At 63.4% G+C, this 113,652-nt stretch carries 94 protein-coding genes, 3 tRNA genes and 4 pseudogenes (1 of these 101 cut by a window edge); 56 read left to right on the top strand and 45 right to left on the bottom strand.

From position 1 onward, the window contains the following. Window positions 1-91 carry the end of a GNAT family N-acetyltransferase gene (locus CXQ81_RS22085; protein ID WP_101338556.1) on the top strand. Its footprint begins 596 nt before the window's first position, so the window shows 91 of its 687 coding nt (coding positions 597-687); its start codon lies off the left edge, out of view; it ends in the stop codon at window positions 89-91. A gap of 12 nt (window positions 92-103) precedes the next feature. On the opposite strand, the gene CXQ81_RS22080 is transcribed toward CXQ81_RS22085, so the two are convergent. Then, window positions 104-2,323, bottom strand: coding sequence for a DNA/RNA non-specific endonuclease (locus CXQ81_RS22080; RefSeq protein ID WP_101338555.1), 2,220 nt, complete (start codon window positions 2,321-2,323; stop codon window positions 104-106). 111 nt (window positions 2,324-2,434) lie between these two features. After that, window positions 2,435-3,295 carry a type 1 glutamine amidotransferase domain-containing protein gene (locus tag CXQ81_RS22075; RefSeq protein ID WP_101338554.1) on the bottom strand — a complete coding sequence of 287 codons (861 nt, stop codon included), beginning with the start codon at window positions 3,293-3,295 and terminating at the stop codon, window positions 2,435-2,437. A gap of 121 nt (window positions 3,296-3,416) precedes the next feature. On the opposite strand from CXQ81_RS22075, the gene CXQ81_RS22070 reads away from it, so the two are divergent. From CXQ81_RS22070 to CXQ81_RS22050, 5 genes are all read left to right on the top strand, one after another. After that, window positions 3,417-4,322 (top strand): LysR family transcriptional regulator, encoded by a 906-nt coding sequence (locus tag CXQ81_RS22070; protein ID WP_101338553.1) that lies wholly within the window; start codon window positions 3,417-3,419, stop codon window positions 4,320-4,322. A 150-nt stretch (window positions 4,323-4,472) separates the two neighbouring features. After that, window positions 4,473-6,599, top strand: coding sequence for a TonB-dependent siderophore receptor (locus CXQ81_RS22065; protein WP_101338552.1), 2,127 nt, complete (start codon window positions 4,473-4,475; stop codon window positions 6,597-6,599). A gap of 303 nt (window positions 6,600-6,902) precedes the next feature. After that, a complete protein-coding gene (locus tag CXQ81_RS31635) occupies window positions 6,903-8,399 on the top strand; it encodes a methyl-accepting chemotaxis protein (RefSeq protein ID WP_101338551.1) in 1,497 nt (498 codons plus the stop codon). A 230-nt stretch (window positions 8,400-8,629) separates the two neighbouring features. Beyond that, a complete protein-coding gene (locus CXQ81_RS22055; protein WP_101338550.1) occupies window positions 8,630-8,884 on the top strand; it encodes a bacteriocin immunity protein in 255 nt (84 codons plus the stop codon). 7 nt (window positions 8,885-8,891) lie between these two features. Next, window positions 8,892-9,152 carry a bacteriocin immunity protein gene (locus CXQ81_RS22050; RefSeq protein WP_101338549.1) on the top strand — a complete coding sequence of 87 codons (261 nt, stop codon included), beginning with the start codon at window positions 8,892-8,894 and terminating at the stop codon, window positions 9,150-9,152. 75 nt (window positions 9,153-9,227) lie between these two features. Here the strand turns inward: CXQ81_RS22050 and CXQ81_RS22045 are convergent, their stop codons facing one another. The 3 genes from CXQ81_RS22045 to CXQ81_RS22035 are packed head-to-tail and all read right to left on the bottom strand — an operon-like array spanning window position 9,228 to window position 13,284. Further along, the gene (locus CXQ81_RS22045) at window positions 9,228-10,523 is read right to left on the bottom strand and encodes a cytochrome c (protein WP_101338548.1); all 1,296 of its coding nucleotides are present in this window, start codon (window positions 10,521-10,523) and stop codon (window positions 9,228-9,230) included. Next, window positions 10,520-12,814, bottom strand: coding sequence for a molybdopterin cofactor-binding domain-containing protein (locus tag CXQ81_RS22040; protein WP_101338547.1), 2,295 nt, complete (start codon window positions 12,812-12,814; stop codon window positions 10,520-10,522). Before CXQ81_RS22040 ends, CXQ81_RS22045 begins: the two co-directional genes overlap by 4 nt. After that, window positions 12,811-13,284, bottom strand: a complete 474-nt coding sequence (locus CXQ81_RS22035) for a (2Fe-2S)-binding protein (protein WP_007922813.1) — start codon at window positions 13,282-13,284, stop codon at window positions 12,811-12,813. Before CXQ81_RS22035 ends, CXQ81_RS22040 begins: the two co-directional genes overlap by 4 nt. Before the next feature lie 354 nt (window positions 13,285-13,638). On the opposite strand from CXQ81_RS22035, the gene CXQ81_RS22030 reads away from it, so the two are divergent. The 8 genes and pseudogenes from CXQ81_RS22030 to CXQ81_RS21995 all read left to right on the top strand — a co-directional run bounded on the left by CXQ81_RS22030 (window position 13,639) and on the right by CXQ81_RS21995 (window position 32,129). After that, window positions 13,639-15,051 carry a TolC family outer membrane protein gene (locus CXQ81_RS22030; protein WP_101339462.1) on the top strand — a complete coding sequence of 471 codons (1,413 nt, stop codon included), beginning with the start codon at window positions 13,639-13,641 and terminating at the stop codon, window positions 15,049-15,051. Window positions 15,052-15,183: 132 nt separating this feature from the next. Then, complete coding sequence (locus CXQ81_RS22025) at window positions 15,184-17,322, top strand: type I secretion system permease/ATPase (RefSeq protein WP_101338546.1); 2,139 nt, start codon at window positions 15,184-15,186, stop codon at window positions 17,320-17,322. Between the two features lie 92 nt (window positions 17,323-17,414). Further along, entirely contained in the window at window positions 17,415-18,842 is a 1,428-nt protein-coding gene (locus tag CXQ81_RS22020; protein WP_101338545.1) for an HlyD family type I secretion periplasmic adaptor subunit, read from the top strand. A gap of 72 nt (window positions 18,843-18,914) precedes the next feature. After that, window positions 18,915-19,529, top strand: a complete 615-nt coding sequence (locus CXQ81_RS22015) for a hypothetical protein (RefSeq protein WP_101338544.1) — start codon at window positions 18,915-18,917, stop codon at window positions 19,527-19,529. An 869-nt stretch (window positions 19,530-20,398) separates the two neighbouring features. Further along, window positions 20,399-26,218, top strand: coding sequence for a S8 family serine peptidase (locus CXQ81_RS22010; RefSeq protein WP_101339461.1), 5,820 nt, complete (start codon window positions 20,399-20,401; stop codon window positions 26,216-26,218). 389 nt (window positions 26,219-26,607) lie between these two features. Continuing rightward, window positions 26,608-26,979 carry a DUF6124 family protein gene (locus CXQ81_RS22005; protein WP_101338543.1) on the top strand — a complete coding sequence of 124 codons (372 nt, stop codon included), beginning with the start codon at window positions 26,608-26,610 and terminating at the stop codon, window positions 26,977-26,979. A 665-nt stretch (window positions 26,980-27,644) separates the two neighbouring features. Continuing rightward, the gene (locus CXQ81_RS22000) at window positions 27,645-30,530 is read left to right on the top strand and encodes an RNA 2'-phosphotransferase (RefSeq protein ID WP_101338542.1); all 2,886 of its coding nucleotides are present in this window, start codon (window positions 27,645-27,647) and stop codon (window positions 30,528-30,530) included. Window positions 30,531-30,760: 230 nt separating this feature from the next. After that, window positions 30,761-32,129, top strand: a pseudogene (locus CXQ81_RS21995) (transposase). Between the two features lie 285 nt (window positions 32,130-32,414). Here the strand turns inward: CXQ81_RS21995 and CXQ81_RS21990 are convergent. Further along, the gene (locus CXQ81_RS21990) at window positions 32,415-33,413 is read right to left on the bottom strand and encodes an HNH endonuclease (RefSeq protein WP_101338541.1); all 999 of its coding nucleotides are present in this window, start codon (window positions 33,411-33,413) and stop codon (window positions 32,415-32,417) included. A 388-nt stretch (window positions 33,414-33,801) separates the two neighbouring features. Here CXQ81_RS21990 and CXQ81_RS21985 point away from each other — a divergent pair, with 388 nt between their 5' ends. The 3 genes from CXQ81_RS21985 to CXQ81_RS21975 all read left to right on the top strand — a co-directional run bounded on the left by CXQ81_RS21985 (window position 33,802) and on the right by CXQ81_RS21975 (window position 37,882). Next, a complete protein-coding gene (locus tag CXQ81_RS21985) occupies window positions 33,802-34,299 on the top strand; it encodes a sigma-70 family RNA polymerase sigma factor (protein WP_101338540.1) in 498 nt (165 codons plus the stop codon). A gap of 43 nt (window positions 34,300-34,342) precedes the next feature. After that, on the top strand, window positions 34,343-35,338 hold the full coding sequence (locus tag CXQ81_RS21980; protein WP_101338539.1) for a FecR family protein: 996 nt from the start codon (window positions 34,343-34,345) through the stop codon (window positions 35,336-35,338). Window positions 35,339-35,434: 96 nt separating this feature from the next. Continuing rightward, the gene (locus tag CXQ81_RS21975; protein WP_178081080.1) at window positions 35,435-37,882 is read left to right on the top strand and encodes a TonB-dependent receptor; all 2,448 of its coding nucleotides are present in this window, start codon (window positions 35,435-35,437) and stop codon (window positions 37,880-37,882) included. A 607-nt stretch (window positions 37,883-38,489) separates the two neighbouring features. Here CXQ81_RS21975 and CXQ81_RS21970 read toward each other — a convergent pair. Both CXQ81_RS21970 and CXQ81_RS21965 read right to left on the bottom strand, forming a co-directional pair. Then, a complete protein-coding gene (locus CXQ81_RS21970) occupies window positions 38,490-39,650 on the bottom strand; it encodes an MFS transporter (RefSeq protein WP_053261926.1) in 1,161 nt (386 codons plus the stop codon). Further along, window positions 39,647-40,009 carry a hypothetical protein gene (locus CXQ81_RS21965; protein ID WP_007932739.1) on the bottom strand — a complete coding sequence of 121 codons (363 nt, stop codon included), beginning with the start codon at window positions 40,007-40,009 and terminating at the stop codon, window positions 39,647-39,649. The genes CXQ81_RS21970 and CXQ81_RS21965 overlap by 4 nt, the downstream gene beginning before the upstream one ends. A 154-nt stretch (window positions 40,010-40,163) precedes the next feature. Between CXQ81_RS21965 and CXQ81_RS21960 the strand changes: the two genes are divergently transcribed. Beyond that, window positions 40,164-40,634, top strand: coding sequence for an Lrp/AsnC family transcriptional regulator (locus tag CXQ81_RS21960; RefSeq protein ID WP_101338538.1), 471 nt, complete (start codon window positions 40,164-40,166; stop codon window positions 40,632-40,634). A gap of 192 nt (window positions 40,635-40,826) precedes the next feature. Here the strand turns inward: CXQ81_RS21960 and CXQ81_RS21955 are convergent, their stop codons facing one another. Beyond that, a complete protein-coding gene (locus CXQ81_RS21955) occupies window positions 40,827-41,249 on the bottom strand; it encodes a DoxX family protein (protein ID WP_007932743.1) in 423 nt (140 codons plus the stop codon). A gap of 147 nt (window positions 41,250-41,396) precedes the next feature. On the opposite strand from CXQ81_RS21955, the gene CXQ81_RS21950 reads away from it, so the two are divergent. Then, complete coding sequence (locus tag CXQ81_RS21950) at window positions 41,397-42,302, top strand: LysR family transcriptional regulator (RefSeq protein ID WP_101338537.1); 906 nt, start codon at window positions 41,397-41,399, stop codon at window positions 42,300-42,302. On the opposite strand, the gene CXQ81_RS21945 is transcribed toward CXQ81_RS21950, so the two are convergent. Then, window positions 42,290-43,213 carry a LysR family transcriptional regulator gene (locus CXQ81_RS21945; RefSeq protein ID WP_101338536.1) on the bottom strand — a complete coding sequence of 308 codons (924 nt, stop codon included), beginning with the start codon at window positions 43,211-43,213 and terminating at the stop codon, window positions 42,290-42,292. The genes CXQ81_RS21950 and CXQ81_RS21945 overlap by 13 nt on opposite strands. Window positions 43,214-43,311: 98 nt before the next feature. Between CXQ81_RS21945 and CXQ81_RS21940 the strand changes: the two genes are divergently transcribed. Further along, window positions 43,312-44,304, top strand: a complete 993-nt coding sequence (locus tag CXQ81_RS21940) for a cyclase family protein (protein ID WP_101338535.1) — start codon at window positions 43,312-43,314, stop codon at window positions 44,302-44,304. A 322-nt stretch (window positions 44,305-44,626) separates the two neighbouring features. Here CXQ81_RS21940 and CXQ81_RS21935 read toward each other — a convergent pair whose 3' ends face one another. Beyond that, window positions 44,627-44,878, bottom strand: a complete 252-nt coding sequence (locus tag CXQ81_RS21935; RefSeq protein WP_101338534.1) for a hypothetical protein — start codon at window positions 44,876-44,878, stop codon at window positions 44,627-44,629. 92 nt (window positions 44,879-44,970) lie between these two features. Here CXQ81_RS21935 and CXQ81_RS21930 point away from each other — a divergent pair, with 92 nt between their 5' ends. Further along, window positions 44,971-45,756: a helix-turn-helix domain-containing protein gene (locus CXQ81_RS21930; protein WP_101338533.1), complete on the top strand. Its 786-nt coding sequence runs from the start codon at window positions 44,971-44,973 to the stop codon at window positions 45,754-45,756. A 34-nt stretch (window positions 45,757-45,790) separates the two neighbouring features. Here the strand turns inward: CXQ81_RS21930 and CXQ81_RS21925 are convergent, their stop codons facing one another. After that, complete coding sequence (locus CXQ81_RS21925; protein ID WP_007930610.1) at window positions 45,791-46,507, bottom strand: FadR/GntR family transcriptional regulator; 717 nt, start codon at window positions 46,505-46,507, stop codon at window positions 45,791-45,793. A gap of 354 nt (window positions 46,508-46,861) precedes the next feature. On the opposite strand from CXQ81_RS21925, the gene CXQ81_RS21920 reads away from it, so the two are divergent. From CXQ81_RS21920 to CXQ81_RS21910, 3 genes are all read left to right on the top strand, one after another. Further along, complete coding sequence (locus CXQ81_RS21920; RefSeq protein ID WP_062825267.1) at window positions 46,862-48,214, top strand: MFS transporter; 1,353 nt, start codon at window positions 46,862-46,864, stop codon at window positions 48,212-48,214. 23 nt (window positions 48,215-48,237) lie between these two features. Next, the gene (gene gudD, locus CXQ81_RS21915; RefSeq protein WP_101338532.1) at window positions 48,238-49,593 is read left to right on the top strand and encodes a glucarate dehydratase; all 1,356 of its coding nucleotides are present in this window, start codon (window positions 48,238-48,240) and stop codon (window positions 49,591-49,593) included. Window positions 49,594-49,669: 76 nt separating this feature from the next. Further along, window positions 49,670-50,662, top strand: coding sequence for a hypothetical protein (locus tag CXQ81_RS21910; protein ID WP_101338531.1), 993 nt, complete (start codon window positions 49,670-49,672; stop codon window positions 50,660-50,662). Between the two features lie 123 nt (window positions 50,663-50,785). Here the strand turns inward: CXQ81_RS21910 and codA are convergent, their stop codons facing one another. The 7 genes from codA to CXQ81_RS21875 all read right to left on the bottom strand — a co-directional run bounded on the left by codA (window position 50,786) and on the right by CXQ81_RS21875 (window position 57,473). Next, window positions 50,786-52,039 carry a cytosine deaminase gene (gene codA, locus CXQ81_RS21905; protein WP_007930597.1) on the bottom strand — a complete coding sequence of 418 codons (1,254 nt, stop codon included), beginning with the start codon at window positions 52,037-52,039 and terminating at the stop codon, window positions 50,786-50,788. A gap of 78 nt (window positions 52,040-52,117) precedes the next feature. Beyond that, window positions 52,118-53,389, bottom strand: a complete 1,272-nt coding sequence (gene codB / locus CXQ81_RS21900; protein ID WP_101338530.1) for a cytosine permease — start codon at window positions 53,387-53,389, stop codon at window positions 52,118-52,120. A 228-nt stretch (window positions 53,390-53,617) separates the two neighbouring features. Further along, on the bottom strand, window positions 53,618-54,241 hold the full coding sequence (locus tag CXQ81_RS21895; RefSeq protein WP_053261915.1) for an NUDIX hydrolase: 624 nt from the start codon (window positions 54,239-54,241) through the stop codon (window positions 53,618-53,620). Window positions 54,242-54,360: 119 nt separating this feature from the next. Further along, window positions 54,361-54,873 carry a nucleoside 2-deoxyribosyltransferase gene (locus tag CXQ81_RS21890; protein WP_101338529.1) on the bottom strand — a complete coding sequence of 171 codons (513 nt, stop codon included), beginning with the start codon at window positions 54,871-54,873 and terminating at the stop codon, window positions 54,361-54,363. Then, on the bottom strand, window positions 54,870-55,706 hold the full coding sequence (locus tag CXQ81_RS21885; protein WP_101338528.1) for an alpha/beta fold hydrolase: 837 nt from the start codon (window positions 55,704-55,706) through the stop codon (window positions 54,870-54,872). The genes CXQ81_RS21890 and CXQ81_RS21885 overlap by 4 nt, the downstream gene beginning before the upstream one ends. A gap of 233 nt (window positions 55,707-55,939) precedes the next feature. Then, window positions 55,940-56,296: a 6-carboxytetrahydropterin synthase QueD gene (queD, locus tag CXQ81_RS21880; protein WP_007930577.1), complete on the bottom strand. Its 357-nt coding sequence runs from the start codon at window positions 56,294-56,296 to the stop codon at window positions 55,940-55,942. A 97-nt stretch (window positions 56,297-56,393) separates the two neighbouring features. Continuing rightward, complete coding sequence (locus CXQ81_RS21875; protein ID WP_101339458.1) at window positions 56,394-57,473, bottom strand: hypothetical protein; 1,080 nt, start codon at window positions 57,471-57,473, stop codon at window positions 56,394-56,396. 160 nt (window positions 57,474-57,633) lie between these two features. Here CXQ81_RS21875 and CXQ81_RS21870 point away from each other — a divergent pair, with 160 nt between their 5' ends. Genes CXQ81_RS21870 through CXQ81_RS21855 form a run of 4 tightly spaced genes read left to right on the top strand, consistent with a single transcriptional unit; the run spans window position 57,634 to window position 60,234 of the window. After that, window positions 57,634-57,942, top strand: a complete 309-nt coding sequence (locus CXQ81_RS21870; protein ID WP_007930566.1) for a PepSY domain-containing protein — start codon at window positions 57,634-57,636, stop codon at window positions 57,940-57,942. Beyond that, window positions 57,942-58,256 (top strand): PepSY domain-containing protein, encoded by a 315-nt coding sequence (locus tag CXQ81_RS21865; protein WP_007930564.1) that lies wholly within the window; start codon window positions 57,942-57,944, stop codon window positions 58,254-58,256. Before CXQ81_RS21870 ends, CXQ81_RS21865 begins: the two co-directional genes overlap by 1 nt. Further along, complete coding sequence (locus CXQ81_RS21860; protein WP_101338527.1) at window positions 58,256-58,924, top strand: response regulator transcription factor; 669 nt, start codon at window positions 58,256-58,258, stop codon at window positions 58,922-58,924. Before CXQ81_RS21865 ends, CXQ81_RS21860 begins: the two co-directional genes overlap by 1 nt. After that, window positions 58,921-60,234, top strand: a complete 1,314-nt coding sequence (locus tag CXQ81_RS21855) for a sensor histidine kinase (RefSeq protein ID WP_101338526.1) — start codon at window positions 58,921-58,923, stop codon at window positions 60,232-60,234. The genes CXQ81_RS21860 and CXQ81_RS21855 overlap by 4 nt, the downstream gene beginning before the upstream one ends. Window positions 60,235-60,444: 210 nt before the next feature. Here CXQ81_RS21855 and CXQ81_RS31805 read toward each other — a convergent pair. Further along, window positions 60,445-60,960: pseudogene (locus tag CXQ81_RS31805) on the bottom strand (methyl-accepting chemotaxis protein); the annotation flags it as partial. A 342-nt stretch (window positions 60,961-61,302) separates the two neighbouring features. Further along, a pseudogene (locus CXQ81_RS31800) lies at window positions 61,303-62,373 on the bottom strand (HAMP domain-containing protein); the annotation flags it as partial. Window positions 62,374-63,019: 646 nt separating this feature from the next. Between CXQ81_RS31800 and CXQ81_RS21845 the strand changes: the two are divergent. From CXQ81_RS21845 to CXQ81_RS31790, 3 genes and pseudogenes are all read left to right on the top strand, one after another. Continuing rightward, window positions 63,020-64,336 carry a Na+/H+ antiporter family protein gene (locus CXQ81_RS21845; RefSeq protein ID WP_162096424.1) on the top strand — a complete coding sequence of 439 codons (1,317 nt, stop codon included), beginning with the start codon at window positions 63,020-63,022 and terminating at the stop codon, window positions 64,334-64,336. A 199-nt stretch (window positions 64,337-64,535) separates the two neighbouring features. Beyond that, window positions 64,536-65,309, top strand: a pseudogene (locus tag CXQ81_RS31795) (cache domain-containing protein); the annotation flags it as partial. 84 nt (window positions 65,310-65,393) lie between these two features. Beyond that, window positions 65,394-66,215, top strand: coding sequence for a methyl-accepting chemotaxis protein (locus tag CXQ81_RS31790; protein ID WP_370686832.1), 822 nt, complete (start codon window positions 65,394-65,396; stop codon window positions 66,213-66,215). A 171-nt stretch (window positions 66,216-66,386) separates the two neighbouring features. Here the strand turns inward: CXQ81_RS31790 and CXQ81_RS21835 are convergent, their stop codons facing one another. The 7 genes from CXQ81_RS21835 to yegQ all read right to left on the bottom strand — a co-directional run bounded on the left by CXQ81_RS21835 (window position 66,387) and on the right by yegQ (window position 73,218). Continuing rightward, window positions 66,387-67,295 carry a MurR/RpiR family transcriptional regulator gene (locus CXQ81_RS21835; RefSeq protein WP_101338524.1) on the bottom strand — a complete coding sequence of 303 codons (909 nt, stop codon included), beginning with the start codon at window positions 67,293-67,295 and terminating at the stop codon, window positions 66,387-66,389. A 109-nt stretch (window positions 67,296-67,404) separates the two neighbouring features. Further along, window positions 67,405-68,169: an ABC transporter ATP-binding protein gene (locus CXQ81_RS21830; RefSeq protein ID WP_007927261.1), complete on the bottom strand. Its 765-nt coding sequence runs from the start codon at window positions 68,167-68,169 to the stop codon at window positions 67,405-67,407. 18 nt (window positions 68,170-68,187) lie between these two features. Next, the gene (locus CXQ81_RS21825; protein ID WP_087091671.1) at window positions 68,188-69,300 is read right to left on the bottom strand and encodes a succinylglutamate desuccinylase/aspartoacylase family protein; all 1,113 of its coding nucleotides are present in this window, start codon (window positions 69,298-69,300) and stop codon (window positions 68,188-68,190) included. 9 nt (window positions 69,301-69,309) lie between these two features. Then, window positions 69,310-70,008 (bottom strand): ABC transporter permease, encoded by a 699-nt coding sequence (locus CXQ81_RS21820; protein ID WP_007927258.1) that lies wholly within the window; start codon window positions 70,006-70,008, stop codon window positions 69,310-69,312. Between the two features lie 12 nt (window positions 70,009-70,020). Beyond that, entirely contained in the window at window positions 70,021-70,710 is a 690-nt protein-coding gene (locus tag CXQ81_RS21815) for an ABC transporter permease (RefSeq protein ID WP_101338523.1), read from the bottom strand. 84 nt (window positions 70,711-70,794) lie between these two features. Next, a complete protein-coding gene (locus CXQ81_RS21810; protein WP_007927242.1) occupies window positions 70,795-71,571 on the bottom strand; it encodes an ABC transporter substrate-binding protein in 777 nt (258 codons plus the stop codon). A gap of 309 nt (window positions 71,572-71,880) precedes the next feature. After that, window positions 71,881-73,218 carry a tRNA 5-hydroxyuridine modification protein YegQ gene (gene yegQ, locus CXQ81_RS21805; protein ID WP_101338522.1) on the bottom strand — a complete coding sequence of 446 codons (1,338 nt, stop codon included), beginning with the start codon at window positions 73,216-73,218 and terminating at the stop codon, window positions 71,881-71,883. Between the two features lie 167 nt (window positions 73,219-73,385). On the opposite strand from yegQ, the gene CXQ81_RS21800 reads away from it, so the two are divergent. Continuing rightward, window positions 73,386-74,453, top strand: a complete 1,068-nt coding sequence (locus CXQ81_RS21800; protein ID WP_101338521.1) for an AI-2E family transporter — start codon at window positions 73,386-73,388, stop codon at window positions 74,451-74,453. On the opposite strand, the gene CXQ81_RS21795 is transcribed toward CXQ81_RS21800, so the two are convergent. The 3 genes from CXQ81_RS21795 to CXQ81_RS21785 form a co-directional block, all read right to left on the bottom strand. After that, the gene (locus CXQ81_RS21795) at window positions 74,450-74,632 is read right to left on the bottom strand and encodes a hypothetical protein (RefSeq protein WP_007927236.1); all 183 of its coding nucleotides are present in this window, start codon (window positions 74,630-74,632) and stop codon (window positions 74,450-74,452) included. The two genes, CXQ81_RS21800 and CXQ81_RS21795, sit on opposite strands and share 4 nt — an antisense overlap. Before the next feature lie 108 nt (window positions 74,633-74,740). Then, window positions 74,741-74,935: a hypothetical protein gene (locus CXQ81_RS21790; RefSeq protein ID WP_007927235.1), complete on the bottom strand. Its 195-nt coding sequence runs from the start codon at window positions 74,933-74,935 to the stop codon at window positions 74,741-74,743. Between the two features lie 242 nt (window positions 74,936-75,177). Beyond that, window positions 75,178-75,534 carry a hypothetical protein gene (locus CXQ81_RS21785; protein ID WP_007927233.1) on the bottom strand — a complete coding sequence of 119 codons (357 nt, stop codon included), beginning with the start codon at window positions 75,532-75,534 and terminating at the stop codon, window positions 75,178-75,180. 252 nt (window positions 75,535-75,786) lie between these two features. On the opposite strand from CXQ81_RS21785, the gene CXQ81_RS21780 reads away from it, so the two are divergent. Together CXQ81_RS21780 and CXQ81_RS21775 are read left to right on the top strand one after the other, a co-directional pair. Next, a complete protein-coding gene (locus CXQ81_RS21780; protein WP_101338520.1) occupies window positions 75,787-76,605 on the top strand; it encodes a shikimate 5-dehydrogenase in 819 nt (272 codons plus the stop codon). 107 nt (window positions 76,606-76,712) lie between these two features. Next, a complete protein-coding gene (locus tag CXQ81_RS21775) occupies window positions 76,713-77,231 on the top strand; it encodes a cupin domain-containing protein (RefSeq protein WP_101338519.1) in 519 nt (172 codons plus the stop codon). 87 nt (window positions 77,232-77,318) lie between these two features. Here the strand turns inward: CXQ81_RS21775 and CXQ81_RS21770 are convergent, their stop codons facing one another. Further along, window positions 77,319-77,969 carry a YceH family protein gene (locus CXQ81_RS21770; RefSeq protein ID WP_101338518.1) on the bottom strand — a complete coding sequence of 217 codons (651 nt, stop codon included), beginning with the start codon at window positions 77,967-77,969 and terminating at the stop codon, window positions 77,319-77,321. 137 nt (window positions 77,970-78,106) lie between these two features. On the opposite strand from CXQ81_RS21770, the gene CXQ81_RS21765 reads away from it, so the two are divergent. After that, entirely contained in the window at window positions 78,107-78,616 is a 510-nt protein-coding gene (locus CXQ81_RS21765; protein ID WP_007927228.1) for a DUF1993 family protein, read from the top strand. Window positions 78,617-78,699: 83 nt separating this feature from the next. Here the strand turns inward: CXQ81_RS21765 and sstT are convergent, their stop codons facing one another. Further along, window positions 78,700-79,932, bottom strand: a complete 1,233-nt coding sequence (gene sstT / locus CXQ81_RS21760) for a serine/threonine transporter SstT (RefSeq protein WP_007927227.1) — start codon at window positions 79,930-79,932, stop codon at window positions 78,700-78,702. 284 nt (window positions 79,933-80,216) lie between these two features. Here sstT and CXQ81_RS21755 point away from each other — a divergent pair, with 284 nt between their 5' ends. Then, on the top strand, window positions 80,217-81,371 hold the full coding sequence (locus CXQ81_RS21755) for an MFS transporter (RefSeq protein WP_007927226.1): 1,155 nt from the start codon (window positions 80,217-80,219) through the stop codon (window positions 81,369-81,371). Between the two features lie 6 nt (window positions 81,372-81,377). On the opposite strand, the gene nhaR is transcribed toward CXQ81_RS21755, so the two are convergent. Continuing rightward, on the bottom strand, window positions 81,378-82,283 hold the full coding sequence (gene nhaR, locus CXQ81_RS21750; RefSeq protein WP_101338517.1) for a transcriptional activator NhaR: 906 nt from the start codon (window positions 82,281-82,283) through the stop codon (window positions 81,378-81,380). A 135-nt stretch (window positions 82,284-82,418) separates the two neighbouring features. Between nhaR and CXQ81_RS21745 the strand changes: the two genes are divergently transcribed. Next, window positions 82,419-82,667 carry a hypothetical protein gene (locus tag CXQ81_RS21745; RefSeq protein WP_009044657.1) on the top strand — a complete coding sequence of 83 codons (249 nt, stop codon included), beginning with the start codon at window positions 82,419-82,421 and terminating at the stop codon, window positions 82,665-82,667. Window positions 82,668-82,697: 30 nt separating this feature from the next. Continuing rightward, entirely contained in the window at window positions 82,698-83,459 is a 762-nt protein-coding gene (locus tag CXQ81_RS21740) for a TerC family protein (RefSeq protein ID WP_007927218.1), read from the top strand. 78 nt (window positions 83,460-83,537) lie between these two features. Here the strand turns inward: CXQ81_RS21740 and CXQ81_RS31280 are convergent, their stop codons facing one another. After that, entirely contained in the window at window positions 83,538-83,705 is a 168-nt protein-coding gene (locus tag CXQ81_RS31280) for a hypothetical protein (RefSeq protein WP_007927216.1), read from the bottom strand. A gap of 222 nt (window positions 83,706-83,927) precedes the next feature. On the opposite strand from CXQ81_RS31280, the gene CXQ81_RS21735 reads away from it, so the two are divergent. Beyond that, the gene (locus tag CXQ81_RS21735; RefSeq protein ID WP_101338516.1) at window positions 83,928-84,602 is read left to right on the top strand and encodes a PA2778 family cysteine peptidase; all 675 of its coding nucleotides are present in this window, start codon (window positions 83,928-83,930) and stop codon (window positions 84,600-84,602) included. Window positions 84,603-84,693: 91 nt separating this feature from the next. On the opposite strand, the gene pbpG is transcribed toward CXQ81_RS21735, so the two are convergent. Further along, a complete protein-coding gene (gene pbpG / locus CXQ81_RS21730; protein WP_101338515.1) occupies window positions 84,694-85,632 on the bottom strand; it encodes a D-alanyl-D-alanine endopeptidase in 939 nt (312 codons plus the stop codon). A 283-nt stretch (window positions 85,633-85,915) separates the two neighbouring features. Beyond that, entirely contained in the window at window positions 85,916-86,770 is an 855-nt protein-coding gene (gene folD, locus CXQ81_RS21725) for a bifunctional methylenetetrahydrofolate dehydrogenase/methenyltetrahydrofolate cyclohydrolase FolD (protein ID WP_007927213.1), read from the bottom strand. A gap of 280 nt (window positions 86,771-87,050) precedes the next feature. Here folD and CXQ81_RS21720 point away from each other — a divergent pair. The 9 genes from CXQ81_RS21720 to CXQ81_RS21675 all read left to right on the top strand — a co-directional run bounded on the left by CXQ81_RS21720 (window position 87,051) and on the right by CXQ81_RS21675 (window position 96,331). Further along, a tRNA-Arg gene (locus CXQ81_RS21720) sits at window positions 87,051-87,127 on the top strand. A gap of 40 nt (window positions 87,128-87,167) precedes the next feature. Next, window positions 87,168-87,243, top strand: a tRNA-His gene (locus CXQ81_RS21715). Window positions 87,244-87,299: 56 nt separating this feature from the next. Continuing rightward, a tRNA-Leu gene (locus CXQ81_RS21710) sits at window positions 87,300-87,384 on the top strand. 423 nt (window positions 87,385-87,807) lie between these two features. After that, window positions 87,808-89,118, top strand: a complete 1,311-nt coding sequence (tig, locus tag CXQ81_RS21705) for a trigger factor (RefSeq protein WP_009044653.1) — start codon at window positions 87,808-87,810, stop codon at window positions 89,116-89,118. A gap of 93 nt (window positions 89,119-89,211) precedes the next feature. Further along, window positions 89,212-89,853, top strand: coding sequence for an ATP-dependent Clp endopeptidase proteolytic subunit ClpP (gene clpP / locus CXQ81_RS21700; RefSeq protein WP_007927205.1), 642 nt, complete (start codon window positions 89,212-89,214; stop codon window positions 89,851-89,853). Window positions 89,854-89,959: 106 nt separating this feature from the next. Beyond that, window positions 89,960-91,243: an ATP-dependent Clp protease ATP-binding subunit ClpX gene (gene clpX / locus CXQ81_RS21695; protein ID WP_007927204.1), complete on the top strand. Its 1,284-nt coding sequence runs from the start codon at window positions 89,960-89,962 to the stop codon at window positions 91,241-91,243. 163 nt (window positions 91,244-91,406) lie between these two features. Beyond that, window positions 91,407-93,803, top strand: a complete 2,397-nt coding sequence (gene lon / locus CXQ81_RS21690; protein WP_009044652.1) for an endopeptidase La — start codon at window positions 91,407-91,409, stop codon at window positions 93,801-93,803. 93 nt (window positions 93,804-93,896) lie between these two features. Beyond that, entirely contained in the window at window positions 93,897-94,226 is a 330-nt protein-coding gene (locus tag CXQ81_RS21685) for an HU family DNA-binding protein (protein WP_020296819.1), read from the top strand. Between the two features lie 233 nt (window positions 94,227-94,459). Beyond that, on the top strand, window positions 94,460-96,331 hold the full coding sequence (locus tag CXQ81_RS21675; RefSeq protein WP_101338514.1) for a SurA N-terminal domain-containing protein: 1,872 nt from the start codon (window positions 94,460-94,462) through the stop codon (window positions 96,329-96,331). Window positions 96,332-96,386: 55 nt separating this feature from the next. On the opposite strand, the gene CXQ81_RS21670 is transcribed toward CXQ81_RS21675, so the two are convergent. Further along, window positions 96,387-97,592 carry an MFS transporter gene (locus CXQ81_RS21670; protein WP_101338513.1) on the bottom strand — a complete coding sequence of 402 codons (1,206 nt, stop codon included), beginning with the start codon at window positions 97,590-97,592 and terminating at the stop codon, window positions 96,387-96,389. Window positions 97,593-97,717: 125 nt separating this feature from the next. On the opposite strand from CXQ81_RS21670, the gene CXQ81_RS21665 reads away from it, so the two are divergent. The 3 genes from CXQ81_RS21665 (at window position 97,718) to CXQ81_RS31105 (ending at window position 99,893) form a co-directional block, all read left to right on the top strand. After that, on the top strand, window positions 97,718-98,617 hold the full coding sequence (locus tag CXQ81_RS21665; RefSeq protein WP_053261889.1) for a LysR family transcriptional regulator: 900 nt from the start codon (window positions 97,718-97,720) through the stop codon (window positions 98,615-98,617). A gap of 92 nt (window positions 98,618-98,709) precedes the next feature. Continuing rightward, window positions 98,710-99,567: a DUF2242 domain-containing protein gene (locus CXQ81_RS21660; protein ID WP_101338512.1), complete on the top strand. Its 858-nt coding sequence runs from the start codon at window positions 98,710-98,712 to the stop codon at window positions 99,565-99,567. 128 nt (window positions 99,568-99,695) lie between these two features. Next, on the top strand, window positions 99,696-99,893 hold the full coding sequence (locus CXQ81_RS31105) for a hypothetical protein (protein WP_146021805.1): 198 nt from the start codon (window positions 99,696-99,698) through the stop codon (window positions 99,891-99,893). Window positions 99,894-99,910: 17 nt separating this feature from the next. Here the strand turns inward: CXQ81_RS31105 and CXQ81_RS21655 are convergent, their stop codons facing one another. After that, window positions 99,911-100,948 (bottom strand): AraC family transcriptional regulator, encoded by a 1,038-nt coding sequence (locus CXQ81_RS21655; protein ID WP_007927193.1) that lies wholly within the window; start codon window positions 100,946-100,948, stop codon window positions 99,911-99,913. Between the two features lie 4 nt (window positions 100,949-100,952). Continuing rightward, complete coding sequence (locus CXQ81_RS21650; protein ID WP_007927192.1) at window positions 100,953-102,083, bottom strand: carbon-nitrogen hydrolase family protein; 1,131 nt, start codon at window positions 102,081-102,083, stop codon at window positions 100,953-100,955. Between the two features lie 211 nt (window positions 102,084-102,294). Between CXQ81_RS21650 and CXQ81_RS21645 the strand changes: the two genes are divergently transcribed. Then, on the top strand, window positions 102,295-104,334 hold the full coding sequence (locus CXQ81_RS21645) for an NADPH-dependent 2,4-dienoyl-CoA reductase (protein WP_087091661.1): 2,040 nt from the start codon (window positions 102,295-102,297) through the stop codon (window positions 104,332-104,334). A gap of 207 nt (window positions 104,335-104,541) precedes the next feature. After that, complete coding sequence (locus CXQ81_RS21640) at window positions 104,542-105,477, top strand: 1-aminocyclopropane-1-carboxylate deaminase/D-cysteine desulfhydrase (RefSeq protein WP_101338511.1); 936 nt, start codon at window positions 104,542-104,544, stop codon at window positions 105,475-105,477. Here CXQ81_RS21640 and CXQ81_RS21635 read toward each other — a convergent pair. From CXQ81_RS21635 to CXQ81_RS21625, 3 genes are all read right to left on the bottom strand, one after another. Next, window positions 105,474-106,022, bottom strand: a complete 549-nt coding sequence (locus CXQ81_RS21635) for a cytochrome b (RefSeq protein WP_007927183.1) — start codon at window positions 106,020-106,022, stop codon at window positions 105,474-105,476. The genes CXQ81_RS21640 and CXQ81_RS21635 overlap by 4 nt on opposite strands. A 169-nt stretch (window positions 106,023-106,191) precedes the next feature. After that, window positions 106,192-107,019 carry a phosphonoacetaldehyde hydrolase gene (gene phnX, locus CXQ81_RS21630; RefSeq protein WP_101338510.1) on the bottom strand — a complete coding sequence of 276 codons (828 nt, stop codon included), beginning with the start codon at window positions 107,017-107,019 and terminating at the stop codon, window positions 106,192-106,194. A 120-nt stretch (window positions 107,020-107,139) separates the two neighbouring features. Next, complete coding sequence (locus CXQ81_RS21625; protein ID WP_101338509.1) at window positions 107,140-108,249, bottom strand: 2-aminoethylphosphonate--pyruvate transaminase; 1,110 nt, start codon at window positions 108,247-108,249, stop codon at window positions 107,140-107,142. A 128-nt stretch (window positions 108,250-108,377) separates the two neighbouring features. Between CXQ81_RS21625 and CXQ81_RS21620 the strand changes: the two genes are divergently transcribed. Together CXQ81_RS21620 and CXQ81_RS21615 are read left to right on the top strand one after the other, a co-directional pair. Further along, on the top strand, window positions 108,378-109,241 hold the full coding sequence (locus tag CXQ81_RS21620; protein ID WP_101338508.1) for a LysR substrate-binding domain-containing protein: 864 nt from the start codon (window positions 108,378-108,380) through the stop codon (window positions 109,239-109,241). Window positions 109,242-109,447: 206 nt separating this feature from the next. Continuing rightward, the gene (locus CXQ81_RS21615; protein ID WP_007927175.1) at window positions 109,448-110,152 is read left to right on the top strand and encodes a YebC/PmpR family DNA-binding transcriptional regulator; all 705 of its coding nucleotides are present in this window, start codon (window positions 109,448-109,450) and stop codon (window positions 110,150-110,152) included. 85 nt (window positions 110,153-110,237) lie between these two features. Here CXQ81_RS21615 and CXQ81_RS21610 read toward each other — a convergent pair whose 3' ends face one another. Next, window positions 110,238-111,551 carry a leucine-rich repeat-containing protein kinase family protein gene (locus tag CXQ81_RS21610; protein ID WP_101338507.1) on the bottom strand — a complete coding sequence of 438 codons (1,314 nt, stop codon included), beginning with the start codon at window positions 111,549-111,551 and terminating at the stop codon, window positions 110,238-110,240. A 93-nt stretch (window positions 111,552-111,644) separates the two neighbouring features. Continuing rightward, the gene (gene zapE / locus CXQ81_RS21605; protein ID WP_101338506.1) at window positions 111,645-112,790 is read right to left on the bottom strand and encodes a cell division protein ZapE; all 1,146 of its coding nucleotides are present in this window, start codon (window positions 112,788-112,790) and stop codon (window positions 111,645-111,647) included. A gap of 285 nt (window positions 112,791-113,075) precedes the next feature. On the opposite strand from zapE, the gene CXQ81_RS21600 reads away from it, so the two are divergent. Then, window positions 113,076-113,600, top strand: coding sequence for a spore coat U domain-containing protein (locus CXQ81_RS21600; RefSeq protein WP_007923574.1), 525 nt, complete (start codon window positions 113,076-113,078; stop codon window positions 113,598-113,600). The last annotated feature ends 52 nt before the right edge of the window (window positions 113,601-113,652 follow it).

Below are 113,652 nucleotides of genomic sequence, written 5' to 3'. Positions count from 1 at the left end.
GCTCGATGCCGAAAAACAGCGTGACCGCCACCTCGACCAGATGACCCGCAACGCCCAGGCCCTGGTCCGCGAGCGCCTGGGGCAGGGCTGAAGCCGCCCGGTTTCACCTGCCAGGTTTCAGCCGCAAGACTCCTGGTACCGGGCGGTCAGGCTGCTTGTACTGGTCGGCGGCCATGATCGACGGCGTCAGGGAAATCCCCGTGAGCAGGCAGATGGCCGTGAGCGGCACCTTCTGCTTCTGGAAGGTGTTGGCCAGGTCCTGGACGGCTTCCTTGACGTTGAGGCCGAACTCCTTGATGACCTCGCTCTGATCGAACAGGAATCCGTAGGCCAGCAGTTCCGGGGTGCGCGATTCGTCCTTGGGCACTATGACGATTTTCCAGAAGCGGGTCGGGTAGCGCACCGGGCCCTTGCCGAAGTCCTGTTCCACGCAGGAGGTCTGGTCCAGTACCGGGCCGGCGAAGATGATCGCCTGGCCGCCGCCCGTTTCGATCTGCTCGGCCAGCTCGTTTTCGAAGTAACCCCAGACCCCTTTGCGATTGCGGTATTCGGCACCGTCGGGCGATTCCTGGTTGAACAGCTCGTGCTGCGGCGTGCAGTTGGTCCAGTGGTAGGTGTCGGCGTTGGCGTACTCGGTATCGAGCCCCGGCTGCCCCCAGCAGCTGTCTTCGCGGCGCACGATATGGCCACGATCGAAGTTGCCGGCCGGCCCGTAGATATCGCCGTTGGTGAGCTGGTAGCGGCTCGGCACCCGGCGGTCGAGGCGCCAGCTTTCGCCACCGTACTTCTTGCGCGCGCGGGTATCGCCACGGACCTCGGGCCGGTAGTCGACATTGCAGGCGGTCCACATCGGCATGCGGTAATCCTTGTTCATCACCAGCGAATAGTGGTGGTAGGGCAGGGCCAGCGGCGCCTCGTCATCCAGGCCGGCAAGCGGCACTGGCGGTACGTTGCGGGCCGAGGCGAAGTGTTCGCGGTAGTCGCCGACCCGGTAGAGCTGGGCCAGCCGCATGCCCTCGATAGCGGGCGGCGGGACGGGCACCCCAAGAAAATCCGGGTCGTAGCCTTTGCGGGCGGCGTAGTCGAGGTCGAAGGTCAGGGTCTTTTCCAGCGCCGCGGCTGCCGGAGCCGGCGCGGCAGGCACCGGCTCGGCAGGCGCCAGGTTGAGGATGGGCATGACGCTGGCCGGGCTGTCCGCGGCGTGGCTGACGATGTTGATGGTGGTGGGGCCGGAGATATGAAAGATGTTCTGCGACATATCGGGCGCTCCTGGGCGGTGTGGCGCCGCGGGCAGGGTTTCGTTGGTGCTGAGCACGGCTAGCGGGTCGGGGGTCAGCTCCATGAGCTGGGCCAGCAGCTCGGCCGGCCTGCCACTCAGTTGCAGGGCCTTGAGCGCGCCAATGATGCTGCTGACCCGGGTGCCCTCGTTGGCCACCCAGTCCACCGTGCTTTCCTCGTCCCCTTCGGGGTTCCAGATGCTGTGGTCGGTCTTGAGGATGTTGCCGGCTTCGTCGGTCCTGGGGATGCCGCAGTGGTGCAAGGCGATCAGCTCCCAGTTGTCGCTGAACACCGGGGAGCCGGAAGCGCCTTCGGCGGTGTCGGTTTCGTAATGCAGGAAGCCCTGGTCGAGGATGTCCAGCAGCCGGTTGTGGGTGGTGGCGTACTGGCGCGGGCCGCCATCGGGGTGCTGGATGATGTTCATCGGCCGGCCACGCAGGGTCTTGCCGGTGGCTTCGATCAGGCGGATGCAGCCGTAGTCCGACAGCGCCTCGCCGCGTGAGCCCTGCGTGGAGATGGCCACCAGGCAGAAGTCCAGCGCCTCGTCGGCGAAGTAGAACTGGTCCGGCTGCAGGTTGAAGTAGGTGCCTTCGTTGATGCCGCGCTCCTGCCTTTCGTAGAGAAAGTTGGCGGCGCAATCCACGGCATCCACATACCGGGGGAATACATGCTGGTTGGTCAGCAACAGGCTGGGCGAGACCAGGAAACCGGTAGCGAAACCCTCGACCACCGTGCCCGGGCGTGGCGCATTGACCAACCGCGCCACCGGCCTTGCCGCCTGGCGGGCGGCCTCGCTGGGGGCGTAGAAGGTCGGGTCCCAGGTGCCGATCCGGCGTTCCAGCCCGGCCCGGGTCAACAGGGCACGGGCGTTCTCGCGGGCGATCCACTTGGCCAATTGCTGCGGTGAGTCGCCGGCGCCCGGGCCCAGTTCGCGGATGCGCGACTGCGATTCGCTGCGTGCTCCGGCCTGCTGGTTCCAGCGTTGCAGGGCTTTGGCCATGTTGCTTCGGCGGGCAGTGGCAACGGCATCTGGCGTCTTGCTCATGGGCAGCTCCTGGCGAGTACGGGATTCCTTTCAGGCTAGCCATTTGAGCGTAGACAACCAGCGCGCTGGCAGACGGCTGGCGGCATGCCGGCTCGTCGGATCCACCGGCCTTTACGCGCCTTTGCCGGCACGCTCCTGCAAGCGTTCCAACAACACCTTGGCCACGCCCTGGGCCGAGCCTGGGTTCTGCCCGGTCACCAGCTCGCGGTCGATCACCACGTTCTCGCTCCATGGCGAGCGGTTGCTGCGGTACAGGCCGCCGGCCTGTTCCAGGGCGGTTTGCGGGTAGAAGCGCATGGCGCCGCCGCCCAGCAGGCCCTTGGCCAATTCCTCTTCCTGGTTGCTGATCACCGTGAACCGGTAGCCGGCGTAGATCCAGCCCGGGGCGCTGGCCTTGCCGCCGCTGGCCAGTTGCCGGGTGAAGTCCTGCGCCTGGGGCAGGGTTGACAGCAGGGCGATCGGGCCGTGGCAGACCAGGGCGGTGGTTTTGTTGTTCTGATGGAAATTGCTCAGCAGCCGGCCCAGCTCGGGGCTGTGCAGCAGGTCCTGCATCGGCGCGTGGCCGCCGGGCACGTACAGCGCATCGAAATGCTCGTAGCCGATCTGCTCGACCCGGGCCAGGCTGATCACCGGCGATTCGCCGGGGGAGGTGATTTTCAACTGGTCGAGCAGCGCCTGGTGCGCCTGCAGCGCGGCGACATCGTTGTTGAAATACATCTTGTCGGTGGACGAGCGGTCCAGGGTCGGGGCCTTGCCCTGCGGGGTGGCGAAGGTCACCGAGTGGCCGGCGTCGAGCAGCTGTTTGACCGGCTGCATCAGTTCGTTGAGGTAGAAGCCGGTGGCAAACACCTTGCCGTCCTTGAGGTCGAGGTGGTCGGCGTCCGAGAGCACCACCAGGACGTTTGCGGCCCGGGCATTGAAGGTGGCGGCGGTGATGCTCATGGCAAGAGCGAGGGTACTGAGTGGGCGCATGTGGGTTTCCAGGGTGTGAGGTCAGGGAGCCGGCGGTGGCCGACGGGTGATTCACTGTATTCATGCCTTTGTGGGCGATAAACTCGCGCCACTGGAAATCACTTGTTCCCTGGAGATAAAGGTGAGCCGTCGATTCGATTATCTGGCTGACGTCGAGGTGTTCGTCAGCGTGGTGGAAAAGGGCTCGTTGAGCGCTGGCGCGGTAGCCTTGGGCACCACGCCTTCAGTGGTCAGCCGGGCGATTTCCCGGCTGGAGGCGCGCCTGGGCGTGCAGTTGCTACGGCGTACCACCAGACGCCTGAGCCTGACCGAAGCCGGCCTGTTGTACCTGGAACAGTCGCGGGCGGCGTTCGAGCTGATCGACGGCGCGGAGCGCAGCATCCAGGGCCAGGACGGCGAGCTGAACGGGCGGGTGCGCCTGAGCGTGCCGACCACCTATGGCCATTACCGGCTGCCGGCGCTGCTCGGCGGCTTTGCCCGGCACTACCCGCAGGTGCGCATCGAGCTGAGCATCAGCAACCGCAATGTCGACCTGGTGGCCGAGGGTTACGACCTGGCGATCCGCCTCGGGCCACTGCCCGACAGCGGCCTGGTCGGGCGCAAGCTGGAGGACGCGCCGCTGTGCCTGGTGGCGTCCCCCGACTACCTGCGCCGCGCCGGCACGCCACGGCGCCTGGAGGACCTGGCGGCCCATGCCTGCCTGCCGTTCATCATGCCCAGCAGCGGGCGGGTCGCTGCCTGGCTGCTGCGCGAGCAGGGGCGGGACCTGGAGTGGACGCCCCAGGCGAATATCCAGGTGGCCGACGATGTGCTGGGCATCGTGTCCCTGGCCGAACACGGCATGGGCATTTGCCAGACCTACGAGTTCATCGTCCGCGAGCGGATCGCCAGCGGCCGCCTGGTGGAACTGCTGCCGCAGGCGGGCGGACGTTCGCGGCCTTTCTCGGTGATCTACCCGCCGCACCGCCAGCTGTCGGCGGCGGCGCGGGCCCTGATCGATCACCTGACCCAGGCCGTGGCGCAGTGACAGGCCGACTGGCCATCAGTCCCGCCGTTGCTCGGGAGAAGGATTAAAAAAGCGCCAACTCCCGTGGGGTAGGGGATTTACTGAGAATCAGGCGCTGATTACAATGATAATCATTGCTATTCATGTCCTTCCCTCCCTTGAGTGCACACCTTGAAGTCATCCTGTCCGCGTGCCCGCCGTAAAACCCTGATCAAACGCCTGTTACCGACACTGTCCTGCTGTCTGGTCGCCAGCCCGCTGTGGGCCCAGGAGGCGGTCGAACTGCCGACCACCGATATCCAGGCCGATCGCCTCAGCCAGGACACCGGCTACACCACCTCGCAAGCCAGCACGGCGAGCAAAAGCAATGTGCCGATCAAGGAGGAGGCGCAGTCGATCAACGTGGTGACCCAGCAGACCCTGGCCGACTATCAGGTGCGCTCGCTGAGCGACGCCATGAAGTTCGTCAGCGGCGTCAGCCAGGGCAACACCCTGGGCGGCTCCCGGGACTCGCTGGTCAAGCGCGGTTTCGGCACCAACGACGACGGCTCGATCCTGCGCGATGGCGTGCGTTCCAACCTGGGGCAGAACTTCAGCGCCACCACCGAGCGGGTCGAAGTGCTCAAGGGCCCGGCGTCGATGCTCTACGGCGCCCTGGAACCCGGCGGTCTGGTGAACATCATCAGCAAGCAGCCGCAGTATTCCCAGAGCACCACCCTCAGCGGCTCGGCCTACAGCGAGGGTGGCGGCAGCATGGCCCTGGACACCACCGGGCCGCTGGGCGATACCGGTCTGGCCTACCGCCTGATCGCCGAGCGCGGCCATGAGGACTACTGGCGCAACTACGGAGTCAACGAGCACACCCTGGTGGCGCCGTCGCTGACTTGGACTGGCGAGCGGGCCAGCCTGACCCTGAACTACGAATACAACGACTACTCCAGCCCCTTCGACCGCGGCACCGTGTTCACCAACGGGCACCCGGCGGACATCGACTACGACAAGCGCCTGGACGAACGCTGGGCGAAAAGCGTGGGCATTCGCGAAGTGGCCAGCGCGCGCTTCGAGTACCAGTTGAGCGACGCCTGGAAAACCCGCGTCACCTACGGCTGGAACAACGACCGCTACAGCCTGTCGATCGCCCAGCCCAACAGCCTGACCGGCAACACCCTGCGCCGGGCCGCCAACGGCGCCCACTACGACGACGAAACCCGCTACGCCAGCTGGGACTTCATCGGCCAGCAGGAGCTGTTCGGCCAGCGCCACGACCTGCTGGTGGGCGTCGACAGCGAGCACTCCGACCAGTACCGCGGCAAGACCTACCGCAACACCGCCCAGGGCGGTTTCAACATCACCGCGCCGGTCTACGGCAATCTGGCCGAGCCGAGCCTGGTCAGCACCGCCCAGAGCAACCTGCGCAACCAGCTGACTTCGAGCTCGCTGTACTTCAAGGACAACTGGCATTTAAGTGAACAGTGGATCCTGGTCTTCGGTGGCCGCCAGCAGCATTACGACCAGTACAGCGACCAGGGCCTGGGCAAGAGCTACAAGGTCAACCGCGACAGCAACGGCGACACCTTCGTGCCGTTCCTCGGCCTGGTGTTCAAGGCCACCGACAGCCTGTCGCTGTACGGCAACTACAGCCGTTCGTTCAAACCCAACACCGATGTCGACGACACCGGTAAGACCTTCGATCCGGAAGAGGGCCGCAGCTACGAGGTGGGGGCCAAGTACGATCCGCTGCCGGGCCTGAACATCAACCTGGCGCTGTACGACATCGAGAAGAAGAACGTGGTGACCACTACCACGGTCAATGGCGTGAGCCTTTCGGAAGCCGCCGGCAAGGTCGGCTCCCAGGGCGTGGAACTGGACGTCACCGGGCGCATCGCCGAGCGTTGGGACCTGATCGGCACCTACGCCTACAACCACACGGAAATCCTCGACGACCCGAGCAACGAAGGCCATCGCCTGGCCAACGCTCCGAAGCACACCGCCAGCCTGTACCTCAGTCATCACCTGAACGTACCTGCGGAATTCGGTGCCTGGCATGCGGGCGGCGGCGCCCGTTATGTCGGCGAGCGCGCGGCCAACAACGCCAACGATTTCTGGCTCAGCAGCTACACCGTGGCCGATGCCTTCGTGCGCTGGGAGTCGCCGCTGTTCGGCTACCAGACCAGTTTGCAGTTCAACGTCGACAACCTGTTCGACAAGCAGTACTACCCGTCGTCCACCGGCAGCCAGCTGCAGGTCAACGTCGGCGAGCCACGCACCGCACGCCTGAGCGCCAGCGTGACCTTCTGACCACCACCGGACCGCTGCGCGTCGCCCTGCGGGGTGGCGCGTCGGCGGGATCCGTCTCACCGCTGTCGCTCTTCCCCCGTCCATTGCGCCCTTCATGGCATTCCCGCCAATCTCCCGACTTTGCCCACTCGCGGCCCGACTCCCCGCGGCCCGGCGTCAAGAAAGCCCTGGCCCGGTCGATAGTTGAAAGGCGAATTGGGCTATTTGCCACTATCGTTGCTGACTGAACCGTTCGCCGAAGGCGGTCATTCCGTTTTGCCCTCTGCCGTTTTTCTTCCCGCCCCGTACATGGAGTAAGAGTGCATGGCTTTCCCCCCACGTTTTCTCGAGTATTACCGCAAAGCCGACCGCATCATGATGGGCCTGATCTGGCTGATGTTCGCCTATGCGCTGGGCCTGGCGTTCTGGCACGACACCTTCACCCAGGCGCTGCTGGTGGGCGGTGGCACCACCCTGGTCCTGAGCCTGCTGTACCGCGCCATCAGCGGCACGCGTCTGATGCGCTGCTGCATCGCCATCGGCTTCATGCTCATGGCGGCGCTGCACATCAACCAGGCCAAGGGATTGATCGAAGCGCACTTCGGTATTTTTGTGCTGCTGGCGGTGCTGACCTTCTATCGCGACTGGCTGCCGATCCTGCTGGCAGCGGTGACCATCGCCCTGCATCACGTGCTGTTCCATGTGCTGCAGCACCAAGGGTTTCCTGTCTACGTCATGGCCCATCACGGCGGTTTCGGCATGGTGGCGGTGCACGCCTTCTATGTGGTGGTGGAGACGGTGATCCTGCTGTACCTGGCCCTGCACAGCCATGCCGACGCAGTGGAGAGCCAGGACATGCTGGACAAGATGCTCGCCGCCACCTCCCAGCTGACCGTCGAGGTTCATCAGGGCGAAAGCGCCAAGGCGCATGTGTCGCTGGCCCAGCGTTTCGACCACTTCATGCAGCAGATCACCGCCCTGGTGGATGGCGTGGTGCGCGACACCCACGGCTTGCGCGAACTGGGCCAGGACCTGGCGAAAACCAGCCAGACCCTGGAGCAGGGCGCCCAGCACCAGTTGACGGAAATCACCCAGATGACCGGCTCCATGCAGCGCATGGGCGATGCCATGGGCGACATCGCGGTGCACGTCGAGCAGGCGGTCGAGCGCGCCGGCCAGGCCAGCGCGCAAATCAGCCGCGGCCAGCAGAGCGTCGATCGTGCCCAGGCGGAAATCACCCAGTTGGCGTCACGCATCAACGGCACCAATGACACCGTGCAACGGCTGGCGGAGCAGGCGCAGCAGATCGGCAACGTGCTGGAAGTGATCGGCAGCATCGCCGCCCAGACCAACCTGCTGGCCCTCAACGCCGCCATCGAGGCCGCCCGCGCAGGCGAAGCCGGCCGCGGTTTCGCCGTGGTCGCCGATGAGGTGCGCAACCTGGCCCAGCGCACCGCGCTGTCCACCCAGGAAATCAAGACCATCATCGAAGCCCTGCAACAGGGCAGCCGACAGGCCGCCGAAGCCATGCACGACAGCCACGAAGGCGCCCAGCGCTGCGTCGAAGACAGCCGCCAGGCCTCCGCGATGTTCCAGGCCGTCGGCGCCGACATCTCCCATATCGACCAACTCAACGGCCGCATCGTCAGCACCACCCGCGAACAGTCCAGCGCCAGCCTCGACATCGTCGGCCGCCTGCACTCGGTCCAGGCCATCGCCCAGAACACCGCCGACGACATGGGCAGCCTGGCCCTGAGCAGCCAGCGCCTGCCACCGATCGCGATTCGGTTGGAAGCGTTGGGGCAGACGTTTCACAAGTAACGGGGGAGGGACGCCTGCTTGCCGATAGGCAGCGGGCGCCATCACTGCTGCTGGTTCGCAGGCCCTGACCGGAATCCGGACTACAGGTCATTCAGACCGGTCAACGTCAATCTCAGAGTTCTCCAAGTTTCCAAGGGCGAGCCGTTTCGCCAACTTGAGATATCGACAACCTGAGTGTCGTTACACCGAAACATCACATCGACATTCACGGAGATGGATGACGTTTATCAATGAAGAACAACATCACTGACTTTACCGAAGACGAATTTGTCAGCTATCTGAAAGAACTGCTCACCGCTAACAAGACCGCAACCGACGATGTACTTGACGACCTTCTAGAGAAGTTCTGCGAGATTACCGGTCATCCAGACGGCACCGATTTGATTTACTACCCGGAGGACGGTTCAAGGGGAACCGCTGAAGACATCACGCGCGTTGTGAAAGCATGGCGTGCCGCGCATGGTTTGCCGGGCTTCAAGGGTTAAGGTGCTTATGAAAAACAACTTCTCTGATTACACAGAGTCCGAGTTCATCAAGCTTTTGGAGGAGCTTCGTAGAGCAGACGAGGAAGATGAAACAGACGCTCGTGCGGACGTGCTTTTGTTGCACTTCAAGAAAGTCAGCCAGCACCCGGCAGGCTCCGACCTCATCTACTACCCCGAAGAGGGTGCAGATAACTCGCCCGAAGGTGTCACGCAAATTGTAAAAGCATGGCGTGCCGCGCATGGTTTGCCGGGCTTCAAGGCGGGATGACTTAGCTGGTTGAGCACCAAGTAGAAACGAAAAAAAGCCCCGCTCATGCGGGGCTTTTTCATGGCCGGGAACGGCTCAGCCGGGTGGCAGGCTGGCGCGGATGTGGCCGACGCGTTGTTTCACGCCTTGCCACGGCGCCTGGCCTGCCAGGTCCTGGCGCAGGAAGCCCAGCAGGTCGGCGATCTGCTGGTCGTCGAGGCTGTGGCGGAACGCGGGCATGTAGCCCAGTTCCGGGTTGGCCGGCTGGGCGATGCCTTCGAGGATCACGCGGATCGCGTTGTCGGGGCTGTCGGCGTAGAGGTTGCTGTTGAGGGCCAGGGAAGGGCGCACGCCGGTCAGGGTCGGGCCTTTTTCCTGGGCGTGGCAGGCCATGCAGGCCCCCGAGAACAGGCGGGCGCCGGGGGAGCCTAGGGGTTCGGTGCGTTGCTCGGCCTGGTGGTTCAGGGTGGCGGCGCTGGCTTGCGTGGCGCTGGCCGGCTGCAGGCTGGACAGGTAATGGGCGATGGCCTGCAGGTCGGCGTCCGGCAGTTGCGCCAGGCCTTCGTGGATCACCGGCGCCATCGGGCCGGCGGCGACGCCGTGGCGCGGGCTGTAGCCGTGGCGCAGGAAGTCCAGCAGGTCCTGCTCGGTCCAGGCCAGCGGCGCATTGCCGCCGGCCAGGGCATGGGCGCTCCAGTCTTCGGCGATGCCGCCGCTGAGGTGGAGGGCACCGCCGCGTTCGCCGAACAGCGGGTCGCGGGGCGAGTGGCAGGCGCTGCAATGTCCCAGGCCCTCGCTCAGGTAGGCGCCACGGTTCCACTGGGCGCTGCGCCCGGGATCGTCGGCCATGGCGCCGGGCCTGAGGTAGAGCCAGTTCCAGGCGAGGATGCCCGGGCGGATATTGAAGGGGAAATGCAGGTCGGTCGGCGGTGGCTGGTGGCGGACCGGCGGCTGGCTCATCAGGTAGGCGTAGAGCGCCTTGAGGTCTTCGTCGCGGGTCTTGGTGAAGGCGGTGTAGGGGAACGCCGGGTACAGGTAACGCCCGTTGCGGTCGATGCCGTGGCGCATGGCGCGCTCGAAGGCCGGATAGGACCAGCTGCCGATCCCCGTCTCGGGATCGGGGGTGATGTTGGTGCTGTACAGGGTGCCGAACGGGATGCGCATGGCCAGGCCACCCGCGTTGCGTGCCCCGCCCGGCGCGGTATGGCAGACCGCGCAATCGCCCACGGCTGCCAGTTGCTCGCCCCGGGCGACTTGCTCATGGCTGAAGTACTGGGTGTCGTGATTGTCCAGCGGCGCGATAGCCGGCTGCCAGCTGAGAAAGGCGCCTGCGGTGGCGACCAGGCTCAAGGCGGTCAGGCTCCAGCCGGCGATGCTCTTGAGTTTGCTCATGGGCGGGCCTCCTGGCCAGGGCGGTCAGTCTCGGGAGCTCGCTGCAAGGCTTGCAACACCCGCTCCGGGGTAAAGGGCACTTGCCGCAGGCGCACGCCGACTGCGTCGAAGATCGCGTTGGCGATGGCCGCCGCGCTGGGTACCGAGGCCGACTCGCCGGCGCCCATGGACGGTTCTTCCGGGCGGTCCAGCAGCTGCACATCCACCTCGGGCAATTCGTCGAAGCGCAGGATCGGATAGCCGCCCCATTCCAGGGAGGTGCTGCCGGAGCGGTCGAAGCTGACGTATTCCTTGAGCACCCGGCTGCACGACTGGACGATATTGCCGTGCACCTGGTGACGCACGCCGGCCGGGTTGACCATGCGCCCGCAGTCGTGGCTGACGAAGATCTTGTCCAGGCGAATCTGCCCGGTGCGCCGGTTGACGCTCAGGTCGCAGACCCACGCGGCCCAGGCGGCGCCGAAGCCGGGGAACTTGCTGTGGAAATACCGGGCATAGGCAAAACCCCGGCCCTTGGCCCATTCCTGCGAGGCCGGCGCCGGGTAGCGGTGGGCGCTGCCGTCCTGCCAGCCGGCCTGTTTTTTCAGCGCCTCGATCAGCGCCAGGGCCCGCGGGTCGTCCAGGTAGCGCAGGCGGAAGGCGATCGGGTCCTGCTGGGCGATGTAGGCCAGCTCGTCGATCCAGGATTCGTGGGCGAAGACATTGGGCAGCGCGGAGACCCCGCGCATCCACGAGGCGCGAACGATCGGCGTGGCGTCCTGGCAGACGATGCGCATCTGCGGGAAGCGGTATTGCGGGATCGCCGTGCGGTCGCCCATCTGCTGGATGTCGGGGCGGTTGGCGACGGTGCCGGTGAGCAACAGCGCCAGGGTCCGGGCGTTGTTCGAGGGGTAGCAGGTCTTCAATTCGTAGGCGGCCACTTCGCGTTTGCCGTCGAGGCCACCGCGGACCTGCATCAGCTGCGCGGTGCCCTTGGGTTCCCAGCCGGCCTCCTGCTCGCGCATCAGTTGCACCCGTACCGGCCGCCCGACCGCCTGGGAGAGCAGGGCGGCGTCGGCGGCCACGTCGTCGGCGCAGTTGCGTCCGTAACAGCCCGAGGCCTCCATGCGGTTGATCTGCACCTGTTGCGGCGCGCGCCCCAGCAGCAGGGCGATGTCCTTGCGCAGGTCATGGGGGTTCTGGCTGCCGGTCCAGACCTCGGCGCGCTCGGCGTCGATCATCGCCACCGCGCAGGACGGGCCGATGGAGGCATGCAGGTGGTAGGGCCAGACATAGTCGACATCGAGCGGGCTGTTGAGCGTGCCCAGGCTGCTGTCGATACCGGGATCGTCACGCAGCACGCGGTCCTGCTTGGGGTGGGCCTGGAGCGTTTCACGCAGGATGTCCGGCCGCAGGTCGGGCAGCGCGTCCCAGGGTTTCCACTGGACCTTGAGCTGGCGCATGGCGTCGATGGCCTGCTCCTCGCGCTCGGTGACGATGCCGACAAAGTCACCGATCACCACCAGTCTGACGATGCCCGGCAAGTGCGCGATGGACGCTGCGTCCACCGCGATCAGTGCGTGGCCCAAGGGCGCGCTGGCGTCGGCGCCGGGGTAGGGCGGGCGTACCACGCGGCCGTGGAGCATGCCGTCCAGGCGCAGGTCGTGGACATAGGTCAGTTGGCCGGTGACCTTGGCCGGGATGTCCACGCGCGGGGTGGACTGGCCGACATAGCGACCGGCGCCGACCGCCTTGAGTTTGACGCGCGGGTCCAGGGGCAGGTGCAGGTCCTGCCCGCGGGCCAGTTCGGCGTAGCTCAGGCGCCGTTTGGGGCGCGCACTGGCGTAGATCTGCCCGCGCTCGACCCGCAACCCGGCAATCGGCTGGTCGAGGATTTCCGCTGCGCCTTCCAGCAGCCACTGGCGCAACTGGGCGGCGGCCTGGCGCAGGGGCAGGGCGCTGACCTGCAGGGTCGCGCTGGCGATGGTCGGGCCCTGGTCCGGGGTGCTGGCGGTGTCGCCGAGAATCATCCGCACCTGTTCGAAATCGACATCCAGTTCGTCGGCGACGATCTGTGCCAGCGCGGTGCGTACCCCGGTGCCGAGATCGACATGACCGCAGAACGCGGTGACGTGGCCGTCGGCGTCCAGGGCGATGAAGCTGTCGATGTGGTCCGGCGTCGGGTCCGCTGGCAATGCGCCCGAGTTAAGAATCTCGGCCGTGGCCAGCAGGGGTTTGGGCAGCAGGGTGCTGATCATGATCAGGCCGCCGGCCTGGAGCAGGCGGCGACGGGTCAACGGCAGGTCGTTCATGGCCGCCCCCGCTCTGCCAGCAGCTGGCGGGCTCGTGCCGCCGCTTGCAGGATCTCGAAGTGCGCGCCGCAGCGGCAGAGGTTGTAGGCCAGTTCGTTCTTGATCCGCTGCTCGTCGGCCTCGGGTTCGCGCTCGAACAGCGCCACCAGGGTCATGATCATGCCGTTGCTGCAATAGCCGCATTGCGCGGCCTGCTCATCGATGAACGCCTGTTGCACCGGGTGCAGGCGCTCTTCCTGCACCAGGCCTTCCAGGGTGGTGACGTGTTTGCCTTGCACGCTGGACAGCGGCAGGGTGCAGGAGCGGGCGGCGATGCCGTCCACCAGCACCGTGCAGGCGCCGCATTGGCCCAGGCCGCAGCCGTACTTGGGGCCATTGAGGCCGAAGTCGTTGCGCAGGGCATACAGCAAGGGAGTGTTCGGCGGCAGCTGATCCAGTAAAAGGCGGCGGCCGTTGAGGGTAAAAGTCATGGCAGCTGGGGTCCTGTGGGTGAGTGGCGTGGCGCGTTGAGAACGCGGCAGCGGTCAGGGCAGGTGTGAGCCGGCAACGTGTCCCGGTCAGAGACTGGGCAACCAGGTTGCGCTCAGGTGCTGGGCAGATTTGCGGGGGCGAAGCATGCGGGGTTTGAGCTGGTCGATAAATAAGACGATTCTGGTTTTTTGTAGGCCAAAGCCAGGGGGGATTCGGTTTTATCTGATCCGAGGCCTGAGAAAATGATGGCTAGTAGCCATAATTGTCGCTTGTGACAGCCTTGGTCACGGCGTAGGATGCGCGCCCTGATCAGCCTGGCTGAACCGTTTTACCCGAATGCGACATGGATTGTTATGACTCACTCCCCCCGTTTTTTCTCGCCGTTGCTCATCCTGGCAATGGCGACGATGCCGGCTTTCGCCGATCCCGGTGCCCAGCGTGCCGAGCTGCTGCAGGTTTACCGCCAGGCCGTCGAGCATGACGCCCAGCTGTCCGCGGCGCGCCACGAGTACCAGGCCCAGCGCGAAAGCGTCCCCCAGGCCCGGGCCGGTTTGCTCCCTACACTCAATGCCGGCAGCACCGTGGAGTCGGTGCGCCTGGAGCGGGATGAGCCCGGCCTGACCCGCACGCGCAGCACCAGGGTATTCCAGGCCAATCTCAACCAGCCGCTGTTTCGTGCCGATCGCTGGTTTCAACTGGAAGCCGCCCATGCCAGCACCGCCCAGGCCGAGCTTGAATTGGGCGCGAAGGAGCAGGGGCTGGTGCTGACCACGGCCCAGGCCTATTTCGAAACCTTGCGCGCCCTGGACCTGCTCGCCGCCTCCAAGGCCGAGGAAGCGGCGCTCAAGCGCCAGCAGCAACAGGCCCAGGCCCGCCTGGAAAACGGGGCCTCGAGCATCACCGATGTGCTCGACGCCCAGGCCGCCCATGACAACGCCGGGGCCAATCGCAAACTCGCCGAGCGCAAGGTCGACGATGCCTTCGAGGCCTTGTCCCGCCTGACCCGCCAGGACTATTCGACGATCGAAGGCATTCAGCATCAACTGCCGGTGGAGCTGCCGGTGCCCAACGATGCCAACGAATGGGTCAGCCGCGCGGTGCGCCAGAACCTGGCGTTGCAGGCCAGCAGCTACGCGGTGCTGGCCGCCGAACAGACCCACCGCCAGCGCAAGGCCGGTTATGCGCCGACCGTCGATGCGGTGGTGTCCTGGCGCAAAGGTGAAAACGACAGCTTCGGCTACAGCAACCCCACCGATTTCGGACGGGATGGCTATCGGGGCAATGTCACGCAAAGCAGCATCGGCCTGGAGCTGAATATTCCGCTGTACTCCGGCGGCATGACCCGCTCGCAGGTGCGCGAGGCGACCGAGCGGCTGGCCCAGAGTGAAGACGAGCGCGAGGACCGTCGCCGTGAAGTGGTGCAGAACACGCGCAATTTCTACCGCGCGGTGAATTCCGATATCGAGCAGGTCATTGCCCGGCGGCAGACGATTCGTTCCGGCCAGGCCTCGGTCAAGGCCAATCAGGTAGGGCGGGACCTGGGCTCGCGTAACACCGCGGATGTGCTCAATGCCCAGCGTCAGCTGTACAGCGCGGTGCGTGAGTACAACAACGCGCGCTACGACTACATCATCGACACCCTCAAGCTCAAGCAGGCGGCGGGAACCCTGAGCCCGAAGGACCTGAGCGATCTGGCGATGTACCTGACGAAAGACTACGACGCCGATCGGGATTTCCTGCCACCGCAGGAGCGCAAGGCGCTCTGACGGGCAGCTCATACAGCTGAGTGAAATAAATCTCAATCAATGATGTCGTATTGATACTAATTGTTTCTTGTTTGATATAACATCTTGAAATATTAGGACTTTACGGCCGAAACGCGGCATGCATGGAAGCTTATGAGCGAACAAGGAAGGGGCGCCGAGTCGCCCACGCCGGACACTGGCCTGGTCTGTCTGGTGATGCTGGCCCGGTTTCATTCGGTGGCGGCGTCCGCCGAGCAACTGGCCCATGAATTCGCTCCAGAGAACCAGCCGTTCACCCAGCGCGAACTGCTGCTCGCCGCCCGCAAGCTGGGGCTCAGGGCCAAGTCGGTCAGCACTTCCATCGCGCGCCTGGAGCGCACGCCATTGCCGGCGATCGCGGCCGATGGCGACGGCACATTCTTCATCATCGCCAAGCTGGATCAGGGCCAGGCGCTGATCCAGGACCCGCGTGCGGACCGGCCTGAGGTGATCTCCTTCGAGGCCCTGGCCGCGCGCTGGACCGGCAAGCTGGTGCTGCTGCGTTCCGAAGCCGGGTTGCCGGGGGAAACCTCGCGGTTCGACTTCACCTGGTTCATTCCCGCCATCGTCAAATACCGCAAGTTGCTGGGCGAAGTGCTGCTGGTGTCCTTTGCCCTGCAGCTGTTTGCCCTGGTGACGCCATTGTTTTTCCAGGTGGTGATGGACAAGGTGCTGGTGCACCACGGGCTGACCACCCTGGATGTCATCGCCGCCGGGTTGCTGGGCATCATGCTGTTCGAGTCGGCCTTGAGCGGCTTGCGCAGCTACGTGTTCGCCCATACCGCCAGCCGTATCGATGTGGAGCTGGGCTCGCGCTTGTTCCGCCATCTGATCAACCTGCCGCTGGCGTATTTCCAGGCGCGCCGGGTCGGCGATTCGGTGGCCAGGGTGCGTGAGCTGGAGAACATCCGCAGCTTCCTGACCGGCAACGCCATTACCTTGTTGCTGGATGTGCTGTTCTCGCTGGTGTTCATCCTGGTGATGTTTTACTACAGCGGCTGGCTGACCCTGGTGGTGCTGTTGTCGCTGCCGCTGTACGTGCTGGTCTCGCTGTTTGTCACCCCGCTGTTGCGCGCCCGCTTGCAGGACAGCTTCACCCGCGGCGCGGAGAACCAGGCGTTCCTGGTGGAGACGGTGAACGGCATCGACACGGTGAAATCCATGGCCGTCGAGCCCCAGGCGATTCGCAAGTGGGACAACCAGATGGCCGCCTATGTCGCGGCCGGGTTCAAGACCCAGACCTTGTCCACCATCGCCAACGAGAGCGTGTCGCTGATCGGCAAGCTGGTCACGGTGGCGACCCTCTGGCTGGGCGCGCGGTTGGTGATCGACGGACAGCTTTCGGTGGGCGAACTGATCGCCTTCAACATGCTGGCCGGCCGGGTCAGCGGCCCGATCATGCGCCTGGCGCAGTTGTGGACCAGCTTCCAGCAAACCGGTGTTTCGGTGCAGCGCCTGGGCGATATCCTCAACACCCGTACCGAGCTTTCCCAGGCCACCCGCAGCGCCTTGCCGCCGCTCAGGGGGCAGATCGAATTCGACCAGGTGCATTTCCGTTATCGCGCCGACGGCTCGGAGATCCTGCGTGGGATCAACCTGCAGATCGCCGCCGGCGAGGTGATTGGCGTGGTGGGGCGTTCCGGCTCGGGCAAAAGCACGCTGACACGCCTGCTCCAGCGCCTGTACGTGCCCGAGCGTGGGCGGGTGCTGGTGGACGGCATGGACCTGGCGCTGGCGGACGTGTCCTCGCTGCGCCGGCAGATCGGCGTGGTGTTGCAGGACAACATGCTGTTCAACCGCAGCATCCGCGAAAACATCGCCCTGAGCGATCCGGGCGCGCCGCTGGAAACGGTGATGCATGCCGCCAGCATGGCCGGGGCCCACGAATTCATCCTGGAGTTGCCCGAAGGCTACGACACCATGGTCGGGGAGCATGGCACCTCGCTGTCCGGCGGCCAGCGGCAACGCATCGCCATCGCCCGGGCCTTGATCGGCAACCCACGGATCCTGATTTTCGACGAGGCCACCAGTGCGCTGGACTACGAGTCCGAACGGATCATCCAGCAGAACATGCAAAGCATCTGCGCCGGGCGCACGGTGATCATCATCGCTCACCGGTTGTCGGCGGTCCGCGATGCCAATCGCATCCTGGTGGTCGACCGCGGGCAGATCGTCGAGCAGGGCAACCATGCCGAACTGCTGGCGCACCAGGCCGGCCACTATTCGCGTCTGCACCGCATGCAGCAGGGCTGAACAGCGCCCGATTCACAGGTTATTTGTTCGGCCAACGCCCTCGCCGCAGGGGGCGGGGCTGGATGCCATCCGGATTCAAGGACCGATTGCCCATGAGCGCCACTCCTTCGTTATTGCAGCGCTACCGCGACGCCTGGCAGCACGCCTGGCGCCAGCGCAAAAGCATGGACAGCGTGCAGCGCCTGCCCCATGAGGCGCAGTTTTTGCCCGCCGCCCTGGAGTTGCAGGACACCCCCGTGCACCCGGCGCCGCGGATCTTTATCTGGAGCATCCTCGGCTTTGCCGTGCTGGCCCTGTTGTGGGCCTTTATCGGCAAGATCGAAGTGGTGGCGGTCGCGCCGGGCAAGATCGTGCCCAATGGCAAGACCAAGCTGATTCAGTCCAGCGAAACGGCGGTGGTCAGGGCGATCCACGTCAGTGACGGCCAGGCGGTGAAAGTCGGCGAACTGCTGGTGGAACTCGACCCGACGGCGGCGGATGCCGACGTCAGGCGGATCCAGAGCGAGCTGCTGGCGGCCCGCGTCGACAGCGCCCGTGGCGCGGCCATGCTCGATGCGATCAACCAGCAACAGCCGCCGGCATCGCTGCTCGGCCCGCTTGCCAACGCCGGCGCCAACGCCAACCCGGAGCAGGTGCAGAGCGCCCAGCGCTGGTTGCAGGGGCAGTACCAGGAGTACCGCAGCAACCTGGAGCTGGTGGACGCGGAAATCCTCCAGCGCAGCGCCGAAATCCAGTCGGCCCAGGCCCAGGTGGCCAGCCTGCGGCAAACGGTGCCGATCGCCACGCAATTGGCCGAGGACTACCGGCGGCTGCTGGAGCAACAGTACGTGGCGCGCCATGAGTACCTGGAAAAGGAGCAGGCGCGCCTCGACCTGCTGCGCCAGCTGAGCGTGCAGCAGGCCAGTGTCTTGCAGTCCACCGCCGCCCAGGCTGAAGCGCGGCGCCGGCGCGAAGGCGTGGTGGCGCAGAACCGCCGGGCCATGCTCGACCTGCAACAGGAAGCCAATCAGAAAGCCGCGAGCCTGGTCCAGGAACTGGCCAAGGCCCGTTACCAGGAAACCCTGACCAGCCTCAAGGCCCCGGTGGACGGCACCGTGCAACAACTGGCGATCCACACCGTCGGCGGCGTGGTCACCCCGGCCCAGCCGCTGATGGTCATCGTGCCCGCCGACCAACCGGTCGAAGTCGAAGCGATGCTGGAAAACAAGGACGTGGGCTTCGTCCGCGCTGGCCAGCCGGTCACGGTGAAAGTGGAAACCTTCACCTTCACCAAATACGGCACCGTCGACGGCGAGGTGCTGAATGTCTCGAACGACGCCATCGAAGATGAGAAGCGCGGACCGATCTACAGCAGCCGCATTCGCCTGAAGTCCGATCACCTGATGGTCAATGGCCAACGCGTGGCGCTGTCGCCGGGCATGTCGATCACCGCGGAAGTGAAGACCGACCAGCGCCGGGTGATCGACTACTTCCTGAGCCCCTTGCAACAGCATGTGGATGAGAGTCTGCGCGAGCGCTAGGACGGTTGAAGTGAAGTTCCCGGCGTATCGCCAGGCATCAATGATTTTTTCAGTGTGTGGGGAGTAACCGGTATGGCCAGATCCGTAAGTCGAAGTCTGTATTGGCTTGGTGCGGCAGCGGCAGTCGTGCTGCTTCTGTACTCCTTGCTGCCAACCACGCAAGACAGCCCCTATATGAAACTTCATTCAACGGGGGATGGCAGTGTTTTTACCGGGTGTGAGTTTTCATCCATCAAGCACGACGTGCCTGCCTTTCGATTCGCCATGAGTCCGCAGGCCTGTCGCCTGGTGCGTTATGACGGCAGCAGCGGCATCGAATTCACCCTCGAGTATCCAACGGCAGAGGTGGTCAGCGACGACGCCAAGGGCAGCCGTTACCCGATAGCCTTGTTTATCGAGCGTATCTCCATGGAAGGCTTCGACGCCGACAGGCACCTGCGCGGGAAGCATCCCGTGGCGCTGGCGGATGGGGTCGAGGGTTATGAGGTCGGTGGTTTCCAGGAGCGCAAGTTCACAGGGAAAGACGGTGTCTCGGTGTATGTCTCGGACTATGTGGCGACGGTCCGGGCGAACCGCCTGTATGGCAGCGGATTATGGGTTTTCTACCAATACCCAAAGGAACTTACGGATGTAAGGGCAGTGGACGATTTTGTTCTCGGTGCCCTCGGTAAGGTAATAGTGAAATAAGGAAATAGAGCGTGGCACTGGTAACCTTTAATGAAGCACAGTTACAAGAATTGCAGCGTCTCTCGGATAAGAAAGATTATCCGGGAGCCTATGGCTATATACGCGATGTGGTCGCGGGTGAAATTGCCAAAGGTAACAGGCCCGAGGACATGGCCGACCTGCAGGCGGTAGCGACTTGGTTGACGACGGCCAAAGCCATCAACTCGAATGATCGCAGCAACTTTCTGACCGATCTGGTTCGCGGGTCGATCCAGTACTCGGTAGCGAAAACCGGGCGCCCACTCAGTGATGACGCCTTCCAGGTTGTCTCCGACAAACTTGCCATCGATACCATCAGCAATGTGCTGAAAGGCGGCGGTGTGACCTCGGCCAACATCGTCACGGTTCTTGAAACCAAAGGCATGGTCAAGGAGCTGAAGCTGGAAGCCTGGCAATGGCCCGGTGCGATTGCCGATATGCTGCCGCCGCCTTTTGGCATGGGCCGTGACTTCATCGAGGTTTCGGGGGCGACCAAGACCGAGACTGCGCTCAATATCATGAGCTCCATGGTGTCCAACATGGCCGGCCTCGAGCGGGTGATCAACAGGGATTCGGTGCTCGATGCCAGCCCAACCTGGAAGCTCTGGCGCGAACTCAACAGCTTCATGGCGGATAACCGCTACCGGCTGTTCGAAGGTGGCACAGGGGCAACGCCGGAAAAGGACCTGATCAATATCACGATCAACCCATCCCCCCAACCCCAACAACACATCCAGGGAGAAAGCAAAGCCCAGCAGGACGTCGCCAACGGTTATATCCAGAACGCCGCGACGCACAATATCTTTGCCGTCGGCGGCATTCTCAACAAAACCGACTTCACCTCGACCCAGATGGCCAGCCTGGCCTCGGGCGGTATTCGTCCCGGTGAGATGCAGCTCGACCCCAATGCCCGGCCCAACACCTACCTGTCGAATTTCTACCAGGCCCCGGACAGCACCAAGCCGGACTTCAGCCTGCGCAATGCCGTGACCCTGAACGGTCTGTCGGCCATGACCACCTTCAACACCTACGTCGATCCGCTGCTGCTGGACCTGACCGGCAACGGCGTGCACATGACCGACATCCGTGACGGCGTGCTGTTCGACACCGACCACAGCGGCACGCTCAAGCGCAGCGGCTGGGCCGATCGCAGCACCGGCATGCTGGTGATCGACGATGGCAGCGGCCAGATCAAGGACGTCAGCCAGATGTTCTCCGAGTACTACGGCGGCAAGGCCGGCGTGAATGGCGCGGCGGGCGAGGCGAAGTTCAAGGACGGTTTTGCCGCCCTGGCCAGCGAGGATGGCAACAAGGACGGCGTGATCGATCAGCGTGATCCGATCTGGAGCAAGCTGCGGGTCTGGGTCGACGGCACCCATGACGCGAAAGTCGATGCCGGCGAACTCAAGACCCTGGCCGAGCTGGGCATCACCCAGATCAACGTGCGGGCCGCGGCGTCCACTCAAACCGAAGTGCGGGACGGCAACCGGGTGCTCGCCACCGGTTCCTTCACCATCAACGGCAAGAGCCAGGAAGCGCTGGCGGTGGATTTCCTCGGTGACCCGGTCAGCAACACCTTGAGCGCCCAGGGCGCGGGCACCAAGGTGACCTCGACCAGCAACGGCATCACCACCACCGCCTATGCCAGCCAGAGCACCACGGGCGAAACCCTGGACGCCGCGCAGCTGGGCGTGGGCAACCTGTACGGCGGCAGCGGCAACGACACGCTGATCGCCGCGCCGGCCGGTGGCTGGCTGGTGGGTGGCGGCGGCAGCAACACCTATGTCGGCGGCAAGGGCGACGATGTGTTTGTGGTCAGCGCCTCGGATGACATGAAGAACCTCCACGGCAACGGCGGCCACGATACGGCGATCGTCGTCGGCGACAAAGGCGTGGTGTTGAACATGGCCCAGGCCGGCCTGACCATCGCCCAGGGTGGCAGCGGCGACGACACCCTGATCAGCGGCGGCAGCGGCAGCGCCTTCATCAAGGGCGGCTCCGGCAATTCGACCCTGGTGGGCGGTGGCGGCAGCGACGTGCTGGTCGGTGGCAGCGGCCACAACACCATCATCGGCGGCAGCGGCAAGGCGGTAATCTACGCCGGGCCCCAGGGCGACGTGATCTACGCCGCCGAAGGCGGCAGCATCATTCACGCCGGTGGCGGCGCCGACCGGATTTTCGGTGGCGCGGGCAATGACGTGATCGAAGTCGGCCATGGCAACGCGACCATCGACGGCGACGGCGGGATCAACCTGGTGACGCTGCATGGCAACCATGGCGACTACCGCATCACCCGCACCGCCAGCGGCTATGAAGTGGCCGACAAGGTCGCCGGGCGCGACGGTACGGTGACCCTGAAAAACATCCAGAAGCTGAATTTCTCGGATATCTCGGCGGTCGATCTGCAGACCCCCAACGCCATGCCGGTGGCCGACGTGCTGAGCCTCGATAAGGACGGCAAGGCCTTCAACCGGACCCAGCCTCACCTGATTGCCGCACAGAGCCTGCTGGCCAACGATCAACACCTCAACAGCCAGGGCGCGCTGCGCATCGCCAACGTCGGCGACGCGGTTGGCGGCTCTGTCAGCCTCACGGCCCAGGGCGACGTGCTCTTCACTCCGGATGCCCGCTACACCGGCCTGCTCAGCTTCAAGTACGGCGTGGTCGATGCCGCCGGCAACCTGTCGGCTTCGGTGGTGGACCTGAGCAGCGGGCAGACCGCGCCGATGCGCGCCGGGGTGACCTTGCTGACCCCGGAAGTGCCGCTGGACCCCTTGGCGGCCCAGGAGTGGTACCTGAGCGATACCAACGTGCTGCCGGTCTGGCAGGACTACACCGGCAAGGGCGTGCGCATCGGCCAGTTCGAGCCGGGCGGCCAGTTCGCCACCGCGCCCGAGATCTTCGACATCGCCCACCCGGACCTGGCCGCCAACGTTGACCAGGCCTGGCTGCAGACCCAGCAGAGCAACGGCAGCTTGCCGGGCCTGGTGTCCAACCACGCCACCATGGTGGCGGGGGTGATGGTCGCGGCCAAGAATGGTACGGGCGGAGTAGGGGTGGCCTACGGCGCGACGCTGGGCGGCTACTACCTGGCCAACAGCGGCGCCGACCTCGCCGGGCTGGGGCACATGGTCAGCTTCGACATTGCCAACAACAGCTGGGGCTTCACCAACGATTTCGCCCTCAGCAGCTTCCAGGACGGCTTCGTCAACACCGCCACGGCGCTGAGCATGAATGCCCAGTACGCCGCGAGTAACGGTCGCGGTGGCCTGGGCACGATCATTGTCGCGGCTGGCGGCAACAGCCGCGCGACCGGTGGCAATGCCCAGGGCTCCTTGACCAACAACAACCGTTTCTCGGTGGAAGTCGGCGCGATCAATGCCCAGGGCGACTTGTCGACCCTGCAGATCGGCTCCTCGCCGTTCTCCAACCCGGGCGCCAGCCTGCTGGTGTCGGCGCCGGGCAGCAACGTGGTGTCCACCAGCCATATGCTGGAAACCGACCGTGGCTCGACCTTCGGCAACGACTACACCAGCATGCAGGGCACCAGCTTTGCCGCGCCGATCGTCTCCGGCATCGTCGCGCTGATGCTCGAGGCCAACCCGAACCTGGGCTACCGCGACGTGCAGCAGATCCTCGCGTTGTCGGCGCGCAAGATCAACGATCCGTCCAGCCAGTGGAGCGACAACGCCGCCCACAATTGGAACGGCGGCGGCATGCATACCAGTAACGACTACGGCTTCGGCGAAGTCGATGCGCGGGCCGCGGTGCGCTTGGCCGAAGCCTGGATGACCCAGAGCACCGGCGCCAACGAGTATGTCTACAGCGCCTCCAGCGGCGCCCTGGGCAAGAACCTGGCGGCGGGGGGCACGCTGAGCACGTCCATCGCCATGAATGCCGGCCTCAATGTCGAGCACGTCGAGATCGATTTCGACGCCCAGGTGGGCCGCCTTGGCGACCTGACGCTCAAGCTGATCTCGCCCGACGGCACCCAGAGCGTCCTGCTCAACCGCCAGGGCAAGGTGCCGGACGGCATGCCGGGGGCGAGCGCCACGGACCTTGGCAGCACGCAGTCGGGATCGTTCAAATACACCTTCATGACGACCCATGACTTCGGCGAGCGCTCGGCGGGCAACTGGACCTTGCAGGTGAGCGATTCGGCTTCCGGCCTGCCGGTCACGCTCAATGCCTGGTCGCTGCGTTTGTACGGCAGCAAGAGCACCCCGGACGACACCTACTTCTACACCGACGAATACCTCAAGTCGGTGGTCGGGCATGCCAACCGTGGCGTCCTGGACGACGCGGTCAACGGTGTCGCGGGCGGGCGCAATACCCTCAACGCGGCGGCCGTTTCCGGAGATAGCTCGGTCAACCTGTTGACCGGTGTCGCCAGCCTCGGCGGCGCGGCGTTGACGGTGAAAAATCCGGCGAGCATTCAGAACATCGTCACCGGCGACGGCAACGATGTGCTGGTGGCTGGCAATGCCGATGCCTTGCTCGACGGTGGGCGTGGCAACAACAGCCTGACGGGGGGCGCGGGCAAGGACTTCTTTGTGGTCCATCGCCGCGATGGCGGCAGCGATGTCATCAGCCACTTCGAGGCTGCCCGTGGCGAGATCATCGACCTGGTGGGGTTTGCCGGGAAGAAGTTCACCGACCTGGTGCTCAGCCAGCAAGGTGCGGACGTCAAGATCGACCTGGCCAAGGGCCAGAGCATTGTCCTGAAGAACCAGTCGCTGGCCGGGATCGGCGCGGCGAACTTCAAGTTCCAGGACACCTTTGTCGCCCCGACGGCCTACGTCAACAGCGACGCCTCGGCGGTCAAGCCGCAGGAAGGCCTGGGCACCGTGCTGCTCAACGGCGGCGGCAAGGGCGTGATGTACAGCAGCGACGCCCAGGGCAAGATGGTCGCTTCGCTGAGCGGCACCATCTACAGCCATGACAGCGCGACTTCGGATGTGTTCGTGGTGGCGGCCCAGTCGGGCGTCAAGGACTACAACAACGCCCTGCGCGGCTTCCGTCATGGCATCGACAAGATCGACCTGCGCCAGACCGGAGTGACCGATTTCAGCCAGCTGACCATCGAGCACAAGAATCGCGCGACCCTCAACGGCCTGACGCAGATTCACGGGGTGTATGTGACGCGTACCGGCGCCCAGGGCGCCGACTCGAACGTCAACCTGCTGTACCTGGATGCGCTGGATGTGGCGCAGGTCAGCGCCTCGGACTTCATCTTCGCCGAGCATGCACCGCAGGTGGTGGCGCCAGTCGGCCCGGTGGTGGCTCCGGTGGAACAGCCGACGGTGACTGTACCGGGTACGCTGACGCCAATTGTCGAGCGTCCTGGTGTCGACAAGCCTGTCGTGGTGCCGCCGCTGCCGCCTGTCGATCTGCATCCGACCGTCAGCGTTCCAGTGGTCGATCCGGTGCTGAAACCTTCGGTGACGATCCCGGACATCACCCTGCCGGAACACAAGACGATCGAGCAGATCCTCGCCGAACGGGGTATCGACCTGAACCCGAAAGTGCCGGAACACAAGACCATCGACCAGATCCTGGCCGAGCGTGGCGGCAATCAGGGGCCGACGGTTCCCGAGCGCAAGACTATCGAGCAGATTCTCGCCGAGCGCGGCATCGGTTCGCTGCAGCCTTCGAAGCTGCCGGATATCGGCCCGGTCGGACGCGATCAAGGGGGACGCACGCCGGTGGATGTGCCGAGCCCGCGGCCGATTGTGATTCCCGATATCCCGGTGGTCGATACCAGCCATCGCGACCTGGATATTGTGAGTCGCCCGCGGGTTACTGTGCCCGATTTCCCGACGGCGTCGGACCCGCGGTTCAAGTTCGATGATCCGGTGCCATCGGTGACTGACACCGAGGATTTCTCGTTCGCGTCGATCCGCGACAGAATCCGTTCGCGTCCGACACCCACCACCGTGGACCCGGTGACCAGCTCGTCGCGCGACCCGCTCACGTTGAGCCCGTTGCCGAGCGTCGATCCCGCGCCCGTGGCCAGCGATCCCAACACCATGACGGTCAAGGGCTTCTTCGCCAACGTCAGCCTGGGCGACGAAAGCAAGACCATCAACGTCGAGGCCTCGAGCGCCAAGCTGGTGGCCGGCAACGGTGACAACAAGGTCAACGTGACGGGCAGCCGCGCCGAGATCACCCTGGGCAACGGCAACAACGTGATCGCCGGCGACATCAACAAGCTCACGGTCGGCCATGGCAACAACAGCATCACCGACAGCGGCTCCTTCGCCACGGTGAAGCTGGGCGATGGCAACAACAAGGTGCTGGTCAGCGGCAGCATGCCCACCGTGGAAGTCGGGCACGGGGTCAACGACCTCGAGTTCAGCGGCAGCATGGGCCAGCTGGTGTTCGGCCAGGACATCAGCCCCGAACGCCTGTGGTTCCAGCACGAAGGACAGGACCTGCAGATCTCGGTGATCGGCAGCCAACAGGAGGTCACGCTGCACAACTGGTACGCCGCGACCCCCGAGCGTCCACGGGACATCATGACCGGCGACCGTCACCGCTTGCTGGGCAACGATGTGGAAAACCTGGTCCAGGCCATGGCGGCGTTCGCGCCGGCAGCCCCGGCGACCATGACCTTCGGCGCGGCCGAGCAACAGGCCTTGCAACCTGTGCTGGCGGCCAACTGGACGTGACCGAGTAACTTGACTCACTAACAGGGCCCGCGATGGAGATCGCGGGCCTTTCTCGTTATTGGTTGGGAGTGGGCGGGTAGATAAGCCGTCGTTAATCCCTGGATACAAACAGGCGCTGCTTTCAGGTTGCACGGCAAAGGGCGCGACGTTAACCCTCGCCCGTCGCTGCAAAATCAGCGACCGGGTTTGGCAGCCCGATGTTGCGCAAGGCGCCACCTTCAGCGAGGCGCTTTTTTTTCGGCCTACGCTTTCTATGGTGGCCGTGCGTAGGGCGCATTCGTGCGCGCCGGGTTCCTGGTGCTCCGGTCTACCAACCTGCGTACGGCCGCCACCCTTTCGTTTGGTAGCGATGGTGACGGCTCCTGAAGGATGCACTGGGAGTCAATTTCATGAAGAAAATCGTTCCTGATCCACCCGTCATGGCAGACAGCTTCTCTAGCGCCAAAATGGACCCTGCCAAATTCGAAAGCGCAGCCCACAAGGCCATCAACCACTACCTGTTCCCTACCGCAAACGATATCCCCGTTCCTCACACCCGCCCGGGAAAGCTGTTCCGTGTGGACCCCAACCTGAGTACCGAAGAAGCACTGAGCAACGCTTGCGAAATCCTCGAGTCCGCAGCAAGCGCCACCCATCAATCCACCGAAGACATGCCTGCGACCAGCCGCAAGGTGGTATTGGCAGGCGTGCGGTTGATCGAGATGGCTCAGGTGTTGGTGGAGGCGGTGTTGGAGAGGGAGGAGGGGAGAAGTTGTAGGTAGCCGTGAAAGAGCCCCGCGGATGCGGGGCTTTTTATAGGGAGAGCTAAGTGTCTAGGCGGTAGTTTTTTAGCTGATAGTCATATGTCTAGAAACTTGAGTTTGTCTGCTCTCGGCCGTAAGTGGACGTTCGCAAGCAGCCGCATCCGGCCAGAAGCGGACAACGGCAAGCGACCGCTAGCGGCCAAAGGAGTCGTTCGAATGTGCTCGGATCAAAGGCGTTTCTGAGCGCAATAGCAGTTGCCCAAATATCATTTAGCTGTCCAAGCATCCAGCGTGGATGGAATGCCAGTAACAGAGGTGGATTGAGCCATAGTAGCGTTGCGCCTCTACGATCCCAATCGGGTGAATGTGCAATGGAGCAGTGAAATGAATTTTGTAGAACGCTTGAACGCAATGTCAGCGAAGGTCAATCAACTTCAGCCAAAAGCGTAGGATTGGCACTCTGATACAAGTAGTTCGTATTACGTAAATTATGGCTCCACTATAGAAATTTAGGCAGAGCCGCTTTTTCCGGACGCCTGGATCCCGTTAGCCGCATTCAATGTTCAGATAGTCTTTTACCCTGAGCATTGAAGCTAAGCATTATGTAGCTCAGGACTAACAGCAGATTTTGCCTTTTTTTGTGATCGAAAGAACCTCAACAGCTCGTGGAAAATGGATTGATCATGACGCCAAATGACGAATATTTAAATGCATTGAACGCTTGGGCGCCAAATTTGGGAGAAGTCCTTAGTACTCTTGGCTACCTTGGCTCACCCTCCTCAACAGCTTGGCTCACCTCAAGCCCAAGGCATTCGGACTTACGCTTACTTTTCAACGCAGACGGACATGCTGCAGCATCAGAGATGTGGCGAAAAATTCTGAAAGAGAGAGAGATAGCCCCATCGCCAGTGTTTATGTTGATACTTGAACATATGCGACGAAACCCGGTTGATATGAATAATTCATTAAAGGATATTAGGATAGACTTTTTTTCGAAGTCGTTGGCCAATATTGCACATCGAACCGCTGACGCATTATATGAAGATGCTAAGGGGAGTTTCGCAGGTCATGAGATTGACGTAGCCATTGCACGGTACCGGGTTGCCCTTTCCGAATTTAGGTTCTCCATCGAAAGTCAAGAATTACGGGAACCTGCTAGGCGAATAGCTACCGGTAAGTATGCAACTGCCGTCGCAATGATCGGGCGATGGGTTCAAGTTTCGCCTGCCACTGTGTCAAGAGCATTATCTTATTCTAAAGAGTCTATGACTCTTGGGAATCTGAAACCTGAAACACTTACTTACCGACTTGAGCTCTTGGTTCAACAATTTGACCAAACTGGTGACGAAAACCTTCTGCAAGATGCGCTAAAGCTCCTTTCGGAGAATCCAAATATCGTTGAGGGATCAGAACTTGCAGAGGTTGAGGCCCGCCTCCGCCTAGCGTTGCTCTCAGGCTCCGGCATTGGAAGCGTTAGACTCCAACAGCTAAAAATAGCGAAACGTAAGCTGGCCTACTCTCGTCCTAGGGGATCAGTTGATGAAGCGCGTTGCCGCGTTCTTTCCACCATAGTTGAAGCGGCCAAACAGACGCAGTTGAATCTGCCAGCAAGGTCGATGGCAATACCAAGGGGACTGCTCGCACTAATGGCTACACAACCTTCTCCTAAATTGTGGGGAATTATCAGATGCGTAATCAATAATTTAGAATACCTGCTAACAGATAGAGGGTCTGTACCAGCTGCCGTGTTAAGCGCACAGTTTCTACGTCAAATGGTAGATGGTCCATCAGATCTTCTTAAGCCGAATGACCTATCTAGGTACGTAAATGTAACAAGGTCACTGTCTGAAATGGTTCGGTCTAACCGGCACGTTCAATGGGAGGCTGGAGCCGCGGCACTTTCAGTAGCTAAGCGAACTGGCGATTTAGACTTGGCTCATCGTGCTCAAGATATATTCTCTGAACTTTGTAATCAACATCCCACTTGGCCGCTTCCGAGAATCGGTATAGCGCGAGTGAAGGACTACCTAGATGGCCTTTCAGGAGGTGAAACGTCATATACCTCAGGCAGTTGGCGTGAGGCAGCTATCCTAGCCTTAAATTCCCCAATCTACGCACGATCAAATTTGGGTGGGCGTAACGAGGTATTCGCTGTTGCTGACGCTCGCGGATTTCTTTCTGAAACGTTCGTCTTCAAGCGTACCACTAAAGAAAAGGCAGACCACGAGGCGGCGATGTTGACCTCGTTACGGAAAGTGATCGCTTCTCGGGGAGATACGAGTCTGTTTGAAGTGCCTCGTTCGCTCGCTATTGTTGAAGTTCCGTCTGAAGACGAGCGGCGATGGGTACACGTATCTCAGCGAGCAGCGGGACGATTGGTGAGCGAGCTTTCCGCGGAAGAGGCTTTAGCCGTACTAGAGCCGATCACAGACCTGCTCGCTATCTATCATAGCGTTGCAGGAACACCTCCGGAGGGTAAATCAGCATGGCGACCATTAAAAGACTACCTCAAAATGTGGTCGAGGAGCCTCTTCGAGCAAGAACATGCTGACCGTTTTGTAGACTCCCTGCGTACACTTTTTCCTGGAGAGCTACCGCTGGTTAGAAAACGAGACGGTCATGCATCAAACTGGATAGTTGACCCGGCTGGGCGTATCGTAGCCATTGATCTTGAGTCTAGTGAGTTCATACCGATTGGATACGATGTTGTCCAACTCATAGAAGATAATGCGCTTATACAAGCGAACCTGGACGGCTGGCGCATGCGAATTGCGCTTATGAAAAGATATCTCAGCCGAATGGGCCATGCACTTAGTGAATCAGACTTAATTGTCGCATACGGGTGGTTCGCTATTACTCGTGCCCTACGACTAGGAACGGAAAAAGAGGCAGGAAAGCACCTGAGACGTCATGCGCGGGAACTCTGTGGTCTGATCTCAGAATGCTGCACTGACTTAATCCAAAATTTGGCGCGGGAACTGCTTCAGGCTCTCTCCCGCATAGAACAGAATGAAGCAACTGAATCCGCGCCAAGCCATGACCATAGGCGATTGAGTAAGGCAATGGCCTATCAACTCCGCCATTACGGCCCGAGCAACGGAATACCCGTGGATAACACAGGGTTTGCGAGCATGGAGGATTTAGCTCGCTCACTCGAAGTGGATTCGAGTCATTTACTCGCTATTGCAGAACATCCCGGCGAGCCAAGATTCGAGGTAAGAGACGGCCGAATTAGAGCTCTTTACGGGCATACACTGGAAGTCGTTATTGATGCCGGTATCAAGTTGGGAACACCAACTGCTTTGTATCACGGCTCTAGCTGGTCCGTACTCGATAGGATCGTGAGGGACGGAGTAATACCGATGGAGCGGCGTATGGTGCATTTGACAAATGTCGCTGAGGAGGCCATCGCGGTAGGCGAGCGCAAGGGCGCTCCGGTTGTCCTTGCGATAGAACAAAGCAATGATGAAACGCCCGTCGCTGAAGGCATTTGGGTGTCAGCGCACGTTCTGCCAAATCGCCTTTCCATAATTAATCCTTTTATTGAGGAGGCTGGTGCGTCTCGCTAAATATCAGCAGCCTTTCCCATAGATGAAACTAACAACCTTCGCCTGCTTCTAGCAGTTTATCTTCTCCTTGCTGAGGAGAGGGAAAAACAGGAGCCCAGAATCTGATCTGCTCTGGGCTCCTTCTAGCTTGGATCTTGACTGTCCGCTATTGGCCGATTCTGTTGAAAAAGTAGCTGCCCACCCACATCGCCGGCAGAATTGCTCTGTCAGCGAGCGCGGGGGCGAACAGCATGATGGGACAGCTACCGAGTGGACAGCAGCGCCTGTTCTACTCGTTCAATCTGGAAGACCACGTTCCGCCCCAACACCTTTTGCGCAGCATCGACCAGTGCCTGGATCTCAGCGATCTGCGTGCACACCTGGCCGACTTCTACAGCCCCATCGGACGCCCCTCGATTGATCCGGAGTTGATGGCGCATGCTGGTCGTCGGCTACTGCTACGGCATCCGTTCCGAGCGACAGCTGTGCGAAGAGGTGCATTTAAACCTGGCCTATCGCTGGTTCTGCCGGCTGGGTCTGGAAGACGAAGTACCCAATCACTCGACCTTCTCGAAGAATCGCCACGGCCGCTTCCGTGACAGCGGCCTGTTCCGCTGGTTGTTCAATGAGGTGCTGCGGCGCTGCATGGCGGCTGGCTTGGTCAAAGGCGAAGGCTTCGCCGTCGACGCCAGCATCATCAAAGCAGATGCCTGCCGGCAGCGTGGGGTGGCAGGCGATGAGGTCGATTGGAGCGACCCAAAGCTCAGCAGCCGAGCCGTGCGCGAGTACCTCGAAGCCCTTGATGACGAGGCGCTGGATGAAGCTCTTCCCAAGAAAATTTCGCTCACCGATCCTCAGTCCCGTTGGACTGCTGCACCAGGCGGCCCGGCCTTCTTTGCCTACTCCACGAATTACCTGATCGATACTGAGCACGGCGTGATCATGGATGTGGAGGCGACTCCGGCGTACCGTACCGCCGAAGTCGATTTGACCAGGACGATGGTGGCGCGTGTCGAAGCGCAGTTCGATCTCACGCCGGAACGCCTCATCGGGGGCACCGCCTACGGCACTGCCCCGATGCTGGCCTGGATGGTTGAAGAAAAGAACATCGAGCCGCATGTGCCGGTGTGGGACAAGACCGAGCGCAAGGACGATAGCCTCTCCAGTAACGACTTCCTCTGGAGTCCGGAGGCCAATGAATACCGCTGCCCAGCCGACAAACCGCTACGCAGTGAGTGGCGCGCCTTCATTCAGCAAAGATCACGGGTGACCAAGGCCAACACCATCATCTACCGCTCCAGCCAAACTGACTGCGCCACCTGTCCGTTGAAAGAAAAGTGCTGCCCCAACACACCGAATCGGAAGATCGTTCGCAGCATCCATGAGGCTGCCCGCGACGTAGCTCGACGCATCGCCAAGTCACCGGCGTACCTCGTCTCTCGCTGTGAGCGAAAGAAGGTAGAGATGCTTTTCGCCCACCTCAAACGGATCATGAGACTCGACCGTTTACGATTGCGTGGCCTGACGGGTGCGACTGACGAATTCACTTTGGCCGCGACCGTGCAAAACCTGCGACGCATGGCCAAGCTTTTGCCTCACGGGCCGCCACTCACGGGATAGGTACGCCTGCTGTGAGCAGAAACCCTTGAATTAACCTTCAAACCTGAGCCAGAACGCTCAGCGAAACACCGAAAGGCAACTTGAAGTGGCTTGCAGCCACTTCAACAGCAAGCACACCTGAGCAGCTGGTGCAGCTGATACGACTTTTTCAACAGAATCGACCCTTAGCAGCCAGTCGCGAGTGATTACATCCCGCCGGAGCAGCGTTGGGTAGCACCCGCTCAATCAGGATGTAGTTTAGGATTCGGGTTGTGTCTCCATCTGAGTCAGCCGTGCCGAAGAGCCTCAGTTGTCAGCGAGAAAAGCGCTCTGAGCTTTGGCGAAGGCTGCCTCCGCCTTCTCCACCCAACCATCGGGCAGTTCAATAGCCAAGGTTAACGCGTAAGTACCCGAAGCCGGTTCAGCAGCGACCATTTCGGACAGGAACTTCGGTATCTCCATCACCCGATCGATAAGGTGTCCAGCGGTACCTAGGAACAAATCACGAATCTCCAAGAAATCCTCATCAACACTGGTAAAGCGAATCTGCTCTTCCCAAAGCAAAGCGCCGTGGCAGACCTCACCATAAAGCCTGCATACCGAAACAATCTCAAAGTCGTTGCCGGGAGTGCCAAGTGCTCCCCAGGCCAAACCTAACTCGCCGTTGGTGAGGTTCATGAAGGCCTGCACATAAAGCAGGATTTCCTGCAACCGGTCACTTAGCCAATCAAAACTCTCTGCACGCTCTAGCCGTGTGATTGGTTTCGCATAGAGGCCGCGACTTAGCGCTTTCCAACGCCGCGCAGTTGGCATGACTTCGGTTCTTAGAGTCTCGGCTGTGAGCAGGTACTCCCAGAAGTTGTCTTTGTCGATAATCAAGCGCTCAGCCACATAACTCAGTTTACCAAAGGCCTCCAGATGACGACGCTCGTACCGATGCTTAATCGCAGCACCAGTTCTGCCTAATTTCTCACTGATAGCTTGTTCGTGTTCTTGCCTCCACTCGAATAGCAATCCTGGGGGGTACTGATTGGGGTCGTCATCTATCTTTTTGTGGCAATTGCCGCACAACCAGATGGCATTGGTAATAGCCCTCCGCTCGGCAGGTAACATGGCCTCGTCGTATCGAGCAGAACCTAGGTTGGCGCCATAGATGTGAGCAGCTTCGCCTAAATTTATCGACCCGTCCGGGCGATCCGTCGGCCCGCTCGTAATTGCTCCGCAGCTAGGATTGGCACAGGTATTCGCAGATCGCCTAGCGAGCGTCGTGATGACACTTTGAGGAAAGCGGTTTTCGGAGGCCATGGTTCTCTCGGTGTGAGGATGATTCGATATAATAGCGACCGATAGCGCCAACTGAATGGTTTGATGCCACGCATCGATACGTGGGGGTCGACTCAATCCAGTGTGTTCTTGAAGAGCAAGATGAGCAGCCCCCAATTTGACCGGTTAAGCGTTTGCGTCGACCGGTTGAATCCACAGCCGATAACTGCCCTTCATAAGATGTCGGGTTTGCGAACACCAAGGCAGCGTGTACCCAGTAGTTTGATGTCGATAGGCACTGCGTATCACGACGAATGCTCCCATTGTCGACGCATGTACTGATAACCATCTAGCCCCTCTCCCCCGAATCCATTGCCGCCTTTAATAAGAAGCATTACTATTCACGCCTCCCCACCCTCAGCACAGCGCAATGACCCCCAAGCCTCCCCGCCGACCAGGCTTTTTCGAGCACTACGAAGAGTTGATCGGCACCTGGACGCGTCGGCTGAAGAACCGTTCGCAGGCGGAAGACCTGGCTCATGACACCTTTGTCCGGGTGCTGGAGTCGGATGCGGCGGCGGTGCAGCAGCCGCGGGCGTATCTGCACCAGACGGCGCGCAATATCGCGGTGGATGCCTATCGTCGTGAGGATCGGCGCGGCGCCATGGAGGCGGAGGCGGTGTATCCAGTTGCGTCGCCCAGCGGCGACCCGGAGCATTTCATGCATGCGATCCAGCTGGCTGATTCCATCGAACGGGCCCTTGGCGAGTTGCCGTTGAACTGCCGTAAGGTGTTTGTCTGGCAGAAGCTCGAAGGCCTGACCCAGGCCGAGATTGCCGAGCGCCTGGGGCTGTCAAAAAACATGGTGGAAAAGTATATGATCCGCACCCTGCGGCATCTGCGCGAGCGCGTGGACGGGCCGCGCTGATGAATGCCGTGCCTTTTTCACCCCCAGCCCAACAGGATGTTCCATGACGCAGACTCGTGAGTGCGCGTGCGGGCAGGCGGCGGTTCGCGATGAGGCGGCGCTGTGGTTTGTGCGCCTGCAAGAACCGGCGATCGATGCCGAGGAGCGGCAGCGTTTCGACGCCTGGCTGGCGCAGCACGAGGCGCATCGGGATGAATTCCAGCTGCTGCACACCCTGTGGGCGGCCACGGATCGGGTGCCCAAGGCGCGTTTGCAGGCGCTATGCGCAACCCCGAGCCCGAGCATCCGGCGTCGCCCGCTGTTGCGTTATGCGGTGGCGGCCAGTGTGCTGGCGGTGGCCGTGGGCCTGGGGTTGTTCAGCGGCCTGAACCAGCCTGCCGGGTACAGCGCCGAGTTCGCCACGGCCCCGGGCGAGCGCCGCCATGTGGCCTTGCCCGATGGTTCCCAGGTGGACCTGAACAGCCGCAGCCGCTTGTTGGTGCGTTATGAAAAAGGCCTGCGCAGCGTCGAGTTGAGCGAAGGCGAGGCAATGTTCAGTGTCGAGCACGACAGCAGCCGGCCCTTCGTGGTGGCGGCCGGGCCCGGCAAGGTCACGGTCACCGGCACGCGCTTCGATGTGCGCCGCGATGCTGCCCAGACCCGGGTCGCGGTGGAGCAGGGCACGGTGCGAGTGCAGGGGCGGGTGCAGGGGCGCGACGCCGCCGACAGCGACTTCGTCAACCTGACCGCGGGCCTGGGCACCGCGGTCGATGCCCGAGGCCAAGTGGCCGCGGCCTACGCGGTGGATCCCCAGGCGCTGACCGCCTGGCGCAGTGGCAAGCTGGTGTTCAACAACGCCAGCCTCAACGAGGTGGCCGCCGAGGTGTCGCGTTATCGCGACCAGCCGCTGCGGGTCGGCAGCGAGGCGGTGGGCAGGTTGCGCCTGACCAGCGTGTTCAAGTCCGACGACACCGACGCGCTGCTCAAGGCCTTGCCGAGCATCCTGCCGGTGGCGGTGAAGACCCACGCCGACGGTAGCCAGGAAATAATTGCGCGATAGATTCAGGTTTTTTTCGAGTTCTTCGTCTTCTTGTCCAACTGCAACTGGTTTGTATTAACAGACGCATCTTCTTGCGATCAACAGGACTGCTCGAACTTGAAACGCCTCGACCTGAATAACAACAATCCTTGCTCGCCCTCCACCCGCTGGCTGCCGCTGGCCCTGGCCCTGGCGGTCAGTGCCGCGCTGCCCCAGGCCCAGGCCGAGCAGGCGCCGAGCGCCATCCATATCCAGGCCCAGCCGTTGGGCCAGGCCCTGAGCCAGCTGGGGCTGCAAACCTCGCTGCAGGTGTTTTTCAGCCCTGAGCTGGTGGCCGGCAAGCAGGCCCCGGCCGTGGACGGCAAGCTGTCGCCGGAGCAAGCGTTGCGCCAGTTGCTGCAAGGCAGCGGCCTGCAATACCAGATCGACGGTGGCTCGGTGACCCTCAGCCCGGCGCCGTCGGCGGCGGGTGACGGCCCTCTGGAGCTGGGCGCCACCAGCATCAGCGTGGTGGGTGACTGGCTGGGCGACGCCAACGCGGCGGTGGTGCAGAACCACCCCGGCGCGCGTACGGTGATCCGCCGTGAGGCCATGGTCGAGCAGGGCGCGATGAACGTCGGCGATGTGCTGCGTCGGGTCCCGGGCGTGCAGGTGCAGGACGCCAACGGCACCGGCGGCAGCGATATTTCCCTCAACGTTGGCGTGCGCGGCCTGACGTCGCGCCTGTCGCCGCGCTCCACGGTGCTGATCGACGGCGTGCCGGCGGCCTTCGCCCCTTATGGCCAGCCCCAGTTGTCGATGGCGCCGATCTCCTCGGGCAACCTCGACAGCATCGACGTGGTGCGTGGCGCCGGTTCCGTGCGTTATGGGCCGCAGAACGTCGGCGGGGTGATCAACTTCGTGACCCGGGCCATCCCGGAAAAAGCCACCGGGGAAATCGGCAGCACCTTGGAAACCTCCCAGCGCGGCGGCTGGAAGCACATCGACACGGCGTTCCTCGGTGGCACCGCGGACAACGGCATCGGCGCCGCGCTGTTGTACTCCGGGGTCAACGGCAACGGTTATCGCGCCAGCAACAACGGCAACGACATCGACGACGTGATCCTCAAGACCCATTGGGCGCCCACCGACCAGGACGATTTCAGCCTCAACTTCCACTACTACGACGCCAAGGCCGACATGCCCGGCGGCCTGACGCAAAAGCAGTACGACGCCGACCCCTACCAGTCGGACCGCGACTGGGACAACTTCAGCGGCCGCCGCAAGGATGTGTCGTTCAAGTACCTGCGCCAGATCGACGACCGCACCCAGTTCGAAGTGCTGACCTACTACTCCGACAGCTTTCGTGGCAGCACCATCGCCGCCCGCGACCAGAAGACCCTGGTGTCCTATCCGCGCACCTACTACACCTTCGGCATCGAGCCGCGGGTGTCCCATGTGTTCGACCTCGGCCCGACCACCCAGGAAGCCAGCGTCGGCATGCGCTACCTGAAAGAAGGCATGCACGAAGAGGCCAGCCGCCTGGCCCTGGTCAACAACCAGCCGGTGGTGCGCCCGGGCTCCGACGGCCATGTGTACCAGGACCGCACCGGCGGCACCGAGGCCACGGCCTTCTACATCGACGACAAGATTGACGTCGGCAACTGGACCATCACCCCGGGGATCCGCTTCGAGAACATCCGCACCGAATGGCACGACCGCCCGGTGGCCGGCACCAATGGCGTGCCGGTGCAGGAGAAGCGCCGCGAGATCAACAGCAACGAGCCGCTGCCGGCGCTGAGCGTGATGTATCACCTCTCCGATGCGTGGAAGCTGTTCGCCAACTACGAGACGTCGTTCGGCAGCCTGCAGTACTTCCAACTGGGCCAGGGCGGGGTGGGCGACCAGACCGCCAACGGCCTGAACCCGGAGAAGGCCAAGACCTACGAGATCGGTACGCGCTACAACGATGAGGTGTGGGGCGGTGAGCTGACGGCGTTCTACATCGACTTCTCGGACGAGCTGCAATACATCAGCAACGATGTCGGCTGGACCAACCTCGGCGCGACCAAGCACCAAGGGATCGAGGCATCGGTGCACTACGACCTGGCCGCGCTGGACCCGCGCCTCGACGGCCTGACCGCCAACGCCGGTTTCACCTACACCCGCGCGACCTATGAAGGGGGCAGCTCGGCGTTCAAGGATCGCGACCTGCCGTTCTATTCGCGGCAGGTCGCGACGCTCGGCCTGCGTTACGACATCAACCGCTGGACCTACAACATCGATGCCTTCGCCCAGTCCAAGCAGCGCTCGCCGGGCAGCATGGTCAACGCCGACGGCAGCTTCAACGACAACTACATCACCGAAGGCAGCGCCGACGGCCAGTACGGTGATATGCCGGGCTACGTCACCTGGAACGTGCGTGGCGGTTATGACTTCGGTTCCCAGCTGTCGAACCTCAAGCTCGGCGCCGGGGTGAAGAACCTCTTCGACAAGCAGTACTTCACCCGCTCCAGCGACAACAACTCCGGCATCTACGTCGGCGCGCCACGGACCTTCTTCGTCCAGGCCAGCGTCGGCTTCTGACCGACCGCGTCGCGCCCATCGCGGGCAAGCAGAAGCGAGGCTTACCCGCGATTTTTATGCCCGGCGCAAACCCCTGTAGCCGCTGCCGCAGGCTGCGATCGAGCGGCACGCTCGTGGAGATCTTGCGGGCGCTGGAGACCCTGCGGGTCTATCGCAGCCTCGCAGGCTCGGCAGCGGCTACAGGGATGGGGGACATCCTCGATATTCTGGTCAGGCCCGATGTTTGTGTAGCCGCTGCCGCAGGCTGCGATCGAGCGGCACGCTCGCGGGGATCTTGCGGGCGCTGGAGACCCTGCGGGTCTATCGCAGCCTCGCGGGCTCGGCAGCGGCTACAGGGATGGGGGACATCCTCGATATTCTGGTCAGGCCCGATGTTTGTGTAGCCGCTGCCGCAGGCTGCGATCGAGCGGCACGCTCGCGGGGATCTTGCGGGCGCTGGAGACCCTGCGGGTCTGTCGCAGCCTCGCAGGCTCGGCAGCGGCTACAGGGATGGGGGACATCCTCGATATTCTGGTCAGGCCCGATGTTTGTGTAGCCGCTGCCGCAGGCTGCGAAAAGGCCCGCAGGGCCTTCCTGCGATCTCGAAAACGATGGCCCGCGAAAGGGCTCACACCTTCAACACTTTGCCGCTGGCCGCCACGCCAATCAGCATCACCGCGATCAGGCCGAAGGCGATGCTCAGGCTGCTGCCATGGGCGATAAAGCCGATCAGCGCCGGGCCGGCGAGGATGCCGGCGTACCCCAGGGTGGTGATGGCCGGTACGGCGATGGCTTCGGGCATGACGGTCTGTTTGCCCACCGCGGTGTACAGCACCGGCACGATGTTCGAGCAGCCGACGCCCACCAGCGCGTAACCCACCAGCGCGGCTTCCCAGGCCGGTGCCAGGGTCGCCAGCAGCAGGCCCGCGGCGGCCACCGAGCCGCCCATGACGATCACTCGCGTGGCCCCCAGCTTGTGCACGATGGCATCGCCGGTCAGGCGGCCGACGGTCATGGTCAGGGCGAAGGCCGCGTAACCCAGGCCGGCATAGGCGGCATCCACCTGGCGCTCGGCGCTGAGGAACACCGCGCTCCAGTCCAGCACCGCGCCTTCGGCGAGGAACACCACGAAGCACAGGCAGCCAATGAACAGCACCACGCCGTGGGGCACGGCAAAGGCCGGGCCCGAACTCTGGCTGCCGTACGGCAACATGTGCGGCGCCGCCTTGAGCAGGGCGACGACCAGCAAGGCCACCACCACCAGGGTCGCGCCCAGCGGCGACAGGCCCAGGCCGAGCATGGCGCTGACCCCGGCCGCGCCGACGATGCCACCGAGGCTGAACAGGCCATGGAAGCCCGACATCATCGGCCGGCCGCTGGCCCGTTCGACGATCACCGCCTGCAGGTTCACCGTGGAATCCACCGTGCCCAGCCCGGCGCCGAACATGAACAGCCCGGCGATCAGCAGCGGCACCGTGCTCACCGTGGCCAGCAGCGGCAGGGCCAGGCAGATCAGCAGGCTGCCGGCGGCCATCACCCGCCGGCAACCGAAGCGCCCGGCAAGCACCCCGGCGATCGGCATCGCCAGGATCGAACCCACGCCCAGGCACAGCAGTAACAGGCCCAGGGTGCCTTCATCGAGCCCGGCCCGGGCCTTGGCGTAGGGCACCAGCGGCGCCCAGGCGGCGATGCCGAAACCGGCGATGAAAAAGGCGATGCGCGTGGCCATCTGTTCCAGGCGGCCGGGGCTGATCTGTTGCTCTGAGGTGTGGGTGTTGAGGGCTGTCATAAAAATCCTTGGCGGTCAGCTCCAGGCGCCTGTCGGGCAATCGGCGGTTGCCGCTGGAGGACCGGGCCGGCCGTTTCACCGACCCGTTGTTGATACACCGCCGGCGACATGGCGCCTTCGGTGTGGATAAGCAGGACGCGCGAGTGGGCGTCGAGGTGCGCGACTTTGCGCCGCGCGCCATCCTTGCACATCAGGCTCAGTCCCGCGAGGCCCGCGGCGGCGGATTCGCCGGCCAGCAGGGGAATATCCCGAGCGCTGCCGGTGGCCAGCTGGCACATGGCGCCGGCGGTGAGCGCGTCGGGGAGTGTGACCAGGCAATCGTTCGAAGGTTGCAGGAAGCGCCAGGCCGGGCCAGCCATCGACGAGTCCAGCGCGCCACTGGCCAGGCCCCGGCTCGCAGCCCTGGAAATAATATTGCGTGGCTGGCGAATTTGTTTCGCATAATCGCCAGCCTTTGCACAATTTCATTCCATTGATTGCCCACCACTGATTGCCCGCCCATGGATTGCCCGCATGACCACCAGCCTGGATACCTACGACCTGAAACTGCTCGCCGAACTGCAACGCGATGCGCGCACCCCGCAAAGCGAGCTGGGGTTGCGGGTGAACCTGTCCACCGCGGCGGTCAACCGGCGCCTCAAGCGCCTGAGCGATGAAGGGGTGATCGAACGCTACAGCGCGGTCATCGCTCCCGAGGCCCTGGGCTATGAGCTGAGCATCATTGTCGAGGTGGAGGTGGAGAGTGAACGCATCGATCAGCTCGATGCGCTCAAGCGCAGCTTCCAGGCCTGCCCGCAGGTGCAGCAGTGCTACTACGTGGCGGGCGAGTGCGATTTCGTGCTGATCTTCGCCGTGCGCAACATGGCCCAGTACAACGAACTGACTCGTGAGCTGTTCTTCGAGAACAACAACGTCAAGCGCTTCAAGACCCTGGTGGCCATGAGTCGGGTCAAGGTCGGGCTGGATGTGCCGACCACCCCTTGAAACACCTTAATTCCCTGTAGGAGCGAGCTTGCTCGCGATCAGCCGCCAGGCTGAAAGACATGGCGGTGCATGCGGGATTTTTATCGCGAGCAAGCTGGCTTGTATGTCTTAAGGTGGGCAAGGGGGCTCTTGTCACGAAACAAAACGACAACGCGGCGCCCTTGGGCGCCGCGTTGTCGTGGGGGAGGCCGATCAGCCCTGGCGGCGGGCATCCAGGCTGAAGCGGCCGGCGCCGAAGGCCACCACTTGCAGCAGGCCGCCGGCCATGGCGATGTTCTTGAAGAAGTGGATGAACTGGTTCTGGTCGCCCAGGTTGTTGTGGAAGGCCAGGGCGGTGGCCACGCTGAACACGGCCAGGCCCAGGGCTACCAGGCGGGTGCGGTAGCCGGCGATCAGCAGCAGGCCGCCACCCAGTTCCACGGCGATGGCGATGCCCAGGGCCAGTTGCGGGAAGGGCAGGCCGACCGATTGGATATAACCGACCATGGCGGCCGGCGCGGCGATTTTCGAGAAACCGGAAAGGATGAAAATGGCGCTGAGCAGGACGCGCCCGATCAGGCTGATGCTGGCGTTGCTGTTCGAGGTAGTGGACAGGCTGTTGGTCAGTGTGGACATGCTGGATTCTCTCAGTGGGTTCGGCCTCACCACCTTGGTGCGCCGCGATGGAGAGAAGTTTGCCACTGGCGTTATGAACGTAATAGCCGAATAATTTCGAGTCTCAGGTTCTATTTTTTAGAACATAGCCTTTGCGAGAACAGCCCCATGCCCAGCAACCCCGGTACGCCCACCCTCGATCAATTGCGCATCTTCCTCACCATCGTCGAGGTCGGCAGCTTTGCCGGCGCGGCGCGCAAGCTGCATCGCGCCACCTCGGTGATCAGCTATTCCATGGCCAACCTGGAGCTGCAACTGGGGGTCAGCCTGTTCGACCGCAAGACCACCCGCAAACCCCAGCTCACCGAGGCCGGGCGCACGGTGCTGGCCGAGGCGCGGAGCATCTATAACGGCATCGACGGCCTGCGGGCCAAGGTCAAGGGGCTGCTGCAAGGCCTGGAAGCAGAGGTTCACCTGGTGATCGACGTGATGTTCCCGGCGGCGCGCATCGTCGATGCGCTGAAAAACTTCCGCCGCGAGTTCCCCACGGTGCAGTTGCACCTGCACATGGAGGCCCTGGGCGCGGTGGCCGAGATGGTGCTGGCGGGACGCGCCGCGGTGGGTGTCAGCGGCATGGTGCACCGCGATCTGGCCGGCATCGAGCGGGTGCAGGTGGGGTTTGTTCAATTGATCCCGGTGGCGGCTCCGGAGCATCCGCTGGCGCAAGCATCGGTCAACCTGCCGGGGGCGGGTCGCGAGCATGTGCAGCTGGTGCTGTCAGACCGTTCCGAGCTGACGCGCAATCAGGATTTCGGCGTGGTTGGCACCCACAGCTGGCGCCTGGCGGACCTGGGCTCTAAGCATATGCTGCTCAGGGAAGGCATCGGCTGGGGCAACATGCCGGCGCCGATGGTCGAGGAGGACCTGGCCGGTGGGCGCCTGGTGCAACTCGATCTGCCGGGCGGCCAGGGCCTGCCTTATGGCTTCGACGCCATCTACCGCCTCGACACGCCACCGGGGCCGGCGGCGTCCTGGCTGATCGATTGGCTGGTGGCCCAGGCTCAGTCCGCCTGAGGCATTGCCTGATCGGCTTCCTGGAGCGGGCCGAGGGCCTGGGCCAGGAAGTCGACGAAGAAGCGGATCTTCTGCGACACATGGCGATTGCTGGCATACACCGCGTAGATGGTCCGGCGTGGCATGGAATAGCAGGGTAGGACCCGCTGCAACTGGCCGCTGTCGAGCAGCGGCTGGGCGATGAACGAGGGCAGGGCGCCAATGCCCAGCCCGGCCTGGAGCATGTCGCTGAGCATCAGGCTGTTGTCCACGGCAAAACGCACCGGCAGTTCCAGGCGGCTGCTGCCTTGCGGGCCTTCCAGCTGCCAGTGGCCGGGGTGTTCGGCCAGGCGATAGGCCAGGCAGCTGTGCTCGCGCAGATCATCGACCGTCTGTGGGCTGCCCTTGGCCTGCAGGTAGGCCGGGGCGGCGCAGATCACCTGTTCGATTTCCCCCAGGCGCCGGGCGATCAGCGACGAGTCGCTCAACTGTCGGCGTATCCGCAGCGACACGTCGAAGCCTTCGCTCACCACATCCAGCAGGCGGTCGTCGAGGGTCAGGTCGATGTGAAATTGCGGGTAGCGCCGCATGAAGTCGGCCAGGATCGGCGACAGCACCTTGAGGCCGAACGACAGCGGCGCGTTGACCCGCAAGCGGCCGCCGGGCTCGCGGGTGCCGGCGCGGGTCGCGCATTCCAGGGCCGTCAGTTCGTCGAGCAGGTGGCAGCACTCGCTGAAGTAGGCCTGGCCGGCGTCCGACAGGCTCATGCGGCGCGTGGTACGCAGCAGCAACAGGCTGCCCAGGTGTTCCTCCAGCTGGCGCACCTGCTTGCTGACCGCGGCGGTGGATTGCCCCAGGTCGTTGGCCGCGAGGCTGAAGCTGGCGCGCTCCACCACGCGGCGAAAGGTGCGCATGGCTGCCAGCACATCCATATTGTTTCTCCTGGGTTGAATATGTCTTAACGAAACGGCTGATTATCGCCGAATTGTTAATCCATACCATGGGCACTTCATTTCACAGGAGTGTCGTCATGGCTGTTTCCCGTTTGTTGTCTGTCATCCCCGGCCTGGCCGCCTTGTCGCTGTTCAGTGCGCTGTGCGGCGCCGCGCCCCAGGCCGAAGTCGGCGTCAGCCCCTGGGGGCCGAAGGATGAGATCGGCCGCCTGAACCTGATCACCGAGCAGTCGCGGGCGGCGATCATGGCTCGGGTCAGCGGCAGCCAGGCCTACGACCTGGCGGTCGAGTATTTCGTCGGCATGCCCAGCTGGCAGGCGGCGGGCGATCCGCCGTACCAAATGTGGATGACCCACACCCCGCACGGCAATGTGATCGCCGACCCGATGCAGGTCGGCGAGCCGATGAACCGGCATGTCAGCTATACCGGCTCGGCGGTGTCGATGTATGCCCACATGGGCACCCATATCGATGCGCTCAACCACTTCGGCCTCGACGGCAAGATCTGGAACGGCTTTCGCGCCGACCAGCACCTGGGCGACCGTGGCTGGAATGTCACCGGCGCGGAAAAACTGCCGCCGATCGTTGCCCGCGGGGTGCTGATCGACGTTGCCGCGGCCAAGGGCGTGGACATGCTGGCGGACAATTACCGGGTGACCCGCGCCGACCTGCAACAGGCGCTGAAGGCGCAGAAGGTCAGCCTGGAAAAGGGCGACGTGGTGCTGATCCGCACCGGGCGCATGCGCGACTATGAAAAGGCCCAGGCCTATATGGCCAACCCGCCGGGCATGAGCCTGGACGCGGCGAAGTTCCTGGTGGAGGAGGGCGGCGCGATGGTGGTGGGCGCCGACAACCTGAGTTTCGAGACCTTCCCGTCGGAGGTGGAAGGCAATTACTTGCCGTTGCATACCTACCTGCTGGCGATGCAGGGTGCGCCGATCCTGGAGCTGGTCAACCTCGAAGGCCTGTCGCGGGACCGGGTGTACCAGTTCGCCTTTATCGGCGCGTCGTTGAAGTTGCGCGGTGCCGATGCCGCGCCGATTCGGCCGATTGCCTTGCCGATTCGCTAGCCGCCAGTCGTGCGACCTGTAACCGCTGCCGCTCGCTCAGCCCCGATGTTTATGTAGCCGCTGCCGCAGGCTGCGATCGAGCGGCACGCTCGCGGGGATCTTGCGGACGCTGGAGACCCTGCGGGTCTATCGCAGCCTCGCGGGCTCGGCAGCGGCTACAGGAGGGGGCACCCTCGATATTCCGCTCAGGCCCGATGTTTATGTAGCCGCTGCCGCAGGCTGCGATCGAGCGGCACGCTCGCGGGGATTTTGTGGGTGCTGGAGACCCTGCGGGTCTATCGCAGCCTCGCGGGCTCGGCAGCGGCTACAGGGGCTGTCGGCGTTAGTCTTGCTCGCATAACGCCCGCAGGGCCGGGTCGCGCACTTGCATCAGCTCGAACAGCCCCAGGACCCTGAGTGCCGGCAGGGCTGCCCGCAGATCCTCCTCGGCTATGCGCCGCTGCTGCGCCGAGGTGCCCGGGTCGCTCCACAGCCGGGCATTGATCAGAAAGGCCCCCACCGTACCCTTGCGTACCCGGGTGCCGTTGAAGTCGCCATGGTTGAGTTGATCGGGTAACAGGTCTTCGGCGCGCATGGATCGATCCTCGTGTGAATGAGCGCTCAGTCTGCGGCCTGGGGATTGGCTAAACTGCCTGGTTCTTGCCATTGAATAACGTAAAACAGCCAATGTCCCAACCTTTGGTTTCCCCCTTACTCGCTCAAGCCGAGGACGGCCCTCTGCTGGTTGCGACGTGGCAACACAGCCCGATCGAACGGCAGACCGCCGCCCACAGTCATGCCCGCGGCCAATTGCTCGGCGCCCGGCGCGGCCTGCTGTCGGTGACGGCGGCCGACAGCCAGTGGGTGGTGCCGGCGACCCATGCGGTGTGGGTGCCGCCCCGCTGCGAACACGCCCTGCGTTCCCATGGCCCGTTCGACGGCTGGAGCATCTATGTCGAGCCCGAGACCTGCCACGAACTGCCGGCGCAACCACGGATCATTGCCACCTCCGGGCTGTTGCGGGAGGCGGTGATGCGTGCGGCGAGCTGGCCACAAGGCGCGCTGGATGAGCCGCAATTGCGCATCGCCCGGGTGATCCTCGATGAACTGGGCAGCCTGCCGGTGGAACCCTTTGGCCTGCCATTGCCTGTGGACCCGCGGTTGCGGCGGATCTGCCAGGTGCTGGCCGACGACCTGGCGGACAGCCGCGGCCTGGAGGCCTGGGCGCAATGGGCGGGGATCTCGCCACGAACCCTGGCCCGGCGTTTTGTCGCCGAGACCGGTTTTGCCTTCAGCCAGTGGCGGCAGCGCGCGCGATTGCTGCGGGCCCTGGAGCGCCTGGCGGCGGGCGATGCAGTGACCCGGGTGGCGCTGGACCTGGGCTACGACAATGTCAGCGCCTTTATCGCCATGTTCCGCCGTCAGTTCGGGGTGACGCCGGGGCGCTATTTCGCCCGGCACGGAACAGGCTGAGCGTCGCTACCCCGGTACAAGCGGGCGCATGCCCTCACCCCGCGGAAAACCGCTCCCGGCTGTTGCTCAGGTGGGTCCACATCGCCGCCCGCGCCGCATCCGGGTCCTGGCGGCGGATGGCGGCGTAGAGGGTTTCGTGTTCCTGGTTGGCCAGGGTCGCCAGTTGCGCCAGGTCGACATCGCCGCGCTCGGCGTCGCGCACCCGGGTCCGGGGGATCAGGGCGTTGCCCAGCGATTGCAGGATCTGCACGAAATAGGGGTTGCCGGTGGCTTCGGCGATCAGCAGGTGGAAACGCTGGTCGGCCTCCACGCAACTGTCGTTGTTGGCCAGCAGTTGCTGGTAGTCGTCCAGCGCCTGGCGCATCTGCGCCAGTTGCTCGGCGCTGCGCCGGCGGGCGGCGAGAGCCACCGCCTGGGTTTCCAGGCCCAGGCGCAATTCGAGGATGTCGCGCACGCTCAGGGCGGTATCGACGTTCAAGCGCAGGCCGTGGGTGTCCTGGCGCTCCAGGACAAAACTGCCGACGCCATGGTGGGTTTCCACCCAGCCGGCGGCCTGCAGTTTGGAGATGGCTTCGCGCACCACGGTGCGGCTGACGCCATGGGCGCGGACGATGGTGCTTTCCGACGGCAGCTTGTCACCGGGCTTGAGCAGGCCGCGCATGATCTGTTGGGTCAGGTCGCTGACCAGGTCATGGGCCAGGTTGGTGGAAGGGCGACGGCGGCCCGGGGCGATATCGGATTCGGTGCTCATGGCAAGGTCGCGCGGGGAGGAAGCAAAAAGCTTATCACCGAAGTGGCCGAGCAGGGCTCAACTTGTCTGACATGTATGACAAGTTGTCGGATAAGTCACTTCAGGGTTCAGTGCAGGTTCTTAGCGCGAGCGCAGCCTAAAAAATATTTCAGTGCCTGTGTTTTTTATTTATATGAATTAAATCAATCAGTTAAGTTTATTTTTCAACATTCTCTTCGATCAGTAGAGCCTCGCGTACTGACTTCTGCGACGAGTCTGCGCTTGTGACGCTATTTTTCTACTTGTATGATGACTGTTAACTGAGGCGCTCGCCCAGTCACCCGCACACAACAACAAACAAGTGGGAGAGGCATCGTGAATACCACCCTCAATCCGGCCGGCGACGATTCCCTGCTGGCCATCGCCGTGGCGAAGGTCAAGCGCCATGTGCTGCCGCTGTTCGTCATCATGTTCATCGTCAACTACATCGACCGGGTCAACATCGGCTTCGTCCGCACCCACCTGGAACATGACCTGGGCATCGGTGCCGCGGCCTACGGTTTTGGCGCCGGGCTGTTCTTCATCGGTTACGCGTTGTTCGAAGTGCCGTCCAACATGCTGTTGCAGCGGGTCGGCGCGCGGATCTGGCTGACCCGCATCATGTTCACTTGGGGGTTGGTGGCCACGGCCATGGCCTTCGTGCAGAACGAAACCCAGTTCTATGTGCTGCGCTTCCTGCTGGGGGTGGCCGAGGCCGGGTTCTTCCCCGGGGTGATCTACTACTTCACCCGCTGGCTGCCCGGCGTGGAGCGGGGCAAGGCGATCGCCATTTTCCTAAGCGGTTCGGCCGTGGCTTCACTGGTCTCCGGCCCATTGTCCGGAGCGCTGTTGCAGATCGAGGGCCTGGGCTGGCACGGCTGGCAGTGGATGTTCATCGTCGAGGGCATGGCCTCGGTGCTGCTCTGCGGTTTTGTCTGGTTCTGGCTCGACTCCACGCCCCGCGACGCCAAGTGGCTGAGCCCCGCCGAGCAGGAGGCGCTGGTGCGGGCGATCGACAGCGAACAGCGCGAGCGCGAAGCGGCGATGCCGGTCAAGCCGTCGCTCTGGACCCTGCTCAAGGACCGGCAGATCCTGCTGTTCTGCCTGATCTACTTCTGCATCCAGCTGACCATCTACGCCGCGACCTTCTGGCTGCCGAGCATCATCAAGAAGATGGGCGACCTCAGCGACCTGCAGGTGGGCTTCTTCAATTCCATTCCCTGGCTGATCTCGATCATCGCCATGTATGCCTTCGCCGCGGCGTCCGGCAAATGGAAGTTCCAGCAGGCCTGGGTCGCCAGCGCCTTGCTGGTGGCGGCTGCGGGGATGTTCCTGTCCACCACCGGCGGGCCGGTGTTCGCCTTCGTCGCCGTGTGCTTCGCCGCTATCGGCTTCAAGTCGGCATCCGCGCTGTTCTGGCCGATTCCCCAGGCCTACCTGGATGCGCGCATCGCCGCCGCGGTGATCGCCCTGATCAACTCCATCGGCAACCTCGGCGGCTTCGTCGCCCCGGCCACCTTCGGCCTGCTGGAGCAGCGCACCGGGTCGATCCAGGGTGGCCTGTACGGCCTGGCGGCGACCTCGATCATCGCCGCGATCATCGTGTTTTTCGCCCGCACCCGGCCCAAGGCCCATGTCATGCCGACGCCCTTGGACGATGCCCGCCCGCTGCTGGACAAAACCCACTGACTTTTGCCGACAGGAACCGACCCATGACTTTTGAATCCACCCATCATCACCCTGGCCAGACACCACTCATCACCCGACTGCAAGTGGTGCCGGTGGCCGGGCATGACAGCATGCTGCTCAACCTCAGCGGCGCCCACGGCCCGTTTTTCACCCGCAATATCGTGATCCTTACCGACAGCGCCGGTAACACCGGGGTCGGTGAAGTGCCGGGGGGCGAGCGGATTCGCGCCACCCTCGAGGAGGCCCGCGAACTGCTGGTCGGCCAGCCCATCGGCCATTACCAGAAGTTGCTCAACCAGGTGCGCCAACGTTTTGCCGAGCGCGATGCCGGCGGGCGGGGCCAGCAGACTTTCGACCTGCGCATCGCCATCCATGCGGTGACCGCGCTGGAAGCGGCGCTGCTCGACCTGCTCGGCCAGTTCCTCGGGGTGCCGGTGGCGGCGCTGCTCGGCGAAGGCCAGCAACGCGAATCGGTGAAGATGCTCGGCTACCTGTTCTACATCGGCGACCGGCACCAGACCGACCTGGCCTACCGCAACGAAGCCGAGGCCGACGATGCCTGGCTGCGCCTGCGCCATGAACCGGCCCTGAACGCCGAGAGCATCGTGCGCCTGGCCGAGGCGGCCAAGGCGCGGTATGGCTTCAACGACTTCAAGCTCAAGGGCGGCGTGCTGCGCGGCGAAGAGGAAATGGAGGCCGTCACCGCCCTGGCCGAATGCTTTCCCAAGGCGCGCATCACCCTCGACCCCAACGGTGCCTGGTCGCTGAAACAGGCAATCGCCCTGTGTCGCGATCAACACCGGGTGCTGGCCTATGCCGAAGACCCCTGCGGCGCGGAAAACGGTTATTCCGGGCGCGAGGTGATGGCCGAATTCCGCCGCGCCACCGGGCTGCCCACCGCGACCAACATGATCGCCACCGACTGGCGGGAAATGGGCCACGCGATCCAGTTGCAAGCGGTGGACATTCCCCTGGCCGATCCGCATTTCTGGACGATGCAGGGTTCGGTGCGGGTGGCGCAGATGTGCCATGAATGGGGCCTGACCTGGGGCTCGCATTCCAACAACCACTTCGACATTTCCCTGGCCATGTTCACCCATGTGGCGGCCGCGGCGCCGGGCGAGATCACCGCCATCGACACCCACTGGATCTGGCAGGACGGCCAGCACCTGACCCGCAATCCGCTGCAGATCGTCGAGGGCTGCGTGGCGGTGCCGCAGACGCCGGGGCTGGGCGTCGAACTGGACCTGGACGCGCTGGCCCGCGCCCATGAGCTGTACAACAGCCGGGGCCTGGGGGCGCGGGACGACAGCGTGGCCATGCAGTTCCTGATCCCGGGCTGGCGCTTCGACAACAAGCAGCCGTGCCTGGTGCGCTGAGCCAGGCAGGAGAAGCTTGGCCGGGCCGCTGCATTCACAGTAATGTCAGCGGCCCGTCTGCTTTTGGAGCCCTGCAATGACTGCTTTCTACGATGCCCGCGGCAATCTTTACGGCGTGGTGGCGCCCGAGGCGGTACGCTGGTTGGGGATCGCCTTGCCGGCCAGCGCGGCCGAGGCGGCGCTGGCCCGGGCCAATTGGAGCGAGCAGGCCATCGAAGCCCTGTGCAGTTGGCCCTCCGGCACCCGGCCGGAAGGGGCCAAGGCCCATCGCAGCGACGGTTTGCTGGTCGGGCCGTTCCAGGACGCGCCGCCGTTCGACCTGCTGATCGTCAACACCGACGGCACCCTGGCCGAGCGCAGCGGCAACGGCCTGACCATCTTTTCCCAGGCCTTGACCGAGCAAGGGCTGCTGCCGGCCCAGGGGCCTGCGCAGCTGCGGGTGCATCACGACAAGCCGGACGGGGTGTCGCCGCTGGCGACCCTGGTCGAGCCGGCGCAGGTCGCCGGGGTATCCGGCTTCTGGCTGGACCTCGGGCAACCGGCGTTCGGCCCGCACGCCGTCGGTGCGCAACACGGGGTCGAGCATGACGGTTCGAGCTGTGTCGAGCTGAGCCGGGTGCGCGGGCTGGCGCGGTTGCACCCGCAATGGTGCCGTAGCCAGTTCGTGCGTATTGGCAACCCCCATTGCGTGACCCTGGTCAGTGACGCCAGCGCCTTGCCGGGCAACCGGCAGATGAGCGAAGCGCCCCTGGCCGAGGCCCTGACCCGTATCGCCTACGCCCTGCCCACCGGCAGCGGTGAACCCTGTCCGGCCGGGGTGAACCTGCAATGGGCGTGGCTGGAGGGCCCGCAGCGCATCGCTGCACGGGTGTTCGAACGCGGCGAAGGCCCCACGGCATCCTCCGGCACCAGCGCCAGCGCGGTGGCCAGCGCGGCGTGGCGGGTCGGTTGGGTCAAGGCCGGCGAAGTCGCGGTGGTGATGCCCGGCGGCACCGCGCCGCTGCGCCTGGAAGCGCGGGGTGGGGAGTTGGTGCGGGTCAGTCTGTTCGGTACCGCCCGCGCCCTGTAGCCGCTGCCGCAGGCTGCGTAAAGATCCGCAGGATCTTCCGACGTCCTTGAGATCGCTGCGACCGTGCCGGTCGATCGCAGCCTGCGGCAGCGGCTACAGAGGAGGCGATGACGTCAGCGGTCGTTACACAAAACCTGCGTCGCCCGGCAGCTCGACCTGGGCCATCTGCCGTTTCATCAGCACCTTGCCGTCGCGGATCGAGTACAGCGGCAAGCCCTGGCTGCGGATCATTTCGTAGTCGCTGTCGGCCGACAGGATCAGCAGGTTGGCCGGCCGGCCTTCTTCCAGGCCGTAGCGCTCGCCCAGGGCCAGGGCCTTGGCGCTGTTGTCGGTGACCAGGTCGAGGGCGCTCTGCAGGTTGCGGTAGCCGAGCATGTGGCAGATATGCAGGCCGGCTTCCAGCACCCGCAGGATGTTGCCGTTACCCAGGGGGTACCAGGGATCGACGATCGAGTCCTGGCCGAAACACACGTTCATCCCGGCTTCCAGCAGCTCGTTGACCCGGGTCACGCCGCGGCGTTTCGGGAAGCTGTCGAAGCGCCCCTGCAGGTGGATGCTTTCGGTGGGGCAGGAGACGAAGCTGATGCCCGAGTGGCCGAGCAGGCGGAACAGCTTGGCGCAGTAGGCGTTGTCGTAGGAGCCCATGGCGGTGGTGTGGCTGGCGGTCACCCGCGAACCCATGTCGCGGCTGCGAGCTTCCTCGGCCAGCACTTCGAGAAAACGCGAATGCGGGTCGTCGGTCTCGTCGCAATGCACGTCCACCAGGCAGCCGGTGCGTTCGGCCAGGTCCATGAGGAACTTCACCGAGCTGACGCCCTGGTCGCGGGTGTACTCGAAGTGCGGGATACCGCCCACCACATCGGCGCCCAGGCGGATCGCCTCTTCCATCAACTCGCGGCCGTTGCGGTAGCTTTCGATGCCTTCCTGAGGGAAGGCGACGATCTGCATGTCCACCAGGTGCGCGCTTTGCTCGCGCACTTCGAGCATGGCCTTGAGCGCGGTCAGCTCCGGGTCGGTGACATCGACATGGGTACGCACGTGCTGGATGCCGTGGGCGGCGAGGGCGCGCAGGGTTTTCCGGGCGCGGGCCTTGGTGTCTTCCTGGGTGATGGTGACCTTGCGCTCGCCCCAGCATTCGATGCCTTCGAACAGGGTGCCGCTCATGTTCCAGCGCGGCTCGCCCGCGGTGAGGGTGGCGTCCAGGTGAATGTGCGGCTCGACGAAGGGCGGCACCACCAGGTTGCCGCCGGCGTCGAGGTCGTCGGGGCCCAGGGTCGGGGCTTCGGTCTGCCGGGCGATGCTGGCGATGCGACCGTTCTCCAGGTGCAGTTCGTGCAGGCCTTCGCGGTTGCGCAGGCGGGCGTTGATGATGAGCATCGGAGCGATTCCTTTTTCAATCCAGGCGGTCAGGGTACGGCGCTCGGGCCGGCGGCCGCAACGTCGCGTGGCCCGGGCTCATGCCTGGATGTCCGCGGCGGTGGTGGCGCGTGCGCCGAGCAGGCTGCTCAGCAGCATGTAGCTCAGGGCGGCGGCTGCGATGCCTACCAGTGGAGCGACCCAGGGCGAGCCGAAGGCCGCCACGGTGCCGATGGCATAGGCGCCCAGGCCGGCCCAGTTGAACGCCGGCAATTTGCTGTCGGCCAGGCGCGGGTACTGGCCGCGGTAGCGATAGAAGAAGTCGGCCATGATCACCCCGCCAATCGGCGGGATCACCGTGCCCAGCAGAATCAGGTAGGGCACCAGCATGTCGTACATGCCCAGCAGCGCCAGCAGGGTGCCGATCACCGCCCCGGCCAGGGTCACAGTCTTGCGTCGGCCAGTGCGCAGCAGGTTGCAGCCGGCGACGGCGAAGTTGTAGATGGTGTTGTCCTGGGTGCTCCAGATATTCAGCAGGAGCATGGCCATGGCGGCCATGGCGAAGCCCTGCAACAGCAACACTTCGACAACGTCCGGCTGCTGGTAGACGATGGCGCCGTAGGCACCGATCAGCACCATCAGGCCGTTGCCGATAAAAAAGCCGATCAGGCTGGCCAGCACGGCGACCCTGGCCGAGCGGGAAAAACGCGTCCAGTTGGTGGCCTGGGTGGCGCCGCTGACGAAGGTGCCGAACACCAGGGTGATGGCCGTGGACAGGTCGAGGCTGGCGCTCGGCACCACGGCCAGCAACCCCTCGAGGCCGCCGACCTTGACCGTGGCCACCCACATCGACAGCAACAGCAGCAGGGCCATGGCCGGCACCGCGATCCAGGAGAGGATTTCCAGCCCGCGATAACCGACGTAGGCGGTGGCGCAGAACACCAGACCGAACAGCACCATCAGCCCCAGCACGGTGCCCTGGCCCAGTTCGAAATACTTGCCCAGCACCACCGCGGCGGTGGCGGTGCCCCAGGCGTACCAGCCGATCTGGGTGAGGCCGAGGATCAGGTCGCTGAGCTTGCTGCCCACCTCGCCGAAACAGAAGCGCCCCATCAGCACCGAGTTCAGGCCGCTCTTGAAGGCGATATAGCCCAGGCCCGCCGCGTACAGGCCCAGCAGCAGGTTGCCGAGGACGATCACCCCGAGCATCTGGCCGAAGCTGAAGGCCACGCCGAGCTTGCCGCCGGCGAACATGGTGGCGGTGAAAAAGGTGAAGCCCAGCAGCACCATGGCCGTGGAGGCCAGGCCCTTGCGCGCGTGCATCGGCACTTCGCTGAGCGGGTAGTCGTTGCCTGGATCGTTCTGCGTCATGTGCCTTCCCCTGATTGGCCCAGGCGTGGCCTGGTGCGTAAGCGACGCAGGCATCTGCTGCAGTCGCCGTGCCAACGCCCCCAGGGTCAGGGGCGTTCGGCTGGCGCTGTGCAACCTGCAGGAGATTTATAGACAAGCAGGGGATTTTTGCTTTCCGGCGCGGCCGATTGGCCGGCTCAGGCGCGAAAGCGGTGCGCCGGTGAGACAAATTGGATCACGGACGCCCGATCAATCGAACAGGGTCAGGCGGGTTTCGCCGCGGTGGAAGGCAAAGGCGGCTTCGATATCGCTTTCCACGGTGCGGCCGCGGGACAGTTCGGGCAGGGCGTCGAGCGCGAAGAACCCGGCGTCGCTGACTTCCGAGCCGGCCACCGGGGCGCTGCGCTCACTGCGCTCGCAGAGAAAATACAGCTTGTAGAAGTCCCGGGTGTCGGGAGTGAAGGGGCCCTTGGCCTTGTGCCGGACGCTGTAGAGGGCGCGGGCCGAGACGCTGAGCCCGGCCTCTTCGTGGATCTCCTTGACGATGTTTTCGGCGGCCGACAAGCCGATGTCGGCATACCCGCCGGGCATGGCCCAGCGCCCGTCGGTCTGTTCGCGGACCAGGAGGATGCGCTGGTCTTCGATCAAGGCGCCGCGCACATCCACCAGGGGTGTCGAGTAGCGTTTGGCGAAGTCCGACACCAGGCCGGCGATGCGTTCCAGGGGCACGTCGGCCAGTTGCGCGAGCATGCTGTGGGCGATGTCGGCGACTTCCTGGTAACGCTCGCGATCGAACGGGTCCTTGCAAAAATGCAGCCCGGTGGAGGCCAGGGCCTGCAAGCGTTTGGCGTGGGTGAGCCAGGTGTTTTCCATGGTGCGTGTCCTCAGGTAATCGCTGGGGCTGAATCCGTCACTGTAGGCGCGAGCTTGCTCGCGATGAGGCCCTTGAGCATTGCATCGGCCTTGAAGACTTATCGCGAGCAAGCTCGCGCCTACAGGGGAGGGGGCGGCCGTTGCCGTGCGAGATAAGCGGCCAGGCGCGGCAGGGCTTCTTCGGCGCTGCCGCTGTGGCCGGCCCAGGTGCAGGCCAGCATCAGGTTGCGCGGCAGGTGGAAGTCCTCCACCAGGAAACCTTCGGCGTCGCGGCCGTCGGCGTCATGGGGCACTTGTTCGCGCAGGGTCGCGGGCGCCTCGAACCAGGCCCACACCGGTTTGCCCAGGGCGATGGCCATGCCCACTTCGAAGGCCGTGCCGGAGTCCGGCTCCAGGCCGCGAAAGTCGTTGAGGTTGGCCAGCACCGCGTCGCAGCCGCGGATTAGCTGCATGTTCTGCTGGCAGATCAGCTGCGCGGTCTGCTCCGGCGTCGGCTGGGCCGGCACCTGCTGGTCGAAGGGGTAGAGGCCTTGCAGGCCCTGGGTCTGGCACAGGTGCTTGAGGTATTCGCCGCGGGCGATGGCATCGCGGCGAAACAGGTCGAAGCCGGCGAGGTAGATGCGTGGGCTCATGCCTGGCTCCCGGCCTGGGGCAGAAAGCGCAGCAGCGCGGCGATGATGGCTTCCGGTGCGTCTTCCTGCAGCAGGTGGCCGGCGTTGGGCACCGCCTGGAACCGTGAGCCGGGGATCAGCCGGTGCAACTGGCGCCCGCGTTCGATGGGGATCCACTGATCGTCCTCGCCCCAGAGGATCTGGGTCGGGCAGCGAATGCCGGGATAAAGCCCGGCCACCTCCGCGGTATAGCGCTCGTCCATCTGCGCGATCTGCCGGTAGAACGCGGCCTGGCCGCTGGCGCCGAGCCAGGGCTGGACGTAGGGCGCCAGTTCCCGGTCGGGGATCTCGCGCTGGATCGCCCCGCGGATGTAGGCCGGCACAATGGCGCGCTGGATATAGTCCGGCACGCCGCTGAAGGCCTGTTCATGCTGGCGCACGTGCTGCACGAACGGCGAGCCCCAGGGCGACAGCGCCACCGGGTCGAGCAGGGTCAGGCTGCGGTAGTCCTTGCCGTTGAGCAGGTGGGCGCGCAGGGCGGTGGCGCCACCGAAGTCGTGGGCCACCACGTCCGGGCGCTCCAGGCCCCAGTGTTCCAGCAGTTCGGCCAGCAGCTGGTTCTGCACGCCGAGGGACACATCCTGGCCGGCGGACTGTTCCGACTGGCCGTAGCCCAGCAGGTCGAAATAGTGCACCCGGTGGCTGGTGCTGAAATGCGGGGCGATGCGGTGCCAGACGTAGGAAGAAAAGGGTGTGCCGTGCACGAATACCAGAGGCGGCCCGTCACCCTGAATGGCGTAGCGCACCTTTTGTCCGTTGAAGCTGTAGGTTCGATCCAGCGGCCAGTCACTCATGTTGTGGTCCTCTGTGGGTGATCGGTCCGGCGCCTTGCTCATGCAGGCCCGGCGCAGCCCATGCTCCTCGGCGCGATGAGTCTCGGTGTCAGCGCGGCGCGAGCACAGGCGATGTTTTCGCTCATGGCTGGGTTGGTGTAAAGCCGGATGTGGCTATGACCCGAGGGTCGAGCGGGCAAGCATAGGCATAAAAAAACCACCGCGGGCGGTGGTTTTTTTCAGGCGGCGACGGTTTATTCGCCGCGATAGATGCAGCCGCTGGTGCAGGTCTCGTGAATGCGGATCGCACTCAGCTCCGGCAGCAGGGGTTTGAGCTCGTTCCAGATCCACTTGGCCAGCACTTCGCTGGTGGGGTTTTCCAGGCCGGGGATGTCGTTCAGGTAGTTGTGGTCCAGGCGCTCGTAGAGCGGCTTGAAGATCTCCTTGATCTCGGAGAAATCGCGAATCCAGCCGGTGTGCGGATCGAGGTCGCCGCTCAGGTGGATGGCCACCTTGAACGAGTGGCCGTGCAGGCGCCCGCACTTGTGGCCTGCAGGCACGTGGGGCAGGCGGTGGGCGGATTCGAAGGTAAATTCTTTGAAGATTTCCACAGTGTCGGTCAGCTCGGTCAGGTGGCTATCGCCGCGGGCGATGTAAGGCAGGCGGCGAGTTTACCAGCTTGGTTATACGGTTGCGGGAAAACACTGACTAAAGGGTCAATAGCTGTTCGCCGAGACGACCGCTACCGGCCAGCTCGAGGAACTCGTCGCCCAGGCGCCGGCTTTCGTCCATCGCGCTGCGCCAGTATTTCTGGCGGCTGGCGTCGTCGCCCATGAAGCGCTTGAAGTCGTTGCGGTCCGGCAGTTTGCCGTAGGGCAGGCGCGCCAGGTATTCCTTCGACGGTGCCAGCAGCAATACGTCCTGCAAACGGCCCGGGTTGCCGCGGCGCCAGGGCAGGGTCTTGTCGAACCAGCCGGGAATCACCCGGTCGGTGAAGTGCGGGTAGAGCACGATATCGTCGCCGCTGTAGGGCAGGTCGAGGTGGTAGTCCAGCAGGCCGCCGTCGCGGAAGGTGCCGGCCCCGGCGCCGGGCAGGTCGCGCACGCCTTGCATGACCATCGGGATCGAACCCGAGGCCAGCAGGGCCTGGCGCAGGTTGCCGGTGTCCAGCGGCACGAAGCGCGAGGGGAAGTCTTCGAGGGCATGCAGCGGCGGCGCCAGGCGCGGGTCATGCAGCACCAGGCGTTCGAAGTGCCGCGCCAGGCGCGCGCGACCACGCAGGTTGTCGGCGATCACCGAGGACAGCCCCAGGCCCAGCCGCCCGCGATGGTCGTCGGCGAGCAGGCCGTGGCTTTTCACCACCATGATGTTCAGCCGGTAGTGCGGGTTGTCGAGAATGCTTGCGTCGCGGCCGTCGAGCAGCTCGTGCAGCATGCGTTGCGAGCTCTGGCTGATCTGCGCCATGCTCACGCCCTTGGCGAAACTCTGGGCGTTGTACAGCTGGCCCAGGCGGCGGATGCCTTCGGCGGCGTCCGGCAGGCAGGCGCTGGCGAAGCGCCAGGAACCCACCGAGGCGCCAATCAGCGAACGTTCCCGTGGCGCCGCTGGCAGCCATTCGCCGAACAGCGCCAGGTCCAGCCCCTGGATGCCCAGGGCTTTCGGCCCGCCGGCGGCGCCGGGCAGGGTGCCGACTTCGGCCGCGCTCAGGCCGTTGGCGCGAATGCGCGCCAGGGCGCGTGGGCCGGCCTTGAGGGTCAGGGCGGGGAACTTGATGTGGATAGCGGTCATACCGGCCTCAATCTCGAGCGACAGCCGAGTATAAAAGCTCGGGCCCGCGGCGCCGAATGAAACCTGCGCGGCGCCGATGATGGCCATTCAGTTTCAATTAAGTTCGACCGGCTATCGTGAGCCCCGTAGCAACACATAACGAGAAACTCGGAGACACCCCATGAAAACCCTGACTGCCCTGTTCACCGCGACCCTCATCGGTATGACCGCCAGCCTGGCCCATGCCCGCGACCTGGGGCCCGACGAGGCCCTGAGACTGCGCGACGCTGGTACCATTGTGTCCTTTGAAAAACTCAATGCCACGGCATTGGCCAAGCACCCGGGCGCGACCATCACCGAAACCGAGCTGGAAGAGGAGTACGGCAAGTACATCTACCAGATCGAGATGCGCGACCCTCAAGGGGTTGAGTGGGACCTGGAATTGGACGCAGTGAGCGGCCAGGTGCTCAAGGATCATCAGGATACGTAATGAAGGTGAATCTACGCGCCGGCAGCAGGGTGGCCCTGGCGCTTCTGGCTTTTTGCTCGGTGGCGCTGGCCCGCGACCTGGACCAGGACGAAGCCCTGCGCCTGCGCCAGCAAGGGGTGATCCTGCCGCTGGAGCAATTGCTGCAGCAGGCCCTGGACCGTTACCCCGGGGCCAAGTTGCTGGAAGCCGAGCTGGAAGAAAAACACGACGTCTACATCTATGAAGTCGAGCTGCTGACCGCCGAGGGCGTGGTCCGCGAGCTGGACCTGGAGGCCACCACCGGCCGCTTACTGAAAGACAAGGAAGATGACTGATGCGCCTGCTCCTGGTGGAAGACCACGTCTCCCTGGCCGACGAACTGCTGGCCGGGCTCAACCGCCAGGGCTACGCCGTGGACTGGCTGGCCGACGGCCGTGACGCGCTGTACCAGGGCGCCAGCGAGCCCTACGACCTGATCGTGCTCGACCTCGGCCTGCCGGGGGTGCCGGGCCTGGAAGTGCTGACCAAATGGCGCGCCGGCGGCCTGGCGACCCCGGTGCTGATCCTCACCGCCCGCGGGTCCTGGGCCGAGCGCATCGAAGGCCTCAAGGCCGGCGCCGACGACTACCTGACCAAACCCTTCCACCCGGAAGAATTGCACCTGCGCATCCAGGCGCTGCTGCGCCGTTCCCATGGCCAGGCCAACCAGCCGACATTGCAGGCCGCCGGGCTGCACCTCGACGAAGGCCGCCAGTGCGTGCTGCGCGACGGCGTGGACATCCAGCTGACCGCCGCCGAGTTCCGCCTGTTGCGCTACTTCATGCTGCACCCGGAGCAGATCCTTTCGAAAAGCCATTTGGCCGAACACCTCTACGACGGTGAGACCGAGCGCGATTCCAACGTGCTGGAAGTCCACGTCAACCACCTGCGGCGCAAGCTCGGGCGCAGCGTGATCGAAACCCGCCGCGGCCAGGGCTACCTGTTCGGCGGGAACGCCCAGTGAGGTCGATCCAGCGCCGCCTGAGCCTGGGCCTGATCAGCGTGATGGTGATTGTCGGCCTGGTGCTGGCGCAGACCAGCCTGTGGCTGTTCGAGATGGGCTTGCAACGCTACCTGGAAGCCGGCTTGCGCAACGACAGCGAAAGCCTGCTGGTGGCGCTGGTCCGGGGCCCCCAGGGTTTGCAGCTGGACGAGCGGCGGTTGTCGCCGGCCTATCAGCGGCCGTTTTCCGGGCATTACTTTCGCATCGACTTCGATGACGTGCACTGGCGCTCCCGCTCGCTGTGGGACCAGGACCTGCCTGCACTGGCACAGACCGGCCTGCACAGTAACCTGCAGCTGGGACCGGAAGGCCAACGCCTGCTGGTGCTGCGCACCGACTATCGGCGCCTCGGGCAGTCGATTTCCATCAGCGTGGCCCAGGACTACACCCCAGTGCGCGAGAGCTTCCTGCGCATGCAACAGGTGGGTCTGGGCCTGGGCCTGGCCGGCCTGCTGCTGATCCTGGTCCTGCAGCGGGTTACCGTGCGCCGCGCCTTGCGCCCGCTGGAGCAGGCCCGCGAGCAGATCGCCCAATTGCAGCGCGGCCAGCGTTCGCAACTGGACGAACAGGTGCCGCTGGAGCTGGAACCGCTGGTGGCGCAGATCAACCATTTGCTGGCCCATACCGAAGACAGCCTGAAGCGTTCGCGCAATGCCCTGGGCAACCTCGGGCACGCGCTGAAGACCCCGCTGGCGGTGCTGCTGAGCCTGGCGTCCAACCCCAAGTTGCAGGCGCACCCGGAGCTGCGCCAGTTGCTCGAGGAGCAGCTGGCGCAGGTGCAGCAGCGGCTCAACCGCAAGTTGAACCGCGCGCGCCTGGCCGGCGATGCCTTGCCCGGCGCGCTGTTCGATTGCGACGCCGAGCTGCCGGGGCTGCTGGCGACCCTGAGCATGATCCATGGCGAGCACCTGGACCTGAGCTATCAGGCGGCCCCCGGCCTGCAACTGCCCTGGGACCGGGAAGACCTGCTGGAACTGCTGGGCAACCTGCTGGACAACGCTTGCAAGTGGGCCGATGCCGAAGTGGCGCTGAGCGTGTGGCAGACCGCCGAGGGTTATGGCCTGGCGGTGGACGACGACGGGCCGGGGATTCCCGAGGAGCAGCGCAGCCAGGTGTTCAGCCGTGGCACGCGCCTGGACGAGCAGACCGACGGCCACGGGCTCGGCCTGGGCATCGTGCGCGACATAGTCGAAAGCTGGGGCGGGGTACTGCGCTTGCTGGAAAGCCCGCAGGGCGGGCTGCGGGTGTTGATCGAGTTGCCTGGGCGCTGATATTGCCGGTGCTGAATCCCTGAATCCCTGTAGCCGCTGCCGAGGCACGAGGCTGCGATCGGGTTGGGCGGCATTCCGACGAAGCGCCCGCCAACCCTATGCCTGCGGTGTATCTGATCGACCGAGTCGCCGGGTCTACGACTGCTGCGCAGCCGATCGCAGCCTCGTGCCTCGGCAGCGGCTACACCGAGGCGTTTTTGAAAGGGGAGGTCAGACCCGGAACTGGTCCATCAGGCTCTGCTGCTGGTTGGCCAGGCTGTTCAGTGACTGGCTGACCCGCGCCGATTCGTTGGCCTGTTCCGACAGCGATTCGGTGACGTCGCGGATGGTCGCCACGTTGTTGTTGATCTCCTCGGCCACCGCGCTTTGCTCTTCGGCGGCGCTGGCGATCTGCAGGTTCATGTCGCTGATCACCGTCACCGCGTCGCCGATCTGCCGCAGGGCGGTGACCGCCTGGCCGACCTGTTCGACGCTGCCCTGGGCCTGGCGATGGCTGTTGCCCATCGAGCCGACCACTTCCTGGGTGCCGCTTTGCAGCTGCTCGATGACCTGGCGGGTTTCCTCCACAGACTCCTGGGTGCGCCGGGCGAGGTTGCGCACTTCGTCGGCGACCACCGCGAAACCACGCCCGGCCTCGCCGGCGCGGGCGGCCTCGATGGCGGCGTTGAGGGCCAGCAGGTTGGTCTGTTCGGCGATGGCGCGAATCACTTCCAGCACCGAACCAATCTTTTCGCTGTTGGCGGCCAGGCCTTCGACCTGCGCCATGGCGGTGCTCATGTCGGCCGCCAGGTGATCGATGCTCGCGGTGGTGCGGTCGATCACGCTCAGGCCCTGGCGCGTGGCCTGGTCGGCATCGCGGGCGGCCTGCGCGGCCTGGGCCGCGCTGCGGGCGACGTCCTGGGCGGTGGCGCTCATCTCGTGGGAAGCGGTGGCCACCTGGTCGACCTGGCGATACTGCTGCTCCATGCCGGCGCTGGTCTGGGTGGCGATGGCCGAGGACTGGTCGGCAGTGCCGCGGGCGTCCTGCACCGAGCGTTTCACCTCGGCGATGATCGGTTGCAGCTTGTCGAGGAAGCGGTTGAACCAGCCGGCCAGCTGGCCCAGTTCGTCTTTCTTGTCGTAGGCCAGGCGCCGGGTCAGGTCGCCTTCGCCGCTGGCGATGTCTTCCAGCATGTGCGCCACGCCGAGGATCGGCCGGGTCACGCTGCGCGCCATCAGCCACACCAGTAGCAGGCCGAGCACCGCGGCCAGCAGGCCCAGGCCCAGTTCGACCAGGGTGCCGGCCTTATTGCTCTGGTCTAGCTGGTTCTTCAGAGCTTCGGCCGGGCCCACCAGGACCCGCTCCGGCACTTGCAGCAGCACGCCCCAGGGCTTGCCGCCGGGAATCGGGGTGAAGGGCGCGAGCACTTTCAGGGCGTTGTCGTTGTGCAGGCTCTGGGTCTGGGTGCTGGCCGACAGCAGGCGGATCAGCTCGGTGCCGTTGGCTTGGTCCAGTTGGTCCAGGCGCTGGCTGAGCTTGCTGGCGTCGGCGCTGTAGCCGGCGAGCAGGCCGACCGGGCTGATGATGCTGACCGTGGTCTGGCCGTCGTAGAGCTCCTTGCTCGCTTGCTGGCTGACCGATTGCAGGCTGTTGAGGTTGATGTCCACCGACAGCGAGGCGATGACTTTGCCGTTCACCAGCAGCGGGAACACGATGCTGGTCATCAGCACGTTCTGGCCGTCGATCACATAGAAGTAAGGCTCGATCACACAAGGCTTGAGGGTGCTACGCGGGCAGGTGAACCAGGCGTTGGCCGGCTGGCCGCTGGGGCCGGTGGTGGTGTCGCTCATGTCGCTTTCCGGCAGCGCCATGGAGGTCAGCTTGCCCGGGGTCGGCTGCGACCAGTAGAGGGCGAAGCGGCCCTTGTCGTTGCTGCCCAGTTCGCTCTGGCCGCTGAAGAGTTCGTCCTTGCCGTCCAGCGCGTTGGCTTCGAACACCAGCGACAGGCCGAGCAGGTCGGGGTTGGCCTGCAGCGCCGACTTCACCTGGCGGGTCAGGTCCTCGCGCAGGTCGAAGGCATCGAGGAAGCGCTTTTCGGCCTGCTCGCGCAGGAACAGCACCTGGCGCGAGAAGCCGTGGCCGTATTGATAGGCGTCCATGAATTGCTGGCGGATGCCCAGCGCCTGAACCTCGCCCTGGGCCTCGATGCGGGCCTGGGCGGCTTCGTTGAGCATCTCCATGCTCGAGGCCTTCACCAGTGCGGAGCTGTGCTCCATGCGGTACAGCGAAAGCCCCACCAGCAGGGTCACTACACCGGCCAGGCAGAGGCCGGCGAGCAGGGTGATTTTCCACTGGATGGAAAGTTGTCTGAGCGACATGGAGACGTCCTTATTCGATATTTATTTGAGACTTTGCAGCGTATCGGCCGAAGAGCGGCCTTCTTTAAACGCTCGTTCGAATGCCGCTCCCTGTAGCCGCTGCCGCAGGCTGCGATCGAGTGCGCAGCACTCGCAAAGGCACGCAATGCGACTGGCCTGGAAGACTCGATCCTCAGCCCGGCGTCCGCTGCGCGGCCGATCGCAGGCTGCGCCAGCGGCTACAAGTGACGGCGGAGCTGCCGGCGCAGGCGGTAGTCGGTCGGGCAGCGAGTGCCCGCCGGTTTTGACAAGCGTTGCCCGCTGCTGCAAAGTGCGCGCCCTCTAATAAGACCCTCCTTTTTCAATCCGGCGTCGGCAATGGTTGCCCTCTGGCCGGACTCATTCCTTTTGCGGCGTTTTCCCGCCGCAGTGCCATGAGGTAACGATGATTAATGCAGTAATTGCCGCGGTTGGCGTCATGCTGGTCCTCAGCCTGTCCCGCGTGCATGTGGTGATCGCGCTGATCGTAGGCGCGCTGGTGGGAGGGCTGACCGGTGGCCTGGGCATCGAGGCGACCCTCAAGGCTTTCAACAATGGCCTCGGCGGCGGGGCGACGGTGGCCCTGTCCTACGCCTTGCTCGGCGCCTTTGCGGTGGCGATCGCCAAGTCCGGCCTGGCCCACGCCCTGGCGGACAAGATCCTGCTGCTGGTGGACCGCCAGGACGCCAACGGCGGCGGCAACGTCAAATGGCTGCTGATCGGCCTGTTGTGGGTGGTGGCGATCGCCTCGCAGAACATCCTGCCGATCCATATCGCCTTCATCCCGCTGCTGGTGCCGCCGCTGTTGTATGTGCTGAGCAAACTGCAGCTGGACCGACGGCTGATCGCCTGCGTCATCACCTTCGGCTTGATCACCCCGTACATGTTCCTGCCGGTGGGGTTCGGCAACATCTTCCTCAACGAGATCCTGCTGGCCAACGTCGCCCGCAGCGGCGTGGACATCAGCAATATCAATGTCACCCACGCCATGGGCATTCCGGCCCTGGGCATGGTCTTCGGCCTGCTGCTGGCCTTTGTCAGCTACCGCAAGAAGCGCGTGTATGACCTGGAGCTGATCGAGAAAGTCGAGCAGGTGACGGTGCAATACAACCCGCGCACGCTGCTGGTGGCGGGTCTGGCGATTGTCGCGGCCTTTGTCATCCAGCTGTTGCTGGACTCGATGATTATCGGGGCGTTGTCTGGTTTCCTGATCTTCTCGGTGTCGGGCATCGTGCGCTGGCGCGAGACCGACGACCTGTTCACCGAAGGCATGAAGATGATGGCGATGATCGGCTTCATCATGATCGCCGCCGCCGGTTTCGCCGAAGTGATGAAGGCCACCGGCGAGGTGAAAAGCCTGGTGGAGTCCTCGGCCAGCTGGATCGGCCACAGCAAGGGCGTGGGTGCCTTGCTGATGCTGCTGGTGGGGCTGCTGGTGACCATGGGCATCGGCTCGTCGTTCTCCACCGTGCCGATCCTGGCGACCATCTTCGTGCCGCTGTGCGTGCAGCTGGGCTTCAGCCCGCTGGCCATCGTCTGCATCGTCGGCACCGCCGGCGCATTGGGCGACGCCGGCTCGCCGGCCTCGGACTCGACCCTGGGCCCGACCTCCGGCCTGAACATCGACGGCCAGCACCACCACATCTGGGACACCGTGGTCCCGACCTTCCTGCACTACAACCTGCCGTTGCTGGCGTTCGGCTGGGTCGCGGCGATGGTGCTCTGAGCCCGCGGGGGTTCAGTTGCAGCGCGTTGTCCTTATCGCGAGCAAGCTTCGCTCCTACAGAAGCGTGAAGCTTGCTCGCGAAAGATCTCAAGGGCGCTGCGCGGCCGCAGATTCAGCGCATCGTCCTGCGGGGCTCAACTTTTGTTCCGGCGTGCCGTTAAGTCTGTATCACGCCAACAACATCAAGAGTGAACCTCCTATGCGCTTAAGTCTGAAGGGCAAAGTCCTGTCCCTCGCGGTCCTCCCGGTCCTGTTGTTTGCGCTGGTGATCAGCCTGACCACGGTCGTCATGCTCAAGGAGCAGGCACAGAACGAGGTGGACGAGACCCGGCAGCGCCTGCTCGGCGAGGCCAAGACCACGCTGCAGAGTTATGTGGAGGTGGCCTTGAGCACCGTCAAGCCGCTCTACGACGCGGCGGCGCCCGGCGATACCGCGGCCCGCGCCCAGGTAGTGAAGCTGCTGTCGAACATCACCTACGGCAAGGACGGTTACTTCTTCGGCTACGACTCCGAGACGGTGCGCCTGTTCAAGGGCAACAGCCCGGACGGCGTCGGCAAGAGCTTCAAGGACAACCGCGACCCCAACGGCGTGTACGTCAACCGCGAGCTGGTCAAGGTCGGCAAGGACGGCACGCATTATGTGCAGTACAGCTCGACCCAACCGGGCAGCGACGTGCTGGTGCCGAAGCTGGGGTACACCGAATACCTGCCCAAGTGGGACCTGATTGTCGGCTCCTCGGTGAACCTGGACGGCATCGACGCCCAGGTGGCCGAGGTCGAGGCCAGCGTCAACCAGCGCATGCGGGGCATGGTCCTGAGCATCATCGGCATCGCCGTGGTGGTGCTGCTGGTGATCGCCGCCATCGGCCTGCTAGTGGCCAATACCATCCTGCGGCCGCTGAACCTGATGAAGCTCAACCTCGACGATATCGCCGCCGGCGAAGGCGACCTGACCCGCCGCCTGGCCATCACCAGCCAGGACGAGCTGGGCGACCTGGCCAGTTCCTTCAACCGTTTCGTCGACAAGATCCACGGCCTGGTGCGGCAGATCACCGAGATGACCGGCCAACTCACCGGCCTGGTGACCCAGGTGTCCGAACAGGCCCAGCGTTCCGAGCAGGCCATGGAGCGCCAGCGTCACGAGACCGATCAGGTGGCCACGGCGATCAATCAAATGTCGTCGGCGGCCCAGGAAGTGGCGCGCAGTGCCCAGGGTGCGGCCGTGGCGGCGCAGCAGACCGACGAGGAAGGCCAGGCGGCCAAGCGCGTGGTGGATGGCAGCATCCAGCAGATTCACGCGCTGGTCAGCGATATCCGCAGCAGCGGCACCTCCCTGGACAGCCTGCAGAAGGACGTGGCGTCGATTGTCAGCGTGCTCGACGTGATCCGCTCCATCGCCGAACAGACCAACCTGCTGGCCCTCAACGCCGCCATCGAGGCGGCGCGGGCCGGTGAGGCCGGGCGTGGCTTCGCGGTGGTGGCCGACGAGGTCAGGGCGCTGGCCAGCCGCACCCAGCAGAGCACCCAGGAAATCCAGGGCATGATCGACCGCCTGCAACAGGGCACGCGCACTGCCGTGGAGGCCATGCGCCGCTCCAGCGACGCCGGCGACGGCACCTCGCACCAGGCCAACGAGGCCGGGGCGTCGCTGGATGCCATGGCGCAACTGATCGGCACCATCAACTCGATGAACGCGCAGATCGCCAGTGCCGCGGAAGAACAGACCGCGGTGGCCGAAGAGATCAACCGCAGCGTGCACCAGATCGCGGTGGCGGTGGACAGCGTCGCCGACGAAACCCAGCTTGGCGCCCAGACCTCGCGCAGCCTGGCCGACCTCGGCCAGCGCCTGGGCAAGCTGGTGGGGCAGTTCCGTATTTGACGCTGGAGGCTCTTTTGTAGCCGCTGCCGCAGGCTGCGATAAGGTCCGCAGGACCTTCCGAGGCCCTCAAGAGCACGGCTCCTTCGGAGCCGATCGCAGCCTGCGGCAGCGGCTACAGGGGCTGTCAGGCATTCACATCGAGCCAGCCCCTGTACCCCGATAAAAACCGCCTCACGGCTTGCGCGGTTTGCCGCTGCCCGGGATATGCAGGTAGGACATCACGCTTTCGGTCAGCTCGGTCGCCAGCTTGACCGCTTCCTTGTTGCGCGCCATCACCCCGGCCACCAAGCCTTCGATCAGGGCCAGCACCGCGATGTTGGAGCTGGTCATCACCGGATGGTCGGCGGGGGCGAACAGCACATGTTCGGCAATGCTGGTCAACGGCGAGGCGGGGGAGTCGGTGATGGCCAGCACCGTGGCGCCGCGTTCGTTGGCGAAACGGGCGAGTTGCAGGGTATCGAGGGAGTAGCGCGGCAGGGAGATGGCCAGCAGGACGTCCTGATCGGTGATCGCGGCCAGGCGGTAGGCGGCGTTTTCGTTGCCGCCCTCCATGCTGATGGCGGTGGCGTCGGCACAGAAGGGCATCAGGGTCGAGGCGGCGAGGCCGGCGAAGTAGACGCTGTTGCCGAAGCCCAGGATGTAGATCTTGCGCGCCTGGACCAGGCTGGTGACGAAGGCGTCGAAGGTCTGGGCATGATTGTTGGTCGCCGCCATGGCGAGGTTGCTGCTGGCGCTCTGGATCTGCTCGTGCAGGCCGAAGGCGCCACCGGGACGATGGGCCAGTTCGTTGCGCAGCTTGTCGACCGGCGAGACCATTTGCTGCAGCGTCGTCACCAGCTCGGCCTTCATGCCGGTGTAGCCGCCGAGGTCGAGGGTCTTGGCCAGCCGGTTGACCGCCGCCGGCGAGGTCGAGGTTGCGTGGGCCATCTCCTCGATGGTCAGCGTCGCGGCCTTCAACGGATGGCGCAGGATAAAGTCCGCGACCTTGCGCAGCGACGGCGGCAGGTCGGCAACGATTTGTGCCAGTTTGCGCATCACCGGCGCGGCATAGACCGTGGTGTCTTTCAGTGGGGTCGGCATATCCGGCTCAACATGTCCTGAGGATGGGAGGAGGGGCACAAGGTTGACGGAGTGTATCCGAAGCCGCCCCCTGGCGTGCAGCGCCAGGCCAGGGGGGCGCCGCGTCGGGTTATTTCAGGCTGCCGGCGAGGAACTGCCGCAGGCGTTCGGACTGGGGCCTGGCCAGCACTTCGCGCGGCTCGCCGCGTTCTTCGACCAGGCCCTGGTGGAGGAATACCAGCTGGTTCGAAACCTCGCGGGCAAAGCCCATTTCGTGGGTCACCACGACCATGGTCCGGCCTTCCTGGGCGAGGTCCTGCATCACCTTGAGCACGTCGCCGACCAGTTCCGGGTCGAGTGCCGAGGTCGGCTCGTCGAACAGCATCACTTCCGGTTCCATGGCCAGCGCCCGGGCAATCGCCACGCGCTGCTGCTCGCCGCCCGACATATGGGCCGGCCAGGCGTCCATACGGTGCGCCACGCCGACCTTGTCCAGGTAGTGCCCGGCTTTTTCCCGGGCCTCCTGCTTGCTCAGGCCCAGCACATGCACCGGTGCTTCCATGACGTTTTCCAGGGCGCTCATGTGCGACCACAGGTTGAAGTGCTGGAACACCATCGACAGCCGCGAACGCATGCGTTGCAACTGCCTGGGGTCGGCCGCCTTGAGGCTGCCGAGTTTACTGGCGCGCAGTTCGAGGGGTTCGCCATTGAGCACGATGCTGCCTGCGCTGGGCTGCTCCAGCAGGTTGATGCAGCGCAGGAAGGTGCTTTTGCCGGAACCGCTGGAGCCGATGAGGCTGATCACGTCGCCGGCTTTCGCCTGCAGGGACACACCCTTGAGCACCTGGTGCGCGCCGTAGCTTTTGTGCAGATCCTGAATTTCAAGTTTGTACATGGTTGCGATTCTCTGGAGTCAGTCGCTGAGCAGGCGACCCTGGCGGATGGGGGTATTGCCGGCCACCTTGGCCAGCCACAGACCGGGTTGGGCAAAACGCAGGCGCTCGCGGGCATAAAGGATGCCGTTAGTCTCGGCGCGCACCAGGCTGTGGTGATCGGTCAGCGGGTCGATGACCTCGAACAGCGGGTCGCCGACCTTGACCCGGGCCCCCAGGGGTTGCAGAAAACTCACCACCCCCGGGTGCGGCGCATAGGCGTACTGCGCGCCGGCGAAGGGCGTCGCTTCGCAGATGCACGGTGGCGGTGTCGGCCAGCCGCCGCTGATCAGGCCCTGGTCGGCGAGGTAGCCGAGAATGGCCTGGGCGCTGTCGGCGCAGGGCTCGCGCTCGGTGTCGGCCATGCCGCGCAATTCGATGGTGGTGGCCACGCACGCCAGCGGAATATCGGCCGCCGGAAAGCGCTCGGCCAACTGTAGCCAGGGGATCGCGCAGGCTTCATCGAAAGCGCTGCCGCCTGCGGCCTCGGCCAGCAGGGCGACCCCCGCGTACAGGCGCGCGGCCAGAGAGCGCAGGTGTGGCCAGTTCTGCGGCATGGCGTACAGCAGCATCACCGACTCGAAGTCGCAGTGCAGGTCCAGCACCACATCGGCATCGCAGGCATGCTGCAACAACAGGCGGCGCAGGCCGTCGAGTTCCGAGTCTGGCGCCGGCATGTCCGCCAGGGCATCGAGCAGGGCGCGGCGGATCAGCGCGATGTTGGCGCTGGCGTCGTCGCCCAGCCGGCCTTCCAGCAACGGCGTCACGGCCTCGGTCAGCTCCGGGAAATCGCGATTGAAGTTCTTGCCGCTGCCGAACTCGAAGCGGCCTTGGTGGGTGGCCTGGAACATCTGGGCGATGCCGATCGGGTTGGCCATCGGCACTAGCTCGATCACCCCCGTCAGGCGGCCTTGTTCTTCCAGTTCGAGCAGGCGCCGCTTGAGTTCGACGGCCACCCGCATGCCCGGTAGCTCGTCGGCGTGCAGGGACGCCTGGATGTAGGCCTTGCGCGGCCCGCTGCCGAAACGAAACAGCGTCAGCTGGCGTTCGGTGCCCGAAGCGCTCCAGGGCAAGCGGTATTGAATGTGTTCCATAACAGCTCCTCAGTGCTTGCGCGGTGCCAGGTACGCCAGCCAGCGGCGCTCGGCGAGCTTGAACAGGCGGACCAGGATGAAAGTCAGGACCAGATAGATGAGCCCGGCGGTGATGAACGCCTCGAACGGCAGGTAGAAGCGTGAACTGACGGTGCGCGCGGCGCCGGTGATGTCGACGAGGGTGACGATGGAGGCCAGGCTGGTGGTTTGCAGCATCATCAGCACTTCATTGCTGTACTGCGGCAGCGCCCGGCGCAAGGCCGAGGGCAGGAGAATGCGCCGGTACAGGGTCAGGCGCGACATGCCCATGGCCCTGGCGGCCTCGATCTCGCCGTGGGCCGTGGCCTTCAGGCTGCCGGCCAGCAGTTCGGCGCTATAGGCGCCGGTGTTGAGTGCGAAGGCCAGGCAGGCACAGAAGGTGGCGCTGGAGAGGTAAGGCCAGAGCAGGCTCTGGCGTACCGCTTCGAACTGGGCCAGGCCGTAGTAGATCAGGAACAGCTGCACCAGCATCGGCGTGCCGCGGATCACGTAGGTGTAGAGCCAGGCCGGGAAGTTGATCAGCGGCGAGCGGGACACCCGCATCAGCGCCAACGGAACCGCCAGCAGCAGGCCGCAGGCCAGGGAAATCAGCAGCACTTTGAGGGTCACCAGTACGCCACCGAAATACAGCGGCAGGTTCTCCCAGATCAGGTGGTAGTCGAGAATCATGGGGGCTCCCAATCACAGTTCGGCGGCTTTGAGGCCGACCGAGTAGTGTTTTTCCAGATAACGCAGCACCAGCAACGACAGGCTGGTCAGCAGCAGGTAAAGCGCCGCCACGGCGAGAAAGAAGGTGAAGGGTTCGTGGGTGGCGTCCGCCGCATTCTTGGCCTTGAACATCATGTCCTGCAGGCCGATCACCGAAATCAGCGCGGTGGACTTGGTCAGTACCAGCCAGTTGTTGGTGAAGCCGGGAATGGCGAAGCGAATCATTTGCGGCACCAGAATCCGCCAGAACACTTGGGCGCCACTCATGCCATAAGCCGCGCCAGCCTCGGCCTGGCCCTTGGGGATCGCCATGAAGGCGCCGCGAAAGGTCTCCGAGAGATAGGCGCCAAAAATGAAGCCCATGGTGCAGACGCCGGCGATAAACGGGTTGATGTCGAAATAGCGGGTGTAACCGAGCGCCAGGACAAGGCGGTTCACCAGATCCTGGCCGCCGTAGAAGATCAGCAGGATCAACACCAGGTCGGGAATCCCGCGAATCAGGGTCGTATACCCTTCGCCCAGCATCGCCAGCCATTTCAGCGGCGACAGGCGAAAGGCCGCGCCGACCAGGCCCAGGGCAATGGCCAGGGTCATGGAGGTCAGCGCCAGGTTGATGGTCAGCCAGGCGCCATCGAGAATGCTCGATCCGTAGCCGTGGAGCATGATGAAGTTCCTCAAGCGAGCGCCGCGAGGCGCAAGGCGGGCGCGGCACCGGCAACGGGCCGGCGCCAGGGCCCTGGGTCAGGCTTATTCGCCGTAGATATCGAACGCGAAGTAACGGGCCATTACCTGCTGGTACTTGCCGTTGGCGCGGATGGCGTCGATGGCCGCATTGAGGCGCGCGGCATTGGCGCTATCGCCCTTGCGCACGGCGATCCCGGCGCCCCTGCCGAAATAGTTCGGGTCGCTGATGTCCGGCCCGACCAGGGCGAAACCCTTGCCTGCCGCGGTCTTGATAAAGCTCTCGTCGGTGTTGACGATGTCGGCGAGGGTGGCGTCCAGACGGCCCGAGGCGAGGTCGAGGAAGGCTTCGTTCTGCGAGGCGTAGCGCACCACCTCGATCCCGGCGTTGGCCAGTTGCTCGGTGGCGAAACGGTCGTAGGTCGAGGAGCGTTGCACGCCGACTTTCTTGCCCTTGAGGTCCTGCACCGGGTCGTTGATCACGTTGCCGGCCTTCATCGCGAACTTGCCCGGCGTGTGGTAGTACTTTTTGCTGAAGTCGACCGACTTCATCCGGTCCTCGGTGATCGACATCGACGACAGCACGGCATCGATCTTGCGCACCTTGAGCGACGGGATCATGCCGTCGAATTCCTGGATGACCCACTCGCATTTCACCTTCATCTCTGCGCACAAGGCGTTGCCGATGTCGTAGTCGAAACCACTGACGTTGCCCTCCGGCGTCTTGAAGGAAAAGGGCGGGTAGGCGGCTTCGATGCCGATACGCAGGCGGTCTTCGTCGGCATGGGCCAGGAAGCTTGCGGCGCACAGCGCCAGAGCACCTAGAAGTTCTGTCTTGTTCATATTGTTGACTCCTTGGAGGGGCGTTGGGGTGGTACGGGTACAAGCCGTCCGGTCTGGCGTGCTTCGGTCCTGGTGATTTTGGTGTGGCTATAAATGACATGTATTATTTCATAAATCAATATTGTGAAAATAATAATGTCAGAATAGCCCGTGCGGATATCTGGCCGCACCGGTCGGCGCAGCCTGTTGGGATGGATTTGGGGGAGGGGGCCTACGTGATGCAGGGGGGGTTATTGCGGTGTAGGAGCGAGCGGGCGGCGATCCGGCTTGCCCGCGATGGCGTCATCAGCGACGCCACCTCAATCAGGATTACACCGCGCTGTTCGCCGTCACATCGCGCATCAACAAGGCAAAACGCAGATCCACCGCGTCCGGGATCGGCAGGTACACGGTGTGTCCGTCCCCCGGCGCGACCTCGATCGGCTCGCCGCGCACATTCTGCAACTGGTGCAGGTCGAAGTGGAAGTTGCCCTTGGGGGTCATCAGTTCCATATGGTCGCCCAGGGCAAAGCGGTTCTTCACCTTCACTTCCGCCAGCCGGTCGCGGCGTTCGCCGGTGAGTTCGCCGACGAACTGCTGGCGTTCCGATACCGAGCTGCCGTTCTGGTAGTTCTGGTACTCGTCGTGCACGTGGCGGCGCAGGAAACCTTCGGTGTAGCCACGCTGGGCCAGGGACTCCAGGTCGTTCATCAGGCTGCGGTCGAACTCGCGGCCGGCCACCGCGTCGTCGATGGCCCGGCGATAGACCTGGGTGGTGCGGGCGCAATAGAAGTGCGACTTGGTGCGGCCCTCGATCTTCAATGAGTGCACGCCCATGCGCGTCAGGCGCTCGACATGCTGCACCGCGCGCAGATCCTTGGCGTTCATGATGTAGGTGCCGTGCTCGTCCTCGAAGGCCGGCATCGCTTCGTCCGGGCGATTGGCCTCGCGCAGCAGGAACACCTGGTCGGTCGGCGCGCCCAGGCCCAGGGTCGGTTCCGGCTGGAACTGCCGGACGATCTCGCCGACGGTATTCTCCGTGGCTGCCTCGGCCTGGTATTTCCAGCGGCAGGCATTGGTGCAGGTGCCCTGGTTGGCGTCGCGCTTGTTCATATACCCCGACAGCAGGCAGCGCCCGGAATAGGCCATGCACAGCGCGCCGTGGACGAATACCTCGAGCTCCATGGCCGGCACTTGCTGGCGGATTTCCTCGATCTCTTCCAGGGACAGCTCGCGGGACAGGATGATCCGGCTCAGGCCCTGTTGCTGCCAGAACTCGACGCTGGCCCAGTTCACCGTATTGGCCTGCACCGACAGGTGGATCGGCATCTGCGGGAAGTGCCGGCGCACCAGCATGATCAGCCCCGGGTCGGACATGATCAGCGCGTCCGGGGCCATGGCGATCACCGGCTCCAGGTCCTTGAGGAAGGTCTTGAGCTTGGCGTTGTGCGGGGCGATGTTGACCACCACGTAGAAGCGCTTGCCCTGGGCCTGGGCCTCGCGAATGCCGAGGGCCAGGTTGGCGTGGTCGAATTCGTTGTTGCGCACCCGCAGGCTGTAGCGCGGTTGGCCGGCGTACACCGCGTCGGCGCCATAGGCGAAGGCGTAGCGCATGTTTTTCAGGGTGCCGGCGGGGGCGAGCAGTTCGGGGCGGGTCAGGGGCGTCATGGCGATTGTCGATGGCAAAAGGTCGCGAGGGTAAGGCCAGGGCCGGTTGGCGGCATTGATCTGGGTCTATGCTCGACGAATAAAACAGGGCACTTGGCCGAACGCCGGCGGACTAACGCTGTAGGAGCGCTTTGCGGCGTCCTGGACCTTATTGACGGGGAGCGGACATGAACCAGCACCTCATGCAACACAAAAGCCTGTTGCTTCTGCTGACCCTGGTGACCGTCGCCTTTATCTGGCTTCTGCTGCCCTTTTACGGCCCGGTGTTCTGGGCGGTGATTCTCGGCATCCTGTTCGACCCGCTGCAACGGCGCCTGCAACTCAAGTTCGGTTGGCCACGCAACCTGACCGCCTTGTGCACCCTGAGCATCTGCCTGGTCATCGCCATTCTGCCGGTGGCGATCATCAGCACCTTGCTGGTGCAGGAGGGCACCAACCTCTACCAGAGCATCGAAAGCGGCAAGCTGGACATCGCCGATCACCTGGACCGGTTCAAGCACAGCCTGCCGCCGTACTTCCAGCAACTGCTGGACCGTTTCGGCCTGGGTGAGCTGGAGAGCGTGCGCGAGAAAATCGTCAAGAATGCGCTGCAAGGCAGCCAGTTCTTCGCCACCCAGGCGTTCAGCGTCGGCCAGGGCACCTTCAAGTTCGTGGTGAGCTTTTTCGTGATGCTGTACCTGTTGTTCTTCTTTTTGCGCGATGGCCCCGAACTGGTACGCAAGGTGCGCATCGCGGTGCCGTTGGCCGAGCACCAGAAACGCCGGCTGCAGCTCAAGTTCAATCGGGTGGTGCGGGCCACGGTGAAGGGTAACGTGCTGGTGGCGATCAGCCAGGGGCTGCTGGGCGGGTTGATCTTCTGGTTTCTGGAGATTCCCAGCCCGTTGCTGTGGGCGGTGCTGATGGCCCTGCTGTCGTTGTTGCCGGCGGTGGGCGCGGCGATCGTCTGGGGCCCGGTGGCCCTGTACTTCCTGTTCAGCGGGGCGATCTGGCAAGGGGTGCTGCTGGGCTTGTACGGGGTGTTCGTGATCGGCCTGGTGGACAACGTGCTGCGCCCGATCCTGGTGGGCAAGGACACCAGGATGCCGGATTACCTGATTCTGATTTCGACCCTGGGGGGCCTGGCGATCTTCGGCCTGAACGGCTTTGTCATCGGGCCATTGATCGCCGCGCTGTTCATCTCCAGCTGGGGCCTGTTCGTCGATACCCGGCCGCGGCCACAGCTGCCGTTGCCTTAGGCATGCAGGACGCGCTGCTCGATCTTTTGCGACAGGGCCTGGGCGGCGGTCAGCGAAGTGAGCGGGCCGCTGACCGGCTCGCCGTCGCGCACCAGGTACCAACACGCCAGCAACCCCAGTTCCCTGAGCGAGGTGGGAACGGCGCTACCGATAACGGACATGATCTGAACCTTGGGCATAAGTACCTCCATCAATCTGTGGAGTTACCTTACGGACCGGCAGGTGCTACGAAAAATCACCGCGCTCGATAGTGGACATCGATACCGGCGAAAAAAGCGCCAGCCCGATCAGTCGACGACCTGATCAAGCATGTAGACCACTTCCGGGTCGTGCAGCAGGCCCTTGCGCACCAGGTGCTCGGCCAGCAAGGCCAGGAACTTGGCGCTGCGGTGGCCTTCCAGGTGCTTGAGTTCGGTCAGGGCGCTGTACACCTTGCTCGCGGTACCCAGGGTGGGGGAGTGATGGGGGTTCTGTGTCGGCATGGGAGTCGTCCTTGTTGTTATGGGGCTGTTTTGTGGACAGATCCGATCTTGCGGACCTGGCATGACATAAATATGACAGTCGTGGGCTCGCCTGCACGGGCTGCCGTTGGACAACACTATTGCCGGATTGAATCGCAAAAACTGTTCCAGCAACGACCTTTGCAAGATTTATTCAGACGTTTGGCAAAACGCAACAGGCCCCGCTGGCGAAGGCGGGGCCTGTAGGTGTGTGGTCGCCTGGCTTACCAGCGGCCGGGGCCATAGTAGTAATGGCGGGGCGGGCCGTAGTAGCCACGAGGTGGGCCGTAGTACACCGGGGCCGGGCGGTAATAGACCGGCGGGCCTTCCACGTACACCGGCTGTGGCTGGTAGTAGACCGGTGGCGGCGCGGCATAGACCGGCTGCGGCTGGACGTAGACTGGCTGTTGCACGTAGACCGGGCGGCTGTGGCTGGCGATCACCGAACCCACTACCGCGGCGCCGACCACCGCACCGACTACCGCCGGGCCACCCCAACCACCGCCACCGTGGGCGGACGCTTGACCGGCGACAGCAAGTGCACCAATGAGCAAGGCTATCTTGGGGATTTTACGCATCATGGCTATTCCTCGGTTCCGACCCCGGCGCTCGGTCTGCAATAGACGCGAGGACTGTCGCGGGGATACTTCTAAGACCGCTTTTTTCTGAAAAACTGCACAGCCGCCGGGTAAATTTTGTGTAAGGTCTGTACCGGTTTATTGACCCTCGTCCGTGGGCGGCAGGCCCGTCTTTCAGGCACGTCGATATGATCGGGCAGAACCCGATGACTGGCTAATCCCGTCTATCCGAAAGTGCGTTCCAAGGAGATCAACATGCAGATGAACCCCAACAAAGACACCCAATTGTGTATGTCGCTGTCAGGGCGTCCGGGGAATTTCGGCTTGCGCTTTCACAATCACTTGTATGAACAGCTGGGCTTGAACTTCTACTACAAGGCCTTCAGCAGCCAGGACCTGCCAGGCGCCGTCGGCGGGATCCGCGCCCTGGGCATTCGTGGCTGTGGCGTGTCCATGCCGTTCAAGGAAGCCTGCATTGCCCTGGTGGACGAACTGGACGCCTCGGCCAGCGCCATCCAGTCGATCAACACCATCGTCAACACCAATGGCCACCTCAAGGCCTACAACACCGACTACATCGCCGTCGCCCAGTTGCTCGAGCGCCACCGGATTCCTAAGGACACCCGCTTTGCCCTGCGCGGCAGCGGCGGCATGGCCAAGGCGGTGGCCAGTGCCTTGCGCGATGGTGGCTACCGCGATGGCCTGATAGTTGCCCGCAATGCCCAAGCCGGGCAGGCCCTCGCCGACTCCTTGGGCTATGCCTGGCAGGCGGAGCTGGGCGAATTGCGCCCGCAGATGCTGATCAACGTCACCCCGATCGGCATGAGCGGCGGTCCGGAGGCCGACCAGCTGGCGTTCCCGGTCGAGGCGATCGAGGCTGCGCGCACGGTGTTCGACGTGGTGGCGGTTCCGGCGGAAACCCCGCTGATCCTGCGCGCCCGGATGGAGGGCAAGCAGGTGATCACCGGCCTGGAAGTGATCGCCATCCAGGCCCTGGAGCAGTTCGTGCTGTACACCGGTGTGCGCCCCAGCGCCGAGCAGTTCCAGCAGGCGGTGGCTTTCGCACGGGCCTGATCGACGGCGGGATCGGGGCAGGTCCGTGGGGCGCAAAGCCCTGCCTATACTGGTCGCCAGCAAGCTCAGACTTGCCCCTGTTCCCTGCCACCGTGATCGAGGTCTGTATGCCACCTGCCATTCTCAATCTGGATCAGGCGGACCTTCAGCCGCTGCCTGAAGCCCTGAGCCCCACCGGCGAGACCGCCGGCCGTTATGTCCAGCGCATCGCCCGCATCGGCCAGCAACTGGGCGCCCAGAAGCTCGGCTACCGGCTGATTGCCCTGGGCCCGGGGATGCGTGCCAGCCCCTTCCATAACCATCGCGTCAACGAAGAGATGTTCTACATAGTCACCGGCGAGGGCGAGATCCGCCTCGGCGCCGAGCGTTTTGCCATCCGCGCCGGCGATGTGATCGCCTGCCCGCCGGGCGATATGGACAGCGCGCACCAGATCATCAACACCAGCCAGGGCGAATTGCGCTACCTGGCGGTCAGTACCCAGGAAGCGCCGGACATCTGCGAATACCCGGACTCCGGCAAATATGTGGTGATGAAGGACTTCAAGATCGACGATGAGGGCAACGCCTCGGGATTCGTCGCGGTGGCGCGGCATGCGGACGGGGTGGATTACTGGGACGGGGAGTAGCGGGAAGTCTTCTGAGGCTTTACCCCGACTGCGTCGGCGATCGCAGCCTGCGGCAGCGACTATAAGGCGCTGCCGCAGGAGCGGGGATCAGCCTTCGAGTTTCGCCAGGCGTTCTTCGAGGGCGGCGATGCGCGCTTCCAGCTCTTCGATGCGCTCCGCCGATACGCCGCTGGCCGAGCCGCGTTCCACCGGGTTCTGCCGGGCGGCGAGGATCGCTTCGATATCCGCCGGGTCGCCCAGGGCATGCATGTAGCGATCTTCGCGCTGCCCGGCCTGGCGCGGAATCAGCAGCGCCAGGCCACGGGCGATCAGGCGTTCCAGTTGGTGCACCACCTGTTCGCTGTCTTCGAAGTCGTGCATGCGGCCGCTGCGGGTCAGCAGTTCGTTGACGGTCTGCGGACCGCGCAAGAACAGCAGTCCGGCCAGGGCCACCTGTGCTGGTACCAGCTCCAGCGCCTTGTCCAGGCGATGCTCCCAGCGGTCGGCGCGGCTGCCCATCACCAGGCGGGCGAAGCCGCGGTTTTCCAGGGCGCGCAGGCTCTGGCCGACCTGGCCCTGGGTGAGGTTCATCACCGGTTCGCGGCTGGTTTTCTGGTTGCAGGCGATGACCAGGGCATTGAGGGTCAGCGGATAGGTTTCCGGGCTGGTGGCCTGCTTCTCGATCAGCGATCCGAGAATGCGCAGTTCGGTGCTGCTCAGTTGCAATTGCTCGCTGGAGGTTTCTTGCTCGATGCTCATCGCGCGTTCCCTATGCTGTCGAAGGCGACTAGCCTAATCCTTGCTGGATAAAAGACAAGCCGCCGGCGGCACCCAAGCAGGTCTATAATCGCGCCACCTTTGTTTGTGCTTTTTTCCATCAGCCTGTCGAGATCACCATGACTATTTCCCTGTACGCCGCCTCCGTTCCTGTCTTCAAGCAAATGCTCAACGCCCTGAGCGATGTCCTGAACAAGGCCGAAGCCCACGCCACCGCCAAGAACATCGACCCGAATGCCTTCCTCCAGGCGCGCCTGTACCCGGACATGTTCCCGCTGATCCGCCAGGTGCAGATCGCCGTCGATTTCGCCAAGGGCGTTTCCGCTCGCCTGGCCGAAGTCGAGCTGCCGAAATACGACGACACCGAAACCACCTTTGCCGAGCTGCAGGCGCTGCTGGCCAAGGTCCTGGCCTTTATCGACGGCATCCAGCCAGCGCAGATCGATGGCAAGGAAGGCATCGAGATCGTCACACGTCCGGGCACCCCGAAAGAGAAGCGCTTCAGCGGCCAGTCGTACCTGCTGACCTACGGCCTGCCGCAGTTCTTCTTCCACGTCACCACCACCTACGCGATCCTGCGCCACAATGGCGTGGAAATCGGCAAGCGCGACTACATGGGCGCTTTCTGATGTAGTTGGGGGCCAAGCCCATAAAAAAGCCCGGCAAGGTGCGAGCCTTGCCGGGCTTTTTAGTGCGCGCTATTCGTGCAGGATCAGGCGGTCTGGCGGACCTTCTCTTCCTGGGCCATGCATGCGGCGGCGGTGAAGAGCACATCGGTGGAGGAGTTCAGCGCGGTTTCCGCCGAGTCCTGCAGCACGCCGATGATGAAGCCGACGGCGACCACCTGCATGGCGATTTCGCTGGGGATGCCGAACAGGCTGCAGGCCAGCGGAATCAACAGCAGCGAACCGCCGGCCACGCCGGAAGCGCCACAGGCACAGATGGCGGCGACCACGCTGAGCAGCACGGCGGTGGGCAGGTCGACGGCGATACCCAGGGTATGCACGGCCGCCAGGCTCAGCACGGTGATGGTGATGGCGGCACCGGCCATGTTGATGGTGGCGCCCAGCGGGATCGACACCGAATAGGTGTCTTCATGCAGGCCCAGGCGCTTGCTCAGCTCCAGGTTGACCGGAATGTTGGCCGCCGAGCTGCGGGTGAAGAAGGCGGTGATGCCGCTTTCGCGCAGGCACATGAGCACCAGCGGGAACGGGTTGCGGCGGATCTTCCAGAACACGATCAGCGGGTTCATCACCAGCGCGACGAACAGCATGCAGCCAATCAGTACCGCCAGCAGGTGCATATAACCGAGCAGGGCGCCGAAGCCGGAGGTGGCCAGGGTCGAAGCCACCAGGCCGAAGATGCCCAGGGGGGCGAAGCGGATCACCACTCGGACGATCAGGGTCACGCCGTTGGACAGGTCGTCCAGCACGGTGCGGGTGGTGACGCCGGCATGGCGGATGGCCACGCCCATGCCGATGGCCCAGGCCAGGATGCCGATGAAGTTGGCGTTCATCAGCGCGCTGACCGGGTTGTCCACCACGCTCAGCAGCAGGCTTTGCAGGACTTCGCTGATGCCGCCGGGGGCGGAGATGGCGACATCATGGGTGCTCAGCACCAGGGAGGAGGGGAACAGGCTGCTGGCGATCACCGCCACCACCGCCGCGGCGAAAGTGCCCAGCAGGTAGAGCCAGAGGATCGGGCGGATATGGGTTTCCTGGCCGTGCTTGTGGTTGGCGATGGAGGCCATCACCAGCACGAACACCAGGATCGGCGCGACGGCTTTCAGTGCCGAGACAAAGACCTTGCCGATAAAGGCGGTGGACTTCGCCAGTTCGGGGGCCAGCAGCGCCAGGGCGATACCGGCGATCAGGCCAATGACGATCTGCGTGACCAGGCTGGTGCGTTTGAGTTTTTCCAGGAGCGACGGGGGCGAAGCAGTCATAGCGGTATCTCTGATTTTTTTAATATGCCGTGCGTCGACGTGGGACGCCGTGCTGATGAGTTGCTGAAGGTACGGGGTGTTGCGGCAGGGGGCGGACTTTATCACACGGGGTTCGCCCACGGATGTGACGATCTGCCACCTGAGCCTTCAGAGTAGCCTGCGGTTTTTTCGCCGCTGCCCCCAGACACGGGCGGACACATTCTGTTAGGATTCGCCATCCTCTTCTCATCTCCAGTCAGCGGGCCACCAGGCCATCGCTGATGTCGTCGTTTCCGGAGTTTTCCATGCTGTTGCCCATTCTGCTGTTGTCAGCCGCCGGTTTTACCGTGCTGACGACGGAGTTCATCATTGTCGGCCTGCTGCCTTCGATTGCCCGGGACCTTGCGGTCAGCGTGCCGCAGGCCGGCCTGCTGGTGACCTTGTTCGCCTTCACCGTGGCGGCGTTCGGACCGTTCCTGACGGCCTACTTTGCCCGCTTCCAGCGCAAGCGCCTGTTCATTTCGGTGCTGGTGATGTTCGGCCTGGCCAACACCCTGGCGGCGCTGGCGCCGAATATCTGGGTGATGGCGGTGGCGCGGTTGATCCCGGCGCTGGGCTTGCCGGTGTTCTGGGCTTTGGCCAGCGAAACCGCGGTGGACATCGTCGGCCCCGACTACGCCGGGCGGGCCATCGCCAAGATCGGCTTCGGCATCGTCTGCGCCACGGTGTTCGGCATTCCGGTGGGTACGCTGATTTCCGATGCCTTCGGCTGGCGCGCCGCGTTCGGCATCCTGGCGCTGGTGGCCTTTGCCAAGGCGTTGCTGCTGTATGTCTACCTGCCGCAGACCCGCGTGCACAACGAGCAGGCCAGCCTGCGCTCGCAGTTCGGCATCCTGCGCAGCCCCTTGATGCAGGGGCATGTGCTGCTGTCGATCCTGGTGTTCAGCGGCATGTTCACCGCCTACACCTACCTGGCGGATATCCTCGAGCGCCTGGCCGGTTTCAACGGCACGCTGGTCGGTTGGTGCCTGATGGGCTTCGGCGCGGTGGGGCTGATCGGCAACTCGCTGGGCGGCCGCGCGGTGGACCGCCATCCGTTGCTGGCCTCCATGGGCTTCTGCGCCTTGATGATCGGCGGCATGGTGGCGCTGGTGCCGAGCATCCACTCGCCGCTGGGCCTGGCCGCGGCCATGGGCATCTGGGGCGTGACCCAGGCGGCGCTGTTTCTGGTCAGCCATGTCCGCCTGATCAAGGCTGCGCCCCAGGCGCCGGCGTTTGCCGCTTCGCTGAACATCGCCGGAGCCAACCTGGGCATCGGCCTGGGCGCCATGGTCGGCGGCCGAGTGATCGACACCCTGGGGCTTGGCAGCCTGGGGTTCGCCGCCGCCGGTTTTATCCTGGTGTCGATCCTGCTGGCCCTGCTGTTGATGACCCTCAAGCCACAGGCCAGCTGCGCCTGACTCTCCTCAAGCGCCCATGGCGGTGAACAGCTCGCGGCGGGCGCCTTCGGTGATCGCCACGATGCCGGGGTGCTTGACTTTTCGTTCGACTGAAATGGCGTAGAACGACTCGCTGACCGCATCGGTCTGGCCGATCAGTTGCACGCCGTATTGGCGCCGCACTTCGTCGGCGATCACGCTGGGGCTGATAAAGATCCCGCTGCCCGACTGGCCGAATGCCTGCATCAAGGCGCTGTCGTCGAACTCACCGATGATCCTGGGTTGTATCTGCTGCTCGGCCAGCCAGCGCAGCAGCCGGCTGCGCACCACGGTTTCCTGCCCGGGAATCAGCAGCGGAGCGCCATGCAGGCTATGGGGAAAGTTCGTTCCATAGCGCTCGGCCAGTTCTTCGGTGGCGAAAAAACTGATGCCGCATTCGCCGAGTTTCTGGCTGTAGCCCTTGATATCCAGGTGCGAAGGCATGGGGCTGTCGGAAATCACCAGGTCCAGGCGCTGGATGGCCAGGTCGGCCAGCAGGCGTTCGAGTTTGTCCTCGCGGCAGGTGATGCGGATCGGTTCGTTCAGCTCCATGGTCGGGGCGATCAGGCGGTAGACGATCGATTTGGGCACCACATCGGCCACGCCGACCCGAAACAGGATCTGCTGTTCGTTGGGCTGGGCCTGGAACATGGCTTCCAGCTCGCCGCCGAGCTGGAACATCTGCTCGGCGTAGGGCAGGGTCTGGCGCCCGGCTTCGGTCAGTTCCAGTTGCCGGCCGACCCGGCGAAACAACTCGATGCCATAGGTTTGTTCGAGCAGGGTGATCTGGCCGCTGATGGTTTGTGGGGTCAGGTTCAGTTGCTCGCAGGCCCGGACGATGCTGCCGGTCTTGGCGACGACCCAGAAGTAGTGCAGTTGGCGATAGTTGAGCATGGCTGGCTTTGATTCGTAAAAATCGAAGTATAGCTGTTAAAAATACGAATTTTCCTGAAGTGTTCGGGTCCATAGAATGCCTCGCTATTGACGGGCCATCATCTCGGCCCGGTCCGTTCTAACGAGGAAAGCGCAATGACCTATAAATCCATCGCCGCATCGTTGCTGGCGTTGTCGTTGATCACCCTTGCCGGTTGCGAGCAGGCGGAAAAAAGCGCGCAGCAGCTGTTGGGCAAGGCCGCGGAAAACGCCAAGCAGGCGATCGACGACACGCACAAGGCCGCCGAACAGGCGATCAGCGACGCGACCCAAGGCTTGATCAGCAAGCAGGAAAAGCCGGCTGACGAGGCCAAAGAAGCCACCTCGTCGTCCCAGGAAATCTGATCTCCCATACCCCCGACTCAGGACTGAGCCATGGAATACCTTTTACAACTCGCCGCCAGCCCCACCGCCTGGGTCGCCCTGGCAACCCTGGTGGTCATGGAAATCGTGCTCGGCATCGATAACCTGATCTTCATTTCGATCCTGACCAACAAGCTGCCCGAGCAGCACCGGGCCAAGGCCCGGCGGATCGGTATCGGCATGGCCCTGATCCTGCGTCTGGCACTGCTCAGCACCATCGCCTTCATTGTGCAACTGACCGAGCCAGTGATTGATGTCTTCGGCCAGGTCTTTTCCTGGAAGGACATGATCCTGATTGCCGGCGGCCTGTTCCTGCTGTGGAAGGCCACCACGGAAATCCATCACAGCATGGACCCGGAACCACAGGACAGCAAAAGCGAGACCGCTGGCGTGTCCTTGGGGTTCGCCGCGGCGATCGGCCAGATCCTGATGCTGGACATGGTGTTCTCCATCGACAGCATCATCACCGCGGTCGGCATGACCGAGCACTTGCCGATCATGATCATCGCGGTGGTGGTGTCGGTACTGGTGATGTTGCTGGCGGCCGAGCCTCTGGCCAAGTTCATCAATGACAACCCGACGGTGGTCATGCTGGCCCTGGGCTTCCTGATCATGATCGGCATGACCCTGATCGCCGAAGGTTTCGGTGCCCATGTGCCAAAAGGTTATGTGTACGCGGCCATGGCCTTCTCGGCGGCCATCGAGGGGCTGAACATGCTGGCTCGTCGTGCCCGGCAGAAGCGGGTGGCGGCGGAGGCGGAAGTCGAAGCCTGATTTACGGCAATAACCGACGGCGGCCTGTGTTCAAGGACACAGGCCGCCGTTTTTTATTGGGCAGAAAAAAAGTGCCAGTCAGTGCGCGGTGGCATGATGCCGGGACGGTTTTGCGGTTTTCGCCGCGGGAGTCGGCAAACGCGGATGATGGTGCCGGCGAACGATCCGCAAGACACCCCAGAGCATGGCAGCGGCAACGGCCAGCCAGCCGCCGATCAGCATCAGGATTGTCGTTGTCAGGCTCATGCATGCCTCCTTGTTGCCCTGTCCAGGGCACACACTCTTCGCAATGGACAGTCTAGTCGCGGATGTGTTTCAAGCCATTGACCAATAGTCGAGTGTCATCGACCGCTTTGCTCTATGGGGCGCAAATTACCGCGGCTTAACGCTATACCCCTGCATCGCGGCGCCCTATGATCAGCGTTTCGGCCGGGGCTCCTGGCTTGGCGTCTGCACAAGAGAGTCATGATGGAACGGATGTTTCTGCGATTTCGAACACTGTTGTTGGCGGGCGCTTGCGCCCTGACGCTGGCCGGTTGCGCCAGCAGCGTGCAGCCGGAGATTCAGCGCCTGCCCGAGCGGGTGGAACTCAACGGCGTGCCGTTTTTCCGCGGCGAAACCTATCAGAGCGGCCCGGGCACCCTGGCCAGCATGCTGTCCCAGCAAGGCATCGCGATCACCCCAGGTCTGCTGGACAAGCCGCTGCATCTGCCAGGCGCCGAGGCGAAGTTGCAGCAGAACATGCTGACCCTGGCGCGTGAGTACGGGATGGTGGTCTATCCGCTGGACGACAATTTATCGGCGCTGCTGACTCAGGTTGCCGCCGGATACCCGGTGATGGTGCGTTACACCGAAGGTTCGGCGTTCTGGGCCGAACCTCGTTATGCCGTGCTAGCGGGCTATAACCGGCATAAACAGACGGTGCTGCTGCGAGCGGGAATGAATCGTCGTCTGTTGATGGACTTTGCCAAGTTCGAGTCGGCCTGGAGCAGTGCGGGGCACTGGGCGGTGTTGATTCAGGGGCCGACCCAGGTGCCAGCCCAGGTCGATCGCCAGCGTTGGTTGAAGGCAGCCGATGAGTTGGCCCAGGCCGGGCAGGAGAACGCGGCGGCACGGGCGACCAAGGCGTTGAGCGCGAACTGAGGTTGCAGAAACGCTGACGGCGCCCTTGGGCGCCGTCCTTTGAACTGGCTGCGATCGACGGATCTGCAGCCTTTTTTGTGTCTGCCGGGTTCTATTCGGCAGTTTGGGCGACACCGCTCTGACGGCTTTTCAGGTTTTTGCCGGCCTTGTAGCTCAAGGCGGCATTCGGTACCGAGCCGCTTTTACCGGTTTCCAGCCACTGGCGGATACGGCTGGCATCGGCGAAGTGCGTGTATTTGCCAAAGGCGTCGAGAATCACCAGGGCCACCGGGCGATTGCTCATGCTGGTCACCAGTACCAGGCAGTGGCCTGCTTCATCGGTAAAGCCGGTCTTGGTCAGCTTGATGTCCCAGTTGGCCCTGTTGACCAGGTGATCGGTGTTGCGAAAGCCCAGGGTGTAGTTGGGTTTGCGGAACGCCACGGTCTTTTCCTTGGTGGTGCTCAGCTCGCTCAGCAGCGGGTATTTGCGCGCCGCCAGCAACAGTTTGCTCAGGTCGCGGGCGGTGGACACGTTATGGACCGACAGGCCGGTCGGCTCGACATAGTGCGTGCTGGTCATGCCCAGTGCCTTGGCCTTGGCGTTCATGGCGGCAATAAAGGCTGCGTACCCGCCCGGGTAGTGGTGGGCGAGGCTGGCGGCGGCACGGTTTTCCGACGACATCAGGGCGATCAGCAGCATCTCTTTGCGCGGGAGTTCGCTCTTGAGCTTGACCCGGGAAAACACGCCTTTCATTTCCGGGGTGTTGCTGATGTCCACGGAAATGTACTCATCCAGTGGTTGTTTGGCGTCGAGTACGATCAGACCGGTCATCAGCTTGGTCACCGAAGCGATGGGCACGACCACGTCGGGGTTGCTGGAATAGATGACCTTGTTGGTCTGCAGATCCAGGAGCATGGCGCTGCCGGAGGCGATGTGCAGTTGGGAGGGGTCGCGTGGCGCTTCGGTGGTTTCGCGAGCGACGGCGCTCTGCGCGATAAAGGTGCCTGTAAATGCAAAAAATAGGCTCAGGATAGAAAGACGGATTTTCACGCGGGCGGACTCATGAAGTGGATATGCCGTTCTGCAACGGGCTGCTTTCAGAAAAACGTTACATTTTATGAGTATGTGCCAGGAAAGAGCTACACGCCCGTAGGTAAAGGGCTTCAGGTAAATTAAATTTCATCCTGTATCAGTTTTGTATCAGTTCGGCTCCCTCCTTTCTGATGAGTTGATCGTCACTGCAAGCGGGGGCTACTCGCTTCAGGCTTTCGGCGAGCAGAAACAAAGAACCCCGCCAGTGGCGGGGTTCTTTTATCCGGGCTATTTCCCAGCGTCAGTCGTGCAGCGTTTCTGCCGCATACAAGGTGTTTTCCAGCAGGCAGGCGCGAGTCATCGGGCCAACACCGCCCGGTACCGGGGTGATCCAGCCGGCGCGGGGCAGGGCGGTCTCGTAGACCACATCGCCCACCAGCTTGCCGTCTTCCTGGCGGTTGATGCCGACGTCGATGACGATGGCGCCTTCCTTGATCCACTCACCCTTGACCAGGCCCGGCTTGCCGGCGGCCACGACCACCAGGTCGGCACGCCCGACGTGGCCGGCCAGATCCTTGGTGAAGCGGTGGGTAACGGTAACGGTGCAGCCGGCGAGCAGCAGCTCCATCGCCATCGGGCGCCCGACGATGTTAGACGCACCGACTACTACCGCATCCATGCCGTACAGATCGGCACCGGTGCTTTCCAGCAGGGTCATGATGCCTTTCGGCGTGCATGGGCGTAGCAGAGGGATACGTTGGGCCAGGCGGCCGACGTTATAAGGATGGAAACCATCCACGTCTTTATCCGGGCGGATGCGCTCCAGCAGCTTGGAGGCATCGAGGTGTTCGGGCAGTGGCAGTTGCAGCAGGACGCCATCGATGTTCGGGTCATCGTTGAGGCGGTCGATCAGGCCGGCCAGTGCTTCTTGAGTGGTGTCAGAAGGTAAGTCATAGGCTTGTGAAAGAAAGCCGACCTCTTCGCAGTCTTTACGCTTGTGCGAGACATAAACCTGAGAGGCCGGGTCGCTGCCGACCAGGATCACCGCGAGGCCTGGAGTACGCAGGCCTTGCTGGCGACGCTCGGCGACACGTTTGGCGATCTGCTGGCGCAGGCTAGCGGCGATCGCTTTGCCGTCGATTAGTTGTGCAGTCATGACGCGTGATTAACCATCGAGAGGGAGAGAAAAAGAGAACGCATTCTCGCATGCCAGGACGTGAGGGCAAAGGCGCTTGGTCTGCAAATTCCCCTAACTCCTTTAATTAAATGAATTTTTTTCAAAAAAGAGTTGACGACCTAACGGCTCGTCTATAACATTCGTCGCACTTGTCGGGCACAGCCTAGCACTGGTTAAGAAGGTCGGGCAGAGTTGATGTTTAACTCGTAACGACTGAAAGCACTTAGTTTGTAATCATTAAAGAATACAGATTAATAAGGCGCCCGTAGCTCAGCTGGATAGAGCATCCGCCTTCTAAGCGGATGGTCGCAGGTTCGAGTCCTGCCGGGTGCGCCATTAGGCAGCTTTGGCACAGGTAACGCAACAACGCAATATGGTGGGCGTAGCTCAGTTGGTAGAGCACAGGATTGTGACTCCTGTTGTCGTGGGTTCGATCCCCATCGTCCACCCCATATTCCGAAAGGCGCCAGATTAATAGTCTGGCGCCTTTGCTTTAAAAGCTTGATACGCGGACGTGGTGGAATTGGTAGACACACTGGATTTAGGTTCCAGCGCCGCAAGGTGTAAGAGTTCGAGTCTCTTCGTCCGCACCAATTAAGTAGCTATTTATATAGCAGATAACGGCGCAGCACCTGAAAAGGGCTGCGCCGTTTTCGTTTCAGAAGTCTGTATTTCCAGCAGGTCGCAGGTGGTGGGCCGGGGAGGCGACGAAACACTCGTCCTTTTGTCGCTGGAATGCTGAAGGTTTACCGGTCGGGCTGTGGTTTGGTCCGGTCATCCGGGGTGTGACGCGCCGTTCCTTCTATATATAGAAGCACGGGTGCAGAGGCCCTGGTTTGATTCGCTGTATTTGCTCTCAGGGCGCGGCTCAACCGTTGGTCCCCGCCTTTAAATCGCCAGCTGTTTTTTTACCCGTTTTCAGTAGGGTGACTTCTTGAGTTTGACCCACTAGAATGCATGCCCTTGATTCTGGGGTCGGAAACGGCCGGCTAACGTCTGTGCAACGAGGAATATCCATGCAAGTTTCTGTTGAAAATACTTCTGCTCTTGAGCGCCGCATGAGCATCACCGTGCCGGCTGAGCGCATCGAGACACAGGTCAACAAGCGTCTGCAGCAGACTGCCCAAAAGGCCAAGATTCCAGGCTTCCGTCCTGGCAAAGTCCCAATGAGCGTGATCCGTCAGCGTTATGAAGCTGATGCGCGTCAAGAAGCTGTGGGCGACGTGATCCAGGCTTCCTTCTACGAAGCTGTTGTCGAGCAGAAGCTGAACCCGGCTGGCGCTCCTTCGGTTGAGCCAAAGGTTCTGGAGAAGGGCAAGGATCTGGAATACGTTGCAACCTTCGAAGTGTTCCCTGAGTTCACCGTTGCTGGTTTCGAGTCCATCGCTGTTGAGCGCCTGAGCGCTGACGTGGCTGATGCCGACCTGGACAACATGCTGGAAATCCTGCGCAAGCAGAACATTCGCTTCGAAGTGGCCGACCGCGCCGCCCAGAACGAAGACCAACTGAACATCGATTTCGTCGGCAAGGTCGACGGTGAAGTGTTCGCTGGCGGTTCCGCCAAGGGTACTCAGCTGGTGCTGGGTTCCGGCCGCATGATCCCAGGCTTCGAAGAAGGCCTGGTCGGCGCCAAAGCGGGTGAAGAGCGTGTTCTGAACCTGACTTTCCCAGAGAACTACCAGAACCTTGACCTGGCTAACAAAGCCGCCGAGTTCACTGTCACCGTCAACACCGTTTCCGAGCCTAAGCTGCCAGAGCTGACCGAAGAGTTCTTCGCTCAATTTGGTATCAAAGAAGCCGGTCTGGAAGGTTTCCGCGCCGAAGTTCGCAAGAACATGGAGCGCGAACTGCGTCAGGCCATCAAGTCCAAGGTCAAGAACCAGGTAATGGACGGCCTGCTGGCTGCCAACCCGATCGAAGTGCCTAAGGCTCTGCTGGACAACGAAGTGAACCGTCTGCGCGTTCAGGCCGTTCAACAGTTCGGTGGCAACATCAAGCCTGATCAACTGCCGGCGGAGCTGTTCGAAGAGCAAGCCAAGCGTCGCGTTGTACTGGGTCTGATCGTGGCCGAAGTGGTCAAGCAATTCGACCTCAAGCCTGACGAAGCCCGCGTGCGTGAGCTGATTCAGGAAATGGCTTCTGCTTACCAAGAGCCAGAGCAGGTCGTGTCCTGGTACTACAAGAACGAGCAGCAACTGAACGAAGTCCGTTCGGTTGTGCTGGAAGAACAAGTTGTGGATACTGTTCTGCAGAAAGCTAGCGTGACCGACAAATCGGTCTCTTACGAAGAAGCGGTCAAGCCGGTAGAAGCACCACAAGCCGACTGATTTTTTACTCGTTCGAAAATACACACCATAAGCCAGCCTTCGCGCTGGCTTATGCGTATTCAAGACATGACTATTTGGGAGTGACTGCAGGACATGTCCCGCAATTCTTATTATCAGCAGAGCTCTGACATCCAGGCCGCAGGCGGCCTGGTCCCGATGGTTATCGAGCAGTCCGCCCGTGGCGAACGCGCCTATGACATCTACTCGCGCCTCCTCAAGGAGCGGGTGATCTTCCTGATTGGCCCGGTAGAAGACTACATGGCCAACCTGGTCGCGGCACAATTGCTCTTCCTTGAAGCGGAAAACCCGGACAAGGACATCCATCTCTATATCAACTCGCCAGGCGGTTCGGTGACAGCAGGCATGTCGATCTACGACACCATGCAATTCATCAAGCCGGACGTTTCCACCATCTGCATCGGCCAGGCCTGCAGCATGGGGGCCTTCCTGCTCGCCGGTGGCGCAGCGGGCAAGCGTCATTGCCTGCCTAACTCGCGGATGATGATTCACCAGCCATTGGGCGGTTTCCAGGGTCAGGCATCGGATATCGACATCCATGCCAAGGAAATCCTGCACATCCGTTCGCGTCTGAACTCGCTGCTGGCTCATCACACCGGTCAGAGCCTCGAGACCATCGAGCGCGACACCGAGCGCGACAACTTCATGAGCGCAGAGCGTGCGGCTGAATACGGCCTGATTGACTCCGTGATCACCAAGCGTCAAATGCCTGCCTAAGCAACTCAAATGTAGGTGGTTGGTTTAACCGGCCACCTGTGGGCTTGAAAAAGCCCGCAATTGCCTTCATCTTGTGTTGCAAGCCTATCGGATTTGGATCGATCGAATGACTGACACCCGCAACGGCGAGGACAACGGCAAACTGCTTTATTGCTCCTTCTGTGGCAAAAGCCAGCATGAAGTACGCAAATTGATTGCCGGCCCCTCGGTCTTTATCTGCGACGAGTGCGTCGACCTGTGCAATGACATCATCCGTGAGGAGGTGCAGGAAGCACAGGCCGAAAGCAGCGCGCATAAATTGCCTTCGCCTAAAGAAATCAGCGGCATCCTTGATCAGTATGTGATTGGTCAGGAACGTGCGAAAAAGGTTCTGGCAGTAGCGGTATACAACCACTACAAACGCCTCAACCAGCGTGACAAGAAGAATGACGAGGTCGAACTGGGCAAGAGCAACATCTTGCTGATCGGCCCTACAGGTTCGGGCAAGACTCTGTTGGCAGAGACCCTGGCGCGCCTGTTGAATGTACCGTTCACCATTGCCGACGCCACCACCCTGACCGAAGCCGGTTATGTGGGTGAGGACGTCGAGAACATCATTCAGAAACTGCTGCAGAAGTGCGATTACGATGTAGAGAAAGCTCAAATGGGCATCGTCTATATCGATGAAATCGACAAGATTTCCCGCAAGTCTGACAACCCTTCGATTACCCGTGACGTTTCGGGTGAAGGCGTGCAGCAGGCCCTGTTGAAACTGATCGAAGGTACTGTGGCTTCCGTTCCGCCTCAAGGTGGGCGCAAGCATCCGCAGCAAGAGTTCCTGCAGGTCGATACACGCAACATCCTGTTCATCTGCGGTGGTGCGTTCTCGGGTCTGGAAAAGGTTATTCAGAACCGTTCGACTCGCGGCGGCATCGGCTTCAATGCCGAAGTACGCAGCAAGGAAGAGGGTAAGAAGGTCGGCGAATCCCTGCGTGAAGTCGAACCGGACGATCTGGTCAAGTTCGGCCTGATTCCGGAGTTCGTGGGTCGTCTGCCGGTTCTGGCAACCCTGGACGAGTTGGATGAAGCAGCGCTGATCCAGATCCTCACCGAGCCGAAGAACGCCTTGACCAAGCAGTATGCCAAGCTGTTCGAGATGGAGGGCGTCGATCTGGAGTTCCGTACCGATGCCCTCAAGTCGGTCGCCAAGCGTGCGCTTGAGCGCAAGACCGGTGCTCGCGGATTGCGTTCGATTCTCGAAGGCGTGTTGCTCGACACTATGTATGAGATCCCCTCGCAGTCCGAGGTGAGTAAAGTAGTGATCGATGAAAGCGTTATAGAGGGTAAGTCCAAGCCACTGTATATCTATGAAAACAGTGAGCCGACTGCCAAGGCAGCCCCGGACGCTTAAGCGCCGGACTGCTGGTTTGACAGAAGGGGCCTTCGGGCCCCTTTGCTTTTACTGCCTTTAAAGTACTGTCTTTGAGCTTGTTTTTTTTCGAGGCAGCCCCCATCTTGGTTTCAAGCTTACTTCCATCTGTTTACGGCCTTATGGCCGCCGTAGAGGCGAAATCATGAAGACAACCATCGAATTGCCTCTCCTGCCATTGCGTGATGTCGTGGTTTATCCGCACATGGTTATCCCGCTGTTCGTGGGGCGCGAGAAGTCTATCGAAGCCCTCGAGGCCGCGATGACGGGCGACAAGCAGATTCTTCTGTTGGCTCAGAAAAATCCTGCTGATGATGATCCCGGTGAAGATGCACTCTATCGCGTAGGTACCATTGCCACTGTTCTGCAATTGCTCAAGTTGCCCGACGGCACTGTCAAAGTACTGGTCGAGGGCGAGCAGCGGGGCGCTGTGGAGCGTTTCAGCGAAGTGGATGGCCACTGCCGTGCCGAAGTCTCCCTGATTGACGAGGTGGACGCTCCTGAGCGCGAGTCGGAAGTCTTTGTCCGCAGTCTGCTGTCCCAGTTCGAGCAGTACGTGCAGTTGGGCAAGAAAGTCCCCGCCGAAGTGCTGTCGTCCCTCAACAGCATCGATGAGCCGAGCCGCCTGGTAGATACCATGGCCGCCCATATGGCGCTGAAGATCGAGCAAAAGCAGGAAATTCTCGAAATCATCGACCTGTCGGCGCGTGTCGAACACGTGCTGGCGTTGCTGGATGCGGAAATCGATCTGTTGCAGGTCGAGAAGCGCATTCGCGGTCGCGTGAAGAAGCAAATGGAGCGCAGCCAGCGCGAGTACTACCTGAATGAGCAGATGAAGGCCATTCAGAAAGAGCTGGGCGACGGTGACGAAGGTCACAACGAAGTCGAAGAGCTGAAAAAGCGCATCGACGCCGCCGGCTTGCCAAAGGATGCCCTGGCCAAGGCCCAGGCCGAGCTGAACAAGCTCAAGCAAATGTCGCCGATGTCGGCTGAAGCCACAGTGGTGCGTTCGTACATCGACTGGCTGGTTCAGGTGCCCTGGAAGGCCCAAAGCAAGGTTCGCCTGGACCTGGCGCGTGCCGAAGACATCCTCGACGCCGACCACTATGGCCTGGAAGAAGTCAAAGAGCGGATTCTCGAATACCTCGCCGTGCAAAAGCGCGTGAAGAAGATTCGTGGTCCGGTACTGTGCCTGGTCGGACCTCCAGGGGTCGGTAAAACCTCCCTGGCAGAGTCGATTGCTCACGCCACTAACCGTAAATTCGTACGCATGGCCCTTGGCGGCGTGCGCGATGAAGCGGAAATTCGCGGCCATCGTCGTACCTATATTGGTTCGATGCCGGGAAGATTGATTCAAAAGATGACAAAGGTGGGCGTTCGCAACCCGCTGTTCCTGCTCGATGAAATCGACAAGATGGGCAGCGATATGCGCGGCGATCCGGCTTCGGCATTGCTCGAAGTGCTCGATCCCGAGCAGAACCACAACTTCAACGACCACTATCTGGAAGTCGATTACGACCTCTCCGATGTGATGTTCCTTTGCACCTCCAACTCGATGAATATTCCGCCAGCGTTGCTGGACCGGATGGAGGTGATTCGTCTGCCGGGTTACACCGAGGACGAGAAGATCAACATCGCGGTCAAATACCTGTCGCCGAAGCAGATCCAGGCCAACGGCCTGAAGAAAGGCGAGCTGGAGTTCGACGAAGAAGCGATTCGCGACATCATCCGCTACTACACCCGCGAAGCCGGTGTCCGTGGGCTGGAACGCCAGATCGCCAAGGTTTGCCGCAAGGCGGTGAAGGAGCATGCGCTGGAAAAACGCTTCTCGGTGAAGGTCACTTCCGACCTGCTGGAGCACTTCCTCGGCGTGCGCAAATTCCGCTACGGCCTGGCCGAGCAACAGGATCAGATCGGTCAGGTAACGGGCCTGGCCTGGACCCAGGTCGGTGGCGAGCTACTGACCATCGAAGCCGCCGTGGTACCTGGCAAAGGTCAGTTGATCAAGACCGGTTCGCTGGGCGACGTGATGGTCGAATCGATCACCGCGGCACTGACGGTGGTGCGCAGCCGTGCGAAGAGCCTGGGAATCCCCCTGGACTTCCACGAGAAGCGCGACACCCATATCCATATGCCGGAAGGGGCGACCCCGAAAGACGGCCCTAGCGCTGGCGTAGGCATGTGCACGGCCCTGGTTTCTGCACTGACCGGTATTCCGGTGCGGGCTGATGTGGCTATGACCGGGGAAATCACCCTGCGTGGTCAGGTGTTGGCTATCGGTGGTTTGAAAGAGAAACTTCTTGCAGCACATCGTGGTGGAATCAAGACCGTCATCATTCCAGAAGAGAATGTGCGCGATTTGAAGGAAATTCCTGACAATATCAAGCAGGATCTGCAAATTAAGCCAGTTAAATGGATTGACGAAGTCCTCCAAATTGCGCTGCAATACGCGCCGGAGCCCTTGCCGGATGTGGCTCCAGAGATAGTTGCAAAGGATGAAAAACGCGAGTCTGACTCTAAGGAAAGAATTAGCACGCATTAGTACCCATTAGCCTGGGGGGCTTCCTTGACAGCTTTTTAGAGCCCTTGTTATAAAGCGGCTCTTAAGTGTCTGTAGGCCATTCAGCACTGGTTTTTGCTTTCACCAAAAAACTTAGAATCATACTCAAATAGATATATAAGGGGACTTAGAGTGAACAAGTCGGAACTGATTGATGCTATCGCTGCATCTGCTGATATCCCGAAAGCTGCTGCTGGCCGTGCGCTGGATGCAGTAATCGAATCCGTCACTGGCGCTCTTAAGGCTGGCGACTCCGTTGTACTGGTTGGTTTCGGTACTTTCTCTGTTACCGATCGTCCTGCTCGCATTGGTCGTAACCCACAGACCGGTAAGACGCTGGAAATCGCTGCAGCCAAAAAACCAGGTTTCAAAGCCGGTAAAGCACTGAAAGAAGCCGTTAACTAAGCTTCCTTCAAGCCTTTGCCTACCCGGGTCGGGGTCTTTCCCGACCTGGCAGCGGAGCGGTAGGGCAGCCGGTTAGAAATCCGGTTTGTCACATCGGGGATCGAAGGTTCGAACCCCTGTCCGCTCCGCCAGTTACGAGAAAGGCGCATCCTCGGATGCGCCTTTCTTCTATCCGGACTCTACCCACGCTCCACGGTTGCTTAATTTGAAGTACAACCGTTTCTGGGGGACGCATGCTGCAGAATATCAGGGACAATTCACAAGGCTGGATTGCCAAGACCATTATCGGGGTCATCGTCGCACTGATGGCGCTGACCGGTTTCGATGCCATTTTTCAAGCCACTTCCACCAGTCAGGACGCGGCCAAGGTCAATGGCGAAGAAATCACCCAGAATGAGCTGAGCCAGGCGGTTGATATGCAACGCCGCCAGCTCATGCAACAACTGGGCAAGGATTTCGACGCTTCCTTGCTCGACGAGAAGCTGCTGCGTGAAGCCGCTCTCAAAGGTCTGATCGACCGCAAGCTGCTGCTGCAAGGCGCGGAAAACTCCAAGTTCGCTTTCTCTGACGCCGCTCTGGATCAGGTGATCCTGCAAACGCCGGAATTCCTGGTGGACGGCAAGTTCAGCCCTGAGCGTTTCGACCAGGTGATCCGTCAGCTGGGTTATAGCCGGATGCAGTTCCGTCAGATGCTGGCTCAGGAAATGCTGATCGGCCAGGTACGCGCCGGTCTGGCTGGCAGCGGTTTCGTGACCGATGCCCAGGTGCTGGCATTCGCTCGTCTGGAAAAGCAGACCCGCGATTACGCTTCCCTGACCATCAAGGCCGACCCCGCGGCAGTCAAGCTGACCGACGATGAGGTCAAGGCTTACTACGACGAACACGCCAAGGAATTCATGTCGCCGGACCAGGTGGTTATCGACTATCTGGAGTTGAAGAAGGCTTCCTTCTTCGATCAGGTCAGCGTCAAGGACGAAGAGCTGCAGGCGTTGTATCAGAAAGAAACCGCCAACCTGTCCGAGCAGCGTCGTGCCGCGCACATCCTGATCGAAGTGAACGACAAGGTGAACGAAGCGCAGGCCAAGGCCAAGATCGAAGAGATCCAGGCGCGTCTGGCCAAGGGCGAAAGCTTCGAGGCGCTGGCCAAGGAGTTCTCCCAGGATCCGGGTTCGGCGAACAACGGTGGTGACCTCGGTTATGCCGGCCCTGGCGTCTATGACCCGGCCTTCGAGGAAGCGCTGTACGCCTTGAACAAGGACCAGGTATCGGCACCGGTACGCACCGGTTTCGGTTTCCACCTGATCAAGCTGCTGGGCGTCGAGGCACCTGAAGTGCCAAGTTTCGCCAGCCTGAAAGACAAGCTGACCCGCGAGCTGAAAACCCAGCAGGTCGAGCAACGTTTTGTCGAGGCGACCAAGCAGCTGGAAGACTCCTCGTTCGAAGCCTCGGATCTGGCCCAGCCGGCTCAAGAGCTGAAACTGACCGTACACACTTCCGCACCGTTCGGGCGTGAAGGGGGCGAGGGCATCGCCGCCAACCGCGCCGTGATTCAGGCTGCTTTCAGCCCTGAAGTGCTGGATGAGGGTGCCAACAGCACCGCTATCGAGCTGGACCCGGAAACCGTAGTGGTCCTGCGCGCCAAAGAGCACCGCAAGCCAGAGCAGCTGCCGTTGGAAAGCGTCGCCAGCAGCATCCGCGCGCAATTGGCCAAGGAGCACGCCAGTGCTGCCGCCAAGGCCAAGGCCGTTGCCTTGATCGCCAGCCTGCGTGAAGGCAAGACTGCGCTGAAGGCGCCTGTCGACGGTCAGAGCTGGAAGGTTTCCGAAGCGGTGACCCGTGGCCAGGAAGGCGTCGAGCCGATCGTGCTGCAGACCCTGTTCCGCATGGCCAAGCCAGCGGCCAAGGACAAGCCGACCTTCAGCAGCGTGACGCTGCCGAACGGCAGCCTGGTGGTCTTGCAACTGAGTGGTGTGAACGAAGCCGCTGCTCCAACCGATGAAGAGAAGGCTCAGTACCGTCGCTTCCTCGCGTCGCGTGTGGGTCAGCAAGACTTCGCCGCGTACCGCAAGCAGTTGGAAAACCAGGCTGACATCAAGCGCTTCTGATGCCCGACTGAAGTAACAAACAGGGACCCCGGCCAACGCGCCGGGGTTTTTGTTTTCAGCGTATGGCGGGAAACCCATGGCGTCGGGCGTTCACGGCCACCAGCAGGCAAGCCAGCAACAGGCCGATGATCACCCAGGGAAACGACAATACGCCCGGGCCTTCCAGCAGCACGCCACCCACCAGCCCGCCCCCGGCGATCGCCAGGTTCCAGGCGGTCACCAGCATCGACTGCGCGGCATCGGCAGCGCTCCCGGCAGCCTTGGCCAGCGCGGTTTGCAGCAACGTGGCCAGGCCTCCGAACGACAATCCCCAGAGGGCTATCGAGGCATAGACCGCCATCGGCGTATCGGCCTGGAACGCCAGCAGCAGCGCCGAAAGAGCGAACAGGACGCAACTGACCAGTACCAGTTGACGCAACCAGCGATCGATCAGCAGGCCGACGATCCAGATGCTCAGCAGTGCGCTCAGGCCGAACGTCAGCAGTACCCGGTCAATTTGCCCGCCGATGCCGGCCGGCTCCAGAAACGGTGCGATATAGGTGTACAGGATGTTGTGGCCCAGGACATAAGCGAAGGTCACGAACAACACCGGCTTGACCCCGGGCAAAGCGAACACGCCCGTGAGCGGCAAGCGTTTGTCGGCGCGCTGGCCGGGAAAGTCCGGCACCTGCCAGCGCACCCAGCCGAGCAACAACAGCGTCAGCAGAGTCATCAGGGCAAAGCTCACCCGCCAGCCCACCAGCGTGCCGAGCAGTGTGCCCGCAGGGATCCCCAGGGACAGTGCCAGTGGTGCGCCAAGCATGGCCACGGCGATGGCCCGCCCCTGCAGGTGCGGCGCGACCATGCGGCTTGCGTAGCCGGCCAGCAGGGCCCAGAGCAGCCCGGCAAATACCCCGGCGAACAAGCGGGCGACCAGGGTCAGGCTGTAGTTGGTGGAGATCGCGGTGACACTGTTGACCAGGGCAAAACCGCCGATTGCGATCATCAGCAAAGGGCGGCGGCGCCAGCCTTGGGTAAGGATCACCAACGGGATCGCCGCCAGCAGTGAGCCAATGGCGTACAGGGTGACCAGTTGGCCGACCAGCGCCGGGGACACCGCCAGGTCCTGGCTCATCTGCGGCAGCAGGCCCGCGGGCATGGCCTCGGTAAGAATGGTGATGAAGCCGGCGGTCGCCAGCGCCAGCAGGCCACCCAGTGGAAGTCGGTCGCAACGCCTGGACTCGATGTCCAGCAGGTCGGCGGTGCCAAGAGGTTTGGTCATGGTGTCAGGCTCGCTACAGGTTTCAGGAAGTACGGAGGCTGAGGGTAGGGCGCTGTGGTAAAGAGAAAAATAGGCTAAGGTTCCGAACTTATCGGACATCTGTGTCCGTAATGGTGAGGTCGGCGATGGACTGGTTGAGCAATATCTCGGTCTTCCTGCATGTGGCGAAAACCCGCAGTTTCACCGAGGCGGGGCGATTGTTGGGGGTATCCTCGTCGGCTGTCGGCAAGAGCATCGCGCGGCTCGAGGAGCGCCTGGAGACCCGGCTGTTCCATCGCAGTACCCGCAGCATCACCCTGACCGCCGAAGGCGCGAGTTTTCTCGAGCGCTGCCGCAGAATTGTCGCCGAGGCCGAGGCGGCCGAATTCGATCTGTGCAAGTCCTCCAATGCCCCGCGGGGCAAGTTGCGAGTCAGCCTGCCGCAGGTTCACGGCCTGGTGATGCCGGTATTGGTGGAGTTCATGCAGCGTTATCCGCAGATCGAACTGGATATCGAGCTGACGGACCGCATAGTGGATGTCGTGGAGGAGGGCTTCGATGCCGTGATACGGACCGGCAGCCCCGGCGACTCGCGGCTGGTGGCCCGGTCGCTGGGCCAGTTCCGCCTGGTGCTGGTGGGCACGCCTGGGTACTTTCGCGAGCGGGGCGTTCCGCAGGCCCCCGCGGACCTGGCTAACCACGGGTGCTTGCGGCATACCTTCCATAACACCGGCAAATTCGAGCATTGGCCGCTGCGACGAGCGGTCGATGCCCCGGAGCCGCTGTTGCCGACGCGTTTTGTCAGTACCTCTATCGAAGCGGTGGACCACGCCGTGCGCAGTGGGCTGGGGATCGCCTGCCTGCCCGATTTCATGGTGCGTGAGGCGGTTGCACGGGGCGAGTTGCAGCAGGTGCTCGATGAGCATCTGGAACACAGCGGCACCTTCTGGCTGCTCTGGCCTGCGAGCCGGCACACCGCCGCCAAGCTGCGGGTGTTCATCGATCATCTGTGCGCGCGACTTTTTCCGGCAAACCGTGGTCAGTAACCTTGTATTAATTTTTAAGACACTAATCCGCGCGCCCTGGGGCCTCGAACTGTTGCACAATACGCCCCGGACCGTTTTCCTCAGGATTTTCGATGCATAGATCATTTCACCTGCGTGCTGCCGGGTTGACGCTGCTGCTGGCGGCCGTCGCCGGTTGTTCGTCGCAGAAGACCGCCATTTACGAGCATGAAAACTTCGATGACTCCGGCACTTTTTCGCGCAATTACCCGGTGAATGAGACGGCGTCCTGCGAGGCCGCCCGTCGCGCCTTGCTCAGCCAGGGCTACATCATCACCAGCAGTGATCCGAAGCTGGTCAGTGGTCACAAGAGCTTCCAGCAGACCGGCGAAACCCACATGGAGATCAGCTTCAGCGTGGTGTGCGCCCAGGATGGCAACAGCGGCCACCGTTCCACGGTGTTCGCCAACGCCCTGCAAGACCGTTATGCCCTGAAGAAGGTCAACAACTCGGCAAGCCTGGGGGTGGGTGTGCTGGGCTCGGTATCGATGCCGATCGGCTCGACCGACGACTCGATGGTCAAGGTCGCCAGCGAGACGGTTTCCTCGGCGAAGTTCTACGAGCGTTATTTCGCTCTGGTGGAGCTGTTCCTGCCGCAGGAAGCGAAAAAGGCCGCGCACATCATCGAGAAACCCAAGACCGATCTGGGCGTGCCTGAACCCAAGCCCGCCGAGCCTGCCGCAGCGCCGGCCCCGGCGCCAGTGATGCCACAACCGGCGCCTGTCGTACCGGCCGTCGAGCCGGCCCCGGCCACCCCTCCGGTTGTGCCAGCCGAATCGAACCTCTCGCAACCGCTGGCACCACCGGCGGAAGCGGCGCCCATTGCGCCGGGCGCACCTGCCGAGCCGACGCCGCCCACCGAGATCGTTACCCCGCCTCCCGCCAGCACCTTGCCGGCCCCGACAGAGCCGATTCCGGCGCTGCCACAGTAAGCATCTGCAGATAGCTGCGAGATCGACCCAGGTGTCGATCCCGCGGTTGCCGAGCCTCTCTGAAAATTTCTTTGCCAGCCCACGGTAAATCCGTTGCCAGCTGCTACGTTCCATTTAAGGGACGCAGATTGCGCGCGGTATTTTTTCTGTCACACCGGCACTTTATGCTGGTGGCCAAGGTCAGTAAGAAGACTACTCAGCGAGCAGATTACCTACACCCCACACACAAGGAGTCCGCCATGGACGATTACCAAGAAGAACTGCTGGAATTCCAGGCTTTCGAACTGGACCCGCTGGAACCCGCAGAAGACGCCACCGAGCTGTAACGCCGGTGGCGTTTTTTTTAGGCGGACTGCCGGTGGCTGCGACGAAACTCCCCCGGTGTCTGGCCGCTCCAGCGCTTGAAGGCGCGTTGAAACGCCTCGGCTGAGGCAAACCCCAACAGATAGGCAATTTCCCCGAAGGCCAGTTCGGTATCGCGAATGTAGGTCATGGCCAGGTCGCGACGGGTGTCGTTGAGAATGGCGCGAAACTGCGTGCCTTCCTCGGCCAGTTTGCGGCGCAAGGTCCAGGTTGGCAGCTTCAGGCGTGCCGCCACTTCTTCCAGGTCGGGTTCCCGGCCACCATTGAGCAAAGGCCCCAGCAACTGAGTGATGCGTTCACGCAGGCTGCGGGTACGGGTCAGTTGCTCCAGTTCCCGTTCACAGAGTTGCAGCAGATGGCGCCAGGTACTGGGGCAGTGCTCGACATTGCGCTGGGCCAGGGTGGCCTGGCTCAGGCGCAGCTGATTGTGCTCGGCGCCGAACTGGATCGGGCAATCCCCCAGGCTGGTGTAGCGTTCGCGGTAATCGGTCTGGGCAAACTCGATCTCGATGCGTTCGGCCTTGACCGGTAAACCGAGGCTGCCCAGTTGCTGGAGCCAGCCGGCCAGGATCGAGTCCACCACAAAGCGGTTGTAAGCGTTATAGGGGCTGATGGAGTAGAAGCGCAGCCAGGCGCCGTCGGCGTCTTCGTGGAAGCTCGACTGGCCGCGATAGTTCGAGCCATACAGGGCCTCGAAGCGGGTCAGGCAGCGTGCGGCTTCACGTACGGTCGGCGCCTGGGCGGCGGTGACGCCCGCCAGCCCGGCCTGGCTCAGACGGCTGAGCTGGCCCATGCGCAGCCCCAGCGCCGGATCGCCGGTCAGTTGAATCGCCGCGTGGCCCAGGCGCATGTAACGGGGAATCGACAGCCGCGCCCCGGCCTCGGCCAGGCGTGCGGTATCCAGTCCGTATTGTTCCAGCAGCGGCTGCGGGTCGAGGCCATGGCTGCGCACCGCGTCGGCCAGGCTATGGACGAAGCCCACCGACAGGTCTCCGAGGCGCATCGGCTGGGGCTTCATGGATTTACAACCAGATATTCAGCAAGCGCGCGCCACGGGCATCGCCATCGGCGAAGTGCTCGCCGTTGCTGTTGATGAAGCTTTGTCCGGCGCTGCCCTGATCCCAGAACTGGCCGCGCAGAAACACGCTGACGCCGGCGCTGGCCAGGCTGCTGGGCGCGCGGCTGGTCAGGGTCAGGCGGCGCCAGGCTTCGCCTTCGCTGACTTCTTCCGGCTTGAGGCTGACCTCGCTCGGGGTCGAGAGGTTCTTGTAGCCACGCCACGGCCGGTCCCAGGCGCCACGGCCCATGACGAAGGCCGGGACCGCCACCAGTTGCGCGCCCTGGGCGTTGAGCTTGCGGTAGTTGTCCGGGTACCAGCTGTCGCTGCCGATCAGCACCCCCAGGCGGCCGGCCGGGGTGTCGACCACCTGGACAGCCTGGTCGGTGCTGGCCTGGATAAAACCGCGCTCGTCGAAGGTCGGGTACAGCTGGCGTTGCGGCTGGCCGATCGGCAGGCCGTCGCTGCCGAAGACCAGGGTGGTGTTGTACAGCGCGCCGCTGCCGATGCGCAGGTTGCTGCCTTCGATCACCGGCTCGGGCAGGACAATGGAGCCGGCCACCAGGGTGATGCCAAATTCCTTGGCCAGGCCACCGAACAGCCGCTGGTATTGATCGGCCATGCTCCTGGCCTTCATCCGCAGGTGCGCGTCGTCCAGGCGATTGTCACCCTTGGCAGTGATCAGCGCGCGCAGGAAGGGCAGTGGGTTGCTCACCGCCAGCCAGTTCATCGCCTCTTTCAGGCTGGCGGCCTGGTACAGCTCGTTTTTCTCGCCGCTGACCATCAGCCAGGTGCCGATGTGCTCCGGCAGCACCACCACGGTCTTTTCATTCAGCAGCCCCTGGTCCCGGGCCTGCTGCAGGTAGGCCGCAAGCTTGCGGTGCAGGCGCTCGGGGCTCTGGTAATCGGTGGGGAACAGCTCGGGCTGGATGCCCAGCAGATTGCCGTGATCGGCCGGAGTGCCCTGGTCCACCGCGAGCTGGATGCGCAGGTCGGACAGGTAGTGACCGATCGGCCGCTCACGGGTCCACAGGGCGTAGCTGGTGATGGCGGCAATCAGGGCCAGGGTGAAGGTGAAATAAAGAAGTTTGCGCATGGGAAGACAGTCGGCAGCCGTGTGCGGGATTCACTGACTAGGGTAGGGCCCATGTCCGCGATTGCCAAGGCCGGGCTGCGCATTTGGATCAATAAGTTGTCAGTTACGGTCATTGAGCGCCTTGGGGGCTGCTCTTAGTCTGTCGAACATGACCGACGGAGGCCGCAGAGCTTCCGCATTTTTTCCGTGATCGTTCGATGTGGAGTTACCGATGGCCGCCGCTCACTACCCGCATTTGCTGGCCCCGCTGGACCTGGGCTTTACCACCCTGCGCAACCGTACCCTGATGGGCTCGATGCACACCGGCCTGGAAGAAAAGCCCGGTGGCTTCGAGCGCATGGCCGCCTACTTCGCCGAGCGCGCCCGCGGCGGCGTCGGCCTGATGGTCACCGGCGGCATCGGCCCCAATGACGAAGGCGGCGTGTACTCCGGCGCGGCCAAGCTGACCACCGAAGAAGAAGCGCTCAAGCACCGCGTCGTCACCCGTGCGGTCCACGAGGCGGGCGGCAAGATCTGCATGCAGATCCTCCACGCCGGGCGTTATGCCTACAGCCCGAAACAGGTGGCACCGAGCGCGATCCAGGCGCCGATCAACCCGTTCAAGCCCAAGGAGCTGGACGAAGAAGGCATCGAGAAACAGATCCGCGACTTCGTCACCTGCTCCAGCCTGGCGCAGCAGGCCGAGTACGACGGCGTCGAGATCATGGGTTCCGAGGGCTACTTCATTAACCAGTTCCTCGCCGCGCACACCAACCACCGGACCGACCGCTGGGGCGGCAGCTACGAAAACCGCATGCGCCTGCCGGTGGAAATCGTCCGCCGCGTGCGCGAAGCGGTAGGCCCGAACTTCATCATCATCTTCCGCCTGTCGATGCTCGACCTGGTGGAAGGCGGCAGTACCTGGGAAGAAATCGTGCAACTGGCCCAGGCCATCGAGCAGGCCGGCGCGACCCTCATCAACACCGGGATCGGCTGGCACGAAGCGCGGATCCCGACCATCGCCACCAAGGTGCCGCGTGCCGCCTTCAGCAAGGTCACGGCCAAGCTGCGCGGTTCGGTATCGATCCCGCTGATCACCACCAACCGCATCAACACCCCGGAAGTGGCCGAGCAGATCCTTGCCGAAGGCGACGCCGACATGGTTTCCATGGCGCGGCCGTTCCTCGCCGACCCGGAGTTCGTCAACAAGGCGGCCGCGGGGCGTGGCGACGAAATCAATACCTGCATCGGCTGCAACCAGGCCTGCCTGGACCACACCTTCGGTGGCAAGCTCACCAGCTGCCTGGTCAACCCGCGGGCCTGCCACGAGACCGAACTCAACTATTTGCCGGTGCAGCAGATCAAGAAGATCGCCGTGGTCGGCGCCGGCCCTGCCGGGCTGTCCGCCGCGACTGTGGCGGCCGAGCGTGGCCATCAGGTGACGCTGTTCGATTCGGCCAGCGAAATCGGCGGCCAGTTCAATGTCGCCAAGCGCGTGCCGGGCAAGGAAGAGTTCTTCGAAACCCTGCGCTACTTCAAGCGCAAACTGCAGACCACCCACGTCGAGCTGTGCCTGAACCGCCGGGTCGATGTCGAGCAACTGGTGGCCGGCGGCTATGACGAAATCATCCTGGCCACTGGTATTGCCCCGCGCACGCCGGCGATCCCGGGCGTCGACAACGCCAAGGTCCTGAGCTACCTGGACGTGCTCTTGCAGCGCAAGCCGGTGGGCCAGAAAGTGGCGGTGATCGGGGCCGGCGGCATCGGCTTCGACGTCTCCGAATTCCTCGTGCATCAGGGCGTGGCCACCAGCCAGGACCGTGAAGCGTTCTGGAAGGAGTGGGGCATCGACACGCACCTGGAGGCCCGTGGTGGCGTCGCCGGCATCAAGCCCGAGCGTCATGCCCCGGCGCGCCAGGTGTTCCTGTTGCAGCGCAAGACCTCCAAGGTCGGCGACGGCCTGGGCAAGACCACCGGCTGGATCCACCGTACCGGCCTGAAGAACAAGCAGGTGCAGATGCTCAACAGCGTCGAATACCTGAAGATCGACGACGCCGGCCTGCACATCCGCATCGGTGAGAGTGGCGAACCGCAAGTCTTGCCGGTGGACAACATCGTGATCTGCGCCGGCCAGGACCCGCTGCGCGAACTGCACGAAGGCCTGGTGGCCGCCGGGCAGAACGTGCACCTGATCGGTGGCGCCGACGTGGCCGCCGAGCTGGACGCCAAGCGCGCGATCAACCAGGGCTCGCGCCTGGCCGCTGAACTCTGATCCAGCGGTAATCATGGCCACTGCGATTCCGGATCGCGGTGGCCTTGTTGCGTCCGCTGCGCGGCCGATCGCAGCCTGCGGCAGCGGCTACGAAGTAGGGGTGTAGCCGCTGGCGAAGCCTGCGATCGGGGCCGTAGGACCCGCTATCAGGGACTCCGCGGTTTTGCTGATAGACTCCCGCCTCACTCCTTCCAAACCTCCCCATCCATGGCGTTTCCTGCTTCCTTCGACTGGCTGCCCAGCGCACCCTTGCAACCCCTGGACCTCGACTGGCTGACCGAGGCCGGGGTCGAGGTGGCGGTCCTGCGCCTGGACCAGATCGACCCGCTGATCTCCGGCAACAAGTGGTTCAAGCTCGCCCCGCATCTGGCGGCGGCTCGCCAAGCCGGCGCCGAGGGCATCATCAGCCTGGGCGGCGCGCACTCCAATCACCTGCATGCGCTGGCGGCCGCCGGCAAGCGTTTTGGTTTCGCCACCGTGGGGCTGCTGCGCGGCCATCCGCAGGACACGCCCACCGTGCTCGACCTGCAAGGCTTTGGCATGCAACTGCACTGGCTCGGTTACGCCGGCTACCGGGCGCGGCATGAGCCAGGGTTCTGGCAACCCTGGCAGGCGCAGTACCCCGGGCTGTTCCCGGTGGCGGAGGGTGGCGGTGGCTTGCTCGGGGCGACCGGCTGCATGCCGCTGGTGAAGCAGCTGCGCAGCCAGCTGGATGCCCTGGGTTGGGACGACTATCACGGCTGGTGGCTGGCCGCTGGCACCGGCACCACCCTGGCCGGACTGGTGTTGGGGGAAGCCGGTGCCCACCCGGTGTATGGCGCCCTGGCGGTGCCGGACGATCATGGTGTCGCGCAACAGGTAGTGGCGATTGTGCGGGAGGCGGGGCTGCAGGCTGCGGGCTATGAACTGCTCGACGGCAGTCGTGGCGGTTTCGCCAAGGTCGACCCGCTGCTGCTGGCGTTTATCGAGGAGAGCGAACGGCACAGCGGCATCCCCCTGGAGCCGCTGTACACCGGCAAGGCCTTGCTGGCCCTCAAGCAACAGGTCGAGGCCGGGCGGTTTGCCGCCGGCAGCCGCCTGGTCTTCGTGCATACCGGCGGCTTGCAGGGCCGCCGGGGGTTCGCCGCGCCGGCGCAGCCTTAGCCGCGCTTGGGCAGCATGCGTTGCAGGGTGTTGTCGCGCATAAAGTAGTGGTGATAAAGCCCGGCCACCGCATGCAACCCGATCAGCCAGTAGCCGACGGTGCCCAGCAGCACGTGCCAGCCTTCGACCTGCTTGGCGAACTGTTTGTCTTCAGCCACCAGCAGCGGCAGGTCGATGCCGTAGAACATCACCTGATGGCCTTCGGCGCTGGTGATCAGCCAGCCGAGGATCGGCATGGCGATCATGAACAGGTACAGGGCCCAGTGCATCAGCTTGGCCAGGACCGTCTGCCAGCTCGGCGGGGTTGGCAGGATCTTCGGCGCCACCCCCAGGCTGCGGGCGAACAGGCGTAGCCAGACCAGCACGAACACGGTCAGGCCGAGCATGAAATGCGCTTCCTTGATCAGCGTCCGGCCACCGCTGCCCTTGGGGAAAATGCCGCGCAGTTCGATGCAGGCGTACACCGCGATCAACAACACCAGCATCAGCCAATGCAATGCAATCGACACCGTACTGTAACGGCTGTCGGAGTTCTTCCAGGGCATAGATCCTTCCTCGTTCATCAGGTCAGTTGTCTCCGTTCTTAACGACGGAGTGCTGTAACTGTAATCCTGTTTCCGAGGCTCTGCCCGGGGCAAATGCGCGGTTTGAGCGGGTAGCGGAAAAAAACGGCAGCCGCGGATCGGGGCTGCCGTTGGGGAGGCAAGTGGTCGATCAGCTGCTTTGCGGCATCTCGCCGCTGGCCAGGCGCTGGTTGATGTCGGTGATCACCTGCGGCAGGTCGCTGATGGTGTCGATCATGTAGTGCGGGCGCGAACCTTCGAATAACGCGTGGATGCGCTGGCGCTCGCTGGCCAGGGTGTCGCTGCCCAGGGCGCGATAGGCTTCGTAGGTCAGGCCCAGGGCGTTGCCGGAGCAGATCAGGGCCACGGTCCACATGCCGGCGCGACGGCCTTCGAGAATGCCCGGCACGGTGTCGTCGATCTTCACGCAGGCGGCGACATCGTCGATCCCCAGGGCGATCACGTTGGCCAGGGCCTGGGCCGGCCATGGGCGGCCGTTCGGCACTTCATCGGTGGCCACCACATGGTCGGCGACGTAGCCATGGGTCGCGGCCAGTTCCACCACCTTGTCCATGACCTGCTTCGGGTAGCCGGAGCAGGAGCCTATCTTTATGCCTTGCTGGCGCAGGTTGGCGATGGTCTCCAGGGCGCCGGGAATCAGCGCCGAATGTTCGGCGATCTTTTCGATCTGCAGCGGCATGAAGCGCTGGTAGATGGCGGTGACATCCTCATCGATCGGGGTGCGGCCGAACACCTGGCGATAACGCTCGGCAACCTGCGGCAGGTCGCACAGGGTGCGGATATGGTCCCATTTGCCCATGCCCATCGGGCCGCGGGCTTCTTCGATGGAGACCTGTACATCGAACTCGGCGAAGGCTTCGACGAAGATCTGGGTCGGCGCGAAGGAGCCGAAGTCGACCACGGTGCCGGCCCAGTCGAGGATGGCGGCTTGCAGCTGGTTGGGGGTGTTGTAGTTCATGTGTCGAAGACCTGTGTGGGGGCGAGGCTTGCCCGCGATGAACGATGATGAGGTTGACCTGACGGAACGCGGTGCCCGCAATCGCGGGCAAGCCTCGCTCCTACAGGTTGTGTGTCGGGGTCAGATATCCAGCACTTGCATTTCCCGCAGCACGTCGGCGATGGCCTGGACCGCGGCGCGCATCCCGGCCGGGTCGACATGGCCGATGCAGCCGACGCGGAAGGTTTCGACCTGGGTCAGCTTGCCGGGATAGAGGATGAAACCCTTGGCCTTGACCCGTTCGTAGAACTCTTTGAACTGGTAGCGCGGATCTTTCGGCGCGTGGAAGGTGACGATGATCGGTGCCTGGATCGCCGCCGGCAGAAAGCTGCGCAGGCCCAGTCGCGCCATGCCGTCGAGCAGCGCCTGGCAGTTGGCGGCATAGCGCTGGTGGCGCGCCGGCAGGCCGCCTTCTTCGTGGTATTGCAGCAGCGCTTCGTGCAGCGCCGCGACCACATGGGTCGGCGGGGTGAAGCGCCATTGCCCGGTCTTGACCATGTAGCCGTGCTGGTCGTGCAGGTCCATGGCCAGCGAGTGCGAGTTGCCGGCGGCCGCGGCCAGGGCTTCCTTGCGGGCGAAGACGAAGCCCATGCCGGGGACGCCTTCCAGGCATTTGCCGGACGCGGCGATCAGCGCGTCGAACGGCACGTGCCTGGCATCGATCGGCAGCGCGCCGAAGGAACTCATGGCGTCGATGATCAGGCGCTTGCCATGCCCGGCCACGACCTGGGCGATCTCCGGCAGCGGGTTGAGGATGCCGGTGCTGGTTTCGCAGTGGATCAGCGCCACATGGCTGATGGTGGCATCGGCGCGCAGTAGGCGATCGACGTCGGCGGCGCTGGTCGGCTGGTCCTCGGCGGTTTCGAAGGTGCTGAAGTCGCGCCCCAGCACTTCGCAGATCTTCGCCAGGCGCTTGCCGTAGGCACCGTTGATCAGCACCAGCACCTTGCCGCCCCGTGGCACCAGGGTGCCGATGGCGGCTTCCACGGCGAAGGTGCCGCTGCCTTGCAGGGGCACGCAGTGGTGGCTGGCGGCGCCGTTGACGATGGCCAGCAGCTGTTCGCAGAGGCTGGCGGTCAGTTGGTTGAAACGGTCATCCCAGGAACCCCAGTCCACCAGCATCGCCTGGCGGGTGCGAGCCGAGGTGGTCAGGGGGCCGGGAGTGAGCAGGATGGGCGCGGCAGTACTCAATTCAGGTGTCCTCGCAAAAGCGTTATGGGATGCGCTTGGGATAAAAACTACGGGGCCTAAATTGCAGTTTGGCTCTTTATCAATCAAATTGTTTGTCGTTATGCCAGCCATAAGTGAGGCCGATAGATATGAACCTGTTCCAACTGCGCGCATTCGATGCCGTGGCCCGTGAAGGCAGCTTCACCCGCGCCGCGGCGCGGCTGTTCATCAGCCAGCCGGCGGTCACCGGGCATATCAAGGCGCTGGAGGAGCACTACCAGATCACCCTGCTGCGCCGCACCGCGCGCCGGGTCGAACTGACGGAAGAGGGCACCAGGCTGGCGGCGATCACCCGCGCCATGTTCGGCCTGGCCGAAGAGGCCCAGGCCATGCTCGAAGCCAACCGGCAACTGCTCACCGGGCGCCTGGAAGTGGCGGCGGACGGCCCGCACCTGGTGATGCCGATGCTCGCCAGCCTGCGCGAGCGCTATCCGGGGATTACCGTCAACCTGCGCCTGGGCAATGCCCAGGAAACCCTGGCGGCGCTGCTTTCGGAGCACGCCGATGTGGCGGTGCTGACCGAGGTCGAGCCGCGCAAGGGCCTGCATCTGCAAAGCCTTGGCGAGTCGCGGATCTGCGCGCTGGTGCCGCAAGGCCATCCATGGCTGGCCAAACCCGAGGGCGTGCGGCTGGAGCTGCTGGACCAGGTGATCATGGTCCTGCGTGAACCCAGCTCGATTACCCGCCGCACCTTCGACCAGGCCTGCGCCCAGGCTGGGGTCAACCCCAAGGTGCTGCTGGAGCTGGACAGCCGCGAGGCGGTGACCGAGGCGGTGGCGGCGCAACTGGGGGTGGGCGTGGTGTCGTCGCTGGAACTGAGCCCCGACCCGCGGGTGCGGGCGGTGCCGATCATCGGCGAGGGGCTGTTGAACCGGCACATGCTCGGCTGTATGGAGCGGCGCCGGGACTTGCGCTTGATCCAGGCCTTCCTGGGGCTGGCCCCCACAGGCTGACACTGAACCTGTAGCCGCTGCCGCAGGCTGCGATCGGCCCGGAACGGGACGCGCTCTTGAGGCCCCGGGAAGTTTGTCGCAGCCTGCGACCGCGGCTACAGGTCGCGGATCTGACTTTTTGGTCGATTGGTGCCTTCAGGCCGTATAAACTTGCCCATCGCGTCGGCCACATCCAACTCGACGCCACAGATCAAAGAGAGTGAGTAATGGGCGCACAGTGGAAGGTTAAACACAAAGAAGCAGCAGCCAACGCCAAGGGCAAGATCTTCGGCAAGCTGGTCAAAGAGATCACCATTGCTGCCCGCAACGGCGCTGACGTCGCCACCAACGCACACCTGCGTCTGGTGGTGGAGCAGGCGAAAAAGGCCTCGATGCCCCGCGAGACCCTGGAGCGTGCGATCAAGAAAGGTTCGGGCCAGCTCGGCGAGACCGTGCAGTACCACCGCGTGACCTACGAAGGTTTCGCGCCGCACCAGGTGCCGCTGATCGTCGAATGCGTGACGGACAACATCAACCGCACCGTGGCGGAGATCCGCGTGGCCTTCCGCAAGGGCCAGCTGGGCGCTTCGGGTTCGGTGTCCTGGGACTTCAACCATGTCGGCATGATCGAAGCCGCGCCGGACAGCCCGGACGCCGATCCGGAGCTGGCGGCCATCGAAGCCGGGGCCCAGGATTTCGAGCCTGGGGACGAGGGCGCGACCCTGTTCCTGACCGAGCCTGCCGACCTCGACGCGGTGCAGAAAGCCCTGCCCGAGCAAGGCTTCACCGTGCTCTCGGCCAAGCTCGGCTACCAGCCGAAGAACCCGGTCAGCGGCCTGTCCGACGAGCAGATGGCGGAAGTCGAAGCCTTCCTCGAAGGCCTGGACAACCATGACGACGTGCAGGACATGTTCGTCGGCCTGGCGGGTTGAGCCCGGCCCGGTGAATCGCGCTACTTGAGCGATTCTTGCGCCAGCCGGCAAGCTCCAGCAGGAGCGAGTTGGCTGGCGATGCTCTTCAAATCCCCCGCAACACGTCCCCGACTTCGGCAAATCCCGGTCGCGCCAGCACCTGCGGCTGACAGCAGTCGTTGACCAGCGCCGCCAGGCGTTCATGCTGCCGCGGGCTCAGGCCCGACTCGATCCTTGCCAGCAGCTCCTCCAGCAGAATGCCGAAGGCCCGCACTTCGATGCGTTGCAGGGCCCGGGTTTCCTCGGTGTCGGCCAGCGCATGGAAGGACGCCGCGCCAAAATCCCCCAGCAGGCACTCGCCCTGTGGGTTCCACAGAATGTTATGGCCGTACAGGTCGCCGTGGGTGATGCCCTGGTGGTGCAGGTGTGCGCCGACCGAGGCGATGCCACGGGCCATGCGCAAGGCCGCGTCGGCGCTGAAGCGGGTGCGCTCGTCGTAGATGTCCCGGGTGCAGGAGGCCAGGCTCGGCAAGGCCGCCAGGTTGCGGTAGCTCGGCTCGATCAACTGCATCACCAGGCCGTTCTGCCCTTCGGGATGATCGCTGATCCGGCCTTCGACCCGGATCAGGTTCGGGTGCCGGCCGGCGCTGATGCAGGCGTTCATTTCATGCAGCGGCGAGCCGTCGCTGGTCATGCTGCCCTTGTACAGCTTGACCGCCACCTCGCTTGGCGCTTGCCCGGGGGGCTGCCAGCGCGCCTGGTGAATCACTCCGGACGCGCCTTCGCCCAGGCGCTGCTGCACTTCCAGCTCGGCCCAGGGAATGCGTGCCACCGATTCCAGCGCCGCGGCGTCGGCCTCGGATTCCAGCGGGTTGCCGGCATAGGCCAGCCAGGTCAGGCGCGGCAGGCCAAGCAGGAAGGCCGGCAGTGCGCTGAGCCGGTTGGCGGCGATGCGGATCAGCTCCAACTGCTGGCATTGGCCGAGGCTCTGGGGCAACCGGGTCAGGCGGTTGCCGGAGAGCATCAGCTTTTGCAGGTGCGGGCGCTGGCCCAGCTCGTCCGGCAGTTCCTCGATGCGGTTGTCGGTGAGGATCAGCCAGCGCAATAGCGGCGGCAGGGCGGCGGCGGGCACCCGCTCGATGCGGTTGGCCTTGAAGCCGACCATGCTCAGTTGTGCGCACTGGCCGACACAGGCCGGCATCTCGGTGAAGAGGTTATCGGAGCAGAACAGCACCCGCAGGCGGGTCAGGCGGTGCAAGTCGTCCGGCAGGCTGCTCAGGGCATTGCCGCTGAGGTTGAGGACTTCCAGCGAGTCCGCCAGGTCGAAGATTTCCCGGGGGAATTCGCTCAGCCCGCAAGACAGGTCCAGACGCTTGAGCCCGGTCAATTGGCCGGCTCGCAGTTGGGCAAGGGTATCCATGAACAGGTTCGACACTCAGGCAGGAGGAGGGCGCATGGCCCTGGAAATGGCCGCCATGATAGCGGCGTGGAGCGGTGGGTGGCGACCGCCGGTTCAGCCCGGCGGCGTATCCGCGCTGATTTCCTGCAGCTGGCCCAGGCGGCTGCGGGTGCGCGCCAGGTCGATGGCGTTACCGCCCAGGCTTTCACGCAGGGAGCGTTCGCCGATCAGGGTCAGGTGCTTGTCCTGGTCGTACAGCACGTCGATCAGGTTGATAAAGCGTTGCTGCACGGCAATCGGGCATTCGCCCAGCTCGGGCAGCTCGTCGATGATCCAGTGGTCGAAACGCCGGCTCAGCTCCAGGTAGTCCATGACCGCGGTCGGTTGTTCGCACAGGTCACTGAAGGCAAAACCCACGCTGTGTTGTTCGCACAACCGTACCTGGAGCTGACGCGCGCCGACCATCAGCGCCGAGGTCGGGCCGTTGCGCCGCGGCAGGCCCAGGCTCAGGCGTTGCTGCTCGCTGCCGGGCCACAGGTAACGGCCCTGGGTGAACACCTGCTGCGAATGGCTGCGGGGCTGGCTGCGGTAGTCGTGGGGGCCGCCGACCTCCATCACCTGCATGCGGCTGGCGATCAGGTCGATCACCGGTTTGAAGCGCGCATGGTAGAGCGGGTTGGGCAGCAAGCCCTGGGGCGCGTAGTTGGAGGTCACCAGCAGCAGGATGCCGCGCTGGAACAGGGCCTTGAACAGCCGCGTGATCAGCATCGCATCGCCGATGTCGTGGACATGGAACTCGTCGAAGCACAATACGCGGCAGTCGTTGAGCAGTTCGTCGAGGGTGGCCTGCAGGGCGTCGGGCTGCTCGCGGTGGCGGAACATGCCCTGATGCAATTGGGCGAAGAAATCGTGGAAGTGCAGGCGCTGTTTTTCCGCCAGCGGGATGGCGCGGAAGAAACCGTCCAGCAGCCAGCTCTTGCCCCGTCCCACCGCGCCATACAGGTACAGGCTGCGGCCGGCGTTTGGCTTGGCGTCTGGCTGGAGCAGGGCGTTGGCCTGCTGGGCCATGTAGTCGATCACTCGCTGCTGGCTGTGGCTCAGGGTGTAGCCCTGGTCGTGGGCCTTGTGCCGGAAATACTCGTGAATCACTCGGCCGTGGCTGGTGCTGGCGGCGGGCCGGGCGAAGGCCTTGCCGAAGAACGCGCGCAGTCTGGGCCAGCGCGATGGGCGTAGCGAGCGGTTTGGCGGTAAAGCGGCCAATGGTGTCACCCCGATGGTTCCAGGCCCGCTCCCCCCCTGGAACCGGCGCGGTAATTTAACCAATCCCCGGCCCGGCATCCAGCGCTGTCTGAAGGCGCTGATTTATTCTACGGAAAGTTCTGGTCGGTACAGTTTTTTGCCCGTGTCACTGTGTTCGACCCTGGTGCATCGGGCACCCAAGGGGTTGTTTCATTGGCGGGCGGCTTGCCCCCGGCGCTGGCGATTTCCCCGGCGCTGGCTAACCTGAGCTGTACCTATCGTTCCTCAAAAGGATTGAGGCGTTGAATGGCAAGCCGGTTTTTTGCAGTCATGAGCATGCTGCTCGCCGCAACAGCATCGGCCGTGGAACTCCAGGTGGAGGTCCGGGTCGACGTGCAGCGTGGCTGCCAGCTGGTGGGACAGCAGCGCGACGCCGGCGTCGAGCAACTGGGCGTGCTGGATTTCGGCAGCAGCCCGCGTCTCGACAACCCCGCCGGCCCCCTCAGCGCGGCGTTGCTCGACACTCGCCTGCCCAGGCTCGAGTGCAACCCGGACACCCCTTATCAAGTGCGCGTCGATGGCGGGCAACACGGGGGCGTCGGCGAAGTGCGCTACCTGGCCGGCAGTGCCGCACACAGCAAGCCCATTCCCTATCGCCTGTACCAGGACGCGGCCCGGCGCATTCCGCTGCCGGTGAATGTGCCGGTGAGCGGCCGGGTGCCGGACTCGGGTTCGGTGGACCTGCCGTTGTACGGGCGGATCGAGCCGCTGGCCGAGATCCCGCGGGTCAGCCGTTATTCCGATCTGCTGAAAGTGACGGTCACCTGGTAGTGGCGGCGCGGGAGCTGCCCGGTGGATCCGGGCAGCGCAGGGAGACCGCGCA

The sequence above is a fragment of the Pseudomonas sp. 09C 129 genome (genome assembly GCF_002843625.1).
Taxonomy (GTDB): Bacteria; Pseudomonadota; Gammaproteobacteria; order Pseudomonadales; family Pseudomonadaceae; genus Aquipseudomonas; species Aquipseudomonas chlororaphis.
This window is presented reverse-complemented; position numbering and strand designations above follow the sequence as displayed.

Coding starts and splice junctions, on each gene's coding strand:
- clpX (WP_007927204.1), top strand. CDS start 89,960: ATGACTGACACCCGCAACGGCGAGGACAACGGCAAACTGCTTTATTGC.
- CXQ81_RS21825 (WP_087091671.1), bottom strand. CDS start 69,300: ATGGAACACATTCAATACCGCTTGCCCTGGAGCGCTTCGGGCACCGAA.
- CXQ81_RS22010 (WP_101339461.1), top strand. CDS start 20,399: ATGGCCAGCCTGGCCTCGGGCGGTATTCGTCCCGGTGAGATGCAGCTC.
- CXQ81_RS21655 (WP_007927193.1), bottom strand. CDS start 100,948: ATGAAGCCCCAGCCGATGCGCCTCGGAGACCTGTCGGTGGGCTTCGTC.
- CXQ81_RS21765 (WP_007927228.1), top strand. CDS start 78,107: ATGACTATTTCCCTGTACGCCGCCTCCGTTCCTGTCTTCAAGCAAATG.
- CXQ81_RS21800 (WP_101338521.1), top strand. CDS start 73,386: ATGAACCAGCACCTCATGCAACACAAAAGCCTGTTGCTTCTGCTGACC.
- CXQ81_RS21930 (WP_101338533.1), top strand. CDS start 44,971: ATGTCCCAACCTTTGGTTTCCCCCTTACTCGCTCAAGCCGAGGACGGC.
- CXQ81_RS31790 (WP_370686832.1), top strand. CDS start 65,394: ATGACCGGCCAACTCACCGGCCTGGTGACCCAGGTGTCCGAACAGGCC.
- CXQ81_RS21790 (WP_007927235.1), bottom strand. CDS start 74,935: ATGCCGACACAGAACCCCCATCACTCCCCCACCCTGGGTACCGCGAGC.
- CXQ81_RS21985 (WP_101338540.1), top strand. CDS start 33,802: ATGACCCCCAAGCCTCCCCGCCGACCAGGCTTTTTCGAGCACTACGAA.
- CXQ81_RS22055 (WP_101338550.1), top strand. CDS start 8,630: ATGAAGAACAACATCACTGACTTTACCGAAGACGAATTTGTCAGCTAT.
- CXQ81_RS21965 (WP_007932739.1), bottom strand. CDS start 40,009: ATGGCTGGCCCGGCCTGGCGCTTCCTGCAACCTTCGAACGATTGCCTG.
- CXQ81_RS21870 (WP_007930566.1), top strand. CDS start 57,634: ATGAAAACCCTGACTGCCCTGTTCACCGCGACCCTCATCGGTATGACC.
- CXQ81_RS21650 (WP_007927192.1), bottom strand. CDS start 102,083: ATGCGCAAACTTCTTTATTTCACCTTCACCCTGGCCCTGATTGCCGCC.
- CXQ81_RS21775 (WP_101338519.1), top strand. CDS start 76,713: ATGCCACCTGCCATTCTCAATCTGGATCAGGCGGACCTTCAGCCGCTG.
- codB (WP_101338530.1), bottom strand. CDS start 53,389: ATGACGCAGAACGATCCAGGCAACGACTACCCGCTCAGCGAAGTGCCG.
- CXQ81_RS21830 (WP_007927261.1), bottom strand. CDS start 68,169: ATGTACAAACTTGAAATTCAGGATCTGCACAAAAGCTACGGCGCGCAC.
- CXQ81_RS21785 (WP_007927233.1), bottom strand. CDS start 75,534: ATGATGCGTAAAATCCCCAAGATAGCCTTGCTCATTGGTGCACTTGCT.
- CXQ81_RS22075 (WP_101338554.1), bottom strand. CDS start 3,295: ATGCGCCCACTCAGTACCCTCGCTCTTGCCATGAGCATCACCGCCGCC.
- CXQ81_RS21980 (WP_101338539.1), top strand. CDS start 34,343: ATGACGCAGACTCGTGAGTGCGCGTGCGGGCAGGCGGCGGTTCGCGAT.
- CXQ81_RS21860 (WP_101338527.1), top strand. CDS start 58,256: ATGCGCCTGCTCCTGGTGGAAGACCACGTCTCCCTGGCCGACGAACTG.
- CXQ81_RS21810 (WP_007927242.1), bottom strand. CDS start 71,571: ATGAACAAGACAGAACTTCTAGGTGCTCTGGCGCTGTGCGCCGCAAGC.
- CXQ81_RS21970 (WP_053261926.1), bottom strand. CDS start 39,650: ATGACAGCCCTCAACACCCACACCTCAGAGCAACAGATCAGCCCCGGC.
- phnX (WP_101338510.1), bottom strand. CDS start 107,019: ATGAACTACAACACCCCCAACCAGCTGCAAGCCGCCATCCTCGACTGG.
- CXQ81_RS21740 (WP_007927218.1), top strand. CDS start 82,698: ATGGAATACCTTTTACAACTCGCCGCCAGCCCCACCGCCTGGGTCGCC.
- CXQ81_RS21950 (WP_101338537.1), top strand. CDS start 41,397: ATGCCCAGCAACCCCGGTACGCCCACCCTCGATCAATTGCGCATCTTC.
- CXQ81_RS21780 (WP_101338520.1), top strand. CDS start 75,787: ATGCAGATGAACCCCAACAAAGACACCCAATTGTGTATGTCGCTGTCA.
- CXQ81_RS21895 (WP_053261915.1), bottom strand. CDS start 54,241: ATGGAAAACACCTGGCTCACCCACGCCAAACGCTTGCAGGCCCTGGCC.
- CXQ81_RS22040 (WP_101338547.1), bottom strand. CDS start 12,814: ATGAACGACCTGCCGTTGACCCGTCGCCGCCTGCTCCAGGCCGGCGGC.
- CXQ81_RS31280 (WP_007927216.1), bottom strand. CDS start 83,705: ATGAGCCTGACAACGACAATCCTGATGCTGATCGGCGGCTGGCTGGCC.
- codA (WP_007930597.1), bottom strand. CDS start 52,039: ATGCTCATCATCAACGCCCGCCTGCGCAACCGCGAAGGCCTGCACGAA.
- CXQ81_RS21910 (WP_101338531.1), top strand. CDS start 49,670: ATGACTGCTTTCTACGATGCCCGCGGCAATCTTTACGGCGTGGTGGCG.
- clpP (WP_007927205.1), top strand. CDS start 89,212: ATGTCCCGCAATTCTTATTATCAGCAGAGCTCTGACATCCAGGCCGCA.
- CXQ81_RS21670 (WP_101338513.1), bottom strand. CDS start 97,592: ATGACCAAACCTCTTGGCACCGCCGACCTGCTGGACATCGAGTCCAGG.
- CXQ81_RS22080 (WP_101338555.1), bottom strand. CDS start 2,323: ATGAGCAAGACGCCAGATGCCGTTGCCACTGCCCGCCGAAGCAACATG.
- CXQ81_RS21960 (WP_101338538.1), top strand. CDS start 40,164: ATGACCACCAGCCTGGATACCTACGACCTGAAACTGCTCGCCGAACTG.
- CXQ81_RS21615 (WP_007927175.1), top strand. CDS start 109,448: ATGGGCGCACAGTGGAAGGTTAAACACAAAGAAGCAGCAGCCAACGCC.
- CXQ81_RS22005 (WP_101338543.1), top strand. CDS start 26,608: ATGAAGAAAATCGTTCCTGATCCACCCGTCATGGCAGACAGCTTCTCT.
- CXQ81_RS21795 (WP_007927236.1), bottom strand. CDS start 74,632: ATGCCCAAGGTTCAGATCATGTCCGTTATCGGTAGCGCCGTTCCCACC.
- CXQ81_RS21755 (WP_007927226.1), top strand. CDS start 80,217: ATGCTGTTGCCCATTCTGCTGTTGTCAGCCGCCGGTTTTACCGTGCTG.
- CXQ81_RS21635 (WP_007927183.1), bottom strand. CDS start 106,022: ATGCCCTGGAAGAACTCCGACAGCCGTTACAGTACGGTGTCGATTGCA.
- CXQ81_RS21645 (WP_087091661.1), top strand. CDS start 102,295: ATGGCCGCCGCTCACTACCCGCATTTGCTGGCCCCGCTGGACCTGGGC.
- CXQ81_RS21885 (WP_101338528.1), bottom strand. CDS start 55,706: ATGAGTGACTGGCCGCTGGATCGAACCTACAGCTTCAACGGACAAAAG.
- yegQ (WP_101338522.1), bottom strand. CDS start 73,218: ATGACGCCCCTGACCCGCCCCGAACTGCTCGCCCCCGCCGGCACCCTG.
- lon (WP_009044652.1), top strand. CDS start 91,407: ATGAAGACAACCATCGAATTGCCTCTCCTGCCATTGCGTGATGTCGTG.
- folD (WP_007927213.1), bottom strand. CDS start 86,770: ATGACTGCACAACTAATCGACGGCAAAGCGATCGCCGCTAGCCTGCGC.
- CXQ81_RS22045 (WP_101338548.1), bottom strand. CDS start 10,523: ATGAGCAAACTCAAGAGCATCGCCGGCTGGAGCCTGACCGCCTTGAGC.
- CXQ81_RS21640 (WP_101338511.1), top strand. CDS start 104,542: ATGGCGTTTCCTGCTTCCTTCGACTGGCTGCCCAGCGCACCCTTGCAA.
- CXQ81_RS21955 (WP_007932743.1), bottom strand. CDS start 41,249: ATGTCCACACTGACCAACAGCCTGTCCACTACCTCGAACAGCAACGCC.
- CXQ81_RS22020 (WP_101338545.1), top strand. CDS start 17,415: ATGAGCGCCACTCCTTCGTTATTGCAGCGCTACCGCGACGCCTGGCAG.
- CXQ81_RS21815 (WP_101338523.1), bottom strand. CDS start 70,710: ATGCTCCACGGCTACGGATCGAGCATTCTCGATGGCGCCTGGCTGACC.
- CXQ81_RS21990 (WP_101338541.1), bottom strand. CDS start 33,413: ATGGCCTCCGAAAACCGCTTTCCTCAAAGTGTCATCACGACGCTCGCT.
- nhaR (WP_101338517.1), bottom strand. CDS start 82,283: ATGCTCAACTATCGCCAACTGCACTACTTCTGGGTCGTCGCCAAGACC.
- CXQ81_RS21875 (WP_101339458.1), bottom strand. CDS start 57,473: ATGACCGCTATCCACATCAAGTTCCCCGCCCTGACCCTCAAGGCCGGC.
- CXQ81_RS21600 (WP_007923574.1), top strand. CDS start 113,076: ATGGCAAGCCGGTTTTTTGCAGTCATGAGCATGCTGCTCGCCGCAACA.
- CXQ81_RS21865 (WP_007930564.1), top strand. CDS start 57,942: ATGAAGGTGAATCTACGCGCCGGCAGCAGGGTGGCCCTGGCGCTTCTG.
- CXQ81_RS22000 (WP_101338542.1), top strand. CDS start 27,645: ATGACGCCAAATGACGAATATTTAAATGCATTGAACGCTTGGGCGCCA.
- CXQ81_RS22015 (WP_101338544.1), top strand. CDS start 18,915: ATGGCCAGATCCGTAAGTCGAAGTCTGTATTGGCTTGGTGCGGCAGCG.
- CXQ81_RS22050 (WP_101338549.1), top strand. CDS start 8,892: ATGAAAAACAACTTCTCTGATTACACAGAGTCCGAGTTCATCAAGCTT.
- tig (WP_009044653.1), top strand. CDS start 87,808: ATGCAAGTTTCTGTTGAAAATACTTCTGCTCTTGAGCGCCGCATGAGC.
- gudD (WP_101338532.1), top strand. CDS start 48,238: ATGACTTTTGAATCCACCCATCATCACCCTGGCCAGACACCACTCATC.
- sstT (WP_007927227.1), bottom strand. CDS start 79,932: ATGACTGCTTCGCCCCCGTCGCTCCTGGAAAAACTCAAACGCACCAGC.
- CXQ81_RS21820 (WP_007927258.1), bottom strand. CDS start 70,008: ATGATTCTCGACTACCACCTGATCTGGGAGAACCTGCCGCTGTATTTC.
- CXQ81_RS21925 (WP_007930610.1), bottom strand. CDS start 46,507: ATGAGCACCGAATCCGATATCGCCCCGGGCCGCCGTCGCCCTTCCACC.
- CXQ81_RS21675 (WP_101338514.1), top strand. CDS start 94,460: ATGCTGCAGAATATCAGGGACAATTCACAAGGCTGGATTGCCAAGACC.
- CXQ81_RS21890 (WP_101338529.1), bottom strand. CDS start 54,873: ATGAGCCCACGCATCTACCTCGCCGGCTTCGACCTGTTTCGCCGCGAT.
- CXQ81_RS21745 (WP_009044657.1), top strand. CDS start 82,419: ATGACCTATAAATCCATCGCCGCATCGTTGCTGGCGTTGTCGTTGATC.
- CXQ81_RS21835 (WP_101338524.1), bottom strand. CDS start 67,295: ATGCCGACCCCACTGAAAGACACCACGGTCTATGCCGCGCCGGTGATG.
- CXQ81_RS21665 (WP_053261889.1), top strand. CDS start 97,718: ATGGACTGGTTGAGCAATATCTCGGTCTTCCTGCATGTGGCGAAAACC.
- CXQ81_RS21935 (WP_101338534.1), bottom strand. CDS start 44,878: ATGCGCGCCGAAGACCTGTTACCCGATCAACTCAACCATGGCGACTTC.
- CXQ81_RS21735 (WP_101338516.1), top strand. CDS start 83,928: ATGGAACGGATGTTTCTGCGATTTCGAACACTGTTGTTGGCGGGCGCT.
- CXQ81_RS21660 (WP_101338512.1), top strand. CDS start 98,710: ATGCATAGATCATTTCACCTGCGTGCTGCCGGGTTGACGCTGCTGCTG.
- CXQ81_RS21610 (WP_101338507.1), bottom strand. CDS start 111,551: ATGGATACCCTTGCCCAACTGCGAGCCGGCCAATTGACCGGGCTCAAG.
- CXQ81_RS21620 (WP_101338508.1), top strand. CDS start 108,378: ATGAACCTGTTCCAACTGCGCGCATTCGATGCCGTGGCCCGTGAAGGC.
- CXQ81_RS21940 (WP_101338535.1), top strand. CDS start 43,312: ATGGCTGTTTCCCGTTTGTTGTCTGTCATCCCCGGCCTGGCCGCCTTG.
- CXQ81_RS21770 (WP_101338518.1), bottom strand. CDS start 77,969: ATGAGCATCGAGCAAGAAACCTCCAGCGAGCAATTGCAACTGAGCAGC.
- CXQ81_RS21945 (WP_101338536.1), bottom strand. CDS start 43,213: ATGGATGTGCTGGCAGCCATGCGCACCTTTCGCCGCGTGGTGGAGCGC.
- CXQ81_RS22030 (WP_101339462.1), top strand. CDS start 13,639: ATGACTCACTCCCCCCGTTTTTTCTCGCCGTTGCTCATCCTGGCAATG.
- CXQ81_RS22025 (WP_101338546.1), top strand. CDS start 15,184: ATGAGCGAACAAGGAAGGGGCGCCGAGTCGCCCACGCCGGACACTGGC.
- CXQ81_RS31635 (WP_101338551.1), top strand. CDS start 6,903: ATGGCTTTCCCCCCACGTTTTCTCGAGTATTACCGCAAAGCCGACCGC.
- CXQ81_RS22035 (WP_007922813.1), bottom strand. CDS start 13,284: ATGACTTTTACCCTCAACGGCCGCCGCCTTTTACTGGATCAGCTGCCG.